Genomic DNA, 115,343 nt, shown 5'->3' with positions numbered 1-115,343 from the left:
TCATAGTCAAGAGAGACCTTTGAACCACTCAAGATATGGAGTCCTGGTGCTGTTTTTCCACTGCCCGTCTCATCACCTGAATCTAGAAAACCATAGAATTTTCCTAGATATGGTCCACAAAGCTGACTACCATTGATTACATTTAGCTTATAGCTTCTACAAAAATAAGCTTTACCCGGAGCGGCATTCATCCCTTCTTTCACTGGTTGGACATCCAATACACCGGAAACACCATCTAATGTGACAGTTGCACGAGGGGCGTAAATCAGGCCTAATTTAGAACCATCATATAAGTCAAGTGTCCCGGTAAATTTTATTTCTCCCGTAAAATGATATCTGCTTCCCCAAAAATCGGACATATAAGCAATGATAATGGCATTTCCATCGATATTTGGTATCAACCCACCTGGACGAGCTGCCGTTCCTTTAAAATTCTGAAACTCGATCGACTGAGGTGTCTCATTGATATAGATGTGATGTGTGCCGAAATTATGAGCAAGTCCGCCAAAATCGATAACGATATCTCGCTTGATCTCCAATTCCCTGTCTAAAGTCAAAGGCTGAGTTAAACGAATCTTAGCTACTGATTCGTCTGCGAGAAGCTGCGTCAGTTCTTCTGTTGTGGCAGCTTCGCTGTACCGATCCGCTGAAACAACTCTAACCTGTACCTCTTCACTGCTATCAGACGTTTGTTCAGCTACTTCTGAGGTCTCACTTGTCTTATTTTCTTCTTGCCTTGTATTAGAAGTAGGCGCCTCACTTTGGGATTCTGTAGTTTCAGAAGTAATTGATTCTTCTGAAAAAGTAGTCTTGTCAAAACTTTGATTCTCTGATTGCGTTGATTCGCTTGTTTTCTCTACATCGGCAAAAACGGATGTCACCATCAAGAGAGGGAAGACAAACAAAATCGACGCAATCAGCTTTTTTACATATTGATTCATTCTCCACCATCCTCTCTGACGTTTTGACAATTTTATTTTAACGTTTTAATTTATTTGTAATTGTACTTTCATATTTAAAATACCCGTGGTGCTAGTTAATTTTTTCCTAGAGGAAAATGTCTAAACATGTTGGTAAATCAACAAAAAAACGCATATAGTAGTCTCAAAACTCCCAAGAAATGAGGACTACATATGCGTTCATCAAAATATACTGAACATTATACAGATACTTTTATAACATTCAAGGAAATTATGAGAACTGTTTCTAACATATACCACAATTGTGTACCAGATAAGATTAAAAACCGAAGAAATACTGATCAACTGAAGCAACGCGATACAGTGATTATTGCTTGTGTTATATGGGGTATAATTAATGGCTATACTAGCCAAAGAGCCACGTATAGAGCGGTTTGTTCCGTCTTATTTCCTAATGGTGACTTTCCTAGTAGGAGTCGATTCACTCGCTTAAGTTCAAACTTAGCTTACACTATCAAGATTATTCGATACTTTTTCATCAAGAAGCTCACCAAAGGTGAACTAGTCGGAATTATAGATAGTTTTCCTAGTCCATTATGTAAACCAGTTAGAAATAGACAAGCAAAACTATTGAATCAAATAGCCAAAGTTGGCTATAACTCAACAAAAAAATCTTATTTTTATGGTCTTAAAATTCATATGATCGTTACTAAGACTGGCTTTCCGATTACTTACTCAATCACGAATCCAGGTGTCCATGACGTGAAAGTGTTAGAGACTTTATCGGAAGAAGCGAATCTTCCCAATATCCTAGGGGACAAAGGATATATTAGCCATAAAATCCATGAAAAGCTTGCCCTTAAGGGCATTACTATATCCGTTCCTCCACGTAAAAACATGGATAAATCAGAAAAACTAGACCACAGCTTACTTGGAAAACAAAGAAAAACAGTTGAGACTGTTTTTTCTTCCTTAGAAAAATTAGGTTGTCAAAATTTCAACTCACGTTCTGTTAAAGGGCTAGAGAGTAGATTTGAAAGCATATTACTGGCTTACAGTGTTCTATTAAGTCGAGCACAACGACGTTTTGGAGGAACTTTGAGATATTCTTTAGGATATTAAAATTAACTAGCACCACGGGTTTAAAATATGTATTTTTATGGAAAATTTTTCTGTTAGGTGAAAATTTCTTTTTTGTACAAAAAAAGGCTGTGACAAAAGTCTTGTCACAGTCCCTTATCCCGAACAAGCAGTGTTCTCCTGACAACTCTTCGGCCACAACCTCCATTTTAACAATAAACCTGTAAATGTGAGGGTAACACTTTGATTATCACAGGTAATTTATCCCCTTCATCCCCATCAACATTCGTCGTCAATTCTTCCTCATCAGCTAATGACACAACTAATTGCTCACAAGTAAGATAGGCTAGATTTTTCGTAGATTCATCTACTCCTTTTAATAGGTCTGGCAATGTTTTAAGCGTATCGATCAAAGAAGAATCTTTTAAATAAACCAAATGGAGCTTACCATCATCCACTTTTGCATTTGGAAGTAATGTTTCAAGACCGCCGACTGAGTTAGTTAATCCTATCAGCAAGGTACTGCTCTCAATTTCTTCCTTCTTTCCATCAACTTCTACGTGAAACGAGTAGGATTGTGTGGAAGCTAACTGTTTGATTCCTGACATGAAATAAGCTAGTTTTCCAAATTTCGTCTTCTTCTCCGCATCTACATCATTGATTGCTTCAGGGATAGAGCCAATTGCGACGACATTCATAAAATAGTCGTCATTTATTTTTCCAATATCCAATGGCTTGACTGATTCAATCGAAAAATGATTGATCGCTTCCTCAGGTTCTAGCGGTATCCCTAATGCTCGAGCCAAGTCATTCACCGTACCCAATGGGAAAAATCCGAAATTTGGCCGATGTTCTTGTTCAGCGATTCCACTGATTCCTTCGTTGACTGTTCCATCTCCGCCCATGACAAACACACTATGATACCCTTCCGTAGCCGCTTCGCGAGTAAAGTTTTTTGCATCCCCTGCTTTTTTTGTATGCAAGACGACCACTTCATCAAACACCGATTTCAATTTTGCTATCGCTAATTGCTCAAATTCCTTTGCTTGTTCACCGCCTGAACTGGGGTTTACCACTAATAAAACTTTTTTCATCACTTTCTTTCCCTTCTCATTGATTTCTTTAATATAACGATAGCATAAAGAAAAAAATTAGGCTGTGATGAAGTACTGTTCATGAAACATTCATTTATTTTTTGACAAGATAAAACACCCATACTATAAAACTGAGGAAAATTAAAACAATGATATAGGAAATAAAAGAAAATGATAGGCATTGTATACCTAATAAAGTAAAAATCTTAGGTGGCAGATAAAAACACAAAAATAGCAAGAGAATGTAATAGCGTTTCTTCCACTTTTTGTTATCAGACCTTATAGCGATCAGAGGAATACCAAATGCATAACTGAAAAACTCTTGATGTACTGTTAATATGTCACGACCTTGAATAATAAATGCGACAATCCCCACTATAATTAGTGTGCCTAACACCAAAACGGAAAATTGATGAATATATTTTATATACAAATGATCCATTGTACTTCCTGCCTTTTTATTTGCGCCGATTGTAAAATTAAGCTAGACAACTAAAAAAGTCATTTGTGCTACACTCAAAATAGTTCCGTCCAAAGAATTATAAGGAGTGAGTACAAATGACCTATACCCATCTTACAACGGATGAACTTGTAATGATAGAGTCTTATTTCAAAATAAATCAATCTGTTGCGAAAACTGCGCATTGCTTGAATCGTTCAAGACAAACGATCCATAAAGTATACCTGTTCTTCAAGCAAGGAAAATCAGCCTTAGAGTACTATCAACAGTATAAGAAAAACAAATCAAACTGTGGTAGACGCCCGCTTGTTTTACCTGAGGAACAATCAGAATATATTCAAAGAAAGGTTGTTCAAGGATGGACACCCGATGTGATTGTTGGTCGTGCAGCGTTTCCTATTCGTTGTTCTGCTCGTACCATTTATCGTATGTTCAAAAAGGGGCTATTTAATCCTTCTGACTTACCGATGAAAGGCAAGCGTAAACCAAATGGACATCAAGAAAGACGTGGAAAACAAGCTTTCCGTCGCTCTATTCATGAACGTGAAAAAGATTATAGCCAATTCTCAAATGAGTTTGGTCACCTTGAAGGTGACACTATCGTAGGTTTGAAACATAAAAGTGCTGTAATTACCTTAGTTGAGCGATTATCAAAAGTTATCATCACATTGAAACCGTGTGGTAGACAAGCGATTGATATTGAAAACAAATTAAATCATTGGTTTGAATCTGTACCGAAAAATCTATTCAAATCCATCACTTTTGATTGTGGAAAGGAATTTTCAAATTGGAAACAGATCAGTAATGCCAATGATATTGCCATTTATTTCGCTGATCCAGGAACGCCGTCTCAAAGAGGCCTAAACGAGAATTCTAACGGATTGTTACGTAGAGATGGTTTATTGAAATCTATGGATTTCAATTCAGTAGATGAATCTTTTATTCAATCTGTCGCATCGAAACGAAATAATATTCCTAGAAAATCACTGAATTATCGAACACCTTTGGAAGTATTTTTGAGTTACGTAAGTATTGATGATTTGTCTAACTTAATTTGACAATTAAGATTGTGAGAAAAACAAATCCGTATACGTGAATAACTTCTAGAAATAAAAGAAATTTGCAAAACCACTCCATTTATCTACTTCTACGTGCATTTTTTAATATCGTTTTCTTTATTTAAGATTATACAGAAAAATATCTAGGGTGGCTGGATTCTAAGTAAAAAAAATTTTTAAAATAAAAAGAACTAAATCAAGTAGTAATTAAACTACTGTTGATTTAGTTCTAATAAAAAGATTTAGATGAACAGTTTTATTGATTTAAATAGTTCATATTTTTTATTTATACCGCTTATTTACTACTTGCTGTACTAGAATCTGAAGTGAATGTACTCAAAACATTTTCAAAGTCTTTGTCTTTGATTTTTACATTAGCGTCTTTCAATACTTCGCCAATTACTTTATTCTGGAAGGTACTGTCACTTAATTTTGTGTCTGTTGCAATTTCTTTCAATTCTTTTTTGTATTTATCCATGTCGTTGCCTTTGTTTTGGTTTTTCACCATTTTAACCACATAATATTCCGTAGTATAAGTTGAAGCATTGGTAGAAGTGATCACATCAGAAACTTGACCATCTTTCAACTTAAAGGCTGCTTCTTTGACTTCTGCCGGAACCGTTGTAGTAGTGGAATCAAATTTCACTTTTCCGCCATCTTCTTTTGTCGTAGTATCAGTTGACTTGTCTTTGGCTAATTTAGAGAAATCGTCTCCCTTATCAGCAGCTTTCTTCACATCTTTTGCATCATCTTCACTTGCTACTTGGATAATTTGAGCTTCCACTTCTGGATGGAAAGATTCCCAAGCCGTTTTTAAATCTTCATCGGTCAATTTGATATGTTTCTTTAGACCTTCTTGAAAGGCTAGACTTTGTTTGATACTGTCTTTGAATGTTTGTTCTGTGTAACCTGCAGATTTCAATTGTGAATCAAATGAATCACCCAATTGTTTCTTTGTTTGATCATATTGGGAATCGATTTCTTTGGTTGATACGTCATCTCCATATTTATCTTCAAATACTTGATAAACGATCAACTGTTGCACAGCGGAATCTGCTCCTTGCATTTTTTTCAAGCTATCCATTACTTCTTGTTCGCTGATTGTACCGCCTTTATAACTAACGGCTGTTTTTTCACCGGCATTCGTACAGCCTGACAATAAGCCAGTGCCTAGTACGATGGCAAGTGCTAAAAATCTTTTTTTCATTTATCAATTCTCCTACTTTTCGTTTTTTGCGAATTGCTAAAAACAAAGGTGTTCAAGATGAAAATCATCAAGAACACCTTTACTAATCTGCTCGATACGTCCTGAATAGATATAAGGCTACACAATCCAGAAAGTTCGCTCAGCAGAATAAATGTCAAGTAGCACATCACACCTTAATATACTACTTCTTTTGTTACCGCTTTTCAAGTCTATCTTGCGTTCCGTATTTAACGTAACTAATTCTTAGAACAAATGTTATCGATTTTGTTTTTCTTCTTCCGCTGCTGGGATATTCAAATCAGACACTTTTATGTTCGATTTTCCAGACATTTTTTTGTTGTTTTTATTGAAAAAAATTGATTTTTCATTTGTTTTCTAAAGCATGATCTTCTTGTTTCCTATTTTGGTCAGATATGGATCATGCATGACCACGATAACTAACGTACCTTGGGAAGCCTGTTGCGATAAGATTTCAACGACTTGCTCCTTATTTCGTTTATCTAATGATCCAGTTGGTTCATCGGCTAAAATGATTTTGCTATTCTTCAATAAGACTCTCGCACAGGCGATTCTTTGCTTCTCACCACCAGATAATGTGTAGATAGGCGTACTTAGTTTCTTGTTTATATTTACTTTTTTCAATGCCTCATACTTTGCTGTTCGCTTATCTGAAACATTTAAATTTGAAAACTTCAATCCAATATCTAAATTAAAATCGATTGTTTCATATTCAATCAACCCAAAATCTTGAAAAAGAAAAGATATGGTATTTCTTTTTATCAAGCACTTCTCTCTTCCAGTTAATTGTTTCATCTCTTGATCGAACAAATAGAATTGTCCTGAACTGAACTGATCATTCAATCCTAATATATTCAATAACGTACTTTTACCTGCTCCACTTTCTCCAACAACAGTCACAAGATCTCCAGCATCCGCAGTGAAACGATCCAAATGAAGAATCGTTTTGTTTCGAATGATTTTTTTCGCACCTTTTATCACTATCAACGGCTCCAATTGTTAACCTCCATTCATCAGCAATAACTGACTTTTCTTTTCTGTAGACAAAATAAAAACAACTGAAAGAATAAAATCAATGAAGCTAAAGAAAAAAATATTAAAAAGATATTTAGGCTCTCTTTCTATAAGAAAAAGGAAGATTACACTTGTCGTTCCCCATTTGATGAGGTTCATCATGAAGAAATCTTTATACGTTTCAAAGAGCGAATAACCACTTGAACGAAAGATAGCGATTTTCCGACAATTGTAGACAAAATATATGCATAACATGACATAGCTCAACAAGAAGAAAGAAAAGAAAGTGAGAAAACATATCTGTATCAAGTAATGAAATGATCTGCTTAACACTTTGACAGCTATCTCTTCAGTCTGAGTATACGGAAATGATAACTGCAAGTTATCACGTAACTGACTTTCTTCAATCAGCTCAAATAACCTTTCTTTCGACAAAGAGCCTATCTTGATCTTTAACGGTGGATAGATTTCTCCGCTGAGAATATTCCTTTCCCAATACGTACTGTTTTTCAATGTCAGTATTTCAACAACCGGATAATGTTCGATCCAGGGGATAGAAGGAATAAATGTATAAATGGGTTGATTGTTTTTTATAAATAGAAATTTCGGTTCTTTTTCACTGATTTCTTGATAATATTCTGTTATTTGCGCCAGGTCATTTTTTAAATCTGTATGTCTATATCGTTCAGGGATCAATATAACAGGGTGCGTTTCTTTTTCGGTTATTTGGATCAACCTTCCAGAGACATCAATCAAAGGAAATTTCTTAAGATAATTCAGATTTATTTTTATCCCTCTGCCAAACTGTTCATTTTCTTCATTCAAGTAATCTGATACGTTGACTAATATACTTCCGTTTTTATTCAAAGTTTCATATAATTCCTGATCTGCTGCTGATGCAAAACGATTGGAATAAATAAAATCCACGTGGTTTTTCCCGATGGTTACTGGATAAAACACATAATAGTCTTCATCAGCGATTTCTTTTGGAGGTTCATGGGAAACAGCTAACTGTGAAGAAGAAAAAACAATAGTTGCTAATTCGACATTGGCAACGGTCAAAAGAAGAGAAAACAACAAACCAAATGTAAAAAGAATGTATTGGATATAGTTGAACGCTTCTCTTAACGAAGCGATTTTTTCAACTAATAAAAGAGAAATCAAAGAGATACCATATATTCCGCTGAACAAGAAAACGTACATCTGGAACAAATAAAGAAATTGCTCCTTATAATACATAAAAATAAAACCACCAATAATTCCTGCAATTATGAATGTAATAATGATTTTCTTTTTCCCCAATAAACACCACAATACTTGATGTAATGAAAAGCCATTATTCAACAATAAACTGATTTCTTTATTCATCAATAAGAAAAAGGATGATAACAAAAGGAATAAAAGAATCAATCCAATAGTTAAATACACTCGATAATTATATACGTCTGTACTTGAAATAACCGAATACGAATAGCTATTTTCAAAGTCTTCAAAAATATTAGTGGCATAATCAGTGTGAAATGCTTGATTGAATCGTTCCACAAATAGTGAAATGAACCGTTCATAGGCTTCTTTTTCTCTCGTCATCAAGAAAAATTCACCTTCAAAATCTTTTATTTTGATCGATTCTTCAATGGACGTTACGCGAAAGGAGGTATTAGAATAGGGTACCTTCTCGTGAGAAGATTTGACATCCCCTTGATAATACAATGTCATTTCAAGCTTTGGCTGTATCTTGAAGTTCCAAGATGTATCTACTTCATTGGATTCATTTACTGTTTTTTTCATATAAGAAAGCTCAGTTTCTGATGAGACATTTTCAAATACCATGATTAGCTGCTCATATTCTTCTTGCCCAATAAAATGTTGTGGCAATCGAATCGGAGTATAAGTATCTGTTTGATGGAAAAATTCATTTGTCCGATAGAGTACCTGTTTATTTATACTAACCAAGGCAAAACCACTCATGATACCGGTCACTATGATTGTGAGTAAAACTGTGAACTTTTTTTTGATTATCACCACTCTCCCTTACTTAAATGATTCTTTGATAAAATCATACCGTTTTTCATCAAAAAAACGTATCTATCAAGTGTATAGGTCATGTAGAATAAATCTATATACTGTAGAATCGAAAGGAGAAGAAGATGAACATCGGAGAAAAAATACGAACTTACCGCAGAAATTGTAAGCTTACGCAAAAAGAATTAGGCGAAAAAATTGGTGTTTCCGATAAAACGATTTCTAGTTGGGAAAATTCTCGTACAATGCCAGACCTTGAAATGCTGTCACTTTTACATCAGACTTTAGGTCTGCCGATTGATTTTCCTTCTATTGAATCAGCTACCGAATCAATAGAACCAACATTGCCAGACGAACCTCTTGTTATCAAGAAATCTTATTCATCAAAACAACCCTTCTCACTCAAAAAGACACTATCTTTCTTTCTGCTCGTCTTTTGTTTGGTCTATCTTTTTCTTATCAATTATCAATACCAAAATGAAACGATTGATCGATTCAATCCTTTTTTGAAACCACAAATCGGCTATACCACACTCCCTGTAGGATACGTGGACAATTCCATCGAACATTGGGTATGTAATGATATCTTTGGTCATGGTACATGGCTCTCTTTTCACGCTGGAGAGGTAGAAAAAGGTAAGAATCATGCTGTAATCAAACACAAAGGAAAACACGTCATGAACGTTCGCCTGCTCTCTTGGGAAGCCATTCCCTCAGATTACCAAGAAATCCTCATCCAAGACTATGACGACGCCTTAAAAAGAACCCCTCAGGAGCCAGATAGGCATTAAGTAGGAGATGAACGTAGAGATAGAACAATGCACATGATCTTATCAAAAAAACAGGGGTACAAATTAATTGAAAAAGCTTTGAGATGAAAGTTCCTAAATAAAAAATACCATTCTCTTTCTTAAATGAAGCAAAGAGAATGGTATGCTATATGTCAATTTAAAGAAAACAATCTAGCTTTTTATACGTGCAATTTAAATTAAAATACAGAATGAGACTTTCTATTTTAGATTTATTATTTGTCAAATTAAGCGAGACAAAACTTTCCATTTACGTAACTCAAAAAAACTTCTAATGGTGTTTGGTAATTTAGTGATTTTCTAGGGATATGGTTTCTTTTGGACGCAACGGATGAGATGAATCCTTGATTGACTTGGTTGAAGTCCATTTCTTTTGGTAGTCCATCTTTTCGGAGGAGTCCGTTTGAATGTTCATTTAATCCCCGTTGGGAAGGCGTTCCTGGGTCTGCGAAATAAATATCAATATCATTCGTATTACTAATACTTTTCCAATTAGAGAATTCTTTTCCACAATCAAAGGTAATTGATTTGAAAAGATTTTTGGGTACGGATTGAAGCCATTCATTAATCGAATTTTCAATATCAACTGCCTTACGGCCTTCTGGTTTCAAGGCGATAATGGCTTTTGAAAGTCGCTCAACGAGTGTGATGACGGCACTTTTATGGTGGATGCCGACAATCGTATCATCCTCTAAATGTCCAAATTCTTCTTCGAAAACGACATAATCTTTTTTACGTTCAGAAATATTTCTTTTGAATGCCTGTTTTCCACGTTTTTCCTTATAACCATTTGGTTTTCGTTTTCCTTGCATCGGTAAATGTAAAACATTGAATTCTCCCGTCTTAAACCGGCGATAGAGGGTACTTACTGAACAAGAGAAGGTTCGCTCTGCACGGCCAATAATGACGTCTGGGGTCCAACCTTCAGTTGATCTTTTTGCAATGTATTCTTTTTCCTCAGCAGGAAAAATGATTTCGGTTCTCCCACAACGTCGCTTATTTTCTTTGTATTGTTCAAAGTATTCAAGTGCTGTTCCACCACATTTGAGAAAGTTATAGACATTGTAAATTGTTTGGCGTCCACGTTTAAGCTGCTTCGCAACGATAGCAACCGGAGTTTCTTGATGAAAATATGCTTCTATCATTACAAGCTCGTTTGGTGTAAGATGGGTATAAGTCATTTATGTTCACTCTCCTTGTATGCTTTAGCGGGTATTACAATTTGAGTGTAACATAAATGGCTTTTTTATTTGTCTCGCTTAATTATACAAACGGCGTACTAAAAAAGATCCAAAACATCAAAAATCAATGTTTTGGATCTTTTAAATGATTTGATTTAACCCACACTACCTTCCATCTCATAACTGATCAATCGGTTGAGTTCGACTGCATATTCCATTGGAAGTTCTTTGGTGAATGGTTCAACAAAGCCCATGACGATCATTTCAGTTGCTTCAGATTCGGTCAGGCCTCGGCTCATCAGATAGTAGAGTTGTTCTTCTGAGATTTTTGATACTTTGGCTTCGTGTTCTAAAGAGACTTGGCTGTTGTGGATCTCATTGAATGGGATCGTATCGGATTTCGACCATTCGTCCATAATGATTGTGTCACATTCGATATGAGAGATCGAACCCGCACTGTTTTTGGCGAAGGTTACTTGTCCTCGATAGTTTACTTCTCCGCCGTCTTTTGAGATTGATTTAGAGACGATAGAGCTAGATGTATTTGGTGCATTGTGGATCATTTTTGCACCCGTATCTTGGATTTGGTTTGCTCCTGCAAAGGCGATGGAGAGCATGGTGCCTCGTGCACCTTTTCCATCTAAGTAAACACTTGGGTATTTCATCGTTGTTTTTGCACCTAGGTTTCCGTCGATCCATTCAACGGTTGCGCCTTCGTATGCTTTTGCTCGTTTGGTTACTAAGTTGTACACATTGTCTGACCAGTTTTGGATCGTTGTGTAACGGCAATACGCATCTTTTCTTGTAAAGATTTCTACGATGGCGGCATGCAGGCTGTTACTTGAATAAGTAGGTGCCGTACAACCTTCGACATAGTGGATGCTTGCTCCTTCGTCAACGATGATCAGCGTACGTTCAAATTGTCCCGTGTTTTCCGCATTGATCCGGAAGTAAGTTTGTAATGGAACATCGACTTTGACGCCTTTTGGCACGTAAATAAAGGTGCCACCTGACCATACGGCTGAATTCAGCGCTGCTAATTTGTTGTCAGTTGGCGGTACAAGTTTTGAAAAGTACTCTTTGAATAATTCAGGGTATTCTTTCAAAGCAGAGTCAGTGTCAGTAAAGACGATCCCTAATTTTTCGAATTCATCTTTCATATTATGGTACACGACTTCTGATTCATATTGTGCGGAAGCACCGGCTAGATAAGCTCGTTCTGCTTCTGGGATACCAATTTTTTCAAATGTATCTTTGATTTTTTCTGGTACGTCTTCCCAGTCACGAGCGGGCTTGTCACTTGGTTTTTGGTAATATTTTATGGCATCGAAATCGATGTCTGAAAGGTCGGGGCCCCATGTTTGCATTGGCATTTTATTGAATGTTTCTAGAGATTTCAGACGGAATTCAAGCATCCATTCTGGTTCGCCTTTGATTCTTGACATCTCACGGATCACTTCTTCTGTCAAGCCTTCTCCTGTACTGAAAACCGGTTCGACATCATCGTGAAACCCGAATTTATATTCTTCTAATTCTGGTACGCCCATGTTCTCACTCCTCTTCCTTGTGGTAATGATGGAAAGCTGCGGTACCATCGTTTTCCATTGCTTTTCCTAGTGCTTTCCAGGCAAGTGTCGCACATTTGATCCGAGCGGGAAATTTAGCTACACCACCAAGCATAGCAGCATCGCCTAATTGGTCGGGATCTTTGACTTCTTTTCCTTGGACAAGCTGTAGAAAGTCTACAGTTAAATGTTCTGCTTCTTCTATTGATTTTCCGATGACGGCGTCTGTCATCATCGAGGCACTTGCCGTACTGATGGAGCAGCCACTGCCGTCAAAGGCGATATTTTGGATGATTCCGTCTTTTACATCGACTTGCAATTCGATCACATCTCCACATGTGGGGTTGTTCAATTCGATCTTGCTTGTCGAGTCAGTCAAGCTTCCACGATGATGCGGATGGGAAGAATGATCCAAGATCACTTGACGGTATAAATTGTCTAATTTAGATAGTCCCATGTTGGAAAAACTCCTTTGTTGCCATGATTGCTTCAACTAAACGGTCGGCGTCTTGCGTTGTGTTGTAGAAATAAAAGCTCGCGCGAGCAGTCGCTGATACTTCAAGGTACTTCAATAGCGGTTGCGCACAATGATGACCTGCTCTGACGGCTACCCCTTCCATGTCTAAAGCTGTCGCGACATCATGGGGATGTAACCCATCCAAATTGAATGCAACGACTCCTGTCCGAAAATTCGGGTCTTGTGGACCATAAACAGTCAATCCATCAATTGCTTGTAATTTTGGCAACACATAAGCGGCTAGTTCTTCTTCATATCGATGGATATTATCCATGCCGAGTTCTTGCAAATAATCGATTGCATGGCCTAATGCGATAGCGCCGGCGATATTTGGTGTCCCTGCTTCGAATTTCCAAGGTAGTTCTTTCCATGTACTGTCGTATAATTCGACAAAATCGATCATTTCGCCACCAAATTCAACAGGTTCCATTTCTTCTAACCATTTTCGTTTACCATATAAAACACCAATACCTGTTGGTCCGCACATTTTGTGTCCGCTGAAAGCAAAGAAATCACAGTCTAGTGCTTGGACATCAATGGCCATGTGCGGGGCAGATTGAGCACCATCTACTACGATGACCCCGCCGTTTTCATGGACAAGTTCAGCTAATTCTTGAACAGGATTGATGACACCTAAGACATTGGATACATGAGCAATGGAGACGATTTTGGTTTTGTCCGTAATCTTTTTCGCTGCATCCTCCATATCCAGGAAGCCTTCTTCTGTTAGTTCGATATATTTCAAGACAGCACCTGTTCGTTTTGCCAACTGCTGCCACGGGATAACATTAGAATGATGTTCCATGTAAGAGAGCACTATCTCGTCTCCTGCTTTGATATAGCGGTCGCCGAAGCTTCTGGCTACCCAATTCAAGCTTGTCGTCGTACCACGAGTAAACAGCACTTCTGCTGTTTCTTTTGCATGGATGAACGCCCGTACTTTTTCTCTTGCTTGTTCATAATCATGGGTCGCGCGTTCTGCTAACGTATGGACACCGCGATGAACATTGGCGTTATCGTGTTCGTAATAGTGCGCTAATGCCTGGAGTATTTGTTTTGGCTTTTGGGTCGTCGCTGCATTATCCAGATAAACTAAAGGTTCATCATTGACGTCTTGAAATAAGATAGGAAAATCATTGCGTAGCTTTTTAGCATCGATCATCCATTCAACTTCCCTTCGATTACTTCGACTAATTCTTTCCGAACTTGTTCTACAGGGATTGCTGTTAAGACAGAACCGAGGAATCCTCGAATCACTAAGCGCTCTGCTTCTTCTTTATGCAATCCTCTACTCATCAGATAGTACATTTCTTCTGGATCAACTCGTCCTACACTGGCAGCATGTCCAGCAGTTACTTCGTTTTCATCGATCAAAAGAATAGGATTCGCATCACCACGTGCTTTATCAGAAAGCATCAAGACACGACTTTCTTGTTGGGCATCTGCACCTTTTGCCCCTTTCAAGATGTGGCCGATACCATTAAAGGTCAATGTTCCTTTTTCTCGGATCACTCCGTGTTGCAAAATATGCCCGATCGTATGAGGGGCTTTATTGGTTACTCGTGTATCGATTCCTTGGATTTGTCTGCCCGAGCTGATTGCCACGATTTTGACTTCTGCGTGTGCACCTTCTCCTGCTAAATCTGAGTCAAAGTCAGCGATCACATGACCGTCATTCATGACACCAATTGCCCAGTCGACAGAAGCATCTCGTAAAATGTGCCCACGGCGATTCATATAAGAAGTAATATTCTCTCCTAATTGATCTACAGCTGAATATTTGATTTTTGAACCAGCTTTAGCGATGACTTCCACGATGATGTTACCTGATGATTTTTCTACTTGTTCTTTGGTTGTCTGGAAACGTTCCAGATAAGAAAATTCACTATGTTCATCTGCCACGATCAGCACATGCTTGAAGAAGTGCTCATCAGATGCGCCATCTTGAATGAATAAGGACTCGAGTGGTTCATCGATCACGACATTTTTAGGCACATACAGGAAAATACCGCTGTTCATAAAAGCTACATGGAGTGCAGTCAATTGGTCTTCGTTCATATTTACTGCTTTTTTCATATAATATTCTTGGACTAGTTCTGGATATTCGATCATTGCAGTGAACAAGTCGGTAAAAATGACTCCTTTTTCTGCTAATTCCACAGGCAGTTGTTCAAAAATCGTCCATGAACCTTGTTGGACAAGCACAGGATTGTCTTTCATTGCATCAAATGCCGGAATCGTGCCTGTTTCACTGATGGTTTGTGTTTCTTTCACATCAAATAACGACCAGCGATGGAATTTCACCCGATCGATATGCGGCAATGGCAGTTCATCTGCTTTCGCTAGTGCGTCTTGACGGAAGGTTCTCATCCAATCAGGTTCGCCTTTACTTAAAGAAAAATCATTTACCGCGTCAAGATAATCGAGCCAGTTTTTTTCTTTCATTCTTGCTCCCCCTTACGCTTCTTCTTCTTTATAGTCGATTCCTAATTCTTTACTGATACCAGCGTAGCCTTCTGCTTCCAGACGTTTAGCTAGGTCAGCATTCCCTGTCATGACTACTCGGCCTTCCATCATGATGTGAACGACATCAGGTGTGATATAGTTCAATAATCGTTGATAGTGGGTGATGATCAATGCACCGAAATTGTCTCCGCGCATTTCATTTACTCCTTTAGCAACGACTTTCAAAGCATCGATATCCAGACCTGAATCGATTTCGTCTAAAATTGCAAATGTTGGTTCTAACATCAACAATTGCAGGATCTCATTCCGTTTCTTTTCTCCGCCAGAAAAACCTTCGTTCAGATAACGTTCAGCCATTTCTTCTGGCATATTTAGTAAAGCCATTTTTTCATCTAACTTTTTCAAAAATGCCATAACAGAAATTTTGTCGTTTTCATCACGTTTCGCATTGATCGCTGCACGCATGAATTCCGCATTCGTGATACCTGGTATCTCACTTGGATATTGCATAGCTAAAAATAAGCCAAGTCGCGCACGTTCATCTACTTCCAAGTCTAAAACATTTTTCCCGTCAAACAAAATTTCGCCTTCTGTTACTTCATAGTTTGGATTGCCCATGATAGCGGCAGATAAGGTAGATTTTCCTGTGCCGTTAGGTCCCATGATGGCATGGATTTCTCCGGTTTTCATTGTTAGGTTTACGCCTTTAAGGATTTCTTTTTCCTCGATCGACACATGTAGATTTTTTATTTCTAAGACAGACATGCATTATACCCCCAAATTCTCTTTCGTTCTCACTCATTTTAGACTAATTGAGAATGAAGCGCAATGACCTTCCTTACTAAAATCAAATATCTTTTATTTATTATTAAACAATTTTGATTTCTAAATTAGAATAGATATAAAAAAGATGAGAAATAAGCCATTACAGACTTATTTCTCATCTTTTTTGTTCCATACCTTATTTTGCATCAGCCTTTACTGGTTTAACAGAGCCGCCCCATTTGTCTGTGATCCATTCTTGGACTTCTTTGCGGTGAAGCACTTCAATCAGTTTTTTGATTTTGTCACTGTCTTCATCACCTTTACGAGTCGCAATAATATTCACGTAAGGAGAGTTGTCCTTTTCAAGCAATACGGCATCTTCTAATGGATTCAACCCTGCGCCGTAAGCGAAGTTTGCGTTGATTGCAACTAGGTCACCTTCATCATTTTGGTACGTAGAAGCTAAAAGTGATGGGTCGATCGTATGGTTGAACTTCAAGTTCTTAGGGTTTTCTTCAATATCATCGAATGTTGCTGTTTCCAGATCTACTCCATCTTTGACTTTGACTAAGCCAGCATCTTGTAGAATTGTGATGATGCGTCCCCAGTCTGATTCAGAATTTGAAGTAATGATTGTTGCACCATCTTTTAATTCGGAAACATCTTTGACTTTTTTAGAGTACAAGCCCATTGGTTCGATGTGGACAGCACCGGCATTGACAAAGTCATATCCTTTTTCTTTGATTTCTTTGTTCAAATAAGGAATATGCTGGAAGTAATTGGCATCAATGTCGCCTTCTTCCAAAGATTGGTTCGGTAATACATAGTCATCGAATTTGACGATTTCAAGATCGATTCCTTCATCTTTCAATAATGGTTTCACATGTTCCAAAATCTCTGCGTGCGGTGTCGGTGAAGCGCCGACTTTCAATGTCGTGTCGTCTGCTTTATTTGCTGAATCTTTGCTGTCGCTGTTGTTACCGCATGCTGCTAATCCTACAGTCAGCAAAAGCGCTGCTGCAAATCCAAAAATTTTCTTTTTCATATCCTACATCCCCCTATATCCTATTATCTTTTGTCTGTTTTCTTAGTTAAGAAATCACCGATTCCTTGAACGATAAATACGATTAGTAAAATAATTAAAGTCGCAACGAATGTCACTGTCAGATTACCACGCTGGTAGCCTTCCTGCCAAGCAAGACCTCCAAGTCCACCTGCGCCGATCGCGCCGGCCATCGCAGTAAATCCGATCATCGAGATCGTTGTAACTGTTAATCCAGAAATCAATGCGGGAATACTTTCAGGTATCAAGACCTTCCAGATGATCTCCCAGTAACTTGCTCCCATTGCATCTGCTGCTTCCAGTACACCAGGGCTGACTTCACGAAAAGCAATCTCTACTAGACGGGCATAAAATGGTGCTGCGGATAAAACAAGAGCTGGAATGGCTGCTTGCGCACCTAGCATAGTGCCTACGATTGCTTTAGTAAATGGAATGATCAAAACCATCAGGATCATAAATGGCGTTGACCGGAAAATATTACTGATGATCGATACGATTCCATAAATGATTCGAGCATACGGTTTGTTTTTGCGTCCAATAGAGTAAAGGATCAATCCCAAAACTAATCCGATGATCGTCACTAAGACCATTGAGATTAATGTCATATATAGTGTATCAAGGATAGCCTGATTCATCGTTTCCGGGTTGATTTGTTTAAAATCTAGATATGTTTCTGAAAAGCTTTTATCCACGATGGATCACCTCAATTCCTACTCCTTGTTCTTTGATGAACACTTCTGCTTGATCTAATTCTTTGGTTTTACCAGTCATCAAGACAGTCAATGAACCAAAGGAACCTTCTTTCACTTGTTTGATCTTTCCATACACAACATTGACATCGATGTTATAGCGTCGAATCGCTTGGGAAATGACTGGCTCGTTGGCATTTCTTTCGCTAAAGGTCAAAGTTGCCAAACGGCCGCTTGGATTTTCTTTGATGAGTTCAGCTAATAGTTCTGTCGAATCAGCTTCTGGTTCGATGTCTTGTTGTACAAAGCGTTTGGTTACTTCTTTTTTCGGTTGTCTGAAGACAGTCAATACGTCTCCTTCTTCTACGACTTTCCCCAACTCCATTACAGCGACTTTGTTGCAGATTTTGCGGATCACATTCATTTCATGTGTGATCAAGACGATGGTCAAATTCAATTTCTTATTGATCGCTAACAATAAGTCTAATACTTCTTCTGTTGTTTGCGGGTCCAATGCGCTAGTAGCCTCATCACAAAGCAGGATCTCAGGATCATTTGCCAATGCTCGTGCGATACCGACGCGTTGTTTCTGTCCGCCGGAAAGTTGTGAAGGATATGCTTGTCCGCGTCCTTCTAACCCGACTAAACGCAACAGTTCTTCTGCCCGTTCTTTACGTTTGCTCTTTGGTACGCCAGCTAATTCCAGCGGCAGCTGGATATTTTCAAGTACAGTTCTTGACCATAACAGGTTGAAATGCTGGAAGATCATACCGATTTTCTTTCGGAATGTACGTAATTCTTTGTTTTTTAATTTTGTAATATCTTGATCGTTTACGATCACTTCGCCGCTCGTGGGAAGCTCAAGTCCATTCAGGAGACGGACTAATGTACTTTTTCCTGCACCAGAATAGCCGACGATTCCATAAATATCCCCTTTTTCAACGTTTAGTGAAACGTCATTGACGGCTTGGATGTTTCCGTTTTTCCCATTGAATGTCTTTTTGACATTCGTTAGTTGGATTAATGACATGCCATTCACATCTTTCTCTTATGATTTTTCAAACAAAAAAGCCTTCGCCCTCTTGCCTTAAGCAAAAGGACGAAAGCTTGAACTTCCGTGTTACCACCTTGATTTACCGTTACTTCGCAATAACAGCCTCTTCCAGTACTTGGACTTAGCTTCTTTCCGTATACTGTCGCGCTGTAACGGGCACTCCCGTAGTAAGTTTGCTTACGCTCGCTTACTCTGCTCTAAGACCATCTTCCATCTCATTTTCGTTACCCATTTTCAGCAAACAGGGCTCTCTTCAAACGTCCGTGACATGTACTCTTCTTTTCAAAGCTTTCTCGTTTCATATAGGATTGCTTATGATTATAGCAACTGGAAGAATCAGTGTCAACTTTTTTCAAGTGATTTTCTGATTTTATAATTCGTCAAATTCTTTTGGATCAACATCTTTGAAACTTAAGATCCACGCATTCATTTCATCTGAATCATTCAAGATATTGATATCTTCACCGATTTTATCATTAACAGAAGAAACTGTACCCGTTAGCGGGCTGGCAAATTCATTGACCGCTTTTTCCGCTTCAACTTCGATCAGAGGTTCATCTTTTTTTAGCGATTGTCCTGCTTTTGGCAGATTGGCAAACGTGATGTCTCCAAGTTCTTCTTGCGCTTCATTTGTCAAACCAACACAGTATTCTTTTCCATTAAATAAGATCCAAAGGTTGTCCTTTTTCTTCAAATGCTTGCCTGCCATTTTATATCAGTTCTCCTTCATAAATTTTTTCATTGAATCCAATTGCAACAAGCTGGTCCTCTCGTACGATCAGCGGCCGCTTGATCAGCATGCCATCTGTCGATAAGACTTGGCTTGCTTTTGAAGTCGTAAACTCGCCTACTTGATCTTTCAGTCCAAGTTCCCGATATTTCATCCCGCTTGTGTTGAACAGGCGACGGATTGGTACTTGACTCGTTTCTAGCCAAGTCTCAATCGTTGAGGCCTTCGGTACTTCTTTGATCATATCAACAGTTTGATAACTAACGCCATGCTGGTCTAACCACGCTTTGGCTTTTTTGCATGTTGAACATTTCGGGTACCAGTAAAAGGTGTACAATTTTCTTACCTCCTTGAAGATCTTGCAGGTGCTTCATTTTGGTATCTCATCGATAATATCAACCCGATACCGATCATGTTCCCTAAAATCGAAGATCCTCCCTGACTAATGAAAGGCAATGGGATCCCTGTTAAAGGAAGTAATCCGATATTTGCTCCAATATTCTCAAAGACATGGAACAGCAGCATCATGATCAAACCGCTTGCGATATAAGCGTAAAATTCATTATTCGTATCGAAACACACCCGAATCATACGATAGATTAAAATAAAATACAAGAAAATGACGAATGCACCACCGATAAAGCCGAAGTTTTCACCGATAACGGTAAAAATCATATCGGACTCACGAACAGGCACATAGATATTGCTTACGTTGAATCCTTTACCAAACAAGCCACCGGTACCAATTGCCAAAAGTCCTTGGGCCGGCTGATAACTCATTCCTGACGTATCATGGAAAGGGTCCAGCCATGAATCAATACGTGCAAACTGATAAGATTTGAAGCCAACTTTATAAAGCAAGTCTCTTCCGCCTTCAGTCGTAACCAAGAAGATCGTTCCTGCTCCAACGACTACTGCCAAGATTACTACAGGTGCGATGATGCGCCAAGAGATTCCAGACATCAGGAAAATCCCGCCAAAGATCGCAAGAAAGACAAGCATCGTTCCAAAGTCATCTTGGGCCATGATCAATGCTAAAACCGGTATTGTCACGATCAAGAGCTTCCCAATCAGCCAAAAGTCCGATTTCATCGTCCGTTCTTTTACTTGCGTATTATGTTTAGTTACGATCAGTGCCATCATCAAGATGTACGCAATCTTCATCAACTCTGCTGGCTGGAAAGTAAACGCACCGAATCGAAACCAGTTTTTAGACCCTGTTGAAGCAGCTAAATTCTGATCATAGAATTTGAGCAAGAGTCCCATTACCACTAACCCCAAACCATAAAGGTAAGGAGTCAGTTTCCAGATCCATTTGGAATTCAAATGCATGATGACAACGATTGCTGCCGCTCCAACTAAATACCAGACAACTTGCATCCCTACGCCTTTCAAGACTGCTGGATTGTTCGGATCATGGCTAAGTGCTACATATAATGAGAGCAGACCAATCAAACATAACAGAAAGACTGGTAAAATCACGCCATAATCAATACGATTATCGTTCGAAGCTTTTAATTTTTTTTCCATGTTTCATCCCTTTTCTTAAAAACCATACTGCTGATTATTATAGCGGTCCAGTTAGATAATGGAAAGTCTTTCCATAGACATTTGGGAAAAATTAACTTTCCGTTTGTGCAGTTGCTTGAGCAAATGCAGTACAAAAGCCTACTGCTTATCTTTAGTGTATCATAGAACTTTTTTTGATACATGCAATTATCTACCAGCTGAGATTCTCCTCGCTGTGAGAAGTTTCTGTGCTTTCATTGTATCGAAGGATCTCTTCGGCAATCTCTAGCAGCTGATCAGAAACCAGATTGGTTCGTTGGATGAAATAAAAATATCGATGGAAATTCAACGGAGTCATTGGCACATTTTCTGGAACAGAGCGCTTAGACAAAATCGAGCGACCGATTCCTTCCTTCAGCAACGCAACAATTACATCGTTACTTTTCACGATCATCTTCTTATCTTGGATATTCATCTCTTCAAAATAACGCTGCGTGTAATGAAAAACACCAGAGTTTGCTTCTCTTACAAGCCACAATTTGCTTTTTGGGTCCCCAGCGATGACTAGCTGGTCTTCCATCAAAGAGTATCTTTGTACGCCGGAAGTCTCTAATGGCTTTTCGATAAAACCAAAATCGGATTCATGTTTCGCTACTTGTTCTAATGATTCATGAGAATTCGCGATTTCGATCTCAAAATGCACTTTAGGAAACCTTTTGATCAGATGTTTCATCAACTGAGGCAAAAGATAGACAGCAAAGGTGTGGGAAGCAACGATCCGACATACTTCTTCTTCATTTTGTTCATTGAGCAATTTTTGCTGAGTTTCTTCCCATTCTTCTAACAAAACCAGTGTCCGTTCATATAATAAGTCGGCTTGCTTAGTTGGAAGCATCTCTTTTCTTCCGTTACGTTGAAAAAGATCGATATTCAATTCCCGCTCCAACTGTTTGATTTGATTCGAGACTGCTGGTTGAGATAAAAACAGTACTTCTGCTGCTCTGGAAAAATTTCTTGTTTCATATACTGCTCGAAAAGTCGTTAATAACTTAAACATGGCACCACTTCCATAACTTTTTATGATAATTACTATAAAAACTATTTGATTTAAATATACAAAAAACCATCTATAATAGAAATGTACAACAAAACAGTTGCTGATCCAACTAGTAACTTAGATGAAGACAATCAGCTGTCTGCTTGCTCGTAATCATACATTCCTATTCATTTTACAATGTATTCGTTCATCTTGGTACTAAAATCTATTAAATAAAAAGGAGAATATTATATATGAAGAACTTTTTGAAAATTATTCCGATCCCGATCTGCGGGTTGATCCTTGGGTTAGCTTCCCTTGGAAATCTGTTTAAAGACTATCACCATGTTGCTTTAGGCAATCTAACTGGCGGTATCTCTATGATTCTTATGATATTCATTTTTGTTAAATTGTTTATCTTATTCGAACACACGAAACAAACGTTGCATGATCCAATTATCGCCTCCGTTTCACCAACTTTTACGATGTCACTCATGGTTATTTGTACTTATTTTGTTTCATATGAAAGTATTGCACCAATTGTCAAATTCATTTGGCTGTGCGCTGTTATCTTCCAAGTGATCCTTGTCTTTTATTTCAATTATCACCATGTTATCAAAGCTGATCTTTCAATTGAAGCAATTTATCCAAGCTGGTTTATCATTTACGTTGGATTTGGGGTCATCACTGTAACTGCCGGGAACTTCTTCCCACTTATTGGAAAAATTTTCTTTTGGATTTCATTGATCTGCTATGCGTTCTTATTGCCGATCATCATCAAACGTGTCTTTTTCGTAAGAAATATGGCTCATCCGACACGTCCGCTGATTACGATCGTTGCAGCACCTGGTTCTCTTTGCCTAACAGGTTATCTTAAAAACTTTGCTGAACCTAATTTTTATCTTGTCGTAGCATTGTTCGCTTTATCTCAAGTATTGTATTTCGTTGTGCTGTCTATGCTTCCACGTTTGTTCAAGCTTCGTTTTTATCCAAGCTATGCAGCCTTTACATTCCCGCTTGTTATCTCTGCAACAGCTATATTTACTACTGTTCATTACTTCAACAGTTTAGGTATCTATAGTAGCGTATTGGATTTCTTAAAAGTTGCGGAATGTCTGTTTGCAAGTGTAGTTGTCTTCTACGTTCTTGCTCATTACGTACGTTTCTTAATTAAAGAACATAGCAAACATGGAAAATTTGTTTCTAAAAAAATCGCTTAATAATCGATTCAATAGGTTGTGAAAAAGCTGTTCTGCATCAAGTAATAAGAACGGCCAAACAAAAACAGCTGTTCATGTTTTTGTACTGGTTGGGCTTATTACCGCAGATGCAAGCTTTTGAACACCGTTTACCAAGAGGTCGTAAAAGAAGTGGTCAGCTTCAAGAAATAAGAAGGAATTTACGAAAATTGCTTCTCAAATTTTTGTGAAATTTCGGCTTATTTCCGTAGAAGCTACTTCTGGAACACCGTTTATTCGAAACAAGAGGTCGTGACAAGACTTTTGTCACGACCTCTTGTTCTTTTGTCAAAATACTGGTTTAGTGCTACTATGTTCGAGTATGCTTTTAGTATTTATTGACGAAAGGAACCGATCAAATGAAATCATTGTCACATCCAATAAAATCTGTAAAGGATTCAGCGGTCCGCGAAATCTTACCCGGTTTACTGCTTTCTTTTGCCATCGCTGCCTTCAGCAGGCTTCTTGCTATTTATCTGCCACAGTTAGGTGGAGCGACTATTGCTATTTTATTGGGTATTTTATTAGGAAATACTTTTTTTAAACAGCCTGTTCTAGCAATCGGCACAAAATTTGCTGAAAGCAAACTATTAGAATTCTCTGTTTTTTTACTAGGTGCAACTGTCACAGCTCAAACGATTGCTCAAATTGGTGTAAAAGGAATTGTTTTTGTGTTACTGCAAATGTCAGTCACTATCATCGGTGCTTACTTGATTGGTAAAAAACTGCAATTCAGCGATACTTCTTCTTTGATGATGGCTGGAGGAAACGCTGTTTGTGGTTCTTCTGCTATTGCTTCAATCGCCCCTTCCATCCATGCGAAAGAGGAAGAAAAAGGACAGATCATCACACTAGTCAATCTACTGGGTACTGTGATGATGTTGACTCTCCCTTTTCTTGGATTACAGTTGTTTGGTGGAAATCTCATTGAAAAAAGTGCACTTTTGGGTGGTACACTCCAATCTGTTGGTCAAGTAGTCGCTGGGGCAAGCTTACTTGACAATTCTGTTGTCGAATTCGCCATGCTATTTAAGATTCTACGTATTATGATGCTCGTTGTTGTTGTCTATCTGTTTGAAAAATTCATGCACAAGAAACAACCAGCTCTGTTTGAAACGCCAACTGATACGCAGAAAAAACGAAAATTACCGCTTCCTTGGTATGTATTAGGGTTTGTGATCTTTTGTTTGGTCAACAGCTTGTTTTCTTTACCTGTAGTTATTGACCAATCGGCACATTTTATCAGCAGCTGGTTTGAGATCACTGCTTTAGCGGCAATTGGTCTGCGTTTAGACTTTGCAAAATTCATGAAAGAAGGTACACGCTTCTTATCTTATGGATTAGCTGTCGGGCTTCTCCAAACAGTGATGGCTTTACTATTTATTTGGCTGATCAAAGTTTAGAATGAACATGAAAAAACAGTTGTGATTCTCGCATGGAACAATGTCCGAATCACAACTGTTTTTAATTTTGCAGATATCCTTCTAACAACAACAATTGGCGTTTGATTTCAACCCCATCTATTGCGTTTCCCATATATCCTGTCAGTTTTCCATTTTGCCCGATCACTCGATGACAAGGAATAACGATTGGCAATGGATTGGTTCGATTTGCCTGCCCAATCGCTCGCACAGCTTTCGGACTATCAACAGCAACGGCTACTTCTTTATACGTTCGGATTTCTCCATAAGGAATGGTCGACAAAGCTTTCCAGACATTTTGCTGAAAAGGCGTACCTCTCTTTATAGATAAAGGAACATCAAATTCTTTTCTTTTTCCCGCAAAATATTCTTCAAACTGTTCTTGTGTGCGCGTTAAAATTCGCTGATTCGCTGATTCGCTTTCTGAAATTGGCTGAAAAGATACAGCAGTCAATCCGGATTCATCTGCATCTAACCATAAAAAGCCGATAGGTGTGTGTATTTTCATTTTGTTTGCTCCTAGTCAATAGACTGGAACTTCCTCCTTTTTCTCTATCCAAAACTACTTGCCAACTAATAAAAATTGTTCTTAAAAGTTTGATAAACCGAGGAAACATGGTAAACTAAATACGTTAGTTTACAAAAAGAATACCTGTTCTTTTACGTAAAATCAAATTTTAAAAGTGTTATTTAAGGTTTATTAAATTTTGAATGTAAACCATATATAAACATACGATTGAAAGGATAGAAACGATGAAAGTATCAATTGTTGTCCCATGTTTTAATGAAGAAAAAACTGTTCCTCTTTTTTTTGATGAGGTTGAAAAATTCAAAGGTGCCCATGAGTTCGAATATTTGTTTATTGACGACGGATCAAAAGACGGTACGTTAGCAGCAATCAAAAAGCTAGCCTCAGCTTATCCTTATGTCCGCTTTGTCTCATTTTCCAGAAATTTTGGGAAAGAAGCGGCTCTGTACGCTGGATTGCAAGCTTCTACAGGAGATTTAGTGACCGTGATGGATGTTGATCTGCAAGATCCGCCCGAACTGCTTCCTGAGATGATCAACCGGATCACTACTTCTGATATCGATTGTGTCGGCACCCGGCGTTCGACTCGTGAAGGCGAGCCTGCGATACGCAGTTTCTTTGCGAAAAAATTCTACCAGTTGATCAATAAAATCAGCGATACAGAAATGGTCGATGGCGCTCGTGATTTCCGCTTGATGACTCGTCAAATGGTGGATGCCGTCCTAGAATTAACAGAATACAACCGATTTTCAAAAGGATTATTTAGCTGGGTCGGATTTAAAACAGAATATATTTCTTATGAAAACCGCGAACGTGTGGCTGGCGAAACATCTTGGTCCTTCTGGAAATTATTCAACTACTCGATTGATGGTATCGTGAACTTCTCGGATGCACCGTTAACGATTGCTTCATTTATCGGCGCTTTGTCTTGTGTCGGTTCTGGTATTGCAATTTTGTTCATTATTTTGCGGGCATTGTTGTTTGGTGATCCTACATCAGGATGGCCTTCCATGGTCTCGATCTTCCTGTTCATTGGTGGAATCCAATTGTTATGTCTTGGAATCATCGGGAAATATATCGGGAAAATCTTCTTAGAAACGAAACAGCGTCCTGTTTATATCATAAGAGAAACAGAAAAAGTGAAGCTAAATGAATTGAAGCCTCACCAATAATATACGTCAAATGAAGTAAACATTTTTTTAAATGAAAAAGGACTGTGACAAAAGTCTTGTCACAGTCCTTTTTTCCGAATAAATGGTGTTCCAGAAGTAGCTTCTTCGGAAATAAGCCGAAATTTCACAAAAATTTGAGAAGCAATTTTCGTAAATTCCTTCTTATTTCTTGAAGCTGACCACTTCTATCACAACCTCTTTCATATCTTATTACTTCTTCATTGCTGCTTTTAGTGCTGCTGCTAATGGGCTTTCTTCTGGTTCTTCTGCTTGTGCATATTTTTTCAGCAAGCGTCGTTCTTCATGTTTGGTCATTTTCTTCTTCTGCTCTTTTTTATCAAGCAATTTTTCTGTCGTTCCATCGTATTTACAACGGAAATAAGCACCGTTTTTACCTTCGATGATTTCCATTTTCCGGTGACATTGCGGGCATCGATGATTAGAGACTTTTGGATCTTTTCTTCTGCGGTAGTTGCAATCTGAATTGGTGCAGACATAGATTTTGCCGTCACGTGTGTTTTTCTCGCGCAGATTGGCCCCACATTCTGGGCATTTCTTTTGGGTAATCGAGAAATCTTGATATTCTTGTTTGCTTGATTTGATCTCATTCACCAAGCGTTTTGTTTCTTTTTCGATTCCATTCAAGAAGGTTCCTGCTTGTTTCTTTCCTGCAGCAATAGCTTCAAGGTCTTTTTCCCAGCTTTCTGTCAAATCTGGTGTTACTAAAGAGGGATTTACCAATACTAATAATTGCTTACCTTTAGGAGATACTTGCAGTCCTTGAGGGGTACGTTCCATCAGTTCAGATTTGATTAGTTTCTCGATAATCTCTGCACGCGTAGCTGGGGTTCCCAGACTGTATTTTTCCATTTGACCAAGCAAGCTTGCTTCTGACAATGGTTTAGGCGGTGCAGATAGTTCTTTTTTGATGGCGAAATCGGGATTGATTCTCATTCCTTTTTCCCATTTGACTGTTTCCGTCTCAGTTTCAGTTTCGCCTTTCCATCCTGCTTGGACGACACGATTTTGCCGAAAAATGAATCGTTCTTTACCAAATTCAACCGTAACTTTTGTTTGGCTGACTTTATGGGGTTGAGCAAACAGTCCTAAAAAACGAGAGACAATCATTTGGTAGATTTTTTGCTCTTCATTACTTAATTTTTCATAACGTGCTCTGTTTTCAGTTGGCAAAAGTGCATGGTGATCGGTCACTTTACTGTCTTGGAATACTTTTGTCTGTTGGACGATGGCTCCGTTTTTCAAATACTGCTTGACCTCAGGAGCAAAGTCGCTGACTGCTTGCAATCGTTCTTTCATCGTACTTTTCATGTCATTTGTCAGATATTTGCTGTCTGTACGCGGATAAGTAACGATCTTATGGGTCTCATACAAACTTTGTACAAGACTTAATGTTTTCTTTGCAGAATAGCCATAGCGTTGATTGGCTTCTCTTTGGATCTCTGTTAAATCATAAGGCAATGGCGCAGATTCCGTTTTTAATTTTTCTTGGACTTCTGTGACAGTTCCTTTGCTTGTACTGATCAATTGAACAAGTTTTTGTGCTTCTTCTTGTGTTCTTAAAGCAAATTGATTTTTTTGAAGCATTTTGGCTTGTTCTTTTCCAGCTTGCAACGTGATCGTGAAATACGTTTGTGGACGGAACTGCTCGATTTTCTTTTCTTGGTCTCTCACTAATGCTAGTGTCGGTGTCTGCACACGGCCTGCTGATAAATTATCCGCGTACTTCACAGTTAAGGCTCTGGTCACATTCAATCCTACCAGCCAGTCCGCTTTTGCCCGGGCAAGAGCAGATTCATACAATGCATCATATTCTTTCGCAGGTCTTAGTTGCTTGAATCCAGTTTTGATTGCTTTATCTGTTTGAGAAGAGATCCATAACCGCTTCACTGGTTTATTGAAATGCACATACTCTAAGATCCAGCGAGCAACAAGTTCCCCTTCTCTTCCGGCATCTGTCGCAATGACTGCTTCTGAGACATCTTTTCGCTGAGCCAGCTGCTTGATTGCTTTTAATTGATGTCCTGTTTTAGGAAGTGGTTTGATTCCTAGTTTTTTAGGGATCATTGGCAACGTGTCCATTTGCCAGCTCTGCCATTCCTTATTCAGATCTTCCGGCATTTTCAATCCTAATAAATGACCAAGGGCCCAAGTAACGATCACCTTGGGTCCTTCATAATAATTTTTGTGCTTTTGATTAGCACCAAGCACCTTGCTTAGGTCTTTCGCAACGCTTGGTTTTTCCGCTAGAATTAGTTGTTTCATAAAATTCCTTTCTGCTTTCTACTGTGATGGGCTGATGATTTTTCAACAACGCAAGTCCCTTGTATTGCTGTAAATCATCGTCACACTCTTCACACCAGCGCTCATCTCCGTCATTCCAAAAGGCGCTGAGAAAGTTACTTTTTGCATTGATATATTCATAATTTTGATGGATTTCGTTCCATTGTTTTTCGTACGCTTGTCGTGCTTCTTCGAAAGACTCGAATGTTTCTTCTTCTTCAATATCTTCTTCCCAGTCTTCAAAAAACCACCAAGGCTCATTGTCCCCGAACATGGTAATTACTTGATACATACTCGTGCTCCTTCTTTCAGCTTTTCTAGACTCATCTTAGTCACTTTTCAAGAAAGTTGCAAGAATTTTCTCTTATAAAAGGGTCATTTAATGAACATCTTAAAATTGTTACAAATGAATCTGATTGTTTAAGGCAAAGTAGCGATAAAGTCATTGATCATCCAAAAATAGCTGTCTTCTGGATCGATTGTTGGTTCTTTTGTAAAGTATCCTAAAAAACGTAAGGAAAGATAACCGTGGATCATACTACGAAGTTCCCTGCTTCGATGAACTTTTTCTTCTTTCGTTAATTGAAAAGCCTCAAATATCTGCAAAATGATCTGATTCGTTTCATGGATTCCATCTAATAAAATAGCTTCATTGGTATGCGGTACACTGATCAGTAACTCATACACTGCTTGATTTGAAAAAGCAAAGGATCGATAAGTTTCTGCATAGATCTGCAGTGCTTCCTGACCACTTTTTCCCACAAGAGCCCGTCGCAGCTGGTCATTAAGTTCCTGCAGAAGTTTCGCTGTTAGCGCTGTTTTGACATCACGAATATTTTTGAAATGGTTATACAGCGAGGGAGCCTTGATATCTAAGCGTTTGGCTAAATGCTGAAAGGTTATTTGCTGAACATCCATCTCTTCTGCTAGTTCTCGAAAGCAGTCGATGATTTTCTCTTGAGACAGATTTCTTTTTTTCATTTCCATGTTTCCTCTCATAAAATAAATCCTTCACTCTTTCAGTTTACCACGAAAAAGAAAGAGAAAAAAGAGACTTTCATTGATAAACTACATATTGTAGTTTATAATAAAGATCTGTAGATGAAAATTTTCAGAAAGAAGGAGTCTAATTGGCTGCAAGAATAAAGGAAAAATTATTTAGGAAAAGAGAAACTTGGGAACAAAACTTGTTTGTCTTATGGTTTGGAACATTTATGGCTGGTATCGGATTTAGTTTAGTCATGCCTTTTATGTCACTTTACATAGATACGTTAGGTAATTATAGTACGTCACAATTGAACTTTTGGAGCGGATTGACTTTTTCATCTACTTTCTTGGTGACTACGCTTATCTCTCCTTGGTGGGGAAAATTAGCCGACCAAAAAGGAAGAAAATTGATGCTGTTGCGTGCTTCATTAGGAATGGCAATCGTCATTTCTTTGATGGGTTGCGTGACTAGTGTGTATCAATTAGTCGCATTGCGTCTGCTTCAAGGGATTTTTTCTGGTTATATCAGTAATGCCACTGCCCTTGTCGCAACTGGGACGCCAAAAGAAAAAAGTGGTCAAGTTCTTGGAACCTTAGCAACTGGTTCTGTTACAGGAACATTACTTGGACCGCTTCTTGGCGGGATCTCTGCTTCAGCGTTTGGCTATCGCCCTACCTTTTTCATTACAGGGATCATCTTATTTTTCGTCTTCTTGTTGAGTCTGTTTTTCGTCCATGAAAAATTTGTCCCAGTGAAAAAAGAAAACATGGTTTCTGCCAAACAGATTTTCAAAGACTTGAAATATCCACACGTCGTCATCGGTATGTTCGTCACAACGATGATCATCCAAGCATCCAACAATTCCATTAGTCCAATCATCAGTCTGTACATTCGCCAATTGCTGCATGGACATGGGAATGTTACGTTGATCAGCGGAATCATCGCTTCGATACCTGGGATTGCCACTTTGATAGCCGCTCCAAGATTTGGTCGCTTAGGTGACAAGATTGGGAGTGAAAGAATACTTGCGATTGGTTTGGGTTTTGCGATTCTGGTTTATATCCCAATGGCATTCGTCACGAATGTTTGGCAATTAGCTGCCTTACGTTTTTTGATTGGTATCTCTGATGCTTGTCTGCTCCCTGCTGTCCAAGCATTAATCACAAAATATTCGCCTCATCAAGCTGCTGGACGGATCTTCAGTTATAACCAATCTTTCCAAGCAACTGGTAACGTAGTAGGGCCTATGATCGGCTCCAGTGTTTCCAGTGCATTTGGTTATCGTGGCGTCTTTCTTTCGACTTCTCTTCTTGTTTTGGTCAACTTCTTGCTTGTACGACACAATACACAAGAGATCCATCAGCAAGAAACTGCAGAAGAAAAAGCTTCAGGAGTCTCCATAGCTTCAGGGCACTCTCCTTCTCATAGACAATAAGCGTAAATGAAAAACACTGCTTGAACAGTTGTCACAGACTGTCCTTGCAGTGTTTTTGTTTAGGCCTGTTTTTTCAAGAACTCAGATAAGAGGAATAATCCCTTTTCCAAGGTTTCTTTTTTACAACAGTAACCTAGTCGGGCATGCTTCGGTAAATCAAAGGCACTTCCTGGTACTAATAGTACTCCTGTTTCTTCTAATAAATTGATACAAAATGTCTGGTCATCTTCTTCGATGGCTAATTTAATGAAAGAAGTAGAGACGTAATTGGGAGCGACAAGTTCAACTTTCGGTTCATTGGCTACCCATTGTTTTAAAATCACAAGGTTCTCTGTAATGATCTTTTTGTTTCGCGCCAATATTTTTTCTTTATTCTTCAATGCATGTACAGCAAGATCATCTGACAGGACTCCGCCGCAAATCATCGTGTAGTCTCGATACTTTCGAAAAACTTCTGCCAACTCAGGTCCAGTAGCTGTCCAGCCAATACGAATACCTGGAATGGAGTAGGTTTTGGATAGGGAATTGGTTGCTATACCTTTTTCATAGACATCTACGATCGACAAGAATTCACCTTTATCCGTTAAAGGCGCATATACTTCATCTATCAATACATATGCATCTACTGTACGAGCAATTTCTGCGATTTTTTCTAAAGTTTTCCGATCTAGCAATGTGCCTGTAGGATTGTTTGCACTATTCAAACAGATGATTTTTGTTTCAGGTTTGACTAAGGCTTCTAGCTGTTCTAAATCAAACTGCCAATCTTCTTCTTCCTTCAAATGAACAAAGTCAACAGCGGCACCTAAAGATTTGGGGATGTCATATAATTGCTGATAAGTAGGAAGCATCGAAACAACATGGTCTCCTGCTTCCACTAACGCGTATAGAGCTAAAAGATTAGCACCAGTCGCTCCATTCGTTTGTAAGATGTTTTCCGGATCGACGGTTTGATAAAGAGAAGCGACTTCTTGTTTGAAAACATCTGATCCTTCGATCCAGCCATAGTCCAATGGTTCGTTTTTGCGTTTTTCGAAAAATTCACTTACGCTAGTCCCATCTAAGCCAACGAGTTCGTCTAATGTCAATGCTTCGATCGAGCTTTGTGCAATATCATATACCGCTTTCTTTTCCCATTTATTTAGCCATTCTTCTACACCGAAATTTGCGATTTTCATGTTTCTTTCCCCCTTATATCTTGATCCAGCCTACAGCAAGCAACCCGATTGAAAGCAGTGCGGCCACACAAATCAGCCCAATCATTACTTTTTCTTTTCCCGTAATTTGATGTTTGGTTTCACGACAAGCGATCCAGTAGAAGCAAAAACCAGGAAGATAGGCAATACTACATAAAAGGACATAAGAAAATCCTGCTAAAATGATGCCCATCAATTCAAAAACTACAGCAATCCCACCGATCACTACTTGTTTTTTGATTCCTTCTTTTAAAGAAAACTGGACTTGATAGATCCCGACAAGTAGATAACAAATCAAAATTGCCGCTGTACATAAAGAATAGGCAAATTGATAGGCATAATCAGTAACTAAGAAAGTCAATAAGAATAGATTAGTCAAGATTGCAGTAACAACTAACGAATAAGTTGGGGCATTTTTTTTATTCGTTTTTCCCCAACCTTTCGGCAACAGACCGTCTCGAGCCATCAACATCGTTGTTTCTGCTGGGAGCATCGTCCAAGACAACCAAGAACCAATGATCGAAATAATCAAGCCGATATTGATCAGCGCTGCTCCCCAATTTCCCACGATTCCTTTTAAAATATTTGCCATAGCAGGTTGTGAAATAGTTGCTAACTCTTCTTGAGATAAGACGCCGTATGGCAAGATCGAAGCAAGGATATAGATAAACAATAAACAAAGCAGACCAATGATCGATGCTTGCTGGGCTTCTGAACGTTTCTTCGCGCGGTTGGCTAAAACACTTGCGCCTTCGATCCCTACAAAGACCCACATCATAACCATCAAACAACCTTTAATCTGCAACCAGATCGTTCCTTGCTGCCCTGTTCCATTCACTAGATTATCAGATACGTTACCCCAAAAATCAGCAGTGAATATATTCACTTTAAATGCGATAAATACAAATATTAAAAATAGGAATAATGGCACTAATTTACAGATCGTTACGATTGTATTGATGACGCTCGCTCCTTCAACTCCATTGTTTACTAATAAAGTCAGACCCCAAATAAAAATACTTGCAAATAAAATAGAAGGAACATTTTGTCCACCTTTGAATATCGGGAAAAATTCTCCCATGGCGCTCATCAGCATCGTTGCAAAAGCAACATTTCCCAGCCACGCAGACAACCAGTAACCCCAACCACTGATGAAGCCACCTAATTTACCAAATGAAGCTTCCGCGTAACCGAAAATACCACCATCTAGATCTGGACGTTTTTCTCCTAAATGATTCAGCGATAATACCAAAGCTAAAATACCAATCCCAACGATTATCCATGAAAGGATCGCTGGCCCTGGAGCTGCAGAACTAGCCAGATCACTTGTGATCCCAAACACACCGCTTCCGATTGACGAACTGACAACCAGAGCAACCAGTCCCCATTTGCTAATACCCGTCGATTTCTTTTCCATTTCCATCACCCTCACTTATAAAATTGAACAAATCACTTGCAAAAGATTCCCTTCTATTTTGCAACTGCTCTTGCTTAACAAAAAGCAACTTTATTCATATTATTGGATATTATGAACTTTTTACACAAGTATTTCAAGTATAAAATGAATAAAAATTAATTTTATTGCAAAAAAACAGCTATGCTATCCAAAAGAAAAGGTGTTTCTTTTGTTAGCCATAGCTGTTTTGATTCATTTAATATCGCTTAAACGTATTGTAAAACTTTTGTTTCTTGATATGCGTGGTCGATCAAACCACCACCCAGACATTCCATTCCATCATAAAATACAACTGCTTGTCCAGGAGTGATTGCACGTACAGGTTCGTCGAATACGACTTCTGCACGATTATCATCCAATAAGCGAACTGTCACAGGAACGTCTTGCTGACGATAACGGAATTTCGCTGTACACTTGAATTCTTTTGGCATTGGTTCATTCGTCGTAAAGTGGATTTCACTTGCATCCAAGCTTGTGGCATACAATGCAGGATGATGGAACCCTTGCCCCACATATAATGTGTTTGTCGCTAGATCTTTTCCTACAACAAACCAGGGTTCTTGCGAATCTCCTCCGCCACCGATCCCTAGTCCTTGACGTTGACCAATCGTATAATACATCAAGCCAGCATGTTGTCCTTTGACTTCACCATCAAGAGTGACCATATTTCCTTTTTTTGCTGGCAGATAGTTGCTCAAAAATTGTTTGAAGTTCTTTTCACCAATAAAGCAGATTCCCGTTGAATCTTTTTTCTTAGCAGTCGCAAGGCCTGCGCGTTCAGCAATTGCCCGTACCTCTGATTTTTCCATGCCGCCTAGAGGGAACATCGTTTTTGAAAGCTGTTCTTGTGATAATTGGCTAAGGAAGTAAGTTTGATCTTTATTATTGTCTACTCCACGAAGCATGTGGACCACGCCGTTTTCATCGCGAGTGACTTGCGCATAATGTCCAGTAGCTACATAATCGGCGCCAAGATCCATTGCATAATCCAAGAATGCTTTGAATTTGATTTCTTTGTTGCACATCACGTCTGGGTTAGGCGTACGTCCTGCGCGGTATTCGGCTAGGAAATATTCAAATACACGATCCCAATATTCTTTTTCAAAATTCACAGAGTAATAAGGAATCCCGATTTGAGCAGCTACTTTCGCTACATCCTTATAATCTTCCGTGGCCGTGCATACACCGTTTTCGTCCGTGTCATCCCAATTTTTCATGAATATTCCGATCACGTCGTATCCTTGTTCCTTTAACAAAAGTGCTGTTACAGATGAGTCGACACCGCCGCTCATCCCTACGACAACGCGTGTTTTGCTGTTGTCTGTCATGATATCACCATCATTTCAATTAGATTCTGAAACATCTACGAGTTGAAGGTCGCAACTTTTCAGTATTTTACATTATACGTCATATTTCTGAAAATTTCATCCCTTAATTATCAAGTCGTAAAAATACTGTTCTACTGGACCTATTCAGTACACAAACATGATAGTCAACCAAAAAATCACTCATCTTTTGAGCATTCGATATAAAAAATTGGCATACTCATAAAAAGGGCCAGCCTTTCGGCAATAAGGAATAATTTTATAAATTGTGAAAATCTATTTTTCAAAATTGCTTCTTATCGCTTAAAGCTGCACGTCTCATTTACAACCTTTTCTTTTTAGATGTTATGAGTTGCTCAGATAAGTGATTTTGTTTACTCTAAGAAAAAAGGGAGGCAAAAGATACATGAATTACTTTATCAGTGATATGCACTTTTTCCATGAACGCTTATTAGGAAAAAACGACTTTGCTCCGCGGCTCTTTGCAAATGTGGATGAAATGAACCAACAGTTGATCACTAGCTGGAATGCAGTAATAAAAGAAACCGACCATGTTTATCATCTAGGCGACCTTGCTATGCATCCGCAATATGAAAAAGCAAATGCAGAAATTTTGGAACTGGTCACTCAACTGCAAGGAACAATCCACTTGATCAAAGGGAACCATGACAGTCGCGCTTTTTTCCGTTATTTAGAAAAAAATGATCCTAGGCTTACTGACGGAAGTCCCAAATTTTATTTTTATGATGTAGGTGCCATCGTTAAATTCGACCATCAACAATATTACTTGACTCATTATCCGATGTTGCTCGGGCCTAACGACACTATCCGCAATCTTCATGGACATATCCATCATTACAGCGTACCTATCGAGAACGATGTCAATGTAGGCGTAGACGCACCGGAAAGAGAACTCTTAAAGGAAAAACTACCATTTGGCACTCCGTTATCTGAGCAACAAATCAAAGAAATCTATGAAGCAAAGAGGAAGTACGATAGGTCGTGAAAAAACTGCCCTATATCAAGTATTAAACAAATAAAGATAATTACTCATATTTTTCATTTGAGTAGGCTTATTGCCACAGGAACATTAGGATCAGAAATGGAGTTGTAACAAGACTTCTGTCACAACTCCATTCCATACTATTCGTCTTTTTGCTCATGGTGTTCTTTTACCAGTTTTTTCTGTAATTCTTTATCATAATTTCGGGCAGCTGACGTTAAAAATAAAACGATTCCGCATAATAAAATCCCGATTCCGGAAAACAAGAACATTTTTTCTACCCCTAAACGATCAGCTAATGGTCCTGCAAATAATAATCCAATTGGACCTGCCAGGTTCATCAAAGAGTTGAAGTTCCCTAAGACACGACCTAAAACATTCGATTCATAACTCTGCTGGATCATTGCCATCAGCAGTGTATTGAAATATGGCGTTGCACAACCTGCTCCTGCATTCAAGATAAGAAAGTACAAGAACCCTTGACTATCGTTTGGAACCAATCCGCTTGCACCGATCGTCAGGCCCATAATGATGTAGGCTATAATAATAGGTTTCATTCGGTCTTTCCATGTTCCTATAAAACTGATCAGTGCACCGCCTAAGAGCATTCCGACTGCGTAGACTACTTCCACTGCTCCCGCCTGTCCAACGGAACCACCAAAGTAATCTAGCGTCATCAATGGATACAGACTGATTGCTGGCATGAACAACAGCATCACAAATGCACCATTGATCGTTATGTACCATAACCCTTTATTATCCATCAATTGCTGCAGCCCAAATTTTGCATCTTTAAAAATAGTAAGCGGAACTTCCAATATTTCAGGAGAAACTTTTGGGATCTTCACAAAAATCAATAAGCCGACACCAAAAACTGCCCCCAATACATCTAATAAAATAAGGTAATTGACAGGAACGACTGAAAACAAAGCCGCACCTAGAGCTGGCGCAATGATGAAATTCGCTGATTGGACCATTCCTAACTGTCCATTCGTCCTTGTTATGTGAGAAGATGGAACGATTGTCGGCATAATCGACTGGATCGTTGGCATTTGGAATGTTTGTGCGACCGAACGCATAAACAAAGACACAAAAACTAGCCAAATCGGGAAGGATTCTGAAATCGTTCCGACTACTGCTAAAATAAGCGCGAAAATCGCTACAATAATATCCGTGACAATCAAAAGAGCTTTTTTATCCCAGCGATCCACTAGCGGTCCTACAAATGGGCTTAGTAAAACCATGGGAATCATTCCTAGTAAAGTAGCAAAACTCAAAATTGTCGCCGAACCGGTTTCTCTTGTCAAATACCAGATGATCGCATATTGGACGACCATACTAGTGATTCCTGACAAAAACTGTCCCGATAAAAAGAACAAATAATTTCTCTTCCAATTCGTTAAAACGACCGACTGTTCATTTTCCATAAACATCCCTCTTTTCTTTTTCATTTTGTATAGCGTTTGCACAACAATCATTATACGGGATTCTTTTTTCAAAAAATACCTTTTTCCCTAAATAACAATCGTTTCAATTTAAATTTCTTTACTTAGAAACAATAAATCAGCAAAATATTAAAAATAACAACATGTGTTAAATTTAAAAATAAAAAAGACAACTAATTTGCGTCGTCCTTACAAAGTTAGTCATCTAACAATAGGCCGTTTCAAAACTAGTTGTCTTTTTATATCCACAGATCATTCGACTTTTTCGAATAATCCACGGCTAATCATCCCATCCATCAGAAAATAAAATTTATCTTGGCTCATTTTCTGTTTTGGATCTTTGAAAATATTGACTGCTTTCAATCCATTTGCTGTAGTGATCGACATTTTCAATGTTTGAATATCTTTTGATACAGTGATTTTTAATTTGAATCCTTCTTTGCTTTGCGGCGTGGCATCTAATGGTCGGATCAATTGATAATTGCCTCCGTTTGTTTCTGTAAATCCATTATCGCGCAATGTATATCTTTTTGCATCAGGATGCAAACGATAGCTAATTGGTGCGCCCAGTACCGTTGCTGTTGTTTCAAATGCCATGATTTTCACCTCGATAAAATTAGTTTCTCTTTATTATAAAAGTTTATCCTGATTTTTACTAGGTTTTTCAGTTAAGTTCCCTAAAAAATGAAGGCGTTCTCTCAGACATCTGTTCATATAAGAATGACTTCACTAGTTATTTTTTGACAGCACGAACTAATTGATCAAGGAAATACTGGATGTCGTCTTCGGTATTTCCCAAACCAAAGCTGATACGGATGGATTCTTTTAGTATCGGTGTATCTTCTCCATACATTGCTTCTAATACGTGTGAAGGCTCGATATTTCCTGCTGTACAAGCTGAACCAGTAGAAATAGCGACCCCATTAAGATCAAGCTTCATCAGTAGCAAATCATTTGCTTCGCCAATTAAGCGAAGATTCAACACATGAGGGAGTTTATTCGTTAAATCACCATTTACTTGATAAGGGATTTCGTTTGCTTCTAATGTATCAAGAATCAATTGCTGGAATCCTTTATATTTGTTGTTACGTGCTTCACGTTCTTCAGGTGACAGCAGTTCAACTGCTTTTGCCATACCCCAGATCCCTGCTAAATTTTCTGTACCTGCACGCCGCTTTTCTTCCTGCTCCCCGCCTAAAAGCAATGCAGGGATATTTACTCCGTCTCGTTTATATAAGAAACCGACGCCTTTTGGCCCATTGATTTTATGAGCAGAGATACTTAATAAATCGATTCCTAATTCTTCTGGATGGATCGTTTGGTTTCCGTACGCTTGTACCGCATCTGTATGGAAATAAGCTGGATGATCCGCTAAAAGTTCACCGATTTCTTTGATTGGCATCAAATTTCCGATTTCATTGTTCCCGTACATCACAGAGACCAAGATCGTATCTTCTCGTAACGCTTTTTTGACCTCTTCGATCGACAGATTCCCTTTTTCATCTACAGGCAGATATGTAACGTCAAACCCCTTTGTCTCTAAATATTTCATGGTATTAAGAACAGCAGGATGTTCGATAGCTGTAGTGATTAGATGTCTGCCTTCTTTTTGACGCGAGAACGCTGTTTCTAAGATAGCTGTATTATCCCCTTCTGTTCCCCCACTGTTAAAGATGATCTCGTGAGGTTTTGCTTGCAGACTGTCTGCAATGATTTGTCTTGCTGTTTCCAATTTTTCATGCGCGTGGCGACCAAATCCATGTATGCTTGAAGGATTTCCAAACGTGTCTTGCATGATTGCCGTCATCGCTTCAATTACTTGTGGATGCATGGGGGTAGTTGCCGCATGATCCAGATAAATAGTTTTCACTTCATTCATCCCTTCCAAATTATTGCTAGGCACATTCTAGCATAAAATAGCGAACAAACCAAAGAAGAGCTCATTTTGTCTAGAGGACGTTTCATGGGCATAGAAAAAAGGAGCTGTAACAAAAGTCTTGTCGCAGCTCCTTGAAGCTGCTCACTTCTGTCACAACTTCTTTCCCTCTTTTTTTGTTTATTCGAATTCTTTTTCTTCCAGACGGAATAACGGACTCATCGGTGTATTTTCATGGATGCGTTTGACCGCTTCACCCATTAATTCTGAACATGTAACGATTGTTAAGTTTTCTGGATGACGATTTTCTTCTGTGAAAACAGAATCAGTGATACAAATATCTTTGATTGGTGCATTGTCTAAAATACTTTTCGCATGATCGGACAATAATCCATGTGACGCACAGGCATATACTTCTTTTGCGCCGTTTTCTTTTAATACATTTGCTGCTCGTGCAAGCGTTGCTCCTGTGTTCAAGATATCATCTACCATGATACATGTCTTTCCTTGAACATCACCGATCACATAACCACCCTCAGTTGAAGCATCATCTGCATGATCTACGATGGCTAATGTGCTGTTCAAATATTCTGAAAGACTACGTGCACGCTGAACACCGCTGTTTTTTGGCGAAACAACTACGATGTCATCTCCCGTCAGACCTAATTGACGGTAATAATGAGCAAACAACGGCATCGTAAATAAATTATCTACAGGAATATCAAAGAATCCTTGTACTTGAACCGTGTGCAGATCTAAAGTCAGTACTCGAGTTGCCCCTGCTTCTTCGATCAAGTTAGCGATCAATTTCGCAGTGATCGGTTCATGAGGTTTCGCCGTGCGGTCTTGCCTAGCATACCCATAGTAAGGCAATACGACATTGATCGTTTTCGCACTTGCTCGCTTCATTGCATCGATCATGATCAGTAGTTCCATATAGTAGTCATTGACAGGTGCATTCGTTGATTGAACGATATACACATGATCCCCTCGAATACTTTCTTCGATATTGATGGAAATCTCGCCATCACTAAATTGCTTCACGACGCTTTTACCTAATTCTGTTCCGAACACTTTCGCGATTTTTTCAGCTAATGGACGGTTGCCATTCAAACTAAAAATCTTCAACGTGTCATCCTGATACTTATTACTCATGTAGTCCTCCCCAAAACTTCTCTATTCTTCGATAGTTTAACATATTTTTCCAAGATTTTCTGTTAATTTCAGCAAATTCTTAAGGAAGTGAAACTGTTCCGTTACTCCAACTGGCAGGAATGACTTTATGATAATCGCCCCAGTTGTCGTGTACTTTGTAATAACGTTCTCCTGTTTCAGTTTCAAAATAAGCGTACGCTGTCACCCAATGATTGCCATATGTACTGCCAAGTACTTTCAAAATACCAATCATCACAGGTTTGCCTTCACGTATACGTTTTGTAGCTCGCTGCCATGAACCTAGAAGAGTTGCTCGTGCACGCTCATGATTGCCATTCTTCTTTAAAAAACTAGAAATCCCTGTACTAACCTGAAAAGGAATCGTAGGAAGTCCTAGTGGTTGGATCTGGCTACGCAATGCCTTCGTCAAAACCAACGAATCAGCCGTATTTTTCTTGCGAATCTCATTTGGAAGCATCCACCCCTTACGATAGTCTTGATAATAGGCAAGGAGAACTGCTGCCGCGTAAGTACCACAAAGATAGCCTGAGGGGGTAGCCCATTTCTTATACCTCAAAAAACGTTCTTCTGGCAATCCCACCCAGCAATTTGCGAGTTCCTTTCCTGACCTTTTTTCTTCGATCAAAACGGGAATATCTTCTTTTCTGTTGATCCATCTAGATAACTCGATTGGCTCTTCATTGATCAGCTTCCATTTTTTACAAGAAAGACCCTCTTGATAAGTATATTTTGCTGGAGAATATTCTACCGGATGTCCTGATTGATCGATAATCACATAACTTTGATCTTCAAAAACCAGAGCTAAAAAAAGCAATTTACTTTTTCTTGACTGCAGCTGCTGAGTGCTGGCTAATTTTTTAATTTTTTTATCTACTTTGAAATATAAAGGTTTATCCACTACTTGATTCAGTTGGGATCGCCTCCTTTTTTTCATTATAAGTGAAGGATTGAAAAAAACAAATCAGTTTGATTGTTCGAATTTTCAATTTTTTATGTTCTATTTGTTAATTCCTTCATTTTGTAAGATAATGGGCACACGAAACAAAAAAGGAGCGATCGATGAATGAACAAAGAACGATTGAAACAAGATTTCTATGAAGCAGTCAATGAAGAATGGCAAAAAACAGCAAAAATCCCTGCAGATAAACCAGCTACAGGCGGTTTCCAAGATTTAGTTGACGGGATCGACCAACTTTTGATGGGAGAAACAGACGATCTGCTTGCCCATCCAGAAAAAGTGTCTTCAGAAAAAATGAAACATTTCCTTGCATATTATCAACTGGCAAACGATTATGACCGAAGAAATGAGTTGCATGCTCAACCACTTCAACCTATAATCGAAAAAGTTGAATCATTGCAGTCTTTCGACGAATTGAATAAGCAATTTCCAGAATGGCTGTTGGATACATTACCATTGCCATTTAATCTGGATGTAGATGCAGATATGAAGAATGCGCAAACGAACGCCTTCTTTGCTTATCCGCCTTCTTTATTCCTTCCAGATAAGACGTATTATGCATCAGACCATCCCAACGGTGCACAACTAATAGACGTTTTCTTTGATATGGCTGTTCAGTTATTAGAGCTTGCCGGCAAAGAAAAAAGTCAGGCAGAAGCAATCACGGAACAAGCAGTGCAATTTGATAAATTGATTGCTCCTCATGTAAAAAGTGCAGAAGAAAACGCAGATTACAGCAAAATGTATAATCCGCAATCTTTTGATACATTTATTCAATACACAGATAAACTGGACTTGAAAAAACTTGTCACGGGTTTGATTGGGACAACTCCAGATAAAGTGATCGTAACTGATCCAGTGTACTTCGATCATTTGAATGACATCCTGACAGAAGCTCATTTTCCGTTATTCAAAAGCTGGATGATCATTAAAACAGTACGTTCTCTTAGTGGTTATCTATCAGAAGAATTCCGCCAAGTCAGCGGAATCTATTCTCGCGTATTGTCTGGAACAGACGAAGCAATGCCTCAGAAAAAAGCAGCGTATTACCTTGCCTCTGGACAATTCGATCAAGTAGTTGGCGATTACTACGGAAAAAAATATTTTGGCGAAGCTGCTAAAAAAGACGTAGAACAAATGGTGAAAAAAATGATCGCCGTTTATAAAAAACGTCTAGAAGAAAATGACTGGCTTGGGGATGCAACAAAAGAAAAAGCCGTCATAAAATTAAATAACTTAGGTATCCAAGTAGGCTACCCCGATAAGATCCCAGCATTATTCGACCAGTTCAAAACAGTACCTGCAGATCAGGGTGGTACTTTGCTTTCAAATACTCTTGTTTTCAGCAAACTCACATTAAAAGATCGTTTCAGCAAATGGAACAAACCAGTGGATCGTTCAGAATGGGAAATGAGTGCTGACACGGTCAATGCTTATTATCATCCATTTCGGAATGTGATCGTCTTTCCGGCAGCGATCCTTCAAGCACCATTTTACAGTCTAGAACAATCAAGCTCTGCTAATTATGGTGGAATCGGAGCTGTTATCGCTCATGAGATTTCCCATGCATTTGATAATAACGGCGCTTTATTTGACGAATATGGCAACTTGAACAACTGGTGGACAGAAGAAGATCTTACACAATTTCAAAACAAAGCACAAGCAATGATCGAAGAATTCGATGGTCTGCCTTTTGCTGACGGAAAAGTAAACGGAAAATTAACCGTTTCGGAAAATATTGCTGATGCAGGCGGTCTAAGCTGTGCATTGGAAGCAGCAAAAACGGAATCAGATCTTTCTATCGAGGAATTCTTTGTCAATTGGGCAACGATTTGGCGTACAAAAGCAAAAAAAGAATACCAACAACTTTTACTGCAAATCGATGTCCATGCCCCTGCTAAACTCCGAGCAAACGTGCAACCAAAAAACCTTGACGAATTCTATGAAACATTTGGTATCACGGAACAAGACGCTATGTATCTAGCGCCAGAAAAAAGAGTGCGAATCTGGTAAGAGGTTGTGCCAGAAGTGGTCAGCTTCAAGAAATAAGAAGGAATTGGGGAAAATTGCTTCTCAAATTTTTGTGACATTTCGGCTTATTTTTCGAAGAAGTTACTTCTGGAATACCATGTATCAGAGGTTGTGAAAAAGCCGCTTAGTTTCAAGTAGTAAGAAAAATTTTGTGAAAATGGCTTTCCACATTTTTGCATAAATTTGACTTACTACCGAGAAACTGGCTTTTGAACACCGTTTATCGAGAGGTTGCGAAATCAGCGTCCTGACCTGAGTATTAGAGAAAAAAACGGAAAAATAGTTCTTCATATTTTGCCGTTTGTTGAGCTAATACCGGGGGTCAGCTGATTGAACACCGTTTAGTGGAGAGATTGTGAAAAAGCTGTCCTGCATCAAGTAATAAGAACAGCCAATCAAAAGCAGCAAGGAGAACCTCATCTATAAAAAGATAGAAGGAAGTGAGACATCTATTGGTCTCATTTCCTTCTATTTTTACTTTCCTCAGTCAATTGTTTTACATCATAAAAGGAGAAATTCCACTTATTTTTTTCGCTGTTTCATGACATAAACAACTACACCGATTAACAAAATTCCTCCAGCTAATGCTAGCAACGGGTTATTAAATTCTCCCGTTTTTGGGAGTCCTTGAGTGCCATCTTTTTTACTTTCTTTTGCTGTCCTATCCGGATGAGAAGGTTTTCCATTTGGTGATTCATTTCCTGGATTTTCTCTTTCTGGTTTGTCATTTCCCGGGGGCACATCGGCAGTTTCTCGCACAGTGATCGCTTTTTGCTGGGTAACAGATTCTGTATGAGCAGACCATTTTTCCCCATCAAATATTTCCGAACGATAAGTGACTTCTAGCGTATATTCTCCTTTTGAAGGTGCTGAAAAAATAGCGGTATGATTAGAAAATTGAGCACTTGACTGTGTTTCAACGATTTGGATCTTTTCTGGGAAATAACGCATATCTTCAAAGACAGGCGTTCCTTGATTTGGTGTGAAAGTTGACACAAAAACTGTAAAAGGCTTCAGTTCAATGATATTTCCTTCTGCATTCTCCGCCACACCATTTGCTTCTTGTATAATAATCGGATTATTTTGTTCATTTGGTTTTGTCTAATTTGGTTCTTGTACGATTGCATACTCTGGATATTCCGAAGACGGTGAGGTTTCTCCGTCAAAAATAGCACCTACAGATAATGGAAGACCATCCACTCTTTCCTTTTCTGTTTGACGATTCCCCGGTTTAATCTGCATCAGTCCATGAACATGGATACTTCCATTTTCATAGCGCGTAACAGGCTGCTGACCTTCTTTCGAACATGTATTTAGAGACTCGATCCAATCTTTTGATACGGTATGTCCAAGAGTATTTTCTGATTGTTTCTCTCGTTCATTCCAATAGTAGTTCAACGAGTGGTAGATTTGATCTTCGTTTTGATTCAATGGGCGGATCTGCTCTCTCATCTCAAGATTCTCTGTTCGGAAAGATAAGATACCAGAAGCATGGTAGTCTGTGTTTCCTGCTGAAGAGGTATAAAGAGCCACATTATATGAACCGTTATTAAAACTTGTACTGCTATTGACGATAATATCTGTTCCGCTATTGGAATCGATTCCTTTCGCAAGATTTTCGAAAGACAAACTATTGATCAATTCATGAGGGCCCGTTAAAGAAGAACCGCCCATTTTGAATCCATTACCGTTACCTTCTCCCTCAATTCCCGGTACCCAGCCGTTTCGATAAGCAACTGAGTTTTTGATGATTACTTTTCCGATCGAACCTGTTTCATTTTTAGCAAAAAGGTCCCAACCGTCATCTGCATTATGATACGCGATTCAACCGTCAAATACATTTCCTTCTCCTATTGTCAGTTTGGCCGCAAATCCATCGGCATCTTCAAATCCTGGATCGGCATTTTCAAAAGATGTAAAGTTCTTGACTAAGTTATGCGCGGGCCATGCTTCGAAAGGATCATTTGAGCTACCGCTGATTTGGATTCCTGTATTTCCATTCCGATAAGCATGAATCTCTTCGATCAAATTATGATTTCCAGAAATCTGTAATCCTTTTTGCATAGCTGCACTATTTGTAATGTCAAACCCTCGTAAACCCCAGTAGTGACTGAACAGTGTCATCCCATTTCCAGTTCCTTTAAAATCAAGTACAGGACGCTTGTTTTCTGGATTTTTCTCTGCAATCAACTGAATCGGGTTTTCTCTTGTCCCGTTAACGCCTTTTGGAATCGTCAATCCTCTTTCGAAGGAATAAGTTCCAGGCGCCATGACGATTGTCTGCCCAGCATATGCGTATCTCAATGCTTGTGTCAGAGATAATGGATTTTGTCTGCTTCCGTTTCCTGCATCTGACCCTTCTGGTGTTACATAAACTGTCGAATATTTAGGTTTACGGTAGTCCACTATATGAAGAATCTCTTTTGTTTCATAACTAGTCATCTCTACGTATTCTTCTGGCGGATAGTTTTTATCTGGCGTAAAACTGAAAGTAAATTCGTTCGTTCCTTCCATCAGTTTTGTCTGATAATCAAATTCTCGATTCGCAGTGATAGCCAAGTCTTTTGCGTTCTTAAGCACCTCTCCTGTTGCTTTATTTTTAATTGTCAATAATCCGTCAGCATTTGCTCTAAAGGACATAGTATGATCTTGGTTTCCTGAATGATTACTAGAGGTCACAGTGTAAATCGGATCAATCAAGCGAGTAGGTCTTTCTTGCCCAGGAGGATCTGTCGCAGGATCTGAGTAAGCAACTTCGATTCCTTCTACCTTGATCGTCATATTCCTTGCTGCAGCAAATCCTGCATAAATAACCGATTCATCTGAAGCGTATAATTTTTCCCAGTCATACATGATGTCAGAAGCCATTTCTTCTCCTGTTTCAGGATCGTAATAATATGCCTCTAAACCAGTATTCGTTTTTTTCATCTCTACGTCCAGTTTAGTAATCGAGTTCGTGGCGGAAACAGATTCCCATGACCGTTTCCGAATATATTATAAGAACCTGTTTCTTTTTCCAAGAACCTTGCTGAAGTCTCTAAAGGTGTTGTTTCCACTGAGACACTCCCAGGAGCTGGCGCAGCTTGCGGATCTTCAGATGATATTCCTGTGATTGCCCGTGTCCCCAATCCAAGTCGCATCGTATATTTGCTGCCGCTCGTGTTGACCACTTCTTGTCTATCCGAGTCCCAGACATATTCGATCCGACTGCCTAGTATGGCAAATGAATTTGAATAAAATGCCTGCCCAAACAAATGATCTTTTGGTACTGCGTCTCTTACCATTAGAGCAAATCCTTCTTGGGCATTCGTATAGGTCCAAGATTCTATTTCGATCGTCGCCCGCATCCTAAAGTTGATGTCTTTGGGGATTGCTTGATAATAATAGGTCATTCCATCTGATCCGCTTGACTGGATTTTTCCGCCATTATTCGTGGAAGAGAGCCGCACGCCGTCTTCTAATGGTTCAATGGCATACCTACTAGCACTTGTGCTTTCTCCGAAAACAACCCCTTTCCACTCTTCATTTGCTTCTTCAGATTGCTTTTTTGTCTTTTCATTTTCTGATTCTTTCATCATAGGATCATTTCCTTCTTCCGTATCCATATCTTCACTAGTTCTTGGTACTTCCTCCATTGTTGACATTCCTTCAATGTTCACGTGTGCATTTTCTTCGTTCACAGACTGTTGTTCGTTAGCAGCAACTTCAACGACAGAAATTAAAACCGGGGTACTGAGCATAAGGAGATTCATCATTAGCGCACTGTATTTTATACGTTTTTTTAACAAGTGTATTCCTCCCGTAACAAATTAAAAAGCGTTTACTTAAAGTATTACCTAATTTATTTTCACTGTCAATAAAAAACAAAATTATAATAAGTGTATTTTATAAAAAGAAAAAATATAACTTAAGTTGTTGATAGTAAAGAGATTTATTAACGTAAAAAGAATAATATTTTTTAAAATAACGTATAAAAAAGAGCGTAAAACAAAGTCGTTTGTTTTATGCTCTTCTTTTATTATTTTGTGCTTTTTATTTTATCAAATCACTTTGTTTTTTTATAAAATTTCTGCGCCTAGTGTGGATTCAAAATGTCTCAATGCCCATTCATGTCCAACGGGATCGAAACTTGCCACGGCATCTTTGAAAATATGGAGTTTGTATCCAAGATTATACGCATCGACTGCTGTATGCAACACACAGATATCTGTACATACGCCGGTCAAATAAATATCTGTGATCTGGCGTTCTCGCAAACGGATGTCTAGATCTGTTCCACTAAAAGCGGAATAATGCCGTTTGTCTATCCAATAAACATTTTCCTCTTGCTCATAGTCTTGGTATAAACTTTTTAAAGAGCCGTACAATTCCCGTCCACCCGTTCCTATCACATTATGCGGAGGAAATAAGCGGTTCTCCGGATGAAAGGAATCTTTTGGATCATGCGCATCAATGGCAAAAACGACAAAATCCTTTTGATCAATAAACTTCTTTGTATGAGCAGTCAGCTTTTTTTCAATTACTTGTCCTGCTGTCCCAGTAGTCAGCTTTCCATCCTCTGCAACAAAATCATATGTGTAGTCAATCGAGATCAATGCGTTCATCTTAGTCCTCCTTATACGAGATGTTTGACAAATTCGATCACCATTTCTGCTGATCGTTTGCCTGCGTCTTCGATAAATTCGTCAAAGCTTTGTGTCGCCGAGTGATCTGCTGTGTCGCTCATTGCACGTACGATCAAAAATGGGATATTGAACTGACGAGCTGTTTGTCCAACAGCGGCTCCTTCCATTTCGCAAGCTAATGCTTCAGGGAAATTCGTTAAGATTTCTTTGATTTTATCTGGCGAGTCGACAAATGTATCACCTGTAACGATCAATCCTTCTTTTGCGTTCAAATTCGTTGCTTTTGCTGCTTTAACCATTTCACTGCGCAAATATGTGCTTGCTTCATAATATAGAGGCATTCCTGGTAATTGTCCTGGTTTGTAGCCAAATCCTGTTGCATCTGCATCAAAATAAGCTACTTTGTCTGATATAACGATGTCACCTACTTGTAAGCCTTCACCGATTCCGCCAGCTGAACCTGTATTGATCACCATGTTCACGCCGTATTGTTGGATCAACAGACTTGTGGTAATAGATGCTAAGACTTTTCCTATACCGGAACGTACAACGATCACTTCGTGGTTACCTAATGAACCTGAAATAAATAAAGCGCCTGCGCGTTCCCATGATAATGGTTCGCTTAGGTTCTCTCTCAAAATTTTTACTTCTTCTTCCATTGCGCCGATAATACCGATTTTCATCTCTTTAATTCCTTCTTTCTATATAAATGCGATTGCTAAAAAAACCACACATAACATTAGGATAACAATAATAAGAGATTTCATCAAAAAAGAGTTCCATTTGGTCGTCTTTTCCCGTTCGCTGATCCTTGTTTTCGTGATTGGTTTATTCTTTTTGCTTTCTTTACGATAAAAGCTAGCAATCTTTTTTTCTTCTTGCTGATAAGCTGTTTCTGCTTTTCGCTGTTTTTTTAATGACTCGCTTGCTTGTGCTTGTTGTCGCTTGCGAAGTTCGCTTCGCGTAATAAGCGGTCCTTTGGCCATAAGCCGATCCCTCTACTTTCCTTTGGTCAATAGTTCCCAGTATTGAATCGCATAAATCGTCTTTGCATCACAAATCAACTGATCTTTCATCGCTTGTTGCGCCTCTTCAAGAGTTAGATGATACAACTCCAGTACTTCGTCTTCATCTTGTGCTAAAGGATTCTCGACCTTCTCCACCCCTTGTGCATGATAAATATGAAGGACTTCATTTGCAAAACCTGGTGAAAGATACATCGAAGTAAGATGGCTCAGCGACTTCGCACGATAGCCAGTTTCTTCTTCTAATTCTCTAGCTGCTGTCATTTCGGGATTTTGTCCTTCTCCTGGATCGATTTTTCCAGCTGGAATCTCCAAAATCACTTTTTCTAAAGGTTTTCGAAATTGTTTGACAAGAAGCAGACGATCTTGTTCGTCAAAAGCAATGATCCCAACACCGCCAGGATGAAATACCAGTTCTCTCTTCGAAGTTCCTCCATCTGGCAAACGAACTTCGTCTACAGCAACATCAATAATTTTTCCGCTATAGATTTCTTTGCGACTGATTGTTTTTTCTTCAAATTGCTCATTGTTCAGCATATCTTCTCCTGCTTTCTTTGTAATCATAACTGCTTTTTTTTCATTTTTCAATTTTTCTCAAAAATTCCTTATTATATAAATTGAGTTAAATTGTATTCGTTTTTCCTCCTATAGGCGTATACTAAAGAAAACACTTGAGGAGTGGGGAACATGGAAACAGAACGCCAAATCCGTGAATTGGAAAAAGCGATGAATACGACAGACAACCGCCGGTTGTACGAGCGTTTCCTGGCAGTCAAGTTGGTTCTTGAAGGCCACACCCGGAAAGAAGCCGGGCACACCATCGGCCGCGACGAGCATACTGTCAGCCACTATGTGAAAAACTACTGCCATAATGGAATCCAAGGTTTAGTCTCCAAAAAACAAAGCGGACGACCTTCACGGCTGACAGATGAACAGGAAGCGGAACTGGTCCAAATCGTCGCCTACCACACTCCGGAGGAAGTAGGTTTCAAATCCCGTGCCAATTGGACATTGGCGATTGTGTGTGACCTGATTCTCCGGGAATGGAGTTATGGATATACGCAAAAAGGCGTGGCGGACCTCCTTCACCGGCTAGGACTAAGCTGGACCCGTCCGACGTATACCCTCAAAAAAGCGGATTCCAAGAAACAACAGGTATTTTTGGAAGAAACCTTCCCGAGCCTAAAAAAAAATTGCTGAATAGCGATATTGACCACCTCCTATTCGAGGACGAAACCATGATCCGGGATTACCAAGCCATTGGCTGCACCTGGTTTCTCCGCGGCCACCAGCGAAAAATCCCCACTTATGGACAACACAAAGGGGTAAAATTGATAGGCACCTTGGATTATGAAACCGGTCGGATCATTTGTACAGAAGAAGGGGCATACGACGCAGCGGCCTTCCTCCGTTTTCTGGAGCGGACGTTGCGGGAATACCCCACCGGAAAAATCGTGATGGTATTGGATAATGCCCTTATCCACCACGCCAAGCTGATCCAGTCTTTTCTTGAAGAAAACGCTAGGCGCCTGGCACTCATCTTCCTCCCTCCCTACAGCCCTCAGTTGAACCTAATGGAAGGCGTTTGGAAGTGGCTCAAGGAATCGGTCATCAACAATGTTTTTTTTGACCACGTCCAGAAAATCAAACAGTCGGTCCGCGGTTTCTTAGCCGATGTAAACGAGCGTCCCCTTGAGGTGATTGACCGACTGTGCGTGCGGATGTAAAGTATTTAATTCAACCTATATAGTTTACCATAGATAAACCTTAGATTTTCTCTAAATATAGAAAATCCTTCTTTAGTCCGATACTCTTTCTAGTAGTCCGTATGCTAAAATAAGTATGTAATCGAATAACGAAAAGAATTCAATACTCAACGATAAATGACATGGAGGGTTTATTATGATAAAACGAAATTGGCCGTGGCTTCTAGCATTGGTCTTGCTATTTCTCTTTGTCCGAAACAATAGTTTTTCTTTTGTTCTAGGACTTTTATTGATAGGTGTAGTTTTAGTTTTGTGGGGACTCTTTGGTTCGCGCAGGAAAAAGGGAAAACAAGAAGAAATTCCTGCACTGACTGACGAACTTGAAACTCACTATGAAAAAAGCGGTATGACAGCGAATGAAATTTCATTTTTTCGACAAACAATGAATCAAACAAAAAATGAGATCAATCAATTGCAAATGAATATGCAGCAGACAGCCAAACTTAAAGCAATCGATCTCCGCCATGATCCAGTCAAAGCAGCAAAAGCTTTATTCAAAGAATTGGTGAAAGAACCAAACCGACTGCATGAAGCAAGTCAGTTTCTTTATACGCATCTGCCGAATCTAGTTGATTTGACAAATAAGTATAATGAGATCAATGACCATGAGATCAAAAACAAACAGACCTATGAAAAACTAGAAGAAAGCGCGCAGATCATCGACCAGCTGTCAGCTTTAATCGCACAAGATTATCAAAAATTCGTTGCTGAGGATCTAGATGATATCGATGTAGAGATATCTGTTGCGAAACAGAGCTTAAAGCGTGATAATAAATATGAACCAGAACAAAAGGATTAACTCTTTTGTTCATAAAAGAAGACTCGGAACATTCAGATGATGTCTGGCTGTTTCGAGTACTTTTTCTAAAGTAGAGACATTCATGTAAGAATCGAGAACAGATTCAACAAGGAGGAATTTTTTATGGATCATAAACCGACTGAAACAAAAGATGTTACACCAGTTAACGATACACTTGAAGATTTATTGAACAACCCGTTTTCAACTCCAATAGATACGCTGACCACTTCACAACAAGCGGAGATTGATCAGCTCCAAGAGCAACAGACAGCTGCTCGTTTAATTGACAAACTACCGGCGGAACGCCAAGAACAAGCTAAACAGCTAGCAGCAAAAATCGATGCTAATGATGCACAGTCTGTCATCAGCTACGGATCGGCTGCCCAAGCAAAATTAAGTGAATTCTCACAATCGATGTTGAATCATGTGCAAGCACAAGATATTGGTCCTGTAGGAGATTCCTTAACTGAACTGATGTATCGTCTCCAAGAAGCCAATCCTGACGAACTGCGTGCCGGAGAAGGGAACATCTTCCAGCGTGTCTTCGGGAAGGTCAAACAATCGATCTATGAAGTGACAGCAAAATATCAAAAGATTGGTGCACAAATTGACAAGATTTCAGTGAAATTAGATAAAGAAAAAGACGGTCTGCTAAAAGATAATCTGATGTTAGAACAGCTTTACCAGAAAAACAAAGACTACTTTGATGCACTGAATATTTATATCGCTGCTGGAGAATTGAAAATGGAAGAACTTCAAACAACGATCATTCCAGAAGCGATGAAAAGAGCAGAAGAAACTGGCGATCAGATGGATGTTCAGATTGCCAATGATTACACGCAATTCCTAGATCGTCTGGATAAACGTACGCATGATCTTCGCTTAGCTAGACAGATCACGATCCAGCAAGCACCACAAATCCGTTTGATCCAAAACACAAATCAGGCCTTGGCTGAAAAGATCCAAGCATCTATCGCTACAGCCATTCCGCTGTGGAAAAACCAAGTCGTGATCGCATTGACCTTGCTTCGTCAAAAAGATGCAGTAACTGCTCAACGCCAAGTCTCTGAAACAACAAACGACTTATTGAAGAAAAATTCAGAAATGCTGAAAATCTCAGCCATCGAAACAGCGAAAGAAAATGAACGTGGAATCGTGGATATCGAGACCCTTCAAACCACTCAAAATGATTTGATCGAAACAATCCAAGAGACATTGCGTATCCAAAAAGAAGGAAAAGAAAAACGTCGTCATGCAGAAGTAGAGCTTGGACACATGGAAGAAGATCTGAAACAAAAACTGTTGGATTTAACCCAATAGATCACCTTTCGCTTGTTACTAAAACAAACGCCCATCAACAGTGTAATAAACTGTTGATGGGCGTTTTTCTTATCTTTCTTCTAACTTCTCCATTGGAGTCTATTTCTCATTCATCTTGCTGTGTCCATAGCCATAGCCAAAATAAATGATCAGTCCAATAACCATTACGATACCGAACACGATCCATGTCACAGTTTGCAGACGAAGCATCAATACAATACAAGTCAAGATGGAGACGATTGGCAATAGCGGAACGAATGGCACTTTGAATTCTCCAGCTTTTGGCTTGCCAAACATTTTTCTCAACTTCAGTAAGCCTAGACTAACAAGCATCAAATAGGCGAGCGCCATGATATTCGTTAGTTCCGCTAATACATTCAATGGGAAAAATCCGGCAAAGAATACAGCTGCCACACCAGCGGCATAAGTCGCTTTTTTCGGTGTACGATGCTTTTGATCGATTTCTGTCATAAACTTAGGAAGTAAGCCATCCTTGCTGACAGCAAACAGTAAACGAGCAAGTGAATACATCATCGAGATCGTTACCGTCAGTAGCGTTAAAATTGCCCCTACAGCGATCACCGCGCCCACTGTTCCATGTCCTACATACCTCATTGCAAAAGCCACTGGGTCATTGACTCCTAGTTCAGTATACGGAACGATTCCTGTCAAGATCAGCGTCACGATGATGTAAAGGACAGTAGCAATCAGTATCGAACCAATGATTCCTCTTGGCACATCTTTTTGCGGGTTTTTGACTTCCTCGGCTGCCATTGCAACGGCATCAAATCCCAAGAAAGCAAAAAACACAAGAGCTGCACCATCTAGCACACCGGAAAAACCAAAAGGCATGAATGGCTGCCAGTTATCAGGTTTAACGAAAAATATTCCTACAATGATAAACAACGCGATGATACCAAATTTGACATATACCATGGCATTATTCAAACGTAATGCTTTCTTGGCTTCAAGCGACACGATGTAAGTGACGAATATCACTACGAGCACCGCAATCAAGTCAATGTATGTACCATTTTCCGGATTGTACCCGCCAGTTAATGCTTGTGGAAGTTCGGCCCCTAAACTTTTCAAAAAACCTTGCATATAGCCAGACCATCCGGAAGCAACAGAGGAAACTGCTAGTAAAAATTCCCCGATCAACAACCACCCTGTCAGCCAGGCAGCAAATTCACCAAATACAACATACAGATAGGCATATGGCCCACCAATCACTGGCACTCGCGAAGCAAATTCTGCGAAACTTAATCCAGACAAAATGACAACGATTGCAGCTAAGACAAATGAAAGTGACAGTGCTGGACCAGCATTTTGATTGGCCGCAACCCCTGTCACCACAAATATTCCCGTACCGATGATCGCACCAATTCCAAGCATGATCAAATCAGACGTTTTTAGTTCTTTTTTCATCTCACTCGTATGATTGAGATTGATCTCTTTCTTACGAAACAAATCCATTGAAGTTCCTCCCCATTTTAGGTTGGAAAACAGCGATTAAACTGTTTTCATATACCCTAAAAGGATACCACCTAAAATGACTAAAAGGCAACCAACAATAACATAAATGAGCTCTTTTTTCGTTTTTCTTTCGCCAAGGATGAAAATCCCACCTAAAGTAGAGATAATGATCCCCATTTGTGAAAGTGAGAAGCCAACAGCTAAACCAAGTGATTTGACTGTTAGAAGCATGCAGATGTTTCCTAAGCCCCATAATAATCCACAGATCATGTTTTTCCACACAAACTGATCGACTTTAACTTTACGGAAAGCAAAGAAGCTTGCGCCTAAGATCATTCCGATACTTTGAGGTAAGATAATTGACATCGCATCCAAATTCGCCCAGTTGACGATGATGGTATATACACCATAACCAATCGTAGAGAAGATCAATGCTCTAAAACCCTTACCAAAATCAAGCATTTTATTATCTGTATCTATTTTTCCTTCGTCATCTTGTCGGGCAGTCAAATACGCACCGCTTACAAGAAGAGCTAAAGCAATAATACCGTATACATAATCTTTCGTTTGTGTCCATTCATGGAAGAAAACGGCTCCCGCAATCGTATTCAAAATTAATTGAAAACCAGTAGACAATGGTAACCCTACAGAAACACCCATGTACTTCATTCCATGGAACTGTCCATTTTGTCCAACACTCCAAGCTAAGCCGGATAAAAATCCGATCAAGAAAATCCAAGGGGTGATTACAGGACTAACAACGAAAAAGACAACTAAAGAAAACAGAAATGCACCGATCGTCATTCCTAGTGTTTGTTGATTGGCATCGCCACCAATTTTACCACTTACTAAACCAATACTACCCCATGCCAACATAGGGACTAATGCTATTAAAATTTCCATAACCAATCTCCTTTTATTTCACATGATAAGAAACTTATCAGCGAAAACGTTAACAACACAAGCACTTTTTTTCGTTTCTAACGTTTTTCTAACGTTTTTCATTATAAAAATTTAAGATTGGGAAAAATAAAGTCATTGTTGTCCCTTTTCCTTCAGTTGATTCAGCCGTCAAATGGATACCTAATTTTTCGGCCAGATTTTTTGCTAAATAAAGTCCTAATCCTGTTGAATGTGTTTTGCTAAGTCGACCATTTCTCCCAGTAAATCCCTTATCAAAGATCCGTTTCAAGTCTTCCGCTGGGATACCGATCCCTGAATCTTTAACTGAAAGGCTGACTCCTTGTGCTTCCTTTTCTATGCTCACAATGATGTTTCCGTGATCCGGCGTATATTTGATGGCATTACTAAGCAATTGGTTGAAGATAAAAGCGATCCATTTAGCATCGGTCAAAACAGTATGATCCTCACCAACAATCTCGTAGCGAATATTTTTTTGGATAAAATAATTTGCCTGACTGCGTATCACAGGCTGAATGATTCCTTTTAGTCCATATTCTTGGATGAGGTAGTCCCGCGAGAAACTGTCGAGTCTTGCATAATACAAAACTTGTTCTACGTATTCATCGATTTTTGATAATTCATTTTCTAGTAATGTATACTTTTGATCGTCAATATCGAACTCGATCGAACGAACTAGCAATTTAGAAGCGGAAAGTGGCACTTTGATTTCATGGACCCATGAGTCAATATAATCTTTTTGGTCTTGTTGATTACTGATTGCTGATTGCATTACTTCTTGGTGTTCACGGATCAGCTGATTGATATATTCTTCCACAAGTTTTTCTTCTTCTGTTCGTCCACCGCTCAAATAGTTTTGCAAAGGGGAAGTTTTTTGTATGTCGGCTAATTTTCCCCACCATCTTCTCTTGCTCAAGTAACCACCCAGCAGATAAAAAATCAGAAAGACGCCCTCAATCAAAGCTAAATAAGCAATTGTGCTCAAATCCACTTTGATGTTTGGCGCCAGCCACATCACAAAGATCGTCAATGCAATAAAAAACAGCCATCCCAAGATCAATGTCCACTGATCTTTCAAATATTTAAAAAAATTCATCTTAACCGCTCATCCTTTCAGGGAACGATATATCCCTGTCCTACTTTTGTTTCGATATATCCTTGGATACCTGCCTGTTCGATTTTTCGGCGTAACCGATTTATGTTGACTGTCAATGTATTGTCATCTACAAATCGTTCGTCATCCCACAGTGCTCGCAGCAATTTTTCCCGACTTAAGATCTTTCCATTGTGCTTCATCAAAATAAATAATAGACGATATTCATTTTTGCTCAAATCAATGATCTCTCCGTTGATTTCCATACTTCCGTTGTCAACATTCAACGTAATGCCATTGTGGCTCATCATTTCACTAGATAATTCTGTGTAGTTGTAAGAACGGCGAAGTAATGCATTGATTTTTGCAATCAGTACATCGATTTGGAACGGTTTTGTCACAAAATCATCTGCCCCCATGTTCATAGCCATGATCATATCCATATTCGTATTCCTGCTGGAGATAAAAATGATCGGTACTTTCGATACTTCACGTATTTTTTGACACCAATAATAGCCATCCAAAACGGGAAGATTAATATCTAGTAATACAAGCTGTGGTTCTTCTCTTTCAAAGTCTGAGAACACTTGATTGAAATCGGTCGTTCCAAAGGTTTCAAATTGCCATTTCTCAAGTTCCTCCATGATCAATTGTCGAATGATCTCTTCGTCTTCGACTACCATGATTTTTGCCATAAAAAATCCCTCCATCTTTCTTCTTGCTACTACAATATCAAAGAAGCCCTTGTGAAACAAGTTGGCTTACCTGGAAAATGTCATTTTAGCAAACGTTAAAAAAAACTGGAAATATGCGATTTAATCGCGTTTGTCTCTTCCAAGCAGCTTAAATTTATTATGTTATTCTTAATAATTGGTCTATTATCTGTTATTTTTCCTTAGTTGTTTTTGTCTTTTAAATTTTCGATAACACCAATAACCGAAAAGCGTTAGCACTAGCAATATACCTAGAAGGAGTATAAGTAATCGATAAAGATGGTATTTTTTTGTCTGTTCTATCTTTGAAGAGACTTCTTCTGTAAAGGGAACTCGCCTTCCTGTCACTAGTAATCGGTGAGTGTTCACGGTGTAAGGTGTACAAGTGATAAGTGTGACTAGATCCTGCTTTTCTCTGATTGCTAATGTATTTGTTTTTGTTGGAAGGACAACAATTTTCTCAACGACTTCATAAGCGAGCATCCGACCATACACTTCAAGATAGAATCGGTCATCTTGCTCCATTTCTTCAAGATCCGTAAAGAGTTTTTTCTCAGCAATACCGCTATGGGCGGTAATCACGGAATGTGTACTCTCTCCTCCAGTTGGAAAAGAGGTGCCTTGCAGGACTGTCGCTCCTCTATCTAACAAAAGATCATTCGTTTCATCAAATAAAGGCAAGCTAACATTGATTTTCGGAATATAGATGGCTCCGATCATATGTTGTTCGTAATATTCTTTTCCTGGATTTTGGACATTTCTAACCGCTTGCTCAAAAGGATCTTTGACTTGTCCCATTCCTGGGATTACTGATGTATGAGCAAGCGTCTGATTTTTCTTTTCATGCACTGCTAATTGTTGCTCATGTTTTTCTTCTTTATCGCGTTCAAGCTGCTTTTGATAATTCTCGATCCTTCTTTGATCCAAATAATTGCTGAGAGCATCTGCTAAAAATGGATATGTAAAAACTGCAGCTCCGGCAAGAAACATCACTGCCATAAATAATTGTAATAAAAGACTGATTTGGGTTTGAGGTCTATTACCTATTTTCTTTTTCATTTTCTTCACCTTCTTATTTAAAAAAACTGCAGCAACCTTTATAAAACCGATTGCTGCAGCTTATTTTTGTTGCTTATACTTCAGACTTCATTTTAGATTTACGGTACCAGCTGTACGCTCCAATCATCAAACTTATTCCGATTAGTAAGAATGCCAAGAGCCCGTTCCCACCAGTAGCAGGAAGTGACCCGCGTTTCATATTCGGTACTCTTTCTGGCCCTGGATTTTCTACTCCTACGATCTGAATTTCTTCATTATAGCTTCCATAAGAGATGATAAATTCAGTAAAGGCTGCCTCACCTGTTGGAAGTACATAACCTTCTGGCGCCATGGTCTCTTTCATTTGATAGGTTCCATAATCTAACCCTTGAACCTCAAAGTATCCATTTCCATCTGCGACAAATTCTGTTGCTTGTCCGCTTGTTGCCCACTCAATTCTATCTGCTCCTGATTCATAAACAGCTAAAGGCGACTCCCCTTTATAAAATATTGCGTATTCAGAACGGTCTTCATTCCACAATTCGAATCTTGCATCTTTAAGCAATTCACTGCTTGATGCATCATATTTTTCAAACTTTCTTCCACCTGTTGTGACTTTCTCTGGCGGCTCTACTCCTTCTTCATAATCAAATTCATCATTTCGTCCGATTTCAATAACCGCTGTGTTGTTATGGAAATCATCCGCTTCTAGTTCTGTGGAAACCTTCAAATTATACGTGATCGTTAAATCTCCTCCACGTGCATCTGCTAATCTACCTAAAGTATCTACTTTGGCTACTCCATTTTCTTCTGTCAAAATCGTCACGACAAACCCGTTGTTTACTACTTCTACTATATAATCTTGTCCTTTTGTTAAAATCGTCTCGCCGGCTCGCACTTCTATTTCCTGATCATAATAAGTTAGACCAACTGTAGGCGTATCTGTGATTTTGTAATTTTTGATAACAGCGCTTCCGTTTTCAAGGACAGAATCGATGAAATAAGGAATAGGTGCTGTGATCGTGTAAGAAGCCGTTTTTCCTCTTTCTAGATCAATATAAGAAATCGTTTCTTGTTCTCCAGCTTCATTAATAATCGTTACTTGTCTAAGGTCGCTTTCCTCTACATTCATCTGTTTATCTGCTTCTCTGATTTCGTTTTTCGGATACAAATGCACATCTGTATTGTATGTGTCTTTCTATGTAGAACCATCCCACACACCATCCACCATATCAGGCATCATCACTGGCATCATAACAACCATTGGAGACGCGATTCTGGAAATATGAGCTGGCGAATAAGTTTCTAAGAAAAGATAGACTTTATCTCTAGAAGAAGGTGCTTCTTCCGTCACTTGGACGGTAGAAAATACCGCTTCTCCAGCTTCATTCGTTGTTTGTTTGTCAATACTTGTCAGTCGATATTTTAAAAACCAACTTTCTGTGTGCCGTTTTTGAATCCATTCAATCGCTTCGGCAGAATTAAGACCGTCTTCTCGTTCCGGTGTTAAAGGATTATCTCGAATCAAATCGTAATATACTTCCGTTACGTCAAACAAATCAAAATCGACTCCTGGAATATTTTCTTCACCAAAATCCGTAGAAACCAATCCGCTATTCGGTCGTTCTTCCGGAACAGATGAGAAACCTTTTTTGTGTAATGTAATCGTCACTTCACTTGGTTTTTGTGCGACTTCTTCGGCTTTGACTAGTTTTCCGTTCCCGAAAATCCCTATTCCCGCAGTAACGAGTAACAGTACACTCATTCCCGTGACAATCATTTTTTTATTCATTTTTTTCTCCCCGTTCTTTTTTTATTATTATTTGTCAAATTAAGCGAGACAAAACTTTCCATTTACGTAACTCAAAAAAACTTCTAATGGTGTTTGGTAATTTAGTGATTTTCTAGGGATATGGTTTCTTTTGGACGCAACGGATGAGATGAATCCTTGATTGACTTGGTTGAAGTCCATTTCTTTTGGTAGTCCATCTTTTCGGAGGAGTCCGTTTGAATGTTCATTTAATCCCCGTTGGGAAGGCGTTCCTGGGTCTGCGAAATAAATATCAATATCATTCGTATTACTAATACTTTTCCAATTAGAGAATTCTTTTCCACAATCAAAGGTAATTGATTTGAAAAGATTTTTGGGTACGGATTGAAGCCATTCATTAATCGAATTTTCAATATCAACTGCCTTACGGCCTTCTGGTTTCAAGGCGATAATGGCTTTTGAAAGTCGCTCAACGAGTGTGATGACGGCACTTTTATGGTGGATGCCGACAATCGTATCACCCTCTAAATGTCCAAATTCTTCTTCGAAAACGACATAATCTTTTTTACGTTCAGAAATATTTCTTTTGAATGCCTGTTTTCCACGTTTTTCCTTATAACCATTTGGTTTTCGTTTTCCTTGCATCGGTAAATGTAAAACATTGAATTCTCCCGTCTTAAACCGGCGATAGAGGGTACTTACTGAACAAGAGAAGGTTCGCTCTGCACGGCCAATAATGACGTCTGGGGTCCAACCTTCAGTTGATCTTTTTGCAATGTATTCTTTTTCCTCAGCAGGAAAAATGATTTCGGTTCTCCCACAACGTCGCTTATTTTCTTTGTATTGTTCAAAGTATTCAAGTGCTGTTCCACCACATTTGAGAAAGTTATAGACATTGTAAATTGTTTGGCGTCCACGTTTAAGCTGCTTCGCAACGATAGCAACCGGAGTTTCTTGATGAAAATATGCTTCTATCATTACAAGCTCGTTTGGTGTAAGATGGGTATAAGTCATTTATGTTCACTCTCCTTGTATGCTTTAGCGGGTATTACAATTTGAGTGTAACATAAATGGCTTTTTTATTTGTCTCGCTTAATTATACAAACGGCGTATTAATAAAACAGCACCTAACAATAAAAGAATTCCTAGTAAAGAAATCAACGTTCTTGCTTCATTCGTTTGCGGGAATACGGACCATTTTCCTGATTGACCTGGATTGCTTGGACCACTCGGCTCTTTCGGTTTGTCCGTTGTTTCTTTTACGGTCTCGTTATAAACACGTGGTGTTGCGGATTCATAGGCAGAGACTGGAACTTTCCCGGATTCTAATTCAGCCATCTCCTGTCCGTTAACTACTACATATTGTGGTTGGCCTTTTGCATCCACCCAAAATTCAGGGATGATGACCTCGATTCTCTTACTTGCTTCATCCATCTCGTAACCTTCCACACCTTTTAATTCTTCAAAATAATAGGTGCCAGAAGGCAAGAAACGTTGTCCTGTCGTAACAAGGCCCTCTTTATCCGAAATGAATTTGCTTACATTTTTGTCATTCAAAGGATCATTGTCTGCTGGTTTGATCCATTGATTTTTCAAGTCATTAGCAGGAGCCATATCTAAATAATATTTCTCCCCTTCTATCATCTGATATAGAGCAAAAACAGCACCTTCTAATGGTTTTCCTTTTTCAGTTGTTCCTCTTTGACGTCCATACTTGAAGAAGTATGGATCTCTTAGATAACCGACATTTTTAGGATAGATATGAATCTCTTGCAGTTCCTCGGTTGATTCTGTCGGGTGATAAATTGGCAAAATAGCAGCAATTGGGATAGCTGTCTGATCGATATCAACATCCAATCCAACTTCTGGATCAATCGATTCTTCGAAAATCAAATAAACTGCATCCCGATCTTGGTTTTTCTTAGGTGCTTTGATACGTGCAATCCCGTTTCCTAATCCGCCAACCGTATCTTTCCCAGTTGTTACCGAAGTCCCTATTTGGACAAGCCTTTCTTCTGTGATTAGCTGACGGATATTGTTTCTGTTCGTTTCAGCGATTTGCTGGACGAATTCTTTAGGAGTCATGTTTTCAGCAGCTTTTTTTCATGATAATAATCGGTCATGTCGTAAATGGCAAATGTCGCTCCATTTAGTAGCACCGTCTGTGAAATGATATCTGCTGTTTCCCCTGCTTCCTCAGAGATAGCCAAGCCATCATTTTCATGGTATTCAAATTGATCGTTATAATCGATATCTCGAATCATCCGTTTATGCAACACGAATTCCACGACATCTTCCCCTGATTCTTCTGCCGACATCGCCTGTGGAAGAAGGACTGCTGCAAGCGGTAGTAAAACAAGTAATTGAAGCATCAAACACAACAGCTTTTTCATTACCTTGCTCCCTCCTTTTTAGATTGTCTGACAAACAAACCATAGGCTGCTCCTGCAAGCGCCATGAAGAATGCAGCAAGCAGGATATAGAATAATCGTCCGGATCCTCCTGTAGCAGGCAACGGATTTTCAGGATCGTTCCCGACACTAAGCTGTAATCTGATTCGATTTGTCTCCAAAAGTTCATATTCTAACTCTTGCTGTAGATCAGGCGTCTCTGCTTCTTCGTTTGGATAATACGAAATCTCAACTTTTAGTGTACCCGCTTCTTTTCCTGGAACTACCCGATCATTTTCTATGTCAGGTTCTTCTCGATAACTAATTTCTAAAATAAAGTAACCTGGAAGTTTTCTATAGCTGTCAGGTGACTTCACTTCCTTGATCCGATAGACCCCTTCCAACAAGTCTGAAGCATTGAATAGGGAAGAATCGTTTGGATCTGGTGCCAAGCCTCCCTCGATGATTTCATACTCTCCTGCACTATTTTGTTTCTCAATTGAAAATTCTGCGCCTTCAAGACGTCGGCTATTCATACTGTCAATTTTCAAAAGTTCCAAATCGATTGGCGCTAGTTCATCTTCTAAGGTTACTTGTAGTACTCCATCGATGATTTCATAGCCTTCCGGCAAGGGAGCATTTTCGTCTTCGATGACCGTATCTTCAATGATAAACTTACCTTCTTCATTCAGTGCAAACTGGAACACTTGATCAGATAGCCGATACCCATTTGGTGCGACAGATTCCGAGACCTCATATTCACCAATAGACAGATGCAGAGGTTGGTCGTAATTTAAATCGACATACTTTTCTACTCCTACGGCACGAGAATAGAAGTATCCGATCCCAGGCAAACGTTTCGATTCTTCTGGTTCTAACGGATTACCAGTGTATGCTCGATACAGCGGGAAGGAAGAATCCCCCACTTTCCTGATATCGAAACCTGCACCATCTAATGTATGGCCTTCATGGTCTAATTTTCTAACTCGGATCTCCCGATAATCAAACGTATTGTAAGCAGTGAATGCTACCCATAAACGATCCTCTTCATCTGTTGTATACGTGAGATATTGCCAATTTTCTTCACCTGTTTGCTTGAGCTGGATAGTCCCTATAGCATTATCGTAAAGTCGCAAGACCCATGTGTCATTTTCGTCAGGTTCTTTGAAACCTTCTGGGTTCTGGCTCTCAATGATTTTGTATTCTGCATAGTTGGTAGTTTCTTCACTATCCTTATAAACAAATGAATCTGGCTCTCCGATTGGATGAATAACTTTCTCACCATCCACGATTACATATTTCCCGTCTTCATCTACTGAATAGAACGTGAGTCTCCCTTTCTCTTCCTCTACTTCGTTCACACCAGAAAGCCCTTTCGCTACTGGATATCCGATTTCCAGTCCGTTACCATCTGTTTCATAAAGTTCAAACTCTGCGCCATTGATTGGCATATTACTGCCTTCAATTAGTTTATTGATATTCATGTGGATTGGCTTGAATTCATTTCGCATTTCCAGTTTGACATACAACTCATCATACTCTGTGCCTTCTATGTTGGGCTCTTGTACAACAGAAAGCTTGTGATATTCTCCTTCATAATAGGAATTCGGATCTTTACCTTCCGGTCCGCCGACTCTCGAACCAGATGTATATTCATCTACAAGCTCGTAGTGACCTAACATCTCATCTTCGTTGGCTGCATATTTTTTGATTTGGAATTGATATGTCTCATCTACTAACTGATAACGTGGTGGTCCAGCGATCTCTCTGATCCAAAATATGTCGCTGACTGCTCCAGTTTCATCTCCTAAAATCGGCATCTTCGTTTCAAAGATCGCTATTCCGTCCGTGGTCGTTTTACTTGTTTCGATTGGTTCGGCTTCCCCACTCTCTGGATTTTGGTCATATAATGCAAATTCGACTCCAGCCAACGGCTCGCCATTTTGACCCTTCTTGCTGACTTGGAAATTACGGCCTTTATGTTCGTAACGAATGGAAGGAGATGGGAAATACATCCGTCCAGTAGTGATATCATTCTCATAATCCTCCAGGTTCTGAATATAGGCCATATTGTTCACTGTGTAAAAATTTCCGTCTTGAGCTCCCGCATCAAGTTTTACTTGGTACTTGATCCTGACCATTTCCCCTTCACCTAAAGAAATCGGAGAAAATTTATAAGCTTGGTTTTCCCGTCCGACATACGTTGTCGGAGTCGCCACTACTTCTGGTGGGGCTTGTCCATGACGTTCTTCATCCCATATTTCTGGCTCTTGGTACTTCATGCCGTTTTCTCCTGGATCTAGATGGTAAAACTGAATATCTGCCGATCTGCCAGCTCCAAATGGTGAGACATTAAAACCAGTTTCATCATAAAGTGTGGCTTGCTGGATCGTTCTCTTGAAGGTAGAAGAGATATCCTCCAAGGCTGTAACAATGTCATTCTTGTTGTTCGCATTGTAATATCGCGGTATTACGCCATCTTCTTCTAAATCAGCAATATTTTTCAATACATTTCGTCCAATAGCATCTAGTCGTTGTCTCCCGCTAACGTTTCCATCGATTCCTAAACCAATGGAGAAGATACTTGGCGGGTTCTCTTGATACTTGTTTTTCAGCCAATGATGATAAGCAACTGTGTTGATCGCAGATGACTTTTCTTGCGAAGTAGGACTGCCATTCGTATTGTTATTAGAAGAACCATCACCAACCCAGTGAGTCGCTTTATTATCTCCTTCTTTTACCTCTCCATAACGATAGTGTACTGGATAGGCTACAATTAACTAGACAGAAAAATTAAGGTGTGTAGACTAGAAGAAAACATACCAGGAGGAATTTTTATGTCTAAGAGAACACGAAGAACTTTTTCACAAGAATTCAAGCAACAAATCGTCAATCTTTACTTAGCTGGAAAGCCACGTGTAGAAATCATTCGAGAATATGAACTAACGGCTTCAGCATTTGACAAATGGGTAAAGCAATCTAAAACGAGTGGTTCATTCAAAGAAAAAGATAATCTTACGCCTGAACAAAAAGAATTGTTAGAACTACGTAAAAGAAACCAGCAATTAGAAATGGAAAATGATATTTTAAAGCAAGCAGCGCTGATATTCGGACGAAGAGACAAGTAATCGATGCGAATAAGCATCTTTACCCTATATCAGCGATGTGCAGAATATTAGGTCTATCACGTCAGTCCTATTATTATCAATCAAAACCAAAGAAAGACGAATCAGAACTTGAAGAAGTAGTCGCTGAAGAATTTATCCGCAGCCGAAAGGCCTACGGCTCAAGAAAAATAAAAAAAGCCTTATCAAAACGAGGCATTCAGATCAGCCGACGAAAAATTAGTAGAATCATGAAAAATAGAGGATTAAAATCGAGCTATACTGTTGCTTATTTTAAAGTACATCATTCTACTTGCAATGAAGCCAAAACGACAAACGTATTGAATCGTAAATTCTTAAGAGACAACCCATTAGAAGCGATCGTAACAGACTTGACTTATGTACGAGTCGGGAAAAAATGGAATTATGTCTGTTTCATTTTGGATCTGTTCAATCGAGAAATTCTCGGCTATTCTTGTGGAGAACATAAAGATGCCGTTCTAGTAAAAAAAGCATTTGGCCGTATCAAACAACCTCTGACAGAGGTTGAGATTTTTCATACTGATCGTGGAAAAGAGTTTGATAACCAAGCTATTGATGAATTATTAACAACTTTTGACATCAATCGATCATTGAGTCATAAAGGCTGTCCTTTTGATAATGCCGTAGCTGAATCAACTTATAAGTCGTTGAAAGTAGAATTTGTCTATCAATACACATTTGAAACCTTACAACAATTGGATTTGGAGTTATTTGACTATGTCAATTGGTGGAACCACCTTCGGTTGCACGGTACACTTGGCTACGAGACACCGGTTGGTTACCGTAACCAGAGATTGGCGCAGCGAATCCTTGATAATGAGCTCGGATGTGCTAACGCTAGCGAGGCAGTCTAACTTTAACTGTTAGCTCCTGTCGAAGATCGTCACATCCGAGGAGGCTCATTGTCAAGGACAATCGGAATAGCATACGGAAAGAAGTTCTGCACCTTATAAAATTTGTCAAAAAAACTGTTGCCATTCCAAACACTTCCTTAAATAGCTTTTATTATCCTGAATAATTCATAGCTTTAATTCTTTGGCACATTTTATTGAAATATGTATCACTAATATCCCTATCAACTGATTTTGACTAAAAAGTTACTTCAAACATTCACTGTTCAAAAATATTGAGGAATAAATTTTGGGTGTAAGGCATTTTGAGCATACTTCTCCCTGGATAACTTCCCAGTAAAAAAATCGTTAGATTGTTGGATTAGATCCATTGACTGGCTCGCCTCAGGCGAGCAAAGACCCTGTAGAATTCATTCTGATACACATGATAACTAGATAATTTGAGATAGACTCGTCTACCCGTTTGGACTAATTTCCCAGCAACTTTCAGAAACTTCAATCGAATAGAATGAATGGTCATTCCCTTTTGGACTTCTTCAAAGCCAATCGTTCTTAAGAAGTTGACTAAGTTGTAAGCTATCAAGCTGAGCATCATTCGGACATGATTCTCCAAAAAGCGAGGACTGTCTGTTTTGTCAAAGTAAAAGCCAGCTTTCGCTTCTTTAATGAAGTTCTCCATTGTGCCACGTTTGGCATAGATAGAAAAGATGGTATCAGGAGAAACATTTTCTGATAGATTCGTCACGATAAATTCATGTCGAAAGAGTAGTTCGCCCGCTTCACGTGTTGAGCGTATACACACGCGACGACTTTGTGACCAGGATTGTGCTTGATAAGTGATCGAGAAGTACTGAACTTCTCGTTCTTCCCACTTTTGATTATCGCCATAAAGTACTGATTTCTCAGCTATTTGACCTAGTCTACGATTATTCTTCAGTCGAATAACATAATGACTCTTTTTTGATTCACACGAATCATACACACCAGGTGTAGCGAACCCGCTGTCTCCACGAACCAAGATGTCAGTGTTTGGTAGAGAGTGATTATAGTGCTCTAATAAAGGTGTGAGAAACTCCTTTACGCCTTTTGATGTATATTGATTTCCTGAACGTAGTTCAGCTTTTAAGAAGTCACCAGTCAATCCGTCAAAAGCTACCAATGGATGGTAACCATAGGTTTGGTAGTGTGTATTATAATTCGTTTGTTCTTGGTGACCAAATGTATCTGAATGGGTCGAATCTAAATCAATGATTAATTCCGTATCATTACGGATGAGGCGTGCTTTATCGATAAGTTCTTGGTTCAAAGCTTGAAGTTCATGGATATTCTCCTCAGATAGTCGATCTAAAAATCGGGAAAGTGAAGATTGAGAAGCGAGTTCTTTCCTATCTAAAACAGCTTTAAACACAGGATCTTGTCTCAGGAGATTAGCTGCAGAATCAGCTGAGTAACCAGCAATTAATTGCATAATGAACTGCTCAAGTATGGATAAGTTGTCATGAGTAAAATACGCTCGTTCGTCTTCAATGTGAATGTGTTGCTTAGCCAGTTCAGAAAAACCAAAGATGTTCATCAGCTCTTTCACTAGGACGAGACCCGAATCACTCGATAATTGACCACCTGTATGAGAAATAGTGATATTTGAATTGAATTTTACTTGGTTTTTGTGTAAGCTAGTCATGAAAAGAACTCCTTTCTTTTGGTTGGTTTAGTCACTTTAACCATAGCAGAAAGGGGTTCTTTTTTCATCACTTAACGGGTGAAGATGAAAAAGTAATTGTAAGCTGCCGTGAGGCAGTTTCACATGGTTTTAATTAAAAGTATGAATTATTCAGGATTATAGAAGGTATTGTAAATAATAATATTGACAAAAAGTGACTCAAAATAAAAAAAACCTTACATTATACTGGAATGAACTGTATTGATAGTGTACCTAAAAGCTCTACTGACATAAGATCGTGTAATCGGTAAAGTAATTTTATTAATTATACGGGATGTAATCAATTAGAGAATAAACTAATCATAAAAGGTACTTTTACATTCATAATTGTCGCTTTGAGATTCTACTTTGGTTCACTATCTGACCCAATTGCACATTTTCGATCATTACAAGTATTGGTGTCGTTAGAACAACTAAATAAAAACTAGCGGTAGATTTTTCAGAATCTATGCTAATTTCTGTATGGATGTTCCAGTGATGGCAAATTTCTCTTTTCATTATTTTTCTTGTCGCATGATATGCCTTTTTGTGTTATTCAGTTAAACTATAGAAATTCTTTCCTAGACAGATCTTGATCCCAAATTTTACGTTTTTGAGCATCGATATAGTTTAAAATGACATTACTCATATCTAAAGAGTTTAGATTTTTTAGGACTAAAACTGTCAGTTGTTCTTTTTCTTCTTTCTGTTAAAGTATTGTCGCGACTTTTCGTATACGTTAAGATATGTCGTGAAAAAACAAGTTTTGTGACACAAAAAAACGAATGACTTGAGGAAATCACCTCAATCATTCGTTTAAAATGCTATATATTCTTTAGTTTAAGATACGGAAATTAATGCCATCGACCACACTAGTAGAATGAACGACATTTACTTGGCCTTTTTTTAATTTCGTTATGTTTAGCATATAAAAATATTATAGAGTTTACTTACAATGCTTAAAACATATACTGTATAATCTGATCAATTTTAGCCATGTCTTGCAATGGTAAGTTTTCTATTTTTTTGAGTTTTCGTTCCTTAAAATCAAGAGATTTTAATTGTGAAATAATTACTTGTCCTTTTATATCTAGCTCTTCAGGTAATGAGTAACGTGTCGGTAAATTCTTTATAGTGGAAGTAATTGGACATATGACCGAAAACATTGTTTTACGGTTAAATTCATAACGAGAGACGACTAGTCCTGGTCGTCTTTTTTGAATTTCTTTTCCTACGGAGGGATCAAAATCAATCCATACAATATCACCTTTTTTAGGAATATAAATTCTTTCTTCTGACACTATAAAATTTCTCTCCCTTCAGGAGTTAAATCTTCCCATTCGTCTTTCTCATAATACTCGGCCTCTTCCCCACCACTAAATGGATCTTCAATTTTTGGAACTAACGTAATTGTTCCATCATCAGAATACACAACGATATATTCTTGGTTTTCTGAAGGTTTCTTTCCGTTATCAGAAGGTAAAGTTACCACTACAGAACTTCCTTGTAATCTAGATTTTGTAACAAGCATTATCATCACTCCCTTAATAAAAGTATACTATATAACACTAAGTAACGCAAAATTCCCCTTTGTAAACTATCTAGAAAATTGTTTTGTTTAAAGTATATCTTATTGGATATAAATAGAAATAAATTGTAGCCAGTTCATTTTTTCTTTAACTAAAAAAATAATCCAAGAAACATTGAACCTATGGATCCAAAAGCTACCCAAATACTATAGCTAACCCCCCCGCTACCTTCAATTTTGCAGATAAAACGCTTTGGGAGAAAATCGCAAAGACGACAGGCCATCCTATCATGCCCGATTATAAACAAAAAGCTGGCTATTCCTTTTGCTCTGACAAATTTCAATTGGGAAAGTTCACGAAACTAGCAGGTGAAGAAGTTTCAACTGTTCGGATCAAAGAATGCCCGCTTCAAATAGAAACATTGGTTCAACGAATTTCAACTAGACAAGACTTTGCTATTGTAGAACGTGAGATCGTAGCTATTTTTGTAGAAGAAGGGATTTTACATGATCCAACTCATATCAATGTGGATAAATGGCAACCTCTTATCTATAAATTCAGAGAATATACAACTGCCAACCAGTCGTTAACTTTGAATTTTAGATTCCAAGAATTCAAAGAGTCATAATGATAAACATCGTTAGGTATAAATAAAAAAGACTCGCAGCACGAGTAAAAAACAAATAGAAGCTATACATTAGAAAGGTCGACTGTGACCCTATAGATGCAGTATATGCAGCTTATGAGCATTTCTTCTGTTCTCTTTGTTTTTGGGATCTGTGCTGAAGTCTTTTTCGTTTTTTGCCGCTCTTTCTTTGAAAAATCGATTATGTTATACCTTCTCCATTACTAATTCAGGCATCTGCTGAGTAATGATTTTTCGCGCAAAAGAAATATCTGTTACCCAAGGTTCGATTTGTTCTTCAGTCAAGACAAGCGGCATTCGGTCATGGATTGGTGCGACTGTGCGGTTAGGTTCAGTAGTCATTATGATTGATTCTGCCATTTTTTCATCCTGATGGCTACGATAAAAACCGCCAATATACACTATTTTTTCCTTATTTGAAAACATAAATTTGTCTTTTTCTTCATTCCACTCATAAAAGCCACTCATTGGGAAAACACAACGATTTTGCAAAAATGGTTGATGAAAGGTCTTTTTTTCTTCTACTGTCTCTGCACGGGCATTGATTATCAATTGTCCTTTTTTAAATCCGGTAAATCCCCACTTCATGATTTCCGGAGTGAGGATGTTTTCTTCCTCTTTTCTTAACGTAACAACAAGATTTGAAGGAAAAACTTCTCCAGCTGCTAATTCTGCTGCCTGCTCCGGTTGTTTCTTCTGGGCTTCTCGATAATAATTCTGAAGGAGCTCTGACTCTAGATCAAAAAAATAACGACCACACATCCTAATCCCTCCCAATCTTTTTTTCTATCATACACTGCAACAAGAAGTTCGCACCAACAGAACGCTTTCAATTTGTGTAGAACTAAAAAAGTTGTGACAAGTGACAAACTCTCCAGTGAATGGTATTCTCCTGCCAACTCCTCGGTCACAAGTCACAATATTCAACAAACATGAGAAGATGTTTTTTGAAATTGTTCCTTGTGACCCGAAGTGAAACGGCAGGCTTACGACCTCTGGGTAAACGGTGTTCAAAAGCCAGTTTCTCGGTATTAAGCCAAATTTATGCAAAAATGTAGAAAGCCATTTTCACAAAATTTTTCTTAATACTCGAAACTAAGCGACTTTTTCACAACCTCTTCCTTAAACGGTGTTCAAAAGCTTGCATCTGCGGTAATAAGCCCAACCAAACGAAAAACATGAGCAGCTATTTTTATTTGGCTGTTCTTATTACTTGATGCAGGGCAGCTTTTTCACAACCTCTAATTATTAAAGAACCTTTTGCGAAGTTAACAATCTTTCTTTGATCAATTGAAAATTTTGTCTAAGTAGTGATAGATCCTGTGTGACTTTCAACAATAAGATACTTCCCTGGATTTCAGCAATCAACGCTTTGGCTTGACGGTCTGCTTCTTCATCGGACAGTTTTTCTTCAGAAAGTGCCAGGATATTTTGTTTCGTATACTTGACCCATTGATTGACTAATTCTAGTAGCAACAGACGGTATTCTTCATCCACTGTACTCAACTCAATAATCAAATTACCTACAGGACAGCCATGATAAGTGATCTGTGTCTCATGATCAGCAAAAATCCAGTCCAACATTTCTTCTAATGCTTCTTCTGGCTGTTTTCCAGCATTTAAGATGTCTTCGAACAATTCTGTCTGCCACACGTCCATATGCGCATGGATCACCGCTAGACAAACTTCTTTTTTTGAAGAAAAGTAATAATAAAATTGCCCTTTCCCCGTCTCAGAAGCTGCTAGAATATCTCGGATTGACGTTTCATGATAGCCTTTTTTATAAATAAGATCTTTGGTCGCTTCCAAGATCTTTTCCTTTGTTTTCAATGATATTCTCCTTTTTCATTTCTCATAGTCCTATATTATACAATAAATTCATCATTTTTTCTTCTTAATCGTTTAAAAAAGACTGTGCCAAATTATCTGACACAGCCCTCACTATAAAACTGTTCTCATGTGTTCTCATATAGCTAGATGTTCATTGATTCAAGAACTGCGAGGACAAAAGCAGTTCCTATCTTATGATAGTTGCTCTAATACTTCCTCTGTTGTCATCACTTGATCTGCAATAAAGCCAAAGTTCGTCAACGCTGCATCCATTGCTTCTTGGCCAGGAGCACTAATTGCATCTGTCGCTACAACAACATTGAATCCACTCTCTACCAATTCACGCATATGGGAATCGCTACACAAGTTTCCGTTCATTCCACCGAGAATTACTGTGTCGATTCCATTTTTTCTCAATTGAAGCGCCAAATCATTGCTTTCTGGTCCAAAGATTTTATGAGGAGAGCTGATGATCGTATTTTCATCCAAATATGGTTTCAATTCTTCGATAAAATCGGCTCCTGAACCTTCTTCGACTGGTTCATATTGACTTTTTCTAGCAAACATCTGCTGCTCAAGCATCATATGTTCTCCTGCACCGCCAAATTGCCATTTATGGTCATGTGGATAAAAATAATGAGGAGAAATAAAGAGTTTGTATCCTTTTTCTTTTGCTTGTTTCACCATTTCGATCATATTTTCGATCGTATTGTATTTTTCTAAGATATCTTTTGTCAAACCAAAGCCACCGCCTGCTGGTTTCAAGAACTCGACTTGCGGGTCAGTTAGAACTACTGCTGTATTTTTGTTGTTGAACATGATAAATTCTCCATTCGTTATTTATTTTAATACATCATTTAGAGCTTCACTCATTGTTGGATGAGAATAGATTTGATCTCTCAATAACGTATAAGGAAGTTTTCCATTCATAGCTAGCGAAATCAAGTTGATGACTTCATGAGAATCTTCCGCATAGATACTTGCCCCTAGAATCAAGTCAGTTTCAGGGTCGACTAAAACTTTGAATACCCCTTTAGGATCTTCTAATACTTGTGCTTTAGGAACACCGCTTGTCATATACTTGAATAATTTGTAATTGACGCCTTGTGCTTTGGCTTGTTTTTCTGTTAATCCTACATTGGATAAAGTTGGAGTGATAAATACACTGTAAGGCACAGCTTTCCGGTTATTCGTTGTTCGTGTATTCTCGCCTTTCAACTGATCCATGATAATTCGATAATCATCTAGAGAAATATAAGTGAACTGCAATCCGCCTTTGACGTCTCCAATCGCCCAAATGTTGTCTGCATCTGTACGAAGGTATTCATCCACAGCGATTGCTCCGCGATCTGTTAGTTTAACATCTGTATTTTCTAATCCAAGTGATGCTGTACTTGGTTTTCTTCCAGTTGCAGCCAAAACTTTTGACGCTTGGATTGTTACTTCTTGGCCATCTTCTGTAAAGGTGACGGCAGCTGTTGATTCTTGGTCTGCTACTTGATCTACAGATACACCTAGATGGAATTCGATTCCCGCATTTGTCATGTCTTCTAAAATCATTTGCGCGATATCTTCATCTTCACGAGGAAGAAATTCAGGATGGGCATCAAGAACGACAACTTTAGATCCGTATTCATTGAACATTGATGCAAATTCCAAGCCAATATATCCAGCCCCGATGATCACTAATTTTTCCGGTAATTGTTCCTGATCCATCGCTTGCGTAGAATCAATCAAGTAGCGACTTGTATTCAATCCTTTGATTGGTAAAATGATTGGTTCAGAACCAGTATTGATGAAAATCCGTTCGCCTTCAACAATCACTTTTTCACCATTATTCGTCACTTCGATTTGATGGTTAGAAAGAAAACGTGCTGTACCGTCCATCACTGTCCCAGTTGCCTCATCGCTGATCATATGATAATTTTTGGCTCGAAGCATGCCCGTCAATTTTTCTTTCCGAGCAACAGCCTCTGTAAAGTCGATTCCTCTTTCTCCATTGAAAATCAATGATTTAGAAGGAATACAGCCGATGTTGATACATGTTCCGCCATACATACGTGTTGACTTTTCAACGACTAAAACCGATTCGCCTTTTGAAGCTAACGCCTTTGCTAAAGTCTTACCGCCCTTTCCAAAACCGATCACAATATTTTGATATTTTTCCATCATTTTTCCCTCGCTTCTTTTTTACCTACCGATTGGTACAAAAATATGATAACCGATAATCGTCTATTTTCCAAATCATCTGCTTTATTTGTCAAAAAAAACCAGACAAAAAGCGGTCCTTTCACGTTTTTAGTCTGGTTCGATTTCCTTTATTCTTCTAAACAATCGTTACTTCTACATCGATATTTCCTCTAGTTGCTTTGGAGTAAGGGCAGAATTCATGCGCATCTTCTGCAATTTTTTGGGCTTCTTCTTCGCTGATGCCATCGATATGCACTTCTAACACTACACCGATCTGATAGCCGCCATCATCTAAATTATAAAGAGAGACACGTGCTTTTACTGTGGACTCTGCTGTCATTCCTGCTTCTTTGATCATATGTTGTACCGCCCCATTGAAACAAGAAGCATAACCTGCTGCAAATAATTGTTCTGGATTTGTTCCTTCTGCATGGATTCCTGGAGGAGTGATTTTCATATGCATCGAGCCATTTGGTGCCTCGACTTCTCCATTGCGCCCGCCATGGTTGATCATTGCTGTTTCGTATGCTTTTTTCATTGTACTGCTCCTTTCGATTGACCATTTGCTACTTGGCTATAATTATAGTGTATGACAAGTAAGGCGCTTTCTACAAAAATTCTGCTTATTCGAATACCAGAATGCCGTCTTCTACTATTTTTCCAAAAAACAAAAAAATACTACTCGTGAACAACAGCGTCATATTTGTTCCAAAATAAATTGCAATCTTTTCTACATAATCTTTTATATGATTGATTTTAAGATACATATATACCAGAAAGTTGACCCCATAAACCAATACTGTTAAAAAAATAACCATATTCGTTACCATTTTTTCCTCCTTTTGCTGGTCTCCCTACCAGCATTCGATTTAACCATACCACTTTTTTTGCCGTCCAAGCAACTAGCCTTTCAAAAAGACTGGTTTATTCTGCTGTTAATGATTCAAGATCAGAAAAATGTCCGAATAATTTTGCTAATTTTACTAACGCCAACTTGTTCTTTCCGAATTCATCATTTTCTATCTGTAATACTAGTAACGGCTCATGTAAGCTTAAACGGATCAAAAACCAGCCGTTTCCGTATGGCTCTTCTAGATCATACCGAATACCTTCTTCATTTTTCGGGTCGAAGTTCATCCCTTTTTCTTCTTCCAACAGTCGCTTCATTTCTTCTAATATCTTGTTTCCTTGTTCGCGTGGTTCATCGCTGAACAATTTTAGTCGGATTTCTTGTACTTCTACGGGCTGTTTCAACTCTTTGATTTGTTCATCTAATGTGATACCTTTTCTTTTTAATTCTGGCAAAAGCATCAGGATCTTTGCGATGACATATGCACCATCATCCAGAAAATAATTTTCCTTGAATGCAGCGTGTCCGCTTGTTTCGATGGCTAGCTGTGTATCTTTCCCAAGACGGTTAAGTTCTAATGCTTTATTGATTACATTTCGATAGCCGGAAATATAACGAACTTGGATGCCTCCTTTTTCTTCAATGAATCTTTGTAGATGAGAAGAAGTAGGGGAATTCGTCACGATTCTTGTTCCTGGATGCTCTTTTAATACGATTGTACTTAATACTGCGATCAAATTATTTCGATTGATCACTGTTCCAGAAGCACTGACAACTGCAGAACGATCCACATCTGTATCGAAAATGATCCCAAGATCTGCTTCATTTGCTAAAACAGCCTGCTTGATACTTTCCATCGCTTCTTTATTATCAGGATTTGGGATATGATTAGGAAATCGGCCATCTGGTTCCAAAAATTGGGAACCTGTTGAATCCGCACCTAAGCTATTCAATACTTTTTCAGCAAAGAATCCACCAGCACCATTTCCGGCATCAACAATGATTTTCCAACCATTTAGTGGTTTGCTTTCTAGTGTTCCAATCCCCTTTTTAATTTTTGTGACTAAATCTTGCGCATAAGGTGTCAAAAGGTCTGCTTTTTCTACGCTTCCAGTTTGTTCGCTTTTTATTTTTTGCTGCTGTGATAGGATAAAAGCAATATCTTCTTTTTCTGCTCCTCCTTCTGAGGTAAAGAATTTTATTCCATTATAATAATAGGGAAGATGGCTAGCAGTCAGCATAACCGCAGCATCGCACGAGAACTGTTCAAATTGAGTGGACATAAACATAGCAGGCGTAGTAGCTAATTCGAAATCGATGACATGTATCCCTTGTTCTTTCAGACTTTGGATCAACGCCTCTTTCAGTGCTGGTCCGCTTATCCTACTGTCATGACCAATCCCAATCGTCCATTTTTTATTTGGATCGGTTGATTTCTTCTTTTTCTTTATCCAGTTTGCTAGTCCCCAGCCGATCTTTTTTACCATGTCTGTCGTCAAGTTTACTTCATATCCTTCAACTGGTAATGCGATTCCTCGAATATCCGATCCATTTTGCAGCGCTTTCATATCTTTCATATAAAAGTCCTCCTCATTTATTCCCTCATTTTTTCCAGCTTTTCTGCAAATCGCTGTGCTTCTTCTTCTGAGCGGCAAATAATAATGAATGTATCTACACCGGCCATCGTTCCGACAACTTCAGGGTAAGCCACTTCATCTAGCCAATTCGTTACCACATCGGCACCATTTCGTTCAGTCAATACGATGACCATGAACTGAACAGACTGGATACGCAAAACCTCGCGTCTAATTGCTGTACGCAAACGTTCTTCATTTAAAGAAACAGATGGCTGGTTAAATAATGTATAGCGTACTATTTTGTTTTCATTTTGACTTTTTACTAACTTCATTTCTCGAATGTCTCGAGAAATCGTTGCTTGAGTCACATCGGCGCCTGCTTCATGCAGCCGCGCAAGCAGCTCTTCCTGTGTCCCAATAGGTTGTTCTGTAATGATCTGGCGGATCAGTGCTTGTCGCTGTTTCTTTTTCATATTAGACACCTCTCAATGTTGATTATAGCAAAAGATAAGTAATATTTCTTCATATTTTGGTATTTTTTACTTTTATTTTTTGTTTTCATTCAGGTTGCTAACCTTTTTCTATTTTAACACGCAAAATCGTCTTCATTTTTTCAGGTGCTGATTTTCTTGGATCGCTGATGTAAATCTCTTTGTGTTCTTTAGAAGCTCTTTCATAGCCTTCTTTTGCGATGAATGCTTCTAATTTCTCAAACGTTGCTGGTTCTTCGTCATAGGGCCCGACGTGTAAGATTTGGGCACAAAGACCTTCTTCCATCTTTTTGAATACTACTTGTTCTTTCAAGTCTTCCGGAAGTTTGCTAGAACGCTGAATGGCTTCTTGTGCTATCGCTTCTGTAACAAAGTCAGGCTGTCGGATCATCAATTGATAAGAAAAATGTTCTTTTTTCATCACTGGTTCATGCAAATACTTTTCTTGCAGTCCCCATTGTCCTTCCAGTGGATAGACAGTATACATCTGATAATCAGGAATCAGCCAATTTTTTTAGGCGACATGCGTATTGCATAGCTGACTGCATATAGACAGGCTACTCTTCGTTTAAAGTCTTCCTGATTCGGGTCGCCGATCCCTCTGATGCTAAAGAATGGTTTTTTAGGAACCTCTAGTATTTGCGGGCTTTTTTTCATACTATAGCTCTTGTCTTTACGCCATTCAATTTTTTCCATTTTTCTTCCTCCGCGAAATTCCATTTAGTTATTTATTATCATACCTCTTTTTGAGTGACTTGGCTAATCGTGTTGACACTATTTTTCAGTTTGTGCTAGAATAAGTGAAGTAAATAAATCGTACAGATAACACGTTTCGGCGTGTCGAGAGAGAGGCGGTTTCTATTTTTATAATAGAAATCACTCTCTTTTTTTACGAAATTTTTTAGAGGTGATGTAAATGACAAAACAAAAACAGCTGCTTTTAGTACCTGCAGTAATTGCAACAGGGATGATGTCTTTTGCGGGCGTATTGATCGAGACGGCCATGAATGTAACTTTCCCAACTCTTATCAGACAGTTTGATTTAACGACTGCACAAGTCCAATGGGTAACAACGATTTATCTTTTGATGATTTCGATCATTGTTCCGCTGTCTACTTATTTGAATCGCAATTTTAGTCTCAAAAAACTCTTTTTAGCTTCAAATCTGCTTTTCTTGGCAGGTATAATGATCGATTTCTTCTCTCCTACCTTCATGGTCCTATTGTTTGGTCGATTGCTCCAAGGTGCAGCGACAGGTATCGCTCTTCCGTTGATGTTCCATATTATCTTGACATTTGCCCCCCTCAATCGACGAGGCGCGATGATGGGTGTCGGTACTTTGACAACGGCCATTGCTCCAGCAATTGGTCCCACTTATGGAGGCATTATGACTTCACATTTTACATGGAATCATATCTTCCTGTTTCTTGTGCCCGTTTTGATTCTTTCTTTGATTATCGGCTGGTTTGCTATTCCCGAGATGGCAGTACAAAAAAGTGGTTATTTGGATTGGATAAGCGTTTTAGGAATTTGTCTTTTGTTTAGTGGAAGTCTAACATTTTTGAGTACGTTGGGAACAGTTTCCAGCTGGATTGCTTTAATCATCGGCGGTATTGGCTGGTTCCTTTTTTACTATCGAAGTAAAAAAGTGGAGCATCCGCTGATCCGACTGTCTATTCTTTCAAATAAAACATTCCGCTTGTTTTTGATTGGCTTCTTAGTTTATCAGTTTTTATTACTTGGTGTATCTTTTGTCTTGCCGAATTTCCTTCAGATCGTTCAAGGAAGTAGTCCTTTTGTCGCTGGATTAGCGATGCTTCCCGGCGCAGCGGTTGGTGCTTTGCTTTCTCCTTTTTCCGGGAAAATGCTGGATCAATATGGTCCGAAGAAGCCAATTTTTGCTGGGCTGATTCTTTCTTTGATTGGTTGGCTAGCATTATTCCTACTCATAGGACACGCTTCAGTGGGTGTATTGATTGCTTGTCATGTGTTTTATATGATCGGTATCGGATTATCTTACAGCAATATGATGACCACCGGAATGAATGCACTGAATGAAAAACTACAAGGAGACGGGAACGCAATGTTCAATACCTTGCAGCAGTTTTCTGGCGCTGTGGCTACTTCATTAGTAGCGGTCATTATCAATTACGTCCAGCATCATACTTCCCATAACTATGAAGTGTCTACTACATTAGGATCAAAAGCAGCATTAGGCGTCTTGTTGCTGTTGCTTCTCGTAAGCTTTGCTCGATTCGCCTATTATCTGTTCTTTGCTAAAAAAGCGTAGATTCCATATACGGTAGGTGTTGCATCTGCCGTTTTTTTGTGTGAAAATGGTTGTTTGTAAAAGGAGGCTTTTTTATGGAAAAAATTGCCATTATCGGTGGCGGGATCATTGGTATGACCCTAGCCAGTTACTTAGATACATCAAAATTCAATGTTGCTTTATTTGATGAAGGGACAGGACAGGCAACTAAAGCTAGCGCTGGGATTATCTCCCCTTGGTTGTCGAAACGCAGAAACAAACAATGGTATCGTCTGGCTAAAGACGGCGCTGCTTTTTTCCCTAAACTTATAAAAGATTTCCAACTTGATCAAACGATTTACGCACAATCAGGGACACTTTTGCTTCGACCTGAAAAAGATTTAGCTGAATTGGCTGTTCTTGCCGAGAAACGAAAAGAAGAAGCGCCAGAAATTGGAAACATCGAATGGCTTTCACCTGAACAAACATCTCAAGCACTTCCGTTATTGAAACCAGCAGTTTCACTGCGTATCAGTGGTGGTGGTCGTCTGGATGGAAAAGCATATTTAGAACATCTTGGTCAGCGTTTAGCACAAAAACAAATGGAGCAGATCCAGGCAAAAGTCACTTCGCATAAGAAGAGCGATTCTTGGCTCATCAAGGGACCGTTTGGAGAATACACAGCTGATCGTGTAATTTTGACACCTGGCCCGGCACTTAAGCCTTTATTACAAGAATTAGGCTATGCTGCAGATATACGTCCGCAAAAAGGGCAGCTCTTAGCATTTCAGACATCTTATAAGATGAGTCAAGACTGGCCTGTTGCTATGCTTGACGGAGAAGCTGATTTCATTCCTTTCATGGATGGAAAGATCCTTTTAGGTGCTACCCATGAAAACGATCAAGGCTGGGATTTGGCTCCTACTAGCGAAGCTTATAAGGGATTGACTAAGAGTACAGAACAGTTCTTGACTGATCCAGATCAGATAAAAAACTGGCCATACGAGTTCCGTGTAGGTACCCGTGCTTATACGTCAGATTTTTCCCCATTTTTCGGCGTACTGCCAGATGATCCAAGCTTACTGGCTGCTAGCGGTCTAGGCTCTTCTGGCTTGACCACAGGTCCTTATATCGGCTATCTATTAGCCAACTTCTTAAATACTGGTCATTGGCCTACGGAAGATTATCAAAAGGACATCTCCACCTATATTACGAAAAATCCATCATAGAAAAACAGCTTTTTCAAGTAAGGATCCCGAGCGATATTGCGCATGGATTACTTCTTGAAAAAGCTGTTATTTTAGTTCAATTTCTGAATCAAATTCTCCAAACTTTCTTTTGCTTCATCTGGCAAGAGATCTTTTCCTATCTGAGCTTCAATGAATCGTAAACGAATATCAAGTCGTTGTTTCACCAGATTTTTATAGGACGTATCCTCAAAAGAAACAGGAAAATCTGGTATAGGTAAATAGTGGATGTCTTCAAATGGACCAAACGACTTGAATTCTGCCGTTTGTTGCACGATTCTTTCAACGATTGACAATGTCGTTTCAGGTTTGATTTTTTTATCATCGAAATATCCAGTATTCAGGACATAGCAGGCTGTTTGCTGTTTCAAAAACAACTCTCGAAAAGCTTGATAGTCTTCCCTAAGAGGATAGACACGGAAAGGATTAGCAAATGGTTCAATGACTAGCTCATCTAGCTGTCTTTTTGTAGTGATATTTTCCGCGTCTGATCGTTTTGTTGCTAATGTTGCACCAAAAGACGCTGCTAAAACCGGGTCATTGATCTTGATAATTGGCGGAAGCGAATCATCTTTCATGATCCAAAAAACAGCATCGATCTTTTCGCTAAGATGATCGACTCGGTCGGGTGTCGCATAACGTGATTTGACTGTCCGCCCATTTCCGTTTCGTATATCTCCTGTTACTAGGACTTTTTCTCCTTTACTTGTACATGTCACGCCCACATTCTGACAAGTAAGGAAAGAAGAAATGGCCGGATCATCAGACGGATAGTCTTGTGTTTTATCAAAGTAAGAAGGTTCCAAGGCAGTAGCAAAACCATTTTTTCGAGAAATAACGAAAGCATCGTCATGCAAGATCGAAACAGAGTGACCTTCCGTATGTTTTGCTAAGGTAATCGTTGATTTTCCAGAACCGGACAACCCAAATACAGCCATCGTATAGGTCTGGTCATTACTAGCATATTGTTTCATCCCACCGTGGCAGGCAATAAAACCATTGCGATTTCCCAATGCCCAAGCAAGCGTCAAAGTCGCTTTTTTTAATTCTCCAAAGTAACGTAATCCTAGCACAGCCGCTGTATTATGGAGAGCATCAAACAAAATGAGTCCATTGGGAAATGTTTCATGTGTCCACTCGGGATCACAAAAGATATAAAGATCTCCCTCATCAAAGGAAACAGACTTTTGATAAGTCTTTAAGATCTTCGAATTCGCTGGCTGAAAATTCAGCAAATAAGAATACAAATTGTTCTCAAATCCTTCTGGAATCAGCAAATGACTTTGCACAGAAAATTCTTCAGATAGGCCAACGATTACTTTTGTATGGTAAAACTGGCGTTTGCGACTTTGATACACAGCTTCTCTTAAAATTTTCTCGTATTTGCTTTGTTCCTTGTCTAAGTCCTCAAAGATCCGCCGAGCACTTGCTGTTCTTCCCACAATGCTTCCATCATTGAATACTAGTGTCCTGACATCAGCTGGTAAATCTAGTTCTTCAGCATGTGAGATTGTTAAATCTGTGATGATCGTTCCTGGACTCCCTTTTGCTAGTTGATAAGCTGTCTTCCTGTCAAAAACTTCATGAACATTATTACCGTAAAATGTCGTTTCTACAATCGATCGAATACTGGATAACAGTGGATTTCCACTTGTGATTTCGTTTAATTCGAGACTCTCTTTTGTACTCATGGCTCCTCCTCATTCCCTAAACAAAAAAACGTTTTCTTTATTATACATTATTCGAGTTTTTATTTGTACTGCTGCGCTGTGGGAAGCAAACGAGTTATTTTTCACACAAAAAAACCGAGAACTTGAATAAACAAGTTTCTCGGTTTCATCATTTTCCTTTTATCGGCTTAGTACCAGCCGTTTGCTAACCAGAATGTTTTAGCAGCATCCCATGAACCATAACGAGATGTTACATATTGTTCTGCTACACGTTCTTGATTGGCAGCTGAATAGTCGCCGTTTAAGTATGTAGCATCTAATTGATAACGGCCGATGTAACGTCCGTTAGTAGCTGTGTATGAACCGCCTGATTCTTTTTGTGCGATCCATTCTTTTGCAGAGCTTGAAGTTGGCGCTGTTGCAGCAACTGGGGCAGCAGGAGCTACTTCAACTGTTTCAACAGGTGCAACGTATGTATGTTCTTGCGTTGCTGTTTCAGTTGTAGATGCTGTATTTTCTGTTGTTTTGTTTTCTGTTGTTGCTGAAGAATCATTTGAAGTTGGGATTGTTAATTGTTCACCAACATAAATGCGGTTGATGTTTGCGATCGAATTTTTTTCAGCAATTGCATCGATCATTGAGTTGTCTCCTGCAAATTTTTGTGAGATCTTAGATAATGAATCACCTGATTTTACTGTATAAACTTCATCAGCGTGAGCATTTGTAGTTCCTACAAACATTGCAGTAGCACCAGCAGCAAAAGTTGTACCTAAAACAATTTTCTTAAATGAATTCATATTAAACTCCTTTTTTTCTCCGTTTTTTATTCTTTCGACGCTATTAACTTTATCATTTAGAAATATTTCATAGGTAAAAGAATCATGACATTTAATGACAAAATGACGAATTATTTAATATTTGTAACATTTAAACAAATATTTTTTTGATACAAAACCATAAAATCCTTGTTGTATAAGCAAAGTAATCGTTTTTCTATGTTTTTTTATTTTTGAATGAAAAACGCAGATTCTGTAACATTTACTGCAATAATCCATAAAAAAAAAGCAAAAAAATTTTTGATTTTTATCAAATTCTCTTAAAAAAATGTAAAAAATACAAAAAAACCAGTAATTGTTACAACAATTACTGGACAAAAACTTTGAATAATGTTAACTATTTTTTTATTTTAACTTTCTCCGCAATAATTTCTGGGCATGTTCCAATTCGTTTATAACGACTTCTTCTGTTTCTTTAGCTAATATTTCATCTAATACATCAAGCCATTTTTCCGGTTCTTTTGTTCCTAGACGTCCAATAGCCCAAGCTGCTGTTCCTCTGATGACAGGGCGGACATCTGTTAAACATTCTGAAATCTCAGGCAATGCCGTTCGATCACCTAGATTAGCTAAAGCAATCAATGCGTTTCTCTGCAAAGGTTTCTTCCCACGCCATGAACCAGCTAAATGCCCAAATTGCTGTTTGAAGTCTTTATTAGACATCGAAAGCATTGGCTTTAATTTTGGATATACTTCGTCTACTTTTGGTTCCATCTCTTCATGAAAATGAAAATCTTTTCCTTGATTGTAAGGGCAGACTAACTGGCAGATATCACATCCATAAATGACATTTCGCATTTTTTTACGATATTCTTCCGGCATCATCCCTTTTGTCTGAGTTTGATAAGACAAACATCGCTGGGCATTCATTCTTCCGTCACCAAGCAATGCTTTTGTCGGACAAGCAGTCACGCAGCGCATACAGTCACCGCAACCAAATTCTCCTGGTTTATCAGGCTCAAATACAATATTAGTAACGATCTCACCAAGATAGACAAATGAACCGAACTCTTCAGTGATCAACAATCCGTTTCGTCCAATAAATCCTAAACCAGCTCGCTGTGCTACAGCGACATCGATCAGTTCTCCAGTATCTACTTGCGGAGCTAGACGCCATTCCTCTTCTTTTTGCCATTTTTCTGCTCTTGTTTGGATGAATTCGATCAATCGGTTCAAACGGTCTCTGAGTATATCATGGTAATCGATCCCCCAAGAAGCACGAGCAAACTGCCCGCGTTTTTCATCCCTAGGCACTTCTTCATGGATCCTAGTAGGATACGCAAGTGCAATGGAAATGATCGATTTCGGCTGATCAAATGTCATTTCTGGATAAAGACGCTCATCGATATTTGGATGTTCAAAGCCAGAAGTATGGCCAGCTGCTTTTTGTTCTTCCAACGATTCTTTTAATGAATCAAAAGGTTCCGCCGTGGTGAACCCGATTTTGTCAATTCCTAATCGTTTGCTTTCTTGTATGATTTCTTCTTTTAATGTCATGGTCTTCCTCGCTTGCTGTTAACGGCTGTATAACCCATAATATAGTTTTTCTTTTTTCAGCTGGACAAACTGGATCTGCTGATCGGCAATCTTCTTTTCTTCCATCCATTTTTTTCTTGCAGCAAATACTTCCCAATAATTTGTTGAAATTAATTTTCTTTTGTTATCTAATGCATTAAAAAAATTCAATGAAACTGGTTTTGTACTTAACAGTTCATGGAGCCTTACCTCTTCCCATGGCGAAAACTCAGACAGATCGCGGGAATACAATACTTCTTCATAGAGATTTTTTTGCTGTGTGTACGTGAATGTTTGCGGGATTTTCCCAGGCCTGGCAATTTCTACTAGACGATTATAAAACATATTCATTAATTTGCTGTTGGCAATAAATTGACTTTTATAATAGGCCGACTGGATCTTTTTGATTACTCCTTCTGCTTTGATGACTGAAAATAATGCAGGCCATGCTTTGACGGTTATTTCGTCGTTTTGTTTAACTAATACGCCAGGTGTGAAGCCGACTGGAGAAAGGAACACAAAATAACCGATACCGGTATTTTCATCTAAAGGCTGAAATTCATCAAACAACCATTTGCCTATGTACAGCTCTTCATCTGGTTCTGTTGTCTCATTTTGATTTGCTATGAATAATTTAGCTAATTCTGCTTCAAGAAATTGAAGGTCTTGATCCTTGTCGGTATTTTCCTGCTGGCTGATCAATCGAAAGACTTCTTCTTTAATCGTATATTTATCTTTACGTGTAAAATTCATAGCCACACCTTCCTTCCTTACTCTAACTATAACGGAATTTCTTCAAAAAAGGTATCTGTACGCCGAAAAACAGCATAATTTTTTTCATATCTCTTATAAAAAATGCAAGGCCTGCTCCTCAAGCTAGACCTTGCACTTTTCAGCTTTCTTTTATTTGTGACAAACCTTCATGGATCGTTTCAATATTCCATTTCATCATCTGATAGTAAGAATCTCCTTGTTCTCCTTCTTTTGCTATGGAATCAGTGAACAGTTTATCATAAATTTTCAAACCCGTTTCTTTTGCTACCCGTTCCATGCTTCTTGAGTCTACACTGGTTTCCACGAATAAAACCGGTACTTCTTTTGCTCTTATCTGATCAATGATCGCTTTCATTTGATCAGGCGTACCTTGACTTTCTGTATTGATCTCCCATATATAAGCTGCTGGCAAATCATATGCTCGTGAAAAATACTTGAATGCCCCTTCACTTGTTACTAATAATTTTTTGTTCTCTTCGATAGAAGCAAAACTTTCCTTCGCTTGTGTATCTAATTCTTTTAGTTTTTCCACATATGCTTCTGCATTTTTTTTATAGAGTGTCGCATTTTCTGCATCTTTTTCAGAGAATATACGTGCGATTTCCTCCACATATTTTATTCCGTTAGATAGGTCTAGCCAAGCATGGGGATCTGCTTTTGTATGTTCTTCACCGCTAGTTAAATAAAGAGGTTCTACATTTTTGCTAACTGCAAAATAATCTTTTCCTTCTTCTTTTTTAGCCGTTTCCATCAAGTTATCGAACCAGCTGTTACCTGTTTCAAGATTCAAACCGTTGTATAAAATAACATCCGCATCGCTTGCCTTTTTGATGTCTTCTGGTAGTACTTCATATTCATGCGGATCTGTTCCGACTGGTACGATACTGTGGATATCTATTTGATCTGTTCCGACCTCTTTTGCCATGTCCGCCAAGATCGAATTGGTAGCCACGACTGACAACTTTTCTTTACTTCCTTCATCCGCTTGGTCAGAAGCCTGCTTTCCGCAACCGGCTAATACCAAGAAACTAACTGCCAAGATTAAAAAGAGTGATTTTTTTGTTTTCATCTATCTGCTTCCTTTCTGAAATAAAATTCCTTTTGTTGGAGAAAATAAAAAAGCAAGGATAAAAAATGCGGTACATGCTAACACGATCGTAGCTCCTGATGGCCAATTGTAACTATAACTGAAAAACACACCGACAACTGCACTTAGCATACCGATTCCTGCAGCTGTAATGATCATTTTCAGTAAATGGTTCGTTAGCAAGTAAGCCGTGGCGGCTGGTGTGATCAACATGGCAATCACCAAGATTGTTCCTACTGTCTGTAAACTGACTACAGCCACTAATGTCAAAAAGAACATCAAAAGATAATGGATCAGCGATGTGTTCAGCCCATAAGCTTTTGCCATTGTCGGATCGAATGATGTGATCTTCAATTCTTTATAAAAGAAAAAGACAAATATCAAGACGATTCCACTAACGAGTGCTGTCAGCAACAAATCGCTTTCCCTAACAGCTAAGACATTCCCAAATAAAATATGATACAAATCTGTCGCACTCTGGGCATATGAAATCAAGATAATCCCTAATGCAAAAAAGGAGCTAAAGACAATTCCAATCGCTGTATCATTTTTCAATCGGCTCCGCTGAGTCACGAAACCAATCACTGCTGCTGTTAGCATCCCAAAAGCAGTGGCTCCAAAGATGTAACTAAAACCAAACATATAAGAAATGGCTACACCTGGAAGAACTGCGTGAGAGATAGCGTCTCCCATCAAAGACATCCCTCGTAAAATAATAAAAGAACCGATGACTCCAGAAGCAAGTCCTACAAGCATGGAAGTGACCAAAGCGTATTGCAGGAATTGATAATTCATTAATCCATCAATAAAGGATTGGATCATTTTTTCTCTCCTCCTTTTACTAAATGTCTGATGATCTCACCATAGGCCAATTGAAGGTTCTTCGATGTAAAGACTTCTTGTACTGGACCGGAAGCAATCAGCTGTTTATTTAAAAGAATAACCTCATCGAAATATTCTTCTACTTTATGAAGATCATGATGGACGATCAAAATCGTTTTTCCTGAATTCTTCAATTCCTGCAAGATGTCAAAGATCTTTCGTTCACTTAACGCATCAATCCCTACGAATGGTTCATCTAAAAAGATCCATTCTGCTCCTTGGGCTAGAGCTCTTGCAATAAAAACTCTCTGAAGCTGTCCACCCGATAGTTCGCTGATCTGTCTTTTGGCATATTCTTCCATCCCTACTTTTTTCAAAGCTTGTCTTGCACGTTCTTTTTCTTTTTTCCCAGGTCTTTGTCCAATTCGTAAAGATGGATATGTTCCTAAAAGTACAACGCCTAATACATCAATTGGAAAGGAAAGATCCAATTCACTTCGCTGTTCCACGTAGGCTATTTTTTTACGGACTGAGTTTACCGGCTGTCCAGAAAAGGTGACTTTACCAGTAGTAGCTGGTATCAACTCTAGCAAAGATTTCATAAATGTTGATTTTCCTGCACCGTTTGGTCCGATAATACCGGTAATTTTTTGTGGATTTATCGTCAAGTTGATAGTTTTCAAAACAGTTTTCCCTTGATAAGCGGCTGAAAGGTCTTGAATTACAATGGCCGTACGTTCCAAATCTTACACTCCTTTTTAGGCTTACCTAACTTTTTATTTAAATATAGTTTAACTAAAATGGAAAGCATTTTCAAGTAGAATGATGAAAAAGTTTTTTTCGAATTTTCCTCGCATTTTATGAAAATTTTCTGTAGAATCACATCAAGAGTTCAATAAGGCTAACCTAATAATGAAAAACATGTGTTGAAACGTTTGATTATTTTTTCTTGTTGACTCAACAACGAAAGGAGTTTTTGTATGGAAGAAGAAAAGTTAACTCGAAGTCTTAGTGCCCGTCATATCCAAATGATCGCACTAGGTGGAACGATCGGTGTCGGTCTGTTTATGGGTGCCTCCTCAACCATACGCTGGACAGGGCCCTCAGTGATGGGAGCCTATGCGATTGCAGGATTCTTTTTGTATTTGATTATGCGTGCTTTAGGCGAAATGCTTTACGTTGATCCTTCGACTGGTTCTTTTGCAAATTACGCGAGCGAGTACATCCATCCTGTGGCTGGCTACTTGACCGCTTGGAGTAATATTTTTCAATATATTGTCGTAGGAATAAGTGAAGTGATTGCTGTAGGATCTTATATGAATTATTGGTGGCCTGATTTGCCGGCAATTATTCCCGGGATCATTGTCGTCTTGTTTCTTATGCTGGCAAATCTTATTTCTGTCAAGGCGTTTGGCGAATTAGAATTTTGGTTTTCGATCATCAAAGTCATAACGATCATTTTGATGATCATTGCAGGTCTTGGGGTAATCTTATTTGGATTTGGTAATCATGGTCAGGCAGTAGGGATTTCAAATCTTTGGAAAAATGGTGGATTCTTCACTGGAGGCGTCAAAGGATTTTTCTTTGCATTATCGATCGTTGTTGCTTCCTATCAAGGAATCGAACTGATTGGAATGACTGCTGGTGAAGCAGAGAATCCTAAAAAGACGATCATTGAAGCTGTCCAGTCCACTATCGGTCGAATCTTGATTTTTTATATTGGTGCTATTTTTATCATTGTGAGTGTCTATCCGTGGAATCAATTGAGTGAGATTGGTTCACCTTTTGTACAAACTTTTTCTAAAGTCGGCATTACATTTGCTGCAGGACTGATTAATTTTGTCGTGATTACAGCGGCATTATCAGGTTGCAATTCAGGGATTTTCAGCGCAAGTCGTATGGTCTATACACTTGCCATGAATGGAAAGATGTCTAAAAAATTTCTGAAACTTTCTCGTCACGGCGCGCCTTTTTATCCTGTCGTAGCAATCTCAGGTGGAATCTTAATTGGTCTGATCTTAAATTATCTTCTACCAATGTTCATCAACCAGTCAGAAAATATTTTCGTTTTCGTATACAGCTCAAGTATTTTGCCTGGTATGGTTCCTTGGGTAGTGATTTTGATCAGCGAGATTCGCTTCAAAAAGAAGCATGCAGATAAAATGCATGATCATCCTTTTAAAATGCCACTATCTCCTTATACGAATTATGTGACACTTGCTTTTTTAGCTATCGTATTGATTTTCATGTTTATCAATCCTGAAACGAGAATCTCATTGATTATTGGACTCGTTTTCTTGCTTTACATGACGATCCATTACTTTGTACGCGAAAAAAGAACCGGAAAATAAAAAAAGAACGAAGCTTCACCTTAGTGGAAGCTTCGTTCTTTTTTATTGCTTTTATCAATTCAATTTTAGCGTCTCACCGGGAGTCAGGAAATAATTCTCCATGCTCATCCCATTCAGCGACAAGATTGTTTCTACTGGTACGCCAGTTCGTTCGGCTATTTGATTTGGACCTTCTCCTTCCAAAACTACGGTTGTCGCAGCCTGTGAAGTCGCGCTGTTGGTATTAGTTTCAGAGGGATCTGTTGTGTCTTGTGTTGTTCGAGCTTGCATTTCAGAAGCTTCTACCGACTCTGCCGTCTCAGAATCAGAAGATGTTGTGTCTTGTGTGCTTGTTGACTCTGCTTGAAGAGAGGCGCTAGTCTGCAAATAAATATCGGAAATCTTAGCTACATGATTCGTATAATTAGCCGATAATTGATTGATCAAAGTATCTAAGTCTACACCGTCTTTATTTTCTGCTGCCTGATACGCTGCACGTAATTTTCTGATCCCTTCGTCGGAGATTGCTTGAAGCTCACGTGCTTTTTGGTTAGCAACTGCTGATAAACCAGCTATGCCCTCTTGATTTCCCTGAATTTCTGTCTGGTATTCTTCAATCAATGCAGGCGTCTTTTCTTCGATCTTTTTCGAATAATCTTTTACGATTGCTTGAAGTTGCTCTGGCAAACCATTTGCTGTTTTTTCTTCAGAAGTTTGTGTCTCTTTTGTTTTAGTTGATGACTCACTTGTTTGTTTCGTCTCTGTTTTCTTTGTCGTGGTTTCCGTTATGGTCGTACTTTTCGCTTCTGACGAATTTTTTCCATGAAAATATAGACCCGCAACTCCTCCTGCTATGATCAAAAACACGGCAACTGCTGCCCCAATCATGATCATCCGCTTACGAGCTGCCTGTTTTTGCTGTCTTCTTCGGGTCATCCGAACACTTTCTCCCCACTCATTTTCATCATACATTTTTTTCACCACCAATTTTTATGTATAATAGCGTTATCAAACGCTTCATATTCTTATTGTAGCAAATAATTGCCGCTGTGCACATTTTTATCTTTGTTATTTATAAGAAAATTTCACCAGTTGAGATGATTCCAAGATTGTCCGTCGATTTCTCCTTGCAGCTGCATTGTTCGTTCGTCTATCTCAGCCATCAGTTTCTTTATTTCATATAAGAGCGCACGGTCTTGATATTCTGATTTTTCGCTTAATTCATCTAATTGTTGGATCAGCCAATCATTTGTCATAATGAAGTTCCTTTCATTTCTTGCAGTGTAAAGGTCAAGTCTTCGATCTGCTCTTTTGCCTCAGTCAGTGCTTCTACGATATATGCTTGTTTTTCAGATTCTTCTTCCTGCATTTTCTGATTTTCCTGTACTCTTTGAATAAACCAGTCAATCCGCTGAGTCAGCGATGGTTTGCCTTCCAATGAGAGATACTGCTGATAAGCAATTAGCTTCTCCCAACGTTTTTCCTGGGATAAATACATAAATTGTGCTAAAACGAATGGCGGAAGATAGGTCATATGGAATTTATTTGCGATTCGCTGATACGGCCTCAAAAATTCGGAAATCGTATATTCTTCTTTTCCTCCAGCTTGGTATTCTTTTTCCGCCACACCTGTTGTCAATACGATTCCTAGTTCTTTCCCTTTTAATACATGTGCTGCTCGTTCCAAGACATTATCTTGCCAAATTTTTAAATGAGCAGGAGAACTATACCAGTAAAACGGAAACTGGAAAATGATCCGATCATGCTGGGCCAAGAGCTGTAGTTCAGTCTCTATATCTATTTTTCCGTCTGGATAACTTGATTCCAAATGATGCCAAGTAGCTGGTAAACCAGCAGAAGCTTCTTTGAAAAATTGCTGATTTAAAGATTCTTCGATCGTTGGATGGCTAATGATGATAAGTGTACGCATCCCTTTTCCTCCTTTTTAGTCTTCGCTTTACAGTGTAGCATAACCGCCACAAGTTTCTTTTGCCGATGCTTGTCATTTTAACCAGACTAATCAGGTTGTCCAAGAAACTGCGGTTTGTTTTTCCAACTGTTTTTTCAAGGTATCCAAAGCAATATTCTTAAAATTTTCGTTTTTCATACGTTTACGATAGTTCGTAGCCGTTTCTCCGGTACTCTTTTTGAACATTCGGCTAAATACGACTAGACTATTGAACCCTACTTGATAGGCAATACTTTCCACGGATTCATCCGTCAGAGAAAGAAGAAACGCCCCTCGATTGATCCGTACCCCGATCAAATATTCCTTGATACTGGTGCCCATATGATTTTTGAATACTCGCGACAAATGGCTCCGATTGACCGCTAAATGCTGGGCGATTTCCTCAACAGACAATTTTTCAGCATAATGTGCCTCGATGTATTTGACTGTTTCAACAGCTAAAGAGGAATGAACCTTTTGTACACCTCCGCTGACCTTTCCGCCATCTTTTAAAAGGACTGATAAAAAACGGTAGGTTAATGCTGTTAACTGTAATTCATTTTCCAAGGTTTCTTCCGTATCTTTCATGCATTCTAAAATAATGTCGATATATTTTTGTATGTCAGAAGAGACCATCGTGTATTGGTCTTCTCTGAAAAGCGACTGCCGAATGATTTCTTCTGCAGCACTCCCACCAAATGAAAGCCAGCAATACATCCACGGATCTTCTCCATCTGATAAGTAAAACGTCGAGTCTCCTGGACGAATCAAGAACAGATCACCTTTTTTCAATTGGAATTGTTGATTTTTCACATGATAAGATCCTTTGCCTTCCATCACGACATGCAGGATGTAATCATTGCGAATAGCAGGACCAAAAGAATGAAACGGCATCGTTTTAGAGAAACCACAAAAATCAAAATACAATTCTTTTTCTACTTGTTGATGTTCCTTTTTTAAAAAAATCGATTGCTCCACGTCTATCCCTCCTTACTCCTTTAGTATAATGCAACAAAAAGTTAAATAAAAGTCACAGAAATATATTAAGAAGGAAGCGATTTCTTGTTAAGTTTAAGTCATTAAAAGATCTTTGTTATTCGTTGTAATCGGTTTACTTAGTATTATATATTGAACAGGAGAGGAATACAGATTATGAAAAGCAAAATGATCCAACGTGTGTCCTACGCTTTAGGCGCTTTTGGACACGACACATTCTATGTTACATTAAGCACTTATTTTATGGTATTCGTGACAAGCCAGATGTTCGCAGGAACAGATAAGGCAACGAATGCAAAAATGATTGCTACAGTTACAAGCTTAGTTGTAGGTATCCGCTTAGTTGAAATTATTTTTGATCCTTTGATTGGTGGCATCATCGATAATACTCGTACAAAATACGGTAAATTCAAACCATGGTTAGTTATCGGCGGCGTTGTTAGTTCCGTACTCTTGGTAGCAATCTTTACCAATTTCTTTGGCTTAGCTACTCATAATACGACTTTATTTATCATATTATTTGCAATCGTTTTCATCTTATTGGATAGTTTTTATTCATTTAAGGATATCGCTTTTTGGTCAATGATTCCAGCTTTGAGTACGGAAACAAAGGAACGTGAAAAATTTGCTACGTTTGCTCGTTTCGGCTCTTCTCTAGGTGCAAATGGTACTACTCTAGTCGTTGTCCCTATCGTTACTTTCTTTACCTATCTTGTTACTCATAAACATATTGAAGGCGCTTCAGGCTGATTCTGGTTCGGTGTGATTGCTGCTGTTATTTCAGGCGGTACTGCGATTATCACTGCCTTGGGCACAAAAGAAGTCGATACTGCGATCCGTCAGCAAAATGAAAAAGCTGGGATCAAAGATGTGTTCAAAGCAGTTGCTCAAAATGATCAGTTGATGTGGCTTGCCCTTGCTTATATCGCTTATGCGATTGCCAATGTAGCAACAACTGCCGTATTATTCTACTTCTTCAAATATGTACTTGGCCAACCAACTGAATTTTGGATCGTTGGTCTAGTTGCTGCCTTACTTGGTTTAGTAGCTGTTCCACTATTCCCAATGCTTACACGCGTCATCTCTCGTCGCTACGTTTACCTTGGAGGGATCGCAATGATGATTTCTTCTTACTTTTTCTTTACGATCGCAGGTTCAAGTTTGCCAATCGTTATCATCGGGCTAGTATTGTTCTACTTCCCTCAACAATTAATTTTCTTATCCGCTTTGATGACGATCACAGACTCTGTTGAATATGGTCAATGGAAAAATGGTATCCGTAACGAAGCTGTTACTCTATCAATTCGCCCTTTACTAGATAAAATCGCTGGTGCTTTGTCTAACGGGATCGTAGGGTTTGTCGCTATCGCTTCTGGGATGACTGGTAATGCTACTGCTGCTGATATCACTGCTCATGGCGTAACGACTTTCAAAGCTTATGCATTCTATGCTCCTGCTGCTTTGATGATTTTCTCCGCTATTATTTTTGCTTGGAAGATTACATTGACAGAGAAAAAACATGCACAAATCGTTGAGGAATTGGAAAACAAATTGGCTCCAGCTGATACAATGGAAGATGAACTTCACGATGCAGTAGTTCCTTCCCATTAAGAAAGGATCTTGAAAATGAAGATTACAGAAAAAGATTTTGGTCAAGGTTATCACTTGATAACCTTGGAGAACAAAAACAAGCTAGCACTTTCTATCTCTGATTTAGGTGCTAGAATCGTCAGTTTAAAATCAAATGATCGAGAATTAGTTTTGGGATTTGACACCGCTGAAGAATATATCGAAAAAGATCCGTATATCGGTGCTTCTATCGGTCGCACCGCAGGGAGAATCGAAAATGGCCGCTTTTCTCTCAATGGAAAAACTTACCAATTAGCCACAGATCCAAAAACTGGACATAATCTGCATGGTGGTGCTCCTGGATTTGAATTAAAAAAATGGTCTTATGTCATTTTGAATGGCGAAAATGAAGCTTCTGTCATTTTTACTACTACAAGTCCCGACGGAGAACATGGTTTTCCAGGTACAATGGATGTGGAAATCCGCTATACTTTGACACAAGATAATATCTGGCGAGTGACCTCTCGCGGCACCAGTGACCAATATACTTTATTCAATCCGACAAATCATGTTTACTTCAACTTGTCGGGAGATGCTTCTCAGTCAATCGATCAACATGAGCTTTGGCTCAATAGCGAAGCTTATGCTCCTTTGCGAACAGATAGTATTCCTATAGGGGTAAAAGAAAATGCTGCAGGAAGTGCTTTCGATTTTCAAATACCTAAAAAATTAGCGTCCGTTTTTGCTAGTGATTTGGATCAAAAAAATCTTGTTGACGGAATCGATCATCCATTTTTCTTAAAAGAAACCGGCTTGGATAAAGAAGCCGCTCGCTTGACTAGCCCCGATAAAAGAATCCAAGTAGATATTGCTACAGATGCTTCTAGTGTGGTTATTTTCACTGCAAATTTCGGCACAGAAACACCAGAAATGCGCAACCGAAAACTGGCACATCATGGTGGCATCACATTTGAGACTCAAACAGCTCCAGGTGCAGAGCGCTTCTCAGCATTTGGTTCGATTCATTTAAAAGCCGGATCAGTATTTGAAACAGTGACAGAATTCAAAATCAAAACAAGAAAGGAATAACTCATCATGGAAATCAAAAGAAGCTTAAACACAAAATTTGCCGAAACATTCGGACCTAAAAAAACTACACAATACTTCTCACCAGGACGCATCAATTTGATTGGTGAACACACAGATTACAATGGAGGCCATGTCTTCCCCGCTTCCATCACTTATGGAACGCAAGGTGTAGCAGCACCTCGAGACGATAATAAAATATTAGTTTATTCCACAAACTTTGACGATATCGGTGTCATTAGTTTTACTTTAGATGAGCTAGAATATGATAAAAAAGCAAACTGGGCAAATTACGTAAAAGGAATGGTCCTTAAATTAAAAGAAGCTGGACACTCAATCGATCATGGGTTTGAGTTGTTAGTGGAAGGAACAATCCCTAATGGTGCAGGACTTTCCAGTAGCGCTTCATTAGAATTATTGGTAGGTGTTGTATTAGAAGATCTGTTTGATTTAAAAACAGATCGCTTGGAACTAGTCCAAACAGGTAAAAAAGTAGAAAATGAATTCATCGGTGTCAATTCAGGTATCATGGATCAGTTTGCCATCGGCTTCGGTGAGCTAGATCATGCAATCTTATTAGATACAAATACGCTGAAATACGAAATGGTCCCAGTGAAACTAGATGGTTATGCAATCGTCATCATGAATACGAATAAGCGGCGGGAATTGGCAGATTCAAAATACAATGAACGTCGCAGCGAATGCGAAGAAGCCTTGGCACGTTTGCAAAAAACTTTGCCTATCTCTTCTTTAGGAGACTTAGATGAAGAAGAATTTGAATCAACTATTGACCAAATCGGCGATGATACATTGATACGCAGAGCTCGCCATGCCGTTTCTGAAAATCAGCGGACTTTGAAGGCAAAAGCTGAATTAGAAGCTGGGAACTTAGAAGCATTTGGTCAACTGTTAAATGATTCTCACCACTCTCTTCGCTATGATTATGAAGTAACTGGGATCGAATTAGATACACTAGTAGATGCTGCTCAAAAACAAGAAGGTGTCTTAGGTGCACGAATGACAGGAGCTGGATTTGGTGGCTGTGCGATTGCTCTTGTCAAAGAAGAAAATATACCTGCCTTCAAAAACAATGTCTATGATGAATACATGAAAGTTGTCGGCTATGCTCCGGAATTTTATGTTGCACACATTGGAAATGGGACAACAAAGATCGATCCAGAAGCTGTTCATGTTTGATAAAAAAATCAACGATCTCAGCTAAAAACAAATAGATAAAAATAACCTCTCAGCAATTTCCAAATGTGAGCCTTTTGCTCGTATTTGAAAATTGCTGTTTTTTATTGACACGGAAAGAGAACATGTGTTCTAATTGTGTTGAAGAGGTGATTGTTATGTGGGCGAATCAAAATCCGGTATTTGTTTATGAAAAAGAACCTTCAAGAGATATTTTATGTATTGACTGCAAATCTTTTTACGCCTCCGTAGAGTGCGTTGAAAAGGATCTTGATCCCCTTACAACTAAATTAGTAGTCATGTCCTATCCGTCCGATTCGACAGAAACACGGGGTAGCGGATTAATCTTGGCTTCCAGTCCTGCAGCAAAAAAAGCTTACGGCATCACCAATATCAGCCGTGCCAGAGATCTTCCCTTCCCCTATCCAAGTGATTTATATATTGTTGCCCCAAGGATGGCCTATTATATGGAAAAGAACAGAGAAATCAATTCTATCTATAAAAAATATGCAGACGAAGCGAACCATCATGTCTATTCCGTCGATGAAAGCTTCCTTGATGTAACAAATAGCATGGCACTCTTTGGTAAAACAAATGCGTACGACATGGCTAAACTGATCCATAAAGATGTGTTTAAGCAGACCGGAATCTACACGACTATAGGAATTGGCGATAACCCGCTACTTGCTAAACTAGCCTTAGACAATGGCTCAAAAGACGGAAAGCAAATGTTTGCTGAATGGCGTTATGAAGATGTACCAGAAAAGTTATGGAAAATCTCAGATATCACTGACTTTTGGGGAATCGGCAAACGAACAGCAAAACGTCTGAAACAAATGGGTATACATTCTGTTTATGATTTAGCTCACGCGGATTATTATCACTTGAAAAGCAAGCTAGGGGTCATCGGTACTCAGCTTTATGCCCATGCTTGGGGGATCGATCGAAGTTTTTTGGGACAAGAATATACACCAAAATCAAAAAGTATCGGAAATAGTCAAATCCTAGATAGAGATTATACAAGACGAGAAGAAATCGAGATCGTTATCAAAGAAATGGCCGATCAAGTCGGCACTCGCTTGAGACGATCTGCAGCAAAAACACAAGTAGTCAGCTTATGGGTAGGATACTCTTTAGGCTATCTTGATCCAAATGGCAAGACCGGGTTTCACCAGCAAATGAAAATCGAAGCGACAAATGCTAGCAGAGATCTAGCAGATGCTTTATTGACCATTTTCCACCAGCATTACCACTACCAGGATATTCGGCGTGTAGGCGTGAACTGTTCCGACCTCGTATACGCGACAGGTTTACAGCTTAACCTTTTTGAAGATCCTGAAAAGCAGATAAATGAAGCGAAAGTTGATTTTGTTGTCGATACGATTAGAAAAAAATACGGCTTTCAATCAATCATCCATGCGCATAGTCTCTTGCAAGGAGGACGCGCCATCGCACGTAGTTCTCTCGTTGGCGGGCATGCAGGTGGTATGAGTGGATTAGAAGGTGGAAAAGATGAGACGGACAGCAAAAAAATTCATTGACTATAACGAGTATCGAGATCGGCCATTTGGATTAAAATGGGGGACTGCTTTTGCGATGGAAGAACTAGTCAACGGTATCAAAAAAAATGAAGAAGAAGCACGCAAACAGCCTCTTCCTAAACAACAAATGACATTGCAAGAAATCGATAGTATACTGACAGAAGCCTTTTTATCTCGTAAAGCAGTAATCATTCAGCTCAATTTAAAAGATGAATTTGGAAGACTCTTGGATGAGGTCGAAGGGCACTTCATTGGTGAAGCCTATGAAGATTACTTTATGATTGACCATCAGCCGCTATTGTGGGAAGACGTACGGTATATTGAGTTAAAGGAAACAAAAAAATGGTTTGTGACATGAGAGGTTGTGACAGAAGTGATCAACTTCAAAAAATAAGAAAGGATTTTTCGAAAATTGCTTCTTAAATTTTTGTGGAATTTTGGCTTATTTTTCGAAGAAGCAACTTCTGGAACAACGTATATTAGATATCAGAGGTTGTGAAAAAGTCGCTTAGTTTTGAGTAACAATCCAAGGCGCTGATTTCACAACCTCTGTCTATCCATCTATTCGGTAAGATTCATGCATGACGTCTTCTTTATTTAGTATGTAGAGCCCTTTTTCTTCTGACCATTCAACATAAATCAGCTGTTTTACATCTGCATAGCCTTCTTTCTTCAAGTTCTCCATAAGCCATGATTCAGTCAATTGATTGGACTGAAGCACTTTATGCTGAATTTGCCCTTCATCTACAAGCAGGATCGATAAAGCTTTGTCTTCATCTGATTTTTTCAATACACTCATTTGACCGGCATTCTCTAGGATAACATGTTTGGCATTTTCAAGAGAAAAGCATTCCTGCTGTCTTAAGATTGCTCGCAACTGCTCCATCTCGATATGGTTATTTGTCAACTCTGTCATGTTGATGACGCCGTCTTTGATTAGAACAGATGGCTCGCCTTTGACCCAACGATTGACCTTTTCATTTCTTTGGACGATACGTTCGATACCATAAATCATTACTGCCCAAAGCGCAATGGCAAATAGGACATGCCCTACATGGACATTGTCATCATAGGTTGATTCTTCTAAGATCCCACCTAAAACAAGCGTATAGACTAAATCAAACGGTGTGATTTCTGACATGGATTTCTTCCCAAGCAAACGTACTACTAATAATAAACCGATCAACCCGAATACCAGTTTCATTGTAATTGAAAAAATCATTTTTTCTCCCCCTAACTATCTGTTAATTAAATTATATATGCTTTCTCACGAACACGCATGGAATATACAAGGAAGAAATGTATCCTTTTACTAAAAAAAGGACTGTGACACTGTAGTGACCCCCAAAAGTTAGACTTTTTTGGAGTGGAGAAATCCACTCCTTTTTTTCATGCTCTAAAATGATATTTTTACACAACCGTTACGGTTGTTTTACGAAATTGGACGAGACTTTGCCAGTTTAATTTCTGTTTTATCCGTTCATTATTGTAGTAATAGATATAGCTATCGATGGCTGATTTTAATTCCTCGAAACAGTTATAAACTTTCCCGTGAAAAATCTCTTGTTTTAATAAGCCAAAAAAATTCTCCATAAGTGAATTATCTAAGCAGTTCCCTTTCCGAGACATGCTTTGAAAGATTTTGTACTCCTTCAATTTGTTTCTATAAGCTTTCATTTGATACGCCCAACCTTGATCTGAGTGAAACGTACGACGATAGGGACAATCGTTAGTGGTCTGGATAGCTTCCTCCAAACCTTCCATTACCGCTAATGCATTGGGCTTTTCAGAGATACGATAGGATAAAATCTCACTATTGAACATATCCATAAAAGGATCTAGATACAATTTCTTTTGACGGATAATGCCTTTGGCATCCACTTCATGGTATTTAAATTCAGTTGTATCCGTCGTGATTTTCTGATGGCAGATACTGGTGTAGAAACGACGATGGATCCGATTTTTGGCTACTGCTCCAACTTTTCCTCGATAAGAATTGTAGCGACGTGATTTACGCGTGTATGCCGTTACTTTTATTCCTAGCTTCTTGATCAAGCGCTGAACTTTCTTTTTATTGATAGAGAAACCGCGGTTTCTTAGTTCATTGGTCATCCGTAAACAGCCATAATCCTTGTGCTTCTCCCGAATTTTAAGCATTTCCGCTTCAATCTCTTGATCTGGATTTTTACGGTCCAATCGCCTTTGCCATCCAAATAATCATGAACGATCTTTAATTTAAGTTCAAAAGTATATTTAACCATAAAAAATACCGACCTCCAAAAGTTAGATTTTTTGGTCTAACTTTTGGGGGTCGGTACACAAATCGTGTCACAGTCCCTTTTTTGAAAATAAACGGTGTTCAAAAGCTTGCATCTGCGGTAATAAGTCCAGCCAAGTTAAAAACATAAGAAGCTGTTTTTACTTGGCTGTTCTTATTACTTGATGCAAGGCAGCTTTTTCACAACCTCTTTTCAAATATTTCGTTTTCTTATTCTACAAATGGTTCTTCTCCTAACGCTTGTTGAGCGGCTAGATTCAACATGCTCCATTGTCGGTCAAAGCCTGGCTGGAAGAAGAAGTCAGCTTCTGCTAGTTCTTCTAAAGTCAGTTTGTTTTGGATCGCTAGTGCCAATACATTTCCTTGACCTGTAACATCATAGGTAGATAATACTGCTCCTCCTAGCAATTGATGGGTCATTGGATCCGAGAATAATTGGATGGACACTTTTGGATTTCCTTGTTCTTCTGGTACATATTTTGGTCGTAACGTATCTTCATAATAAGACACTCGTACATCTACTCCTGCTTTTGCTGCTGTAAAGCTATTCAATCCGCTTGCTGCAAAATGATAGTCAAAGACACTTAATGCAGAGGAACCTACGACTCCGCCGAACGGTTTGTTTGGTACTTCTTCAAAAAGATGTTTTACTACATAACGTGCTTCTCTACGTGCAACAGTCGCTAAAGCGATCGGCATTTTTTTGCGTGCTGGGATAGAATAAGCAAGTGTAGCATCTCCTACTGCATACACATCTGGAAGATTCGTTTGCAAGTATTCATTTGTTTGGATCCAGCCACGTTCATCTAAGTCGACGATCCCTTTTAACCATTCTGTATTTGCCTTCACACCGGCAGCTTGAATGACTAGATCTGCTGGGATTTCTTTTTCACTTGTTTTGATTGCCTCAACTTTTCCGTTACCAGTAAAAGCTTCGATTTTTGCATTTGTCAAAACTTCAATACCGTTTTCATTTAGGTGTTGTTCTAAAATATCTGTCATCTCAGCATCTAAATAAGTGCCTAAAGGTCTATCGATCACATCAAGCAATACGACTTCTTTCCCAGCTTTTCGGCTTGCTTCTGCTGCTTCGATCCCAATGTAACCCGCACCTACGACAGCGATTTTTTTAATAGCCGGATCATTTAATTTTTCTTTGATTTTGGTTGCCCAATTGTATCCACGCATCAAGTAGACATTTTCTAGATCTGCTCCTGGTACTGGCAGATTGTTTGGTTTGACACCAGAACTCAAAATCAATTTGTCATAAGGATATTCTTTTGTTTCGTTATCTGATGCGCTAGTAACCGTTACTGTTTTTTTATCGGCATCGATCGTTTTTACTTCGTGATTATTTAAAATATGAACATTGGATTGCGGAAAGTTTTCTGGTCTGAAATTACGTACATCATTTACATCTGTTACCTTGTCTTCTAAATACAGCTCCATACCACATGACATGAAGGAAATATAGTCTCCTGCTTCAAATAGCGTGATATCTACATTTTCACCGTATCGTGTCAATAGTTCCAAGATCGATTGATGCCCTCCATGAGATGCACCTACAATGACAACTTTGATTTTTTCCATTGATGAAACCTCCTTGAATATTCTTTTAAAATCATTCTAAACAATTTAAACTTAACATTACATTAGTTATGAATCAAAAGAAACGCGTTCATTTGAACTAAATTTAAAAAACAATCGTCTCCTTGCAGAATATACCGCAAAATTAACGATTGTTTTTTTGATAAAATCTATGAATCACTGTTCTGTTAAAAAGTCTTTGATCCGTTTGCAGGCCTCATGTAATTTTTCCATGCTGCTAGCATAAGAAATCCGGATATAACCTTCTCCTTCTGGGCCAAATGCAATTCCTGGGATACACGCAACTTTTGCCTGTTCCGCTAATTCTACACAAAACTGCCAAGAGTCAGTTTGAATGGCAGCTGGGAGTTTGCAAAACAAGTAAAATGCACCGTTTGGCTGGGTCACTTCAAATCCTAAAGGCGCCAATTGCTGGACCAGATAGTCTCTTCGTGTTTGATATTGCTCTTTCATATTCTCGCTATCTTTCACCCCATTTATTAGCGCTTCAGCCGCAGCTTTTTGCGACATCGTTGTAGCGGCAGTCACCAGATATTGATGGACTTTAATTAGTTCGTCAATAAGGGCTTTTTGAGCAAAAATAAAGCCCACTCGCCAACCAGTCATCGCATGTGACTTGGATAACCCGCTTATCACGATTGTTTGTTCTGGAAGATAAGTAGCTATGGACATATGCGTTCCACTATAAGTCAATTCAGCATATACTTCATCACTTATAACAAATACCGGATATTTTTTTAAAACCTCAGCGATTGCTTTCAATTGTTTTGCAGACAATGTCGTCCCAGTAGGATTGTTAGGATAGTTTAAAATGACTGCTTTGACAGCTGATTCATATTGTTCAAAGGCTTTTTCAAATTGTTCTGGCTGGCAAACAAACCCTGTGTCAGAAGTATCTATCGGGATCAATTCAGCACCAGCTAGTTCCACTAATGGCTGATATCCTGAATAAGCAGGCGCTGGAATAAGAACCTTGTCTCCTTCTTCCAAAACAGATAACAATGCAGAGGCAATTGCTTCCGTTGCACCAACCGTCGTCAAAACTTCCGTTTGCGGATCATAAGTTAGTCCATAACGCTGCTGCTGAAACATACAAGCAGCTTCCCGCAGTTCCTCTAATCCTCTCATTCCGGTATAGTGAGAAAAGTCTTCTTCAATCGCTGCTATTCCGGCTTGTTTGACATGTTCGGGAGTTGGAAAATCCGGTTCTCCCAGGGTGAGTTTGATCACATCTGGTATCGAAGATATTTGCTGATCGAATTGTCGTATTTTTGATACTTCTATTCTAGAAAGCCTGGGACTAAATCGATTGGATAAATTCGTCATTATTTACTCGCTCCTCTTTTGAACTGCTATCGATTTTTACAAGAAGATTTTCTGTAAAAAGAATCGTTTTGTACCATTCTACACCATTTTCTAAAACATCCATATCAAAATCGAACGTCGGATCATGTAAAGCAGGGGTATCACCGACACCTAAAAAGAAAAATACACATGGATATTGTTGCGTATATATGCCAAAATCTTCGGCTTGAAGAACTGGAGCATCTAATTCATGTAGTTTGTTTGAATCTAACAGTGCTGCATATAAGCCTCTATGGTTGATTACAGCTGGATAGCCGTCATTATAGTGAAAAGAAATAGTAGCTGTAGAGTGAAACTGTTCTGCTAAATGGTCTAATCCCCTCTTCAAATAATTTTGCATATCTGAACTGTAAGAACGGATACTTCCGGATACAATAACTTCTCCAGCTAAAACATTTCGGATCGTTCCACCTTGGATTTGGCCAAATTTCATTAGATGATTCCACTCTGCCGGTAATTGCCGATCAAAATCATAAACATTCTTCAAAAATCGTACAGCTGCCTCCAGACTATCGATTCCTTTTTCACTAGAAGCAATATGTGCAGACTGGCCTTTAATGATAATGTCTGTTTCACTGCTTTGTGCCATCAAAGGTCCTGGTCGAGAGAAAACTTCTCCCTTAGCTAGTCCAGGCCATAGATGAAAGCCAAATATTGCTTGTACTTCATATTTATCCAACAATCCTGACTGAATAACGCTTTGTGCGCCACCGGAAATTTCTTCTGATGGCTGATAGATCAGTACTACATTATAAATAAGATCCTCAATGTGTTTAGTTATAAAGTCAGTCAACCCTAAAAGCATCGCCATATGTCCGTCATGACCACATGCATGCATATACCCTTCATGCTTAGAAGCAAAAGAGAGATTCGTTTCTTCTTTGACTGGCAGTGCATCGATATCTGTTCGAAAAGCAATCGTTTCTTCTTGTTGATTATCAAAATAAAGGAGTAGTCCTGTTTCGCCGATTTCATGGATAACGGCCCCGCTGTTTTTTACTTGTTCATATAAATATTTTTTTGTCTTGAATTCATGAAATCCGATTTCAGGAATTTGATGGAGTGCCATTCGATATTCTTTCAGCATCCGTATTCACCATCCCTTCATAGATACCCTTCACTACTGTTTCATATTGATTATTCGGTACACCGATGATCAGATTCAACTCCTGTGCTCCTTGTGATAAGATCGATGTGCGAATTTCTAATTTGTTCAATATCGATAACACTTTTCCAGATAAACCGATCAATTCTTTATGCGGTCCGCCAACGACAGAGATCAAAGCTAAGTCTTCAATCACGACGATTTCTTCCACGCCAAGTGTTTCTTTTAATTCTTTCGTGATGAGAAATAATTTATCGGCAATCGCTTCTGCTGAGACGATCACTCCGATATTGTCGATCCCTGAAGGAATATGTTCGATTGATATCTCATGTTTAGCAAAAATGCTCATTGCTTTCCAAATAAACCCGATTTCATCGGACATATGACGTTTGAATAAAGTGATGGAAAGAAAATCCTTGCGTCCAGCTATTCCTGTCAGTCCATTTTCCTTTTCTATTTCGTGATTCGATATTTTTGTCCCTTGAGCGAAAGGATCATTGGTATTTTTTATTTGGATGGGGATATCAGCCTCTTGAACTGGGAAAACAGCTGCTTCATGAAGAACGTTAGCCCCCATATAAGCCATCTCTCTCAGTTCTCTAAAAGAGATTTCCTCGATGATTTTAGGATGATCGATGATTCGCGGATCAGCCATCATGATTCCTGAAACATCCGTCCAATTCTCATAACTTTCCGCTTGCAACATCTTCGCCAGTATCGCGCCGGTAATGTCGCTTCCCCCACGGCCCAATAATTTTTCTTTTCCTGCAGGGTTCGCCCCGTAAAACCCTGGAACAACCATTTTCGGATATCTTTTAAATGCTTTTGTGATTTCCTGTGCTGTTTTTTCCTGATCGATTTTCCCATCATAGTCAAAGAAAATCAGGTCTTTTGCGTCAATAAACTGGTAACCAAGATACTCAGCCATCAGTTGAGCAGTCAGATATTCACCTCTACTTACTAAATAATCTTCAGTTATCTTTTCGTCTTCCAGTTGTTTCTGTATGCGTGCTAGTTCATCTTCAATAGGTAACTGCAGGGCAAGAACATCTCTTACTTGAATGAAACGATCACAAATCCTTTTCCAAAGGGGTGTCCAATCAACATGATGCTGAAGGTAAGCATAAATCAAATAAAGTAAGTCTGTTACTTTGTCATCATCTGACGTACGTTTGCCTAAAGCAGAAACAACGATCACTTGGCGATTGGGATCTGAAAGAACAATTGTACGGACTTTTTTGAATTGCTCTTCATGAGACATCGATGTTCCGCCGAATTTCGCTACTTTCAGCGTATTACTCATCTTGCCACCTCCGCTATTTTCTGCATTAAAGCTGCAGCAATCTGTACGGCATTCGCAGCGGCTCCTTTGCGTATGTTATCGGCAGTCGTATAGAACAACAATCCGTTCTCTAAAGAAGTGTCTTTTCTGATCCTCCCAACATAAACCATATCTGTTCCTCTAGCAAGAATGCTCGTCGGATATTTATGTGCTGCTAGATCATCTTCTAATTGAATCCCTGGAAACTGGCTGAGACACTCTCTAATTTCTTCCGTCGTAAACTCTTTTTGCAGTTGAACTGCCACAGAGACTCCATGTCCATTTTCGATTGGCACACGTACGCAGGTTGCTGATACTGGCAAAGCAGGCTGATGCAGAATCTTACGGGTCTCATTTATCATTTTCTGTTCTTCTTTTGTATACCCATTTTCTAAAGGCTGATCGATTTCCGGAATCACCGTTTGGCTAATATTATAAGGATACAAAACTGGTTCCTCGTCATTTTGCGTACGATGAAGATCTTCAATGCCTTTTTGCCCGGAACCAGAAACTGCTTGATAGGTCGAATAATTGACTCGCTGGATACCAAAGGCTTCTTGTAAAGCTTTAAGTGGAAGTACCGCTTGAATGGTTGAACAATTTGGATTTGCAATCAGCCGATTCAATGTATAGTCTTCCAGATTGACCTCTGGAACGATTAATGGAATATCCGAATCTTCCCGCCATGCTGAGGAATTATCTATGACAAATAGTCCCTGACTTCGTGCGATTGGCGCAAACTCTTTGGATACAGAAGCACCTGCAGAAAATAGCGCTAAATCATATCCTTCAAATGAAGTTTCTGTCAATTCCTGTACAGTGTGTTTCTTTTTCTTGAATACACAAACTTTACCGGCTGAACGTTTTGAAGCTAATAATTTCAATCGTCCTACTGGAAAATCATATTCTTCTAACACTTTGAGCATCGTTTGGCCGACTAATCCGGTTGCCCCCACAATACAGGTATCTATTTCGCGCATTTTTCTCCATCTCCTCTATAATTCGCGTAACGCAGCAATCAATGCTGTATTTTCTTTTGTCTGATCATCACTTATTTTTAATACACGTGCAGGTATTCCACCGACAACAGTGCCTGCTGCCACATCTTCTAAAACCACTGCTCCTGCTGCCACGACTGCATCTTTTCCGATATGGACACTTTCAACAATCACTGCATTCGCACCTACCAGTACGCCGTCTTCTACGATAACCGGTTTGGCCGATGCTGGTTCGATCACACCTGCTAAGACAGCTCCTGCACCAATATGGCAGTTTTTGCCCACTGTCGCTCGTCCACCTAAGACAGCACCCATATCAATCATCGTGTTTTCACCGATTACTGCACCAATATTGATAATCGCTCCCATCATGATCACGGCATTGTTGCCGATTGACACTTGATCTCTGATAATAGCACCTGGTTCGATACGAGCATTAATTTTTTTAATATCTAGCAAAGGAACTGCGCTGTATCTTGCAGCAGTTTCGATTTCGATTTCAATGATTTTTTCTGATTCAGCTTCTAAAACCGGAGCAATCGTCTCATAGTCACCAAAAACAACGAAGCTGCTTCCTTCACCAAAAACTTTACTTTCTTTAAATTCGATTGGCTCGGTTACATTCAGATAGACTTTCACAGGCGTCTTTTTAGATGCCGTTTGAATGTAGCGGATGATTTCTTGAGCTTCCACGTTTTTTACACCCCTTTGTCCATTAATAAATCTTCTAATTTGTAATAACCTGGTGACTGATCTTTCAACCAGTCCGCTGCTTCTACTGCGCCTGCAGCAAAGATTCGATTAGAAAAAGATTCATGTTTGATCGTAAATATTTCATCAGTAGCAGCAAACAATACATCATGTTCACCAGGTAAAGAACCTGCACGAATACTGTGTACACCAATTTGGTTTTCTTCTCTTTTTTTCCCTTGCCAGTTGTATACGGGCTGCAGCTTTTGCACTTCTTGGATTGTTTGAAGCAGCATATTTGCAGTACCAGATGGTGCATCTTTTTTACGACTATGATGTTTTTCAATCAGTTCGATCTGCCAGCCTTGCAACATTGCAGCTGCTTGCTTGATTAGTTGATTCATCACCATGATGCCGAACGAAAAATTAGCACTATACATCACAGGTACATGTTTAGCATGTTCTTTTATTTCTTGGAACTGTGATTGTGTATAACCTGTCGTGCCAATGACTAACGGAAGTTGATATGATAAGCTATACGAAAGGATTTTCTCTAAATTATCTGGATGAGAAAAATCAATAAGCATTTCTGGCAGTTCCGGAAAAACAAGCGTAGTTGCTTCTTTAGGTGACGTCTGTAAAAGAAGGATCGTATCTCCTCTTTCTTGTGCAACTTCTTCGACTCTGTCTCCCATCTGTCCACTGCCAATCAGTCCGATTCTCATTTTTCACCCGTCCTTTCTTTTAACAAAAGCTGAGCTAATTGTTTCTTTTTCTCTTTTGAAAGAGAAACTAAAGGCAGGCGTAGAGGTCCGGAAGGTAAGTCTAATAATGACATGGCTGCTTTGACAGGAATAGGATTGGTCTCACTGAACAAGGCATGGATCAGTTCAAGTGCATTTAATTGCTTTTCTTTTGCTTGCTGCCATCTTCCGTCCTGCGTATCTTTTACTAATTCATGGACTATTTTAGGTTGGATATTCGCCCATACACTTATTACACCGCTTCCTCCTACACTCATTACTGGTAGGATCAAATCATCATTTCCACTGTAAAGGAAGAATTCTTTTCCAATCAACCGAGCGGCATCCATCACATAAGCCATATCTCCTGAGGCTTCTTTCAAACCAATGATATTAGGATGTTCTGCTAAATTTACTAATACATGGATTGGAATCGACATGCCTGTTCTAGAAGGAACATTATACAAAATAAGCGGAATCGGTGAGGCTTCTGCAATTGCTGTAAAATGAGCAGCTAGTCCTGCATCACTTGTTTTGTTGTAGTAAGGGGTGATGACCAAAAGTGCGTCTGCCCCCAAAGAAGCAAAATGCTTCGCTTTTTCAATCGTTTCTTTCGTATTATTCGTTCCAGCTCCTGCAATCACCGGCACACGGCCAGCCACTTTCTTTACTGTCAGTTGAAGGATCTGCTCCTCCTCAGATTGTGTGAGCGTAGAAGATTCTCCTGTTGTACCTAAAACTAATAATCCGTCTGTTTGTTCATCTAAATGGAATTGGATCAATTTTTCCAAACCAGCATAATCTACTGATCCCTCTTCATTCATCGGCGTGATCAGCGCCACGATCGAACCTTTTATCATCTTCATTCCTCCAATATTCTTGTCCATTCATGAACTGCTGGGCCAGCCATTTGTATCGCATCCTCACCAGAGATCATCAAGTCTCCTTGTTCCAAGTGAACAACTACCTGATCTGCTGAAATTTTCCCAGTTTCCTTAGCAACCACATAAGAGGCACAGCAACCTGTACCGCAAGCAAGTGTCCAACCTACTCCTCTTTCATAGGTACGGACGATCAATTCTTGTTCATTGACTACTTCTACAAAGTTGACATTGGTTTTTTCTTTGAACAAAGGATGATGACAGATCAGTTCACCTCTTTTTCTCCAGACTTCCTCACGCGCATTTTCAACAAAAACAACAGTATGAATCGTTCCTAAAAATAAACTAGTGATCGTTACTTTTTCACCATTGATCTCTATTTCCTGGTTTTTTATTGGATAAGTTTGATTAGCTTTGATTTTTTCCGGAGAATCATCTGGCACTCCCATATCTACGCTGCAATAAAAAGGTGAGGGATCCAACACCGTAATTTTTCTTGTGCCTGCTAATGTCTCTACGTTGAATTCCTGTTCATTCATCATGTTCTGATCATTTACGTATCGAGCAAAACAGCGAATGCCATTTCCGCACATCGGCGCGCGGCTGCCATCTTTGTTGTAATAGATCATTTCCAACGGATCGATTTTTACGGCGATCAATCCGTCTGTATCATATTTTTCTTTTGTGCATAAAGAAGCGGCTAATTGACTATAATCTGTGTCTTCTGCGTAATCTAATAAGATAAAATCATTTCCGCAGCCATTATATTTATGAAGGATCATAGGAAACTTCCCCCCTTAGTAGATCAGAAAATGCTTGTCTGCGAACAATCAGTCTTGATTGGCCATTATTGACAAAAACAACTGCTGGTCGTGTCGCTCGATTGTAGTTGCTGCTCATCGAGTATCCATAAGCTCCCGTGGAATAAACAGCTAAAAGATCACCCGATTCTGCTTTCGGCAAATAAGCTTCTTTAATTACCACATCGCCTGATTCACACATTTTTCCTGCAATCGTCACTTTCTCTGTTTTTTCTTCCGACAGTTTTGCTGCTAAATCACAATCGTATTCTGCCTGATACAGAGCTGGACGGATATTATCTGTCATCCCGCCATCTACAAAGTAATATTTTTTATGTGGTGTCTTTTTGATGAAACCAATCGTGTATAGTGTTGTACCAGCTTCTCCAACAATACTTCTACCCGGTTCAATCAGTAATTGACGAATGGTCAGTTTTCGTTTTTCCAAAGCTTCTTCCGTATATTCAATCAGTTTTTTTAGTGCCTCTTCGACTGGGATTGGCTGATCATTTTGTGTATAACGAATCCCAAACCCTCCGCCAAGATTCAAGGAAAGAGGTTGGTCAAAATCGGTTAAGTAATTCGTCAATTTGTCGATTTCAGCTAACCAAGCAGTAACATCAAAAATTTGTGACCCGATATGAGCATGAAATCCTTCTAACTCTAGATAGCTGCTTTCTTTTATCAACTGAAGGGCTTGTTGGCACTCTTTACTTTCATAGCTCATGCCGAATTTTGAATCAATATGCGCAGTGACGATATATTCATGAGTATGTGCTTCTACTCCGACATTCAACCGAAGCATGATACAGATTTTTTTTAAATAGCGTTGGCTTAATTCTGCTAATAATTCAACTTCCATCAAATTATCGGCAACAATATGCAACAAATCATTTTCAAGTGCATAGATCAGTTCCTCTGGCGTCTTGTTGTTACCATGGAAGTAGATAGTATCTCTAGGAAAATCAGCTTGCAAAGCGGTATAGATTTCCCCACCACTGACAACATCTAGCCCGAATCCATATTCACGAACTAAATACAGCATCTCAATCGTTTGGAATGCTTTAGAGGCGTAAAGTACTTTTGTATCAAAACGTTTCGATACAAAGCCTCGCTTGAATGACAGCATCGTTTGTCTCATCTTTTCTTCATCATACACATACAGAGGTGTCTTATACTTTTCTGCCAATGTGCTTGCTGTGACTCCGCCAATTATCAATTCTGTCATTTTTTCATTCCTCTTTTCACTTTTTTTCCATTTTTATTGGAATTTCATTTGATAAAGATTTGAATTTTATTGGAATAATATTAAACAAAATTTTCTGAATTGTCTAGTATATTTCGAAATATTTTTTTAAAAATAAGAATAAAAATGGTTATAAAAACAAAATACCCGAACTATTAGAAGCTATTTATACATAAAAACATAAATTCAACACTATTTAGTGATGAAAAAATATTTTCGCTTCAATATAGTTCGGAATAGTTCGGATATTTTCAATTTTATGAATCATTTCAATTTCTTCATAAATAAGTGCAGTTTCTTCTTTCTCTAGCTTTTGCCATTCATCTTTCAAAATATAAATAAAATCAAATACTTTTTTATTTTTCAATTTGCTGATTCCACAAAAAAACCTCTTGAAAGGCAGATCCGATGATCCACTTTTCAAGAGGTCAAGCTATGTTTTTCAACTTCTTATCAATTCGTCAGCTCATTATTTTGATGCACGTTTTACATAAGAACCTTCTGCTGTATTGATTTCCAACAATTCATCTGTTTCGATGAAGTCAGGAACATTGACTACTAAGCCAGTTTCCATTGTCGCTGGTTTACCTGAACCAGTGACTGTTGCACCTTTGATGGAAGGTTGTGTTTCCACAACACGTAATACGACAGTTGTTGGTAATTGAACGCCGATGACTTCGCTACCGAAGAATTGGATTTTTACTTCCATGTTTTCTAGGATATATTTCATTTCTTCTTCTACTGTTTCTACAGGAATTTCATATTGCTCATATGTTTCCAAATCCATGAAGAAAGCTGTATCATCCATCGTGTACAAATATTGTACAGGTTTTGTGTCGATATGTGCTTTTTCAAATTTTTCTTCTGGTCTGAACGTTGTGTCGTATGTTGCACCTGAACGGACATCTTTCAGTTTCATACGCATAACTGTATTTCCTTTACCAGGTTTATGGTGGCTTGCATCCAGAACTTTAATCAGTTTGCCGTCTTGTACGAAAGTCATACCGGCTCTTAAATCACTTGCTGAGATCATTATTTTTGCTCCTTCTTTTCTTTATCATAATCAACTTTATTGTATCAGACAACCGGCCAGAAAACTAGAGTATTCTCTATCTTTTAAGGTCTCATGCCTATTTGTCAGAAAAATAAACACGGGTAAACGATGCTATCGAAATATTTTTTTCTTTCAAGCCTTTGACTTTTATTTTTTTTCATGCTATCGTTAATAAAAATTTTACTTGGAGGGATACACATGACAGTCAGCAACCAAAAACAATTGAATCGTTGCTGTTGTATGGTGCATAAAAGCAGCATACTATTTGTCATGTCTATTAATTGCCCTTCATAGAATGAGTACCAGGTAACTTATCTTTTTATCTACTCAATTTTTCTCTATGTCTTTCAAGGAGCTGATTTAATAGTCAGCTCCTTTTTTTATTATCTTTTTTTAGGAGGCCCATATGATTATCTCGACAATTACAGAAGCTATTGGTTCCACACCGCTTTATCGCTTTGACAATCAGCACTATTCTATGCCTAAAGGTTCTGCTATTTATGCAAAACTAGAATATTTAAATCCTGGAGGAAGTATCAAAGATAGATTGGGCAGTTATTTGATCAAAGAAGGATTTGCCCAAGGAAAAATCAATGAAAAAACGACGATCATCGAACCAACTGCCGGAAATACAGGAATTGGGATCGCTCTGGCCGCACTCACATACAAATTAAGAACGGTTTTTGTTGTTCCAGAGAAGTTTAGCTTAGAAAAACAACAATTGATGAAAGCATTGGGAGCAAAGATCATCCATTCTCCTAGTGAGCAAGGAATCATCGGTGCCATCAGCAAAAGTAAAAAACTTGCAGAGGAGATATCAAACAGCTATCTGCCTCTTCAATTTGAAAATAAAGATAATCCTGCTGCTTACTATCGAAAATATCCATAGTTTTGTAGCAGGAATTGGGAGTGGTGGAACCTTTGCTGGAACTTCTACCTTTTTGAAAGAAAAATATCCCGACATTCGAATAATCGGTGTAGAACCAGAGGGCTCTGTGTTAAATGGTGGTGATCCAGCCCCTCACGAAATTGAGGGTATCGGTGTAGAATTCATTCCGCCGTTTCTTTCTCCCCTTTCAATCAATCAGATCGAGACAATCTCTGATGTAGAAGGGTTTAACCATACTAGGCAGTTAGCACGAGAACAAGGACTATTAGTTGGAAGTTCGAGTGGTGCGGCTTTTGCAGCAGCATTAAGAGAAATTCGTCGTTTACCACCTGGTCATCGTGTCGTTACGATTTTTCCAGACGCAGCAGACCGCTATTTATCAAAAAACATTTACTTATAGGAGGAAAGAAACATGCACATTCAAACAAAATTGATCCACGGAGGCATCAGTGAAGATCCCACAACAGGAGCTGTCAGTGTACCTATTTATCAAACATCCACTTATCGGCAAGATGGCGTCGGCCAGCCTAAACAATATGAATATTCAAGATCTGGTAATCCTACTCGTTTTGCATTGGAAGAACTGATTGCTGATTTGGAAGGCGGTGTTCGAGGATTCGCTTTTTCTTCTGGTCTTTCTGGGATTCATGCCGTTTTTTCTCTTTTTCAAGCTGGCGATCATATCTTATTAGGAGATGATGTCTATGGAGGAACATTCCGTCTATTTGACAAAGTTCTTACTAAAAATGGTCTCGAGTACACGATCATAGATACGAGTAATCTTGATAAAATAGAACAATCCATCAAACCCAATACAAAAGCACTTTATCTTGAAACACCTAGCAATCCGCTTCTAAAGATTACTGATTTAGAAAAAAGTGCCACTCTGGCTCATCAACATGGATTGATAGTTATTGCTGACAATACATTTGCTACTCCTTATTTTCAAAGACCTTTAGATCTCGGTTCTGATATCGTTGTCCATAGCGGTACCAAATATCTAGGCGGACACAGCGATGTAGTAGCTGGTTTAGTGACTTCTAACCATAAAGATCTAGCCGATCAGATCGGATTTTACCAAAATGCTATCGGAGCCGTACTTGGTCCCCAAGATAGCTGGTTACTTCAGCGCGGAATCAAGACACTAAGTGTTCGTATGGAGGAACATCAAAAAAATGCTTTTGTGGTAGCTGATTTTCTATTTTCTCATCCAGCAGTAGAAAAGGTCTACTATCCAGGATTACCCGATCATGAACTCCATGGAGTTGCTAAGCAGCAGATGAGCGGCTTTAGCGGAATGATTTCTTTTACTTTAAAAAATGAAGAATCTGCTATTCCATTTGTTGAATCACTCCAACTATTTACTTTAGCAGAAAGTTTAGGTGGCGTAGAAAGTTTAGTGGAAATTCCTTCTGTCATGACTCATGCGTCTATTCCAAAAGAAAAACGAGAAGAGGCTGGCATAAAGGACGGCTTGATCCGTCTTTCTGTAGGAATTGAGTATGGTCAGGATCTCATAAACGATTTAGCTCAGGCATTTGACAGAATCAAGAACTAGAAGTCCCAATAAACGACTTAGCAGAAAAATCTAAAAAATATTTCAGATTGCTACACCTTGGAAACGATAAGTGTTAGAATCAAGTAGAAAGACGTTTTTGTAAATTTCACTAAATAATTCTTTAGTGAAAAGCATCAAAACGAATGAACAAACAGATAGGAGTCTTACAAATGAGAATGAATGTCGAAAGTTTTAATCTTGACCATACAAAAGTCAAAGCACCTTATGTACGTGTAGCTGATCGAAAAACGGGTGCGCATGGCGATGTCATCATTAAATACGACGTCCGCTTTAAACAACCAAATAAAGAACACATGGACATGCCAAGTCTACATTCACTTGAGCACTTGACTGCCGAACTAATCCGCAATCACGCAGATTACATCGTAGA

The 115,343-nt window shown here is 38.9% G+C and carries 99 protein-coding genes, 8 pseudogenes and 1 other annotated feature (2 of these 108 running past the window's edge); of the genes and pseudogenes, 25 read left to right on the top strand and 82 right to left on the bottom strand.

From position 1 onward, the window contains the following. A pseudogene (locus IGJ87_RS02645) lies at nt 1–941 on the bottom strand (Ig-like domain-containing protein); it reaches 2,229 nt to the left of the window's first position. A 192-nt stretch (nt 942–1,133) separates the two neighbouring features. On the opposite strand from IGJ87_RS02645, the gene IGJ87_RS02640 reads away from it, so the two are divergent. Then, a complete protein-coding gene (locus IGJ87_RS02640) occupies nt 1,134–2,042 on the top strand; it encodes an IS982-like element ISEfm1 family transposase (protein ID WP_002324522.1) in 909 nt (302 codons plus the stop codon). Nucleotides 2,043–2,209: 167 nt separating this feature from the next. On the opposite strand, the gene IGJ87_RS02635 is transcribed toward IGJ87_RS02640, so the two are convergent. Together IGJ87_RS02635 and IGJ87_RS02630 are read right to left on the bottom strand one after the other, a co-directional pair. Next, entirely contained in the window at nt 2,210–3,094 is an 885-nt protein-coding gene (locus IGJ87_RS02635) for a diacylglycerol/lipid kinase family protein (protein WP_002323758.1), read from the bottom strand. A gap of 94 nt (nt 3,095–3,188) precedes the next feature. After that, on the bottom strand, nt 3,189–3,536 hold the full coding sequence (locus IGJ87_RS02630; RefSeq protein WP_002323757.1) for a hypothetical protein: 348 nt from the start codon (nt 3,534–3,536) through the stop codon (nt 3,189–3,191). A gap of 116 nt (nt 3,537–3,652) precedes the next feature. Between IGJ87_RS02630 and IGJ87_RS02625 the strand changes: the two genes are divergently transcribed. Continuing rightward, nucleotides 3,653–4,612: an IS30 family transposase gene (locus tag IGJ87_RS02625; RefSeq protein WP_000222573.1), complete on the top strand. Its 960-nt coding sequence runs from the start codon at nt 3,653–3,655 to the stop codon at nt 4,610–4,612. A gap of 295 nt (nt 4,613–4,907) precedes the next feature. Here IGJ87_RS02625 and IGJ87_RS02620 read toward each other — a convergent pair whose 3' ends face one another. The 3 genes from IGJ87_RS02620 to IGJ87_RS02610 all read right to left on the bottom strand — a co-directional run bounded on the left by IGJ87_RS02620 (nt 4,908) and on the right by IGJ87_RS02610 (nt 8,873). Then, complete coding sequence (locus IGJ87_RS02620) at nt 4,908–5,819, bottom strand: peptidylprolyl isomerase (protein ID WP_002288548.1); 912 nt, start codon at nt 5,817–5,819, stop codon at nt 4,908–4,910. Nucleotides 5,820–6,194: 375 nt separating this feature from the next. Beyond that, complete coding sequence (locus IGJ87_RS02615; RefSeq protein ID WP_002325867.1) at nt 6,195–6,833, bottom strand: ABC transporter ATP-binding protein; 639 nt, start codon at nt 6,831–6,833, stop codon at nt 6,195–6,197. Between the two features lie 3 nt (nt 6,834–6,836). Then, the gene (locus IGJ87_RS02610; protein ID WP_002325868.1) at nt 6,837–8,873 is read right to left on the bottom strand and encodes a DUF1430 domain-containing protein; all 2,037 of its coding nucleotides are present in this window, start codon (nt 8,871–8,873) and stop codon (nt 6,837–6,839) included. A gap of 125 nt (nt 8,874–8,998) precedes the next feature. On the opposite strand from IGJ87_RS02610, the gene IGJ87_RS02605 reads away from it, so the two are divergent. After that, nucleotides 8,999–9,664: a helix-turn-helix domain-containing protein gene (locus IGJ87_RS02605; protein WP_002323752.1), complete on the top strand. Its 666-nt coding sequence runs from the start codon at nt 8,999–9,001 to the stop codon at nt 9,662–9,664. 245 nt (nt 9,665–9,909) lie between these two features. On the opposite strand, the gene IGJ87_RS02600 is transcribed toward IGJ87_RS02605, so the two are convergent. From IGJ87_RS02600 to IGJ87_RS02540, 13 genes are all read right to left on the bottom strand, one after another. After that, nucleotides 9,910–10,863 (bottom strand): IS30 family transposase, encoded by a 954-nt coding sequence (locus tag IGJ87_RS02600; RefSeq protein ID WP_002333851.1) that lies wholly within the window; start codon nt 10,861–10,863, stop codon nt 9,910–9,912. Nucleotides 10,864–11,018: 155 nt separating this feature from the next. Next, a complete protein-coding gene (sufB, locus tag IGJ87_RS02595; RefSeq protein ID WP_002287686.1) occupies nt 11,019–12,410 on the bottom strand; it encodes a Fe-S cluster assembly protein SufB in 1,392 nt (463 codons plus the stop codon). Nucleotides 12,411–12,414: 4 nt separating this feature from the next. After that, the gene (gene sufU, locus IGJ87_RS02590) at nt 12,415–12,885 is read right to left on the bottom strand and encodes a Fe-S cluster assembly sulfur transfer protein SufU (RefSeq protein WP_002323751.1); all 471 of its coding nucleotides are present in this window, start codon (nt 12,883–12,885) and stop codon (nt 12,415–12,417) included. Beyond that, nucleotides 12,872–14,107, bottom strand: coding sequence for a cysteine desulfurase (locus IGJ87_RS02585; RefSeq protein WP_430609797.1), 1,236 nt, complete (start codon nt 14,105–14,107; stop codon nt 12,872–12,874). The genes sufU and IGJ87_RS02585 overlap by 14 nt, the downstream gene beginning before the upstream one ends. After that, the gene (sufD, locus tag IGJ87_RS02580; protein WP_002325871.1) at nt 14,104–15,390 is read right to left on the bottom strand and encodes a Fe-S cluster assembly protein SufD; all 1,287 of its coding nucleotides are present in this window, start codon (nt 15,388–15,390) and stop codon (nt 14,104–14,106) included. Before sufD ends, IGJ87_RS02585 begins: the two co-directional genes overlap by 4 nt. A 12-nt stretch (nt 15,391–15,402) precedes the next feature. Further along, complete coding sequence (sufC, locus tag IGJ87_RS02575) at nt 15,403–16,176, bottom strand: Fe-S cluster assembly ATPase SufC (RefSeq protein WP_002287679.1); 774 nt, start codon at nt 16,174–16,176, stop codon at nt 15,403–15,405. A 196-nt stretch (nt 16,177–16,372) separates the two neighbouring features. Continuing rightward, nucleotides 16,373–17,221, bottom strand: coding sequence for a MetQ/NlpA family ABC transporter substrate-binding protein (locus IGJ87_RS02570; protein ID WP_002287678.1), 849 nt, complete (start codon nt 17,219–17,221; stop codon nt 16,373–16,375). 23 nt (nt 17,222–17,244) lie between these two features. Then, nucleotides 17,245–17,931 carry a methionine ABC transporter permease gene (locus IGJ87_RS02565; protein ID WP_002287674.1) on the bottom strand — a complete coding sequence of 229 codons (687 nt, stop codon included), beginning with the start codon at nt 17,929–17,931 and terminating at the stop codon, nt 17,245–17,247. Beyond that, a complete protein-coding gene (locus IGJ87_RS02560; protein WP_025479267.1) occupies nt 17,924–18,958 on the bottom strand; it encodes a methionine ABC transporter ATP-binding protein in 1,035 nt (344 codons plus the stop codon). The genes IGJ87_RS02565 and IGJ87_RS02560 overlap by 8 nt, the downstream gene beginning before the upstream one ends. Before the next feature lie 62 nt (nt 18,959–19,020). Continuing rightward, nucleotides 19,021–19,277: a binding site (T-box leader), on the bottom strand. Nucleotides 19,278–19,352: 75 nt separating this feature from the next. Then, nucleotides 19,353–19,691, bottom strand: coding sequence for a glycine cleavage system protein H (locus tag IGJ87_RS02555; protein ID WP_002291179.1), 339 nt, complete (start codon nt 19,689–19,691; stop codon nt 19,353–19,355). Between the two features lies 1 nt (nt 19,692). Then, nucleotides 19,693–20,049 (bottom strand): arsenate reductase family protein, encoded by a 357-nt coding sequence (locus tag IGJ87_RS02550; protein ID WP_002325873.1) that lies wholly within the window; start codon nt 20,047–20,049, stop codon nt 19,693–19,695. A gap of 5 nt (nt 20,050–20,054) precedes the next feature. Next, on the bottom strand, nt 20,055–21,242 hold the full coding sequence (locus IGJ87_RS02545; protein WP_002291183.1) for an FtsW/RodA/SpoVE family cell cycle protein: 1,188 nt from the start codon (nt 21,240–21,242) through the stop codon (nt 20,055–20,057). Nucleotides 21,243–21,432: 190 nt separating this feature from the next. Next, complete coding sequence (locus tag IGJ87_RS02540) at nt 21,433–22,278, bottom strand: LysR family transcriptional regulator (protein ID WP_002291186.1); 846 nt, start codon at nt 22,276–22,278, stop codon at nt 21,433–21,435. A gap of 233 nt (nt 22,279–22,511) precedes the next feature. Here IGJ87_RS02540 and IGJ87_RS02535 point away from each other — a divergent pair, with 233 nt between their 5' ends. Next, nucleotides 22,512–23,477, top strand: a complete 966-nt coding sequence (locus IGJ87_RS02535; RefSeq protein WP_002291188.1) for a TDT family transporter — start codon at nt 22,512–22,514, stop codon at nt 23,475–23,477. A gap of 377 nt (nt 23,478–23,854) precedes the next feature. After that, a complete protein-coding gene (locus IGJ87_RS02530) occupies nt 23,855–24,898 on the top strand; it encodes a YeiH family protein (RefSeq protein WP_002289776.1) in 1,044 nt (347 codons plus the stop codon). 61 nt (nt 24,899–24,959) lie between these two features. On the opposite strand, the gene IGJ87_RS02525 is transcribed toward IGJ87_RS02530, so the two are convergent. Further along, nucleotides 24,960–25,424 carry a methylated-DNA--[protein]-cysteine S-methyltransferase gene (locus tag IGJ87_RS02525; protein WP_002289775.1) on the bottom strand — a complete coding sequence of 155 codons (465 nt, stop codon included), beginning with the start codon at nt 25,422–25,424 and terminating at the stop codon, nt 24,960–24,962. Nucleotides 25,425–25,669: 245 nt separating this feature from the next. On the opposite strand from IGJ87_RS02525, the gene IGJ87_RS02520 reads away from it, so the two are divergent. Next, nucleotides 25,670–26,617 (top strand): glycosyltransferase family 2 protein, encoded by a 948-nt coding sequence (locus IGJ87_RS02520; RefSeq protein ID WP_002325875.1) that lies wholly within the window; start codon nt 25,670–25,672, stop codon nt 26,615–26,617. 210 nt (nt 26,618–26,827) lie between these two features. Here the strand turns inward: IGJ87_RS02520 and IGJ87_RS02515 are convergent, their stop codons facing one another. The 3 genes from IGJ87_RS02515 to IGJ87_RS02505 form a co-directional block, all read right to left on the bottom strand. Continuing rightward, the gene (locus IGJ87_RS02515) at nt 26,828–28,900 is read right to left on the bottom strand and encodes a DNA topoisomerase 3 (protein WP_033655380.1); all 2,073 of its coding nucleotides are present in this window, start codon (nt 28,898–28,900) and stop codon (nt 26,828–26,830) included. Continuing rightward, nucleotides 28,833–29,210, bottom strand: coding sequence for a DUF1033 family protein (locus IGJ87_RS02510; protein WP_002286704.1), 378 nt, complete (start codon nt 29,208–29,210; stop codon nt 28,833–28,835). The genes IGJ87_RS02515 and IGJ87_RS02510 overlap by 68 nt, the downstream gene beginning before the upstream one ends. Nucleotides 29,211–29,338: 128 nt before the next feature. Beyond that, nucleotides 29,339–29,899: a TetR/AcrR family transcriptional regulator gene (locus IGJ87_RS02505; protein ID WP_002325877.1), complete on the bottom strand. Its 561-nt coding sequence runs from the start codon at nt 29,897–29,899 to the stop codon at nt 29,339–29,341. A gap of 149 nt (nt 29,900–30,048) precedes the next feature. Between IGJ87_RS02505 and IGJ87_RS02500 the strand changes: the two genes are divergently transcribed. Beyond that, complete coding sequence (locus IGJ87_RS02500) at nt 30,049–31,341, top strand: multidrug efflux MFS transporter (RefSeq protein WP_002286708.1); 1,293 nt, start codon at nt 30,049–30,051, stop codon at nt 31,339–31,341. 59 nt (nt 31,342–31,400) lie between these two features. On the opposite strand, the gene IGJ87_RS02495 is transcribed toward IGJ87_RS02500, so the two are convergent. From IGJ87_RS02495 to mnmA, 3 genes are all read right to left on the bottom strand, one after another. Further along, the gene (locus tag IGJ87_RS02495) at nt 31,401–32,519 is read right to left on the bottom strand and encodes an aminotransferase (protein ID WP_002295162.1); all 1,119 of its coding nucleotides are present in this window, start codon (nt 32,517–32,519) and stop codon (nt 31,401–31,403) included. Between the two features lie 13 nt (nt 32,520–32,532). Further along, nucleotides 32,533–33,954, bottom strand: coding sequence for an arginine-ornithine antiporter (gene arcD, locus IGJ87_RS02490; protein WP_002286721.1), 1,422 nt, complete (start codon nt 33,952–33,954; stop codon nt 32,533–32,535). A 245-nt stretch (nt 33,955–34,199) separates the two neighbouring features. Then, complete coding sequence (mnmA, locus tag IGJ87_RS02485; protein ID WP_002286726.1) at nt 34,200–35,321, bottom strand: tRNA 2-thiouridine(34) synthase MnmA; 1,122 nt, start codon at nt 35,319–35,321, stop codon at nt 34,200–34,202. Between the two features lie 403 nt (nt 35,322–35,724). Here mnmA and IGJ87_RS02480 point away from each other — a divergent pair, with 403 nt between their 5' ends. Beyond that, nucleotides 35,725–36,324 carry a metallophosphoesterase gene (locus IGJ87_RS02480; protein ID WP_002286728.1) on the top strand — a complete coding sequence of 200 codons (600 nt, stop codon included), beginning with the start codon at nt 35,725–35,727 and terminating at the stop codon, nt 36,322–36,324. A gap of 137 nt (nt 36,325–36,461) precedes the next feature. On the opposite strand, the gene efmA is transcribed toward IGJ87_RS02480, so the two are convergent. The 5 genes from efmA to IGJ87_RS02455 all read right to left on the bottom strand — a co-directional run bounded on the left by efmA (nt 36,462) and on the right by IGJ87_RS02455 (nt 41,752). Next, nucleotides 36,462–37,748 (bottom strand): multidrug efflux MFS transporter EfmA, encoded by a 1,287-nt coding sequence (efmA, locus tag IGJ87_RS02475; protein ID WP_002291207.1) that lies wholly within the window; start codon nt 37,746–37,748, stop codon nt 36,462–36,464. Nucleotides 37,749–38,018: 270 nt separating this feature from the next. Beyond that, nucleotides 38,019–38,363: a DUF1831 domain-containing protein gene (locus tag IGJ87_RS02470; protein WP_002286736.1), complete on the bottom strand. Its 345-nt coding sequence runs from the start codon at nt 38,361–38,363 to the stop codon at nt 38,019–38,021. A 136-nt stretch (nt 38,364–38,499) separates the two neighbouring features. Beyond that, entirely contained in the window at nt 38,500–39,645 is a 1,146-nt protein-coding gene (locus IGJ87_RS02465) for a cysteine desulfurase family protein (protein WP_002295158.1), read from the bottom strand. A 177-nt stretch (nt 39,646–39,822) separates the two neighbouring features. Beyond that, nucleotides 39,823–40,797 (bottom strand): ribose-phosphate diphosphokinase, encoded by a 975-nt coding sequence (locus IGJ87_RS02460; protein ID WP_002286741.1) that lies wholly within the window; start codon nt 40,795–40,797, stop codon nt 39,823–39,825. A 79-nt stretch (nt 40,798–40,876) separates the two neighbouring features. After that, a complete protein-coding gene (locus IGJ87_RS02455) occupies nt 40,877–41,752 on the bottom strand; it encodes a dihydrolipoamide dehydrogenase (RefSeq protein WP_002286745.1) in 876 nt (291 codons plus the stop codon). Between the two features lie 129 nt (nt 41,753–41,881). On the opposite strand from IGJ87_RS02455, the gene IGJ87_RS02450 reads away from it, so the two are divergent. Then, the gene (locus tag IGJ87_RS02450) at nt 41,882–43,789 is read left to right on the top strand and encodes a M13 family metallopeptidase (RefSeq protein ID WP_002325878.1); all 1,908 of its coding nucleotides are present in this window, start codon (nt 41,882–41,884) and stop codon (nt 43,787–43,789) included. A 540-nt stretch (nt 43,790–44,329) separates the two neighbouring features. Here the strand turns inward: IGJ87_RS02450 and IGJ87_RS02445 are convergent. The 5 genes and pseudogenes from IGJ87_RS02445 to IGJ87_RS02425 form a co-directional block, all read right to left on the bottom strand. Next, nucleotides 44,330–47,595, bottom strand: a pseudogene (locus IGJ87_RS02445) (right-handed parallel beta-helix repeat-containing protein). Between the two features lie 270 nt (nt 47,596–47,865). Continuing rightward, complete coding sequence (locus IGJ87_RS02440) at nt 47,866–48,411, bottom strand: cysteine hydrolase family protein (RefSeq protein WP_002291217.1); 546 nt, start codon at nt 48,409–48,411, stop codon at nt 47,866–47,868. A gap of 11 nt (nt 48,412–48,422) precedes the next feature. Continuing rightward, nucleotides 48,423–49,115, bottom strand: coding sequence for a 5'-methylthioadenosine/adenosylhomocysteine nucleosidase (locus tag IGJ87_RS02435; protein ID WP_002291218.1), 693 nt, complete (start codon nt 49,113–49,115; stop codon nt 48,423–48,425). 18 nt (nt 49,116–49,133) lie between these two features. After that, nucleotides 49,134–49,418 carry a cell wall synthase accessory phosphoprotein MacP gene (gene macP / locus IGJ87_RS02430; RefSeq protein WP_002286760.1) on the bottom strand — a complete coding sequence of 95 codons (285 nt, stop codon included), beginning with the start codon at nt 49,416–49,418 and terminating at the stop codon, nt 49,134–49,136. A gap of 12 nt (nt 49,419–49,430) precedes the next feature. Next, entirely contained in the window at nt 49,431–49,994 is a 564-nt protein-coding gene (locus IGJ87_RS02425) for an NUDIX hydrolase (RefSeq protein ID WP_002325125.1), read from the bottom strand. Nucleotides 49,995–50,144: 150 nt separating this feature from the next. On the opposite strand from IGJ87_RS02425, the gene IGJ87_RS02420 reads away from it, so the two are divergent. The 3 genes from IGJ87_RS02420 (at nt 50,145) to IGJ87_RS02410 (ending at nt 53,342) form a co-directional block, all read left to right on the top strand. Continuing rightward, nucleotides 50,145–51,184 (top strand): IS630 family transposase gene (locus IGJ87_RS02420; RefSeq protein WP_113843804.1). Its coding sequence is split into 2 segments (ribosomal slippage): nt 50,145–50,642 and nt 50,645–51,184, totalling 1,038 coding nucleotides; the frame shifts between segments, so codons are not numbered across the junction. 175 nt (nt 51,185–51,359) lie between these two features. Beyond that, a complete protein-coding gene (locus IGJ87_RS02415) occupies nt 51,360–52,022 on the top strand; it encodes a 5-bromo-4-chloroindolyl phosphate hydrolysis family protein (protein WP_002286764.1) in 663 nt (220 codons plus the stop codon). A 123-nt stretch (nt 52,023–52,145) separates the two neighbouring features. Next, a complete protein-coding gene (locus IGJ87_RS02410; protein ID WP_002318484.1) occupies nt 52,146–53,342 on the top strand; it encodes a toxic anion resistance protein in 1,197 nt (398 codons plus the stop codon). A 99-nt stretch (nt 53,343–53,441) separates the two neighbouring features. Here IGJ87_RS02410 and IGJ87_RS02405 read toward each other — a convergent pair whose 3' ends face one another. The 9 genes and pseudogenes from IGJ87_RS02405 to IGJ87_RS02365 all read right to left on the bottom strand — a co-directional run bounded on the left by IGJ87_RS02405 (nt 53,442) and on the right by IGJ87_RS02365 (nt 65,251). Beyond that, a complete protein-coding gene (locus IGJ87_RS02405) occupies nt 53,442–54,818 on the bottom strand; it encodes an amino acid permease (protein WP_002286768.1) in 1,377 nt (458 codons plus the stop codon). 36 nt (nt 54,819–54,854) lie between these two features. Next, complete coding sequence (locus tag IGJ87_RS02400; protein WP_002286769.1) at nt 54,855–55,721, bottom strand: GRP family sugar transporter; 867 nt, start codon at nt 55,719–55,721, stop codon at nt 54,855–54,857. An 88-nt stretch (nt 55,722–55,809) separates the two neighbouring features. After that, the gene (gene sapS, locus IGJ87_RS02395; protein ID WP_002286770.1) at nt 55,810–56,835 is read right to left on the bottom strand and encodes a two-component system sensor histidine kinase SapS; all 1,026 of its coding nucleotides are present in this window, start codon (nt 56,833–56,835) and stop codon (nt 55,810–55,812) included. 17 nt (nt 56,836–56,852) lie between these two features. Further along, nucleotides 56,853–57,527: a two-component system response regulator SapR gene (gene sapR / locus IGJ87_RS02390; RefSeq protein ID WP_002291233.1), complete on the bottom strand. Its 675-nt coding sequence runs from the start codon at nt 57,525–57,527 to the stop codon at nt 56,853–56,855. A gap of 183 nt (nt 57,528–57,710) precedes the next feature. Further along, entirely contained in the window at nt 57,711–58,604 is an 894-nt protein-coding gene (locus IGJ87_RS02385) for a class C sortase (protein WP_002298884.1), read from the bottom strand. A 73-nt stretch (nt 58,605–58,677) separates the two neighbouring features. Further along, nucleotides 58,678–60,375 (bottom strand): annotated as a pseudogene (locus IGJ87_RS02380) (SpaH/EbpB family LPXTG-anchored major pilin). Nucleotides 60,376–60,414: 39 nt separating this feature from the next. Next, entirely contained in the window at nt 60,415–61,368 is a 954-nt protein-coding gene (locus IGJ87_RS02375; RefSeq protein ID WP_002325884.1) for an IS30 family transposase, read from the bottom strand. A 78-nt stretch (nt 61,369–61,446) separates the two neighbouring features. Beyond that, nucleotides 61,447–62,747 (bottom strand): annotated as a pseudogene (locus IGJ87_RS02370) (pilin N-terminal domain-containing protein). Further along, nucleotides 62,747–65,251, bottom strand: coding sequence for a SpaA isopeptide-forming pilin-related protein (locus IGJ87_RS02365; RefSeq protein WP_430609780.1), 2,505 nt, complete (start codon nt 65,249–65,251; stop codon nt 62,747–62,749). The pseudogene IGJ87_RS02370 and the gene IGJ87_RS02365 overlap by 1 nt, the downstream one beginning before the upstream one ends. A gap of 330 nt (nt 65,252–65,581) precedes the next feature. Here IGJ87_RS02365 and IGJ87_RS02360 point away from each other — a divergent pair. Then, a protein-coding gene (locus IGJ87_RS02360) for an IS3 family transposase (RefSeq protein WP_087663845.1) occupies nt 65,582–66,744 on the top strand; the annotation gives its coding sequence in 2 pieces (ribosomal slippage) (nt 65,582–65,858 and nt 65,858–66,744; 1,164 coding nt in all). A gap of 358 nt (nt 66,745–67,102) precedes the next feature. Here the strand turns inward: IGJ87_RS02360 and IGJ87_RS02355 are convergent. The 3 genes from IGJ87_RS02355 to mazE form a co-directional block, all read right to left on the bottom strand. Further along, nucleotides 67,103–68,422 (bottom strand): IS1380-like element IS1678 family transposase, encoded by a 1,320-nt coding sequence (locus tag IGJ87_RS02355; RefSeq protein WP_113848360.1) that lies wholly within the window; start codon nt 68,420–68,422, stop codon nt 67,103–67,105. A 977-nt stretch (nt 68,423–69,399) separates the two neighbouring features. Beyond that, nucleotides 69,400–69,741 (bottom strand): type II toxin-antitoxin system PemK/MazF family toxin, encoded by a 342-nt coding sequence (locus tag IGJ87_RS02350; protein WP_002302307.1) that lies wholly within the window; start codon nt 69,739–69,741, stop codon nt 69,400–69,402. After that, entirely contained in the window at nt 69,741–69,971 is a 231-nt protein-coding gene (gene mazE / locus IGJ87_RS02345) for a type II toxin-antitoxin system PemI/MazE family antitoxin (protein ID WP_002323011.1), read from the bottom strand. The genes IGJ87_RS02350 and mazE overlap by 1 nt, the downstream gene beginning before the upstream one ends. Nucleotides 69,972–70,258: 287 nt before the next feature. On the opposite strand from mazE, the gene IGJ87_RS02340 reads away from it, so the two are divergent. Continuing rightward, nucleotides 70,259–70,597 carry a hypothetical protein gene (locus IGJ87_RS02340; protein WP_002286804.1) on the top strand — a complete coding sequence of 113 codons (339 nt, stop codon included), beginning with the start codon at nt 70,259–70,261 and terminating at the stop codon, nt 70,595–70,597. A 204-nt stretch (nt 70,598–70,801) separates the two neighbouring features. Here the strand turns inward: IGJ87_RS02340 and IGJ87_RS02335 are convergent, their stop codons facing one another. The 9 genes and pseudogenes from IGJ87_RS02335 to IGJ87_RS02295 all read right to left on the bottom strand — a co-directional run bounded on the left by IGJ87_RS02335 (nt 70,802) and on the right by IGJ87_RS02295 (nt 78,249). After that, nucleotides 70,802–71,377 carry an SOS response-associated peptidase gene (locus IGJ87_RS02335; protein WP_002302305.1) on the bottom strand — a complete coding sequence of 192 codons (576 nt, stop codon included), beginning with the start codon at nt 71,375–71,377 and terminating at the stop codon, nt 70,802–70,804. A 486-nt stretch (nt 71,378–71,863) separates the two neighbouring features. Next, on the bottom strand, nt 71,864–72,445 hold the full coding sequence (locus tag IGJ87_RS02330; RefSeq protein ID WP_002300332.1) for a TetR/AcrR family transcriptional regulator: 582 nt from the start codon (nt 72,443–72,445) through the stop codon (nt 71,864–71,866). Between the two features lie 192 nt (nt 72,446–72,637). Then, complete coding sequence (locus tag IGJ87_RS02325; protein ID WP_002326200.1) at nt 72,638–73,264, bottom strand: cysteine hydrolase; 627 nt, start codon at nt 73,262–73,264, stop codon at nt 72,638–72,640. 21 nt (nt 73,265–73,285) lie between these two features. After that, entirely contained in the window at nt 73,286–74,617 is a 1,332-nt protein-coding gene (locus IGJ87_RS02320) for an FAD-containing oxidoreductase (protein ID WP_002300334.1), read from the bottom strand. Nucleotides 74,618–74,771: 154 nt separating this feature from the next. Further along, nucleotides 74,772–75,173: an organic hydroperoxide resistance protein gene (locus tag IGJ87_RS02315; RefSeq protein WP_002286825.1), complete on the bottom strand. Its 402-nt coding sequence runs from the start codon at nt 75,171–75,173 to the stop codon at nt 74,772–74,774. Between the two features lie 85 nt (nt 75,174–75,258). Continuing rightward, a complete protein-coding gene (locus IGJ87_RS02310) occupies nt 75,259–75,465 on the bottom strand; it encodes a hypothetical protein (RefSeq protein ID WP_002293677.1) in 207 nt (68 codons plus the stop codon). A gap of 94 nt (nt 75,466–75,559) precedes the next feature. After that, the gene (locus tag IGJ87_RS02305) at nt 75,560–77,062 is read right to left on the bottom strand and encodes a phosphoglucomutase (protein ID WP_002300335.1); all 1,503 of its coding nucleotides are present in this window, start codon (nt 77,060–77,062) and stop codon (nt 75,560–75,562) included. Between the two features lie 17 nt (nt 77,063–77,079). Further along, complete coding sequence (argR, locus tag IGJ87_RS02300; RefSeq protein ID WP_002286829.1) at nt 77,080–77,535, bottom strand: arginine repressor; 456 nt, start codon at nt 77,533–77,535, stop codon at nt 77,080–77,082. A 97-nt stretch (nt 77,536–77,632) separates the two neighbouring features. Next, nucleotides 77,633–78,249: pseudogene (locus IGJ87_RS02295) on the bottom strand (GyrI-like domain-containing protein). A 220-nt stretch (nt 78,250–78,469) separates the two neighbouring features. Here IGJ87_RS02295 and IGJ87_RS02290 point away from each other — a divergent pair. Together IGJ87_RS02290 and IGJ87_RS02285 are read left to right on the top strand one after the other, a co-directional pair. Continuing rightward, nucleotides 78,470–79,843, top strand: a complete 1,374-nt coding sequence (locus IGJ87_RS02290; protein WP_002300339.1) for an MFS transporter — start codon at nt 78,470–78,472, stop codon at nt 79,841–79,843. A gap of 74 nt (nt 79,844–79,917) precedes the next feature. Beyond that, a complete protein-coding gene (locus tag IGJ87_RS02285; protein ID WP_002300341.1) occupies nt 79,918–81,030 on the top strand; it encodes an NAD(P)/FAD-dependent oxidoreductase in 1,113 nt (370 codons plus the stop codon). A gap of 71 nt (nt 81,031–81,101) precedes the next feature. Here IGJ87_RS02285 and IGJ87_RS02280 read toward each other — a convergent pair whose 3' ends face one another. From IGJ87_RS02280 to IGJ87_RS02250, 7 genes are all read right to left on the bottom strand, one after another. Further along, nucleotides 81,102–82,739 carry a phosphoenolpyruvate carboxykinase (ATP) gene (locus tag IGJ87_RS02280; protein WP_002300343.1) on the bottom strand — a complete coding sequence of 546 codons (1,638 nt, stop codon included), beginning with the start codon at nt 82,737–82,739 and terminating at the stop codon, nt 81,102–81,104. A 167-nt stretch (nt 82,740–82,906) separates the two neighbouring features. Next, complete coding sequence (locus IGJ87_RS02275; protein WP_002297905.1) at nt 82,907–83,515, bottom strand: LysM peptidoglycan-binding domain-containing protein; 609 nt, start codon at nt 83,513–83,515, stop codon at nt 82,907–82,909. 384 nt (nt 83,516–83,899) lie between these two features. After that, the gene (gene queG / locus IGJ87_RS02270; protein ID WP_002293684.1) at nt 83,900–85,051 is read right to left on the bottom strand and encodes a tRNA epoxyqueuosine(34) reductase QueG; all 1,152 of its coding nucleotides are present in this window, start codon (nt 85,049–85,051) and stop codon (nt 83,900–83,902) included. Between the two features lie 18 nt (nt 85,052–85,069). Continuing rightward, nucleotides 85,070–85,822: a hypothetical protein gene (locus IGJ87_RS02265; RefSeq protein WP_002286840.1), complete on the bottom strand. Its 753-nt coding sequence runs from the start codon at nt 85,820–85,822 to the stop codon at nt 85,070–85,072. 139 nt (nt 85,823–85,961) lie between these two features. Further along, the gene (locus tag IGJ87_RS02260; protein ID WP_002297904.1) at nt 85,962–86,912 is read right to left on the bottom strand and encodes a metal ABC transporter substrate-binding protein; all 951 of its coding nucleotides are present in this window, start codon (nt 86,910–86,912) and stop codon (nt 85,962–85,964) included. Then, nucleotides 86,913–87,752 (bottom strand): metal ABC transporter permease, encoded by an 840-nt coding sequence (locus IGJ87_RS02255; RefSeq protein WP_002286845.1) that lies wholly within the window; start codon nt 87,750–87,752, stop codon nt 86,913–86,915. Then, nucleotides 87,749–88,495 carry a metal ABC transporter ATP-binding protein gene (locus IGJ87_RS02250; RefSeq protein WP_002293686.1) on the bottom strand — a complete coding sequence of 249 codons (747 nt, stop codon included), beginning with the start codon at nt 88,493–88,495 and terminating at the stop codon, nt 87,749–87,751. The genes IGJ87_RS02255 and IGJ87_RS02250 overlap by 4 nt, the downstream gene beginning before the upstream one ends. A gap of 237 nt (nt 88,496–88,732) precedes the next feature. Between IGJ87_RS02250 and IGJ87_RS02245 the strand changes: the two genes are divergently transcribed. After that, nucleotides 88,733–90,103 (top strand): amino acid permease, encoded by a 1,371-nt coding sequence (locus IGJ87_RS02245; protein WP_002297903.1) that lies wholly within the window; start codon nt 88,733–88,735, stop codon nt 90,101–90,103. Nucleotides 90,104–90,157: 54 nt separating this feature from the next. On the opposite strand, the gene IGJ87_RS02240 is transcribed toward IGJ87_RS02245, so the two are convergent. The 4 genes from IGJ87_RS02240 to IGJ87_RS02225 form a co-directional block, all read right to left on the bottom strand. Continuing rightward, nucleotides 90,158–91,054 carry a LysM peptidoglycan-binding domain-containing protein gene (locus tag IGJ87_RS02240; protein WP_002297902.1) on the bottom strand — a complete coding sequence of 299 codons (897 nt, stop codon included), beginning with the start codon at nt 91,052–91,054 and terminating at the stop codon, nt 90,158–90,160. 113 nt (nt 91,055–91,167) lie between these two features. Further along, complete coding sequence (locus IGJ87_RS02235; protein ID WP_002286849.1) at nt 91,168–91,338, bottom strand: hypothetical protein; 171 nt, start codon at nt 91,336–91,338, stop codon at nt 91,168–91,170. Further along, nucleotides 91,335–92,012: an NAD(P)H-dependent oxidoreductase gene (locus IGJ87_RS02230; RefSeq protein ID WP_002286851.1), complete on the bottom strand. Its 678-nt coding sequence runs from the start codon at nt 92,010–92,012 to the stop codon at nt 91,335–91,337. Before IGJ87_RS02230 ends, IGJ87_RS02235 begins: the two co-directional genes overlap by 4 nt. Before the next feature lie 90 nt (nt 92,013–92,102). Then, nucleotides 92,103–93,008: an AraC family transcriptional regulator gene (locus tag IGJ87_RS02225; protein ID WP_002286852.1), complete on the bottom strand. Its 906-nt coding sequence runs from the start codon at nt 93,006–93,008 to the stop codon at nt 92,103–92,105. 174 nt (nt 93,009–93,182) lie between these two features. Between IGJ87_RS02225 and IGJ87_RS02220 the strand changes: the two are divergent. The 5 genes and pseudogenes from IGJ87_RS02220 to IGJ87_RS02200 all read left to right on the top strand — a co-directional run bounded on the left by IGJ87_RS02220 (nt 93,183) and on the right by IGJ87_RS02200 (nt 98,774). Further along, nucleotides 93,183–94,637, top strand: a pseudogene (locus IGJ87_RS02220) (glycoside-pentoside-hexuronide (GPH):cation symporter). 15 nt (nt 94,638–94,652) lie between these two features. Next, complete coding sequence (locus IGJ87_RS02215) at nt 94,653–95,684, top strand: aldose epimerase family protein (protein ID WP_002323729.1); 1,032 nt, start codon at nt 94,653–94,655, stop codon at nt 95,682–95,684. Between the two features lie 6 nt (nt 95,685–95,690). Continuing rightward, nucleotides 95,691–96,878, top strand: coding sequence for a galactokinase (locus IGJ87_RS02210; RefSeq protein ID WP_002286858.1), 1,188 nt, complete (start codon nt 95,691–95,693; stop codon nt 96,876–96,878). A gap of 155 nt (nt 96,879–97,033) precedes the next feature. Beyond that, nucleotides 97,034–98,416, top strand: coding sequence for a Y-family DNA polymerase (locus IGJ87_RS02205; RefSeq protein WP_002323727.1), 1,383 nt, complete (start codon nt 97,034–97,036; stop codon nt 98,414–98,416). Beyond that, a complete protein-coding gene (locus IGJ87_RS02200; RefSeq protein ID WP_089030391.1) occupies nt 98,388–98,774 on the top strand; it encodes a hypothetical protein in 387 nt (128 codons plus the stop codon). Before IGJ87_RS02205 ends, IGJ87_RS02200 begins: the two co-directional genes overlap by 29 nt. A 195-nt stretch (nt 98,775–98,969) precedes the next feature. Here the strand turns inward: IGJ87_RS02200 and IGJ87_RS02195 are convergent, their stop codons facing one another. From IGJ87_RS02195 to efp, 14 genes and pseudogenes are all read right to left on the bottom strand, one after another. Then, entirely contained in the window at nt 98,970–99,638 is a 669-nt protein-coding gene (locus tag IGJ87_RS02195; protein ID WP_002297894.1) for a DUF421 domain-containing protein, read from the bottom strand. A 188-nt stretch (nt 99,639–99,826) separates the two neighbouring features. Then, nucleotides 99,827–100,624: pseudogene (locus IGJ87_RS02190) on the bottom strand (IS3 family transposase); the annotation flags it as partial. 280 nt (nt 100,625–100,904) lie between these two features. Beyond that, nucleotides 100,905–102,284: an FAD-dependent oxidoreductase gene (locus tag IGJ87_RS02185; protein WP_002286868.1), complete on the bottom strand. Its 1,380-nt coding sequence runs from the start codon at nt 102,282–102,284 to the stop codon at nt 100,905–100,907. Nucleotides 102,285–102,458: 174 nt separating this feature from the next. Next, entirely contained in the window at nt 102,459–103,628 is a 1,170-nt protein-coding gene (locus tag IGJ87_RS02180; RefSeq protein ID WP_002297892.1) for a pyridoxal phosphate-dependent aminotransferase, read from the bottom strand. After that, nucleotides 103,603–104,754 carry a M20 family metallopeptidase gene (locus tag IGJ87_RS02175; protein WP_002297890.1) on the bottom strand — a complete coding sequence of 384 codons (1,152 nt, stop codon included), beginning with the start codon at nt 104,752–104,754 and terminating at the stop codon, nt 103,603–103,605. Before IGJ87_RS02175 ends, IGJ87_RS02180 begins: the two co-directional genes overlap by 26 nt. After that, nucleotides 104,714–106,063: an aspartate kinase gene (locus IGJ87_RS02170; RefSeq protein WP_002304192.1), complete on the bottom strand. Its 1,350-nt coding sequence runs from the start codon at nt 106,061–106,063 to the stop codon at nt 104,714–104,716. Before IGJ87_RS02170 ends, IGJ87_RS02175 begins: the two co-directional genes overlap by 41 nt. Nucleotides 106,064–106,071: 8 nt before the next feature. Next, a complete protein-coding gene (locus IGJ87_RS02165; protein ID WP_002286873.1) occupies nt 106,072–107,073 on the bottom strand; it encodes an aspartate-semialdehyde dehydrogenase in 1,002 nt (333 codons plus the stop codon). 15 nt (nt 107,074–107,088) lie between these two features. Beyond that, nucleotides 107,089–107,784: a 2,3,4,5-tetrahydropyridine-2,6-dicarboxylate N-acetyltransferase gene (gene dapD, locus IGJ87_RS02160; protein WP_002297888.1), complete on the bottom strand. Its 696-nt coding sequence runs from the start codon at nt 107,782–107,784 to the stop codon at nt 107,089–107,091. Between the two features lie 5 nt (nt 107,785–107,789). Beyond that, a complete protein-coding gene (gene dapB, locus IGJ87_RS02155) occupies nt 107,790–108,506 on the bottom strand; it encodes a 4-hydroxy-tetrahydrodipicolinate reductase (RefSeq protein ID WP_002297887.1) in 717 nt (238 codons plus the stop codon). Then, nucleotides 108,503–109,384 (bottom strand): 4-hydroxy-tetrahydrodipicolinate synthase, encoded by an 882-nt coding sequence (gene dapA, locus IGJ87_RS02150; protein WP_002297885.1) that lies wholly within the window; start codon nt 109,382–109,384, stop codon nt 108,503–108,505. Before dapA ends, dapB begins: the two co-directional genes overlap by 4 nt. Nucleotides 109,385–109,386: 2 nt before the next feature. Continuing rightward, nucleotides 109,387–110,187 carry a diaminopimelate epimerase gene (gene dapF / locus IGJ87_RS02145; protein ID WP_002294349.1) on the bottom strand — a complete coding sequence of 267 codons (801 nt, stop codon included), beginning with the start codon at nt 110,185–110,187 and terminating at the stop codon, nt 109,387–109,389. After that, complete coding sequence (gene lysA, locus IGJ87_RS02140; RefSeq protein ID WP_002297883.1) at nt 110,174–111,433, bottom strand: diaminopimelate decarboxylase; 1,260 nt, start codon at nt 111,431–111,433, stop codon at nt 110,174–110,176. Before lysA ends, dapF begins: the two co-directional genes overlap by 14 nt. Before the next feature lie 214 nt (nt 111,434–111,647). Continuing rightward, complete coding sequence (locus tag IGJ87_RS02135) at nt 111,648–111,818, bottom strand: hypothetical protein (protein ID WP_002294348.1); 171 nt, start codon at nt 111,816–111,818, stop codon at nt 111,648–111,650. 102 nt (nt 111,819–111,920) lie between these two features. Then, nucleotides 111,921–112,484, bottom strand: a complete 564-nt coding sequence (efp, locus tag IGJ87_RS02130) for an elongation factor P (RefSeq protein ID WP_002289434.1) — start codon at nt 112,482–112,484, stop codon at nt 111,921–111,923. A 427-nt stretch (nt 112,485–112,911) separates the two neighbouring features. Here efp and IGJ87_RS02125 point away from each other — a divergent pair. The 3 genes and pseudogenes from IGJ87_RS02125 to IGJ87_RS02115 form a co-directional block, all read left to right on the top strand. Further along, a pseudogene (locus IGJ87_RS02125) lies at nt 112,912–113,794 on the top strand (PLP-dependent cysteine synthase family protein). A 12-nt stretch (nt 113,795–113,806) separates the two neighbouring features. Further along, on the top strand, nt 113,807–114,952 hold the full coding sequence (locus IGJ87_RS02120; protein WP_002289438.1) for a cystathionine gamma-synthase: 1,146 nt from the start codon (nt 113,807–113,809) through the stop codon (nt 114,950–114,952). Between the two features lie 170 nt (nt 114,953–115,122). Next, a protein-coding gene (locus IGJ87_RS02115; RefSeq protein WP_002289439.1) for an S-ribosylhomocysteine lyase crosses the window boundary here: on the top strand, nt 115,123–115,343 show its beginning. It continues 238 nt past the right edge of the window; only the first 221 of its 459 coding nucleotides appear in the window; it begins with the start codon at nt 115,123–115,125; its stop codon lies off the right edge, out of view.

The sequence above is a fragment of the Enterococcus sp. DIV1411a genome (genome assembly GCF_050531945.1).
In the GTDB taxonomy this organism is placed as follows: Bacteria; Bacillota; Bacilli; order Lactobacillales; family Enterococcaceae; genus Enterococcus_B; species Enterococcus_B faecium.
The sequence above is the reverse complement of the archived record's forward strand: the minus strand, read 5'-3'. Positions and strand labels throughout refer to the sequence as shown.

Coding starts and splice junctions, on each gene's coding strand:
- IGJ87_RS02640 (WP_002324522.1), top strand. CDS start 1,134: ATGCGTTCATCAAAATATACTGAACATTATACAGATACTTTTATAACA.
- IGJ87_RS02635 (WP_002323758.1), bottom strand. CDS start 3,094: ATGAAAAAAGTTTTATTAGTGGTAAACCCCAGTTCAGGCGGTGAACAA.
- IGJ87_RS02630 (WP_002323757.1), bottom strand. CDS start 3,536: ATGGATCATTTGTATATAAAATATATTCATCAATTTTCCGTTTTGGTG.
- IGJ87_RS02625 (WP_000222573.1), top strand. CDS start 3,653: ATGACCTATACCCATCTTACAACGGATGAACTTGTAATGATAGAGTCT.
- IGJ87_RS02620 (WP_002288548.1), bottom strand. CDS start 5,819: ATGAAAAAAAGATTTTTAGCACTTGCCATCGTACTAGGCACTGGCTTA.
- IGJ87_RS02605 (WP_002323752.1), top strand. CDS start 8,999: ATGAACATCGGAGAAAAAATACGAACTTACCGCAGAAATTGTAAGCTT.
- IGJ87_RS02600 (WP_002333851.1), bottom strand. CDS start 10,863: ATGACTTATACCCATCTTACACCAAACGAGCTTGTAATGATAGAAGCA.
- sufB (WP_002287686.1), bottom strand. CDS start 12,410: ATGGGCGTACCAGAATTAGAAGAATATAAATTCGGGTTTCACGATGAT.
- sufU (WP_002323751.1), bottom strand. CDS start 12,885: ATGGGACTATCTAAATTAGACAATTTATACCGTCAAGTGATCTTGGAT.
- IGJ87_RS02585 (WP_430609797.1), bottom strand. CDS start 14,107: ATGATCGATGCTAAAAAGCTACGCAATGATTTTCCTATCTTATTTCAA.
- sufD (WP_002325871.1), bottom strand. CDS start 15,390: ATGAAAGAAAAAAACTGGCTCGATTATCTTGACGCGGTAAATGATTTT.
- sufC (WP_002287679.1), bottom strand. CDS start 16,176: ATGTCTGTCTTAGAAATAAAAAATCTACATGTGTCGATCGAGGAAAAA.
- IGJ87_RS02570 (WP_002287678.1), bottom strand. CDS start 17,221: ATGAAAAAGAAAATTTTTGGATTTGCAGCAGCGCTTTTGCTGACTGTA.
- IGJ87_RS02560 (WP_025479267.1), bottom strand. CDS start 18,958: ATGTCATTAATCCAACTAACGAATGTCAAAAAGACATTCAATGGGAAA.
- IGJ87_RS02555 (WP_002291179.1), bottom strand. CDS start 19,691: ATGGCAGGCAAGCATTTGAAGAAAAAGGACAACCTTTGGATCTTATTT.
- IGJ87_RS02545 (WP_002291183.1), bottom strand. CDS start 21,242: ATGGAAAAAAAATTAAAAGCTTCGAACGATAATCGTATTGATTATGGC.
- IGJ87_RS02540 (WP_002291186.1), bottom strand. CDS start 22,278: ATGTTTAAGTTATTAACGACTTTTCGAGCAGTATATGAAACAAGAAAT.
- IGJ87_RS02535 (WP_002291188.1), top strand. CDS start 22,512: ATGAAGAACTTTTTGAAAATTATTCCGATCCCGATCTGCGGGTTGATC.
- IGJ87_RS02530 (WP_002289776.1), top strand. CDS start 23,855: ATGAAATCATTGTCACATCCAATAAAATCTGTAAAGGATTCAGCGGTC.
- IGJ87_RS02525 (WP_002289775.1), bottom strand. CDS start 25,424: ATGAAAATACACACACCTATCGGCTTTTTATGGTTAGATGCAGATGAA.
- IGJ87_RS02520 (WP_002325875.1), top strand. CDS start 25,670: ATGAAAGTATCAATTGTTGTCCCATGTTTTAATGAAGAAAAAACTGTT.
- IGJ87_RS02515 (WP_033655380.1), bottom strand. CDS start 28,900: ATGAAACAACTAATTCTAGCGGAAAAACCAAGCGTTGCGAAAGACCTA.
- IGJ87_RS02510 (WP_002286704.1), bottom strand. CDS start 29,210: ATGTATCAAGTAATTACCATGTTCGGGGACAATGAGCCTTGGTGGTTT.
- IGJ87_RS02505 (WP_002325877.1), bottom strand. CDS start 29,899: ATGAAAAAAAGAAATCTGTCTCAAGAGAAAATCATCGACTGCTTTCGA.
- IGJ87_RS02495 (WP_002295162.1), bottom strand. CDS start 32,519: ATGAAAATCGCAAATTTCGGTGTAGAAGAATGGCTAAATAAATGGGAA.
- arcD (WP_002286721.1), bottom strand. CDS start 33,954: ATGGAAAAGAAATCGACGGGTATTAGCAAATGGGGACTGGTTGCTCTG.
- mnmA (WP_002286726.1), bottom strand. CDS start 35,321: ATGACAGACAACAGCAAAACACGCGTTGTCGTAGGGATGAGCGGCGGT.
- IGJ87_RS02480 (WP_002286728.1), top strand. CDS start 35,725: ATGAATTACTTTATCAGTGATATGCACTTTTTCCATGAACGCTTATTA.
- efmA (WP_002291207.1), bottom strand. CDS start 37,748: ATGGAAAATGAACAGTCGGTCGTTTTAACGAATTGGAAGAGAAATTAT.
- IGJ87_RS02470 (WP_002286736.1), bottom strand. CDS start 38,363: ATGGCATTTGAAACAACAGCAACGGTACTGGGCGCACCAATTAGCTAT.
- IGJ87_RS02465 (WP_002295158.1), bottom strand. CDS start 39,645: ATGAATGAAGTGAAAACTATTTATCTGGATCATGCGGCAACTACCCCC.
- IGJ87_RS02460 (WP_002286741.1), bottom strand. CDS start 40,797: ATGAGTAATAAGTATCAGGATGACACGTTGAAGATTTTTAGTTTGAAT.
- IGJ87_RS02455 (WP_002286745.1), bottom strand. CDS start 41,752: ATGAAAAAAAGGAGGCGATCCCAACTGAATCAAGTAGTGGATAAACCT.
- IGJ87_RS02450 (WP_002325878.1), top strand. CDS start 41,882: ATGAACAAAGAACGATTGAAACAAGATTTCTATGAAGCAGTCAATGAA.
- IGJ87_RS02440 (WP_002291217.1), bottom strand. CDS start 48,411: ATGAACGCATTGATCTCGATTGACTACACATATGATTTTGTTGCAGAG.
- IGJ87_RS02435 (WP_002291218.1), bottom strand. CDS start 49,115: ATGAAAATCGGTATTATCGGCGCAATGGAAGAAGAAGTAAAAATTTTG.
- macP (WP_002286760.1), bottom strand. CDS start 49,418: ATGGCCAAAGGACCGCTTATTACGCGAAGCGAACTTCGCAAGCGACAA.
- IGJ87_RS02425 (WP_002325125.1), bottom strand. CDS start 49,994: ATGCTGAACAATGAGCAATTTGAAGAAAAAACAATCAGTCGCAAAGAA.
- IGJ87_RS02415 (WP_002286764.1), top strand. CDS start 51,360: ATGATAAAACGAAATTGGCCGTGGCTTCTAGCATTGGTCTTGCTATTT.
- IGJ87_RS02410 (WP_002318484.1), top strand. CDS start 52,146: ATGGATCATAAACCGACTGAAACAAAAGATGTTACACCAGTTAACGAT.
- IGJ87_RS02405 (WP_002286768.1), bottom strand. CDS start 54,818: ATGGATTTGTTTCGTAAGAAAGAGATCAATCTCAATCATACGAGTGAG.
- IGJ87_RS02400 (WP_002286769.1), bottom strand. CDS start 55,721: ATGGAAATTTTAATAGCATTAGTCCCTATGTTGGCATGGGGTAGTATT.
- sapS (WP_002286770.1), bottom strand. CDS start 56,835: ATGAATTTTTTTAAATATTTGAAAGATCAGTGGACATTGATCTTGGGA.
- sapR (WP_002291233.1), bottom strand. CDS start 57,527: ATGGCAAAAATCATGGTAGTCGAAGACGAAGAGATCATTCGACAATTG.
- IGJ87_RS02385 (WP_002298884.1), bottom strand. CDS start 58,604: ATGAAAAAGAAAATAGGTAATAGACCTCAAACCCAAATCAGTCTTTTA.
- IGJ87_RS02375 (WP_002325884.1), bottom strand. CDS start 61,368: ATGACTTATACCCATCTTACACCAAACGAGCTTGTAATGATAGAAGCA.
- IGJ87_RS02355 (WP_113848360.1), bottom strand. CDS start 68,422: ATGACTAGCTTACACAAAAACCAAGTAAAATTCAATTCAAATATCACT.
- mazE (WP_002323011.1), bottom strand. CDS start 69,971: ATGCTTGTTACAAAATCTAGATTACAAGGAAGTTCTGTAGTGGTAACT.
- IGJ87_RS02340 (WP_002286804.1), top strand. CDS start 70,259: ATGCCCGATTATAAACAAAAAGCTGGCTATTCCTTTTGCTCTGACAAA.
- IGJ87_RS02335 (WP_002302305.1), bottom strand. CDS start 71,377: ATGTGTGGTCGTTATTTTTTTGATCTAGAGTCAGAGCTCCTTCAGAAT.
- IGJ87_RS02325 (WP_002326200.1), bottom strand. CDS start 73,264: ATGTTCAACAACAAAAATACAGCAGTAGTTCTAACTGACCCGCAAGTC.
- IGJ87_RS02320 (WP_002300334.1), bottom strand. CDS start 74,617: ATGATGGAAAAATATCAAAATATTGTGATCGGTTTTGGAAAGGGCGGT.
- IGJ87_RS02315 (WP_002286825.1), bottom strand. CDS start 75,173: ATGAAAAAAGCATACGAAACAGCAATGATCAACCATGGCGGGCGCAAT.
- IGJ87_RS02310 (WP_002293677.1), bottom strand. CDS start 75,465: ATGGTAACGAATATGGTTATTTTTTTAACAGTATTGGTTTATGGGGTC.
- IGJ87_RS02305 (WP_002300335.1), bottom strand. CDS start 77,062: ATGAAAGATATGAAAGCGCTGCAAAATGGATCGGATATTCGAGGAATC.
- argR (WP_002286829.1), bottom strand. CDS start 77,535: ATGAAAAAGAAACAGCGACAAGCACTGATCCGCCAGATCATTACAGAA.
- IGJ87_RS02290 (WP_002300339.1), top strand. CDS start 78,470: ATGACAAAACAAAAACAGCTGCTTTTAGTACCTGCAGTAATTGCAACA.
- IGJ87_RS02285 (WP_002300341.1), top strand. CDS start 79,918: ATGGAAAAAATTGCCATTATCGGTGGCGGGATCATTGGTATGACCCTA.
- IGJ87_RS02280 (WP_002300343.1), bottom strand. CDS start 82,739: ATGAGTACAAAAGAGAGTCTCGAATTAAACGAAATCACAAGTGGAAAT.
- IGJ87_RS02275 (WP_002297905.1), bottom strand. CDS start 83,515: ATGAATTCATTTAAGAAAATTGTTTTAGGTACAACTTTTGCTGCTGGT.
- queG (WP_002293684.1), bottom strand. CDS start 85,051: ATGACATTAAAAGAAGAAATCATACAAGAAAGCAAACGATTAGGAATT.
- IGJ87_RS02265 (WP_002286840.1), bottom strand. CDS start 85,822: ATGAATTTTACACGTAAAGATAAATATACGATTAAAGAAGAAGTCTTT.
- IGJ87_RS02260 (WP_002297904.1), bottom strand. CDS start 86,912: ATGAAAACAAAAAAATCACTCTTTTTAATCTTGGCAGTTAGTTTCTTG.
- IGJ87_RS02255 (WP_002286845.1), bottom strand. CDS start 87,752: ATGATCCAATCCTTTATTGATGGATTAATGAATTATCAATTCCTGCAA.
- IGJ87_RS02245 (WP_002297903.1), top strand. CDS start 88,733: ATGGAAGAAGAAAAGTTAACTCGAAGTCTTAGTGCCCGTCATATCCAA.
- IGJ87_RS02240 (WP_002297902.1), bottom strand. CDS start 91,054: ATGTATGATGAAAATGAGTGGGGAGAAAGTGTTCGGATGACCCGAAGA.
- IGJ87_RS02235 (WP_002286849.1), bottom strand. CDS start 91,338: ATGACAAATGATTGGCTGATCCAACAATTAGATGAATTAAGCGAAAAA.
- IGJ87_RS02230 (WP_002286851.1), bottom strand. CDS start 92,012: ATGCGTACACTTATCATCATTAGCCATCCAACGATCGAAGAATCTTTA.
- IGJ87_RS02215 (WP_002323729.1), top strand. CDS start 94,653: ATGAAGATTACAGAAAAAGATTTTGGTCAAGGTTATCACTTGATAACC.
- IGJ87_RS02210 (WP_002286858.1), top strand. CDS start 95,691: ATGGAAATCAAAAGAAGCTTAAACACAAAATTTGCCGAAACATTCGGA.
- IGJ87_RS02205 (WP_002323727.1), top strand. CDS start 97,034: ATGTGGGCGAATCAAAATCCGGTATTTGTTTATGAAAAAGAACCTTCA.
- IGJ87_RS02200 (WP_089030391.1), top strand. CDS start 98,388: ATGAGACGGACAGCAAAAAAATTCATTGACTATAACGAGTATCGAGAT.
- IGJ87_RS02195 (WP_002297894.1), bottom strand. CDS start 99,638: ATGATTTTTTCAATTACAATGAAACTGGTATTCGGGTTGATCGGTTTA.
- IGJ87_RS02185 (WP_002286868.1), bottom strand. CDS start 102,284: ATGGAAAAAATCAAAGTTGTCATTGTAGGTGCATCTCATGGAGGGCAT.
- IGJ87_RS02180 (WP_002297892.1), bottom strand. CDS start 103,628: ATGACGAATTTATCCAATCGATTTAGTCCCAGGCTTTCTAGAATAGAA.
- IGJ87_RS02175 (WP_002297890.1), bottom strand. CDS start 104,754: ATGCTGAAAGAATATCGAATGGCACTCCATCAAATTCCTGAAATCGGA.
- IGJ87_RS02165 (WP_002286873.1), bottom strand. CDS start 107,073: ATGCGCGAAATAGATACCTGTATTGTGGGGGCAACCGGATTAGTCGGC.
- dapB (WP_002297887.1), bottom strand. CDS start 108,506: ATGAGAATCGGACTGATTGGCAGTGGACAGATGGGAGACAGAGTCGAA.
- dapA (WP_002297885.1), bottom strand. CDS start 109,384: ATGATAAAAGGTTCGATCGTGGCGCTGATCACGCCGATGAATGAAGAG.
- dapF (WP_002294349.1), bottom strand. CDS start 110,187: ATGATCCTTCATAAATATAATGGCTGCGGAAATGATTTTATCTTATTA.
- lysA (WP_002297883.1), bottom strand. CDS start 111,433: ATGACAGAATTGATAATTGGCGGAGTCACAGCAAGCACATTGGCAGAA.
- efp (WP_002289434.1), bottom strand. CDS start 112,484: ATGATCTCAGCAAGTGATTTAAGAGCCGGTATGACTTTCGTACAAGAC.
- IGJ87_RS02120 (WP_002289438.1), top strand. CDS start 113,807: ATGCACATTCAAACAAAATTGATCCACGGAGGCATCAGTGAAGATCCC.